Raw genomic sequence first — 113,247 nt, 5'->3', positions numbered from 1 at the left:
TCTTCATTTGCACCGGCAACTCCGCCCGCAGCATCATGGCAGAGGCCATCCTAAACGCCATTGGCGGCGGCCGCTTCCAAGCCTTCAGCGCGGGCAGCCACCCAACCGGGAAAGTGAACCCGTTTGCGATTGAACAGGCCAAGGCGGTCGGGTATTCGGTGGCGGACATGCGCAGCAAGTCCTGGGAAGAATTTTCCAAGCCTGACGCGCCTGCCTTGGACTTCGTCATCACTGTTTGCGACCGTGCAGCCGGTGAAGTATGCCCTGTCTGGCCTGGCCAGCCTGTCACTGCGCACTGGGGCTTTACGGACCCGGCAACCGCAACCGGCACCGACGATGAAGTACGCCACGTCTTCGCCACTGTATGCCGCGAAATTAAGACCCGTCTGGACATATTCTGCAGTCTCCCCGTGGAGAAGCTGGATAAGCTGGCACTGAAGCGCGAACTGGCTCGTATTGGCGAGGTGAAGGCATGACGCTGTCCCGTCGTCTTACCGCCGAAGCCCTTGGTACTGCCATCCTGTTGGCCGTCGTCGTCGGCTCCGGCATCATGGCCGAACGCCTGTCTGGAGGCAATGTGGCCGTGGCCTTGCTGGCCAATACGATTGCCACCGGCGCTGGTCTGGTCGCCTTAATCCTGATGTTCGGCACTATCTCCGGGGCGCACTTCAATCCGGCAGTGACGCTGTCGGAAGCCTGGCAGCGCAATGTACCGGCTGCGGAAGTGCTGCCGTACATTGTCGTGCAGATCATTGGCGCATTTGCCGGTGTCGCAGCCGCTCACGGCATGTTCGGCGAACCGCTGTTCTTTGCTTCCGAGCATGTCCGCTCAGGCCCGGCGCAGTGGTGGAGTGAGTTCGTCGCCACCTTTGGCCTGATCGGCGTAATTATTGGCTGTTCGCGCAGCCGTCCATCGATCACACCGTTCGCCGTTGCTGCCTACATCACCGCCGCCTACTGGTTCACATCCTCGACTTCCTTTGCGAATCCGGCTGTGACCTTGGCCCGCGCTGCAAGCAACACGTTTGCCGGTATCCGTCCTGTCGATGCACCGGGCTTCATCGTAGCCCAACTGGCGGGTATGGCCGCGGCAACCACCCTATTCTGCTGGCTGTATCCTGCGCCACCAGCCGATGCGACTGTCGGTGGCACTGTAGCACCCGGCGATTTTGCCGATTCCTTAGAAAAGCCGTGATACATGAGCATCCCTGATCTTCCGAACATCAAGGCTGAACTCCTTGACGTTCCTACCTTCGACAAGCTGGCGCCGCAAGGTGACATGACCCACCGGCCGCGCATCCTGATGCTGTATGGCTCGTTGCGTGAGCGCTCCTTCAGCCGCTTCCTGACCTACGAGGCAGCGCGCATCCTAAAGCAGTTCGGCGCCGAAGTGAAAATCTTCGACCCGATGGAACTGCCGATGGTTGGGAGCGTTCCCGAAACGCACCCAAAGGTGGTGGAACTGCGCGAGTTGTGCCTGTGGTCGGAAGGTCAGGTTTGGTGCAGCCCCGAGCGCCACGGCGCGATCACTGCTGTCATGAAAAACCAGATTGACTGGATACCACTTGAACAAGGCGCAGTGCGTCCGAGCCAGGGCCGAACGCTGGCGGTGATGCAGGTGTGCGGCGGTTCCCAGTCGTTCAACGTGGTCAACACGCTGCGCCTGCTGGGCCGCTGGATGCGCATGGTCACGATCCCGAACCAGTCTTCGGTGCCGATGGCATATAAGGAATTCGATGACGCGGGGCGTATGCGTCCTTCCGCCTACTACGACCGCGTTGTGGACGTGATGGAGGAGCTGTTCAAGTTCACATTACTGATGCGTGGCCGCACGGACTACCTGACCGACCGCTATAGCGAACGTAACGAACGTGCCGTCAAAGCGATCAACCGACAAATCACACAGCTTTAGAAATCGCGGCAGGCCGTGTTAACGAGCAGGTATCGCCAATTTCGGCGATACCCTGCGAACGTCCGCAACAATATCCGCCAAGCGCGACTGGAATTGACCCAACCCAACGGAATCAAGCCGAACGTGTTGCGCCGCTAATTCCAGCGACAGGACACCACAGCAGCTGCGCCCCAGCACTATCGTTTAGCGCAGCAACCGCCCTCAGGGTTTTGCATTGGTGGACAAACCACGGTGCCGTAAGAGCAGAACACGCAGCAATCGCCCTGCTTAGGCCGCAGAACGATGTGGCAGCTTTCGCACTCATAGTGCCACTGGCATGCGTTCACGGGCATCGTTTCCAGTTTTGCATGCCCGCATGCAGGACAGGTCAGCAGCGATTCCAGGACAACATCAATCATTTTGCGCTTCCGACAGGTTTGGACGGATAGCCAGCGGCTTCGGTTGCTTGCGTCAACGCGGCGACTGAGGTCTTGGTATCGTCGAAGGTAACAACTGCTTCACGCTTCTCAAATTCCACCTCGATTGCTACAACACCTGGCACTTTCCCCAGGGCTTTTTTTACGGTGATAGGACACGTTGCACAGTCCATTCCCGGCACCGACAGGGTAACTACCTTGGACGCGGCCCAGGACACAGAACACAGCACGGATAGGGCAACAGCAACGATGACTTTCTGCATGATCAATTTCCTCTTTAGTAAAACCAGGGTGCAATCCAAGGGAAGCTAAGTGCGACGAAAAGAAGCACAGCAACCATAATAAAAAGCACTCGGTAGGACCACTGGACCTGGGTGGTCGCGCAAACTTCGCCCGTTTCGCAGGACGAGGCAGGGCGCCAGATTCGCCGCCACGACCCGGCCAACGCAATGAATGAAAGCCCAACGAAGTAAAGTCGGTACGGCTCCAGCAGGGTCAAATTCCCTATCCAGGCACCGGACACACCGAGCATCAACAATACTAACGGGCCAAGGCAGCAAGATGAGGCCAGGATGGCAGCCACGCCCGCCGAAAACAGGCCGATGCGGCCTGATAAAGCGCTTCGTGCGGTTGGAGTTTTGAGTTTCATGGGGTAATCTTACCTCCGTACATAAGTACGGAATCAAGATCAAAAATGAGCAAGAACAACGCAGATTTCACGATTGGCTCCTTGGCCAAGGCCACTGGTGTTAATGTGGAAACCATTCGCTTTTACCAGCGCAAAGGATTGGTGGCAGAACCGGACCGGATGCACGGTGCCATTCGGCGATATACCGATTCAGACTTGGCACGCTTACAGTTCATAAAGTCCGCTCAGAGGATCGGCTTCTCTTTGGACGAAATTGCCGAACTGCTGAAACTGGACGATGGGACGCACTGCGTGGAGGCCCGCGATCTGGCCGCGCAGAAGTTGCGAGACGTCCGCCAGCGCATTGCCGATCTGCGCGGAATCGAAGCAGCGCTGGACCAGCTCGTACTCAGTTGCGGGCAGGCAACCGGGAGTGTCAAATGCCCCTTGATCGAATCACTGCACCATCAACCGCGAAGCACCGGCACCCGCGCTTAAGCGAAGGTTACCGGCCCCCCTCAAGCGGCTTGAAATGGTGGTACTTATGGTGGTATTTTTTGGAGCGAACCGATAAGTTCCCGCAATTTTCATTCTATGGAAGCCAACTTGTACGGTAGACGCCGTCTCCACCACCGAACAAAGAAAATGGGCTCCAAGCGCAAGCTTGGGGCCCTTTTTCTTTGCTCATAAGCGCAGAGTTGGCTGGACGTCCGCTTCCAAACGGACGGCTCTTCGATTCGCCTATTCTCGAAATCGCAAAGCGATTTCGCGCCGCGTCAGCGGCTCACGGCAAGCTCAGCCTTGATCCCCCCATCGGCGCCAATCCGAGCTATAGTTGTTAAAATGAAAATCTTTATCTTTAGCCTACTCTTCGTCACTAGCGGCGCGATCGCACAATCAATCGTGCTGGACCAACAACAGCTGCTAGACGATGTACGCATCCTGGCGTCCACCGATTTTGGCGGTCGCGCTACCGGCACGGGCGGAAACCATAAAGCGCGCACCTATCTTCGCAAGCGCTTCGAAGCCGTCGGCATCAAAGCATTCCCCTCCGGTTATGAACAGGCTTTCACTTTCACGCGCAGGTTTTGGAGGACAACCGAAAACGGCGTCAATCTGATGGGCTATATCCCCGGTACCCGTTCACCCAAAAGCTATCTCGTGATTAGCGCGCACTACGACCACCTTGGCTCACGCAAAGGAAAACTTTATCCAGGCGCTGACGATAACGCTTCCGGCGTCGCCGTGATGCTGGCAGCAGCAGCCTGGTTCAAGCCGCATCCGCCCGCACATTCGATCCTTTTTGTCACCTTCGACGCGGAGGAATTGGGCATGAAGGGCTCACGCTATTTTGTCAGCGCGCTGCCCGTGCCGAAAGAGCAGGTGGTCATGAACCTGAACCTGGACATGGTGAGCCGCAACGATAAAAATGAGATATATGTCGCGGGCATCAGCAAGCGCTCCGACTTCAAGCCGCTAGTGCAGCAAGCCGCCGCACGCAGCACCGTCGCGGTCAGATACGGGCACGATTCCTTTTTCGCGCACGGCGACAATTGGACCGACAGTTCCGACCAGGCGCCTTTCAACGATGAAGACATTCCCTTCCTCATGTTCGGCGTGGAAGATCATGCGGACTATCATCAGCCGAGCGACACTTTCGAGCACATCCAGCAGGACTTCTTCGCCAAAACGGCCCACTTGATCGTTGATACTGCCACCGTACTGGATCAGCACCTCGACGAAGTGAAGGCGAAGCGTAGCTGGTGGTGATTCGGTACCATGAATCGGTACCATGATTAGGTACCATGATTCGGTACCAGGTCTGTCATTCGGACAGATAGCGCTCGCATTTGACGAATCTCAAGTTCGAAATTCGGTCGATGTTTCGTATTGATCTTTCTCAAAGACTCGGCTCGCTTGTCCGAATGACAGACCTGGCACTGGCTCTTGCCACAACGCCTGCCAAGTGACGGCGTTATTCATTCGGGGATGCCGCATGCCGCTACCGTCACTCCGGACTACGAGTCGATCCTGTAGATCTGCGGCACGAGCAAGTTCTTGGCAACGAAGTCCGAGGCCATTGGCAGCAAATGCCCGTAGTCCCGAGCGGTCAAACCCTTTCGTACATCGTCGCCAAGATAAGTCAGGCAGCCATCTTCATTGCACATCAAGGACATCACGTCGACATAATTGATGTTCGCTTCGGCGTAAGCTTTTTTCAGTTCGGTATTGGTCTCATACATCGCCATGTTCAACCCACTGAAGGTGTACCTCGGCGTATGGATCATGTATTTGCGCGCAACGAGCTTGACCAGGTCTGTTTGCCAGCGCGTTACCGGCCCGACAAATATTACGTGCTTGGCGCCCAACTCCAGAACCTGCTTGTTAACCTGGGCGGCTTCGGAAGCACTTAGCGGAACAACCTGGGAAACTAGAACAACATCTGGCTTTGCCCTTGCAATCGATTCTTTGGCCATCTGATTTGACTTCGCACACAGCGCCGACTTGCGTGTGCCATCAAGATGATTGGCGAGTACGCCGCAATTGGACGTCGCCACCTGAAGAATTTGCCAGTCATCCGACAGTTGGCGCGACAAGCCGAAATAAAGCTGCTGCGCATGCGAATCGCCCCAAAGGAAGATCGATTTGCTTTTTGCGAAGTCGCGCGTGTAGCAGTTGCTGGAGATCTCGCTTCTTGCCACATAATGAACACCGGCGACTTCCTGATCGACGTCCAGGAAATTGCACTCATGCCGATATGCTTTGCGCATAGCACTCCCTGGAATCGTCTCATTCATTTCGCTGTAGTAGCTGATAAATTCATCCGCGCCTTTGGATTGGAATCCGTTCCAGTAATAAACAATCAAGCCCAGGATGCCAGTTACGCCAACAAGCACGGCGAGCAAAGCGACCCTTGTTTTCCCGAACACGCCAAAACGCACCGGGATTTCAATGAATCGATAGGTGAACCATGCCAACGCAACAGATAGCAAAACGGCGGCAAAACGCAATTGAACAGTGGGCGTACCTCCTAGAAATGTGCTCAGGAAGGAAAGCAACGGCCAATGCCAAAGGTAAAGAGGGAAACTGATCAAACCAATCCACACCAGCACCCGGTTTGACAAGACAACCTTGTTGACCCAGGCGTTGGGACCTGCACAAATGATCAGCACCGCGCCAAGCACGGGAACGAGCGCCCATTTGCCGGGAAAGCCGATCTCTTTGTCCAACAGGCCAAACCCACAAGCCAGCAAGACCACCCCCACGATGGATGCCCAGCCTGGTATGACATTGCCGCCCTCTTTCCGCTCTGCCGGAATTTGGCGAATCGCGCAGCATAAAGCGCTGCCAAACATCAGCTCCCAGAAACGTGTCTGTGGGGCATAGAAGTCCTCGGTCAGATCGATTCCCGACTGCCTGATGTTCAGGTAAAAGGAAGCCATCGCGGCTAACAAGCTAATCAGCAGGAAGTTCCATTTGCGATGGAAGGCAAGCCACAAAACCAGGGGCCAGACAATGTAGAACTGCTCCTCCACCGCCAGGCTCCAAAGGTGGAGCAGTTGCTTCGAGTCCGCCGCCGCACCGAAATAGTTGGCTTCCTTCGCGAGGATAAAGTTGGATGCGAATACCGAACCGCCCGCGATATGCTTGCCCAACGACTTATATTCGTCGGCCATCAACAAGCACCAGCCCAGGGCCAGGCATGCGGCGAGAATCAGAAACAGTGCAGGAAAAATGCGCTTGATGCGGCGCTGGTAGAAATCGCTGAAGGTGAAGGTCCCCCGCTCCAGCCCGTCCAAAACGATCCCGGAAATCAAGAAGCCCGAGATAACAAAGAAAACGTCCACGCCGATAAAGCCACCGCGGAGCGAACTGGGGAATGCATGAAAAAAGACGACCGCCATGACTGCGATAGCCCTTAATCCATCGATATCGCTTCGATAACCGGGCCGAGAGATAAGGGTCGAATCCACAGTGCTTTTCGTTTAAGAAAAGAACGATTCTACGTTTATCCAATCTTTCCATCAAGAACTATGATTCGTCCCGAGAGCAGGCCAATTCATGCATTGACTTTTCATTTGCGACGATTATACTCACAATTATTAGCGCAACACGGCAGCGTGTCTGCGCATTTTTTACAACCCAATATGTGCATATGCACAGTTATCACGGAGTTAAATATGCAAGGACAGAACCAACCCTCGCGCATCTTTCTGCGCCCCGTCGCAGCGGTACTGGCGACTGCCGGCTTGATCGCAGCGTCGCTTAGCGGCTGCGTCGATGCGAACAGCAAAGATGCGCCGCCTGCACCGAAAGCTCCCCCTATCACGGCCGCAGTCGTGGTTGAAAAGCCCGTCACCGAGACCCAGGAATTCAGCGGCCGGATGGAGTCCGTAGAGCACGTGAATATTCGTTCTCGCGTTTCAGGCTATATCACCTCCGTGAATTTCCAGCCGGGCAGCCAGGTGAAAAAGGGGCAGGTTCTGTTCGTGATCGATCCCCGCCCCTTCCAGGCGGAAGCCGATCGCGCACAAGCTGCAGCGGCATCGGCGCAAGCGAAAGCCGACCTCGCGCGCCTGGAACTGGCGCGTGCGGAAAAGCTCTTGGCCGATAAAGCGATTGCGCAGCGCGAGTTCGACGAGCGTTCCGCCAACCTGAAAGAACTGGATGCCAATGCGCGTGCGGCACTGGCGCAATACAGCAACGCGAAGCTCAACCTGGGCTACACCCAGGTCATCGCTCCGATCGACGGCCGCGCGAGCAAAGCGGAAATCACTGTCGGCAACCTGATCGACCCGAGCGCGGTGCTGACCTCCGTAGTTTCGGATGACAAGATCTATGCGAGCTTCGACGGCGACGAGTCCACCTACTTGCGCGTCGGCGCCCTGGCGCATGGCGGTAAGCAGGTCAATGTGCGCATTGGCCTGGCCAGCGAGACGGGTTTCCCGCACGAGGGCAAGCTGGAATTCGTCGACAACAAACTTGACGTGAAGACCGGCGCCGTCCGCATGCGCGCTGTCTTCCCCAACAAAGACAACCTGCTGGTGCCTGGCCTGTTTGCGCGCGTTCAGATTGAATCGAGCAGCGACGGAAGGCCTAACACCAACGCTTTGCTGATCACCGAGCGCGCCGTCGGTACTGACCAGAGCCGCAAATTTGTCTACGTCATCGATAAGGAAAACAAGGCGGAATACCGCGAAGTGGTCCTTGGCCAGACGATTGATGGCCTGCGCATTGTGCGTTCCGGCCTGAAGTCGGGTGAAAAGATCGTCGTCAACGGTTTGCAGCGCGTGCGCCCAGGCGCTCCGGTCTCCCCTGAGATTGTGGGGATGGATGCGGAAGCACAAGCCAAAGCGGCCGGCGGCGGCGCCAAGGGGTAAATCATGAACTTCTCCCGCTTCTTTGTAGACAAGCCGATTTTCGCCGCGGTCCTGTCGATCATCATCTTCGTCGGCGGCCTGATCTCGATCTTCAAGCTGCCAATTTCCGAGTATCCGAACGTGGTGCCGCCATCGGTGGTGGTGCGTGCGCAGTACCCAGGCGCCGATCCTAAAGTCATCGCTGAGACGGTCGCCGCTCCGCTGGAGGAACAAATCAACGGCGTGGAAGACATGCTGTATATGTCTTCACAAAACACCTCGGACGGCGCGCTCAAGCTCACGGTGACCTTCAAGACCGGCACCAACATCAAGCAAGCCGAAACCGAAGTCCAGAACCGCGTCCAGCGCGCCCTGCCCCGACTTCCGGACGAAGTGCGGCAGCTGGGTGTGACCACAGTGCGGTCGTCACCAAGCCTGACGATGGTAGTGCACCTGGTCTCGCCGGACAATACTTACGATGACCTGTACCTGCGTAATTACGCGGTGATCAACGTCAAGGACCAATTGGCGCGCCTGTCCGGCATGGGGGACGTGATCCTTAACGGTTCCGGTGACTACGCCATGCGCGTCTGGCTGGACCCGCAGAAGGTCGCAGCGCGTAACCTGACCGCGACCGACGTGACCAATGCCATTCGCGAGCAGAACCTGCAGGTGGCCGCCGGTGTCGTCGGCGCGTCGCCAAGCAAGAACAGCGAGTTCCAGCTGACGCTGAACACCAAAGGCCGCCTGAAGTCTGTCGAAGATTTCGGCAATATCATCGTCAAGACCAATGAGGATGGCGGCGTGACGCTGCTGAAGGACCTGGCCCGCATTGAAATGGGTGCAGGCTCCTATGCATTGAACGCCCTGCTGGACAACAAACCGGCGACCGCACTGGTCATCTACGCGGCCCCCGGCGCCAATGACCTGCAAATCTCCGCCGATGTTCGCGCCAAAATGGAAGAGCTGAAAAAGGACTTCCCGAAGGGCCTGGAGTACCGCATCGCCTATGACCCAACCCAGTTTGTCCGCGAATCCATCGAGGCAGTGATCCATACCCTGCTCGAGGCCATCGTCCTGGTTGTGATCGTGGTGATCGTCTTCCTGCAAACCTGGCGCGCCTCCATCATCCCGCTGCTGGCCGTGCCGGTATCGGTAGTTGGTACTTTCGCAGTGATGCTGGGCTTCGGCTTCTCCGTCAATACGCTTACCTTGTTCGGTTTGGTGCTTGCCATCGGTATTGTGGTGGACGATGCGATTGTGGTCGTTGAAAACGTCGAACGGAATATTGCTGCCGGCCTTGCCCCGCGCGATGCGACCATCCAGGCCATGAAAGAAGTCTCCGGCCCGATCATCGCAATTGCGCTGGTGCTGTGCGCTGTGTTCGTGCCGATCTCCTTCGTTTCCGGCCTGACTGGCCAGTTCTACCGCCAGTTCGCACTGACGATCGCTATTTCGACCGTCATCTCTGCGTTCTCTTCGCTCACCCTGGCTCCTGCCTTGTCGGCAGCCCTGCTGAAACCACATGACGCTCCAAAGGATGCGCTGAGCCGCATCATGGAGAAGGTCCTGGGCGGTTTCTTCGCTCGCTTCAACCGCTTCTTCAACCGCTCTTCGGAAAAGTATGAAGGTGGGGTCAAGGGCGTTTTGGGCCGCAAGGCGGCCTCGGTTGGCTTCTACCTTATCCTGGTAGCCGCCGCGGCCCTGATGTTCAAAGTCGTGCCAGGTGGTTTTGTACCATCGCAGGACAAAGGCTATCTGGTTGGCTTCGCAAAGCTGCCGGAGGCGGCATCGCTGGAACGCACGCAGGACGTGATCAAACGCACCGGCAAGATTGCCCTGGGTGTTCCAGGCGCGCGCAACGCGGTTGCTTTCCCTGGCTTCTCGGTGAACGACCTGACGACCGCGCCAAACCAGGGCATCGTGTTCGTGGGCGAACAGCCGCCACGGACCCGCACTACAAAGGAAACCAGCGGCCCAGGCATTGCCTCTGAAATCAACAAGCGCGTCGGCTCCATCCAGGATGCGTTTATCCGCGTCTTTTCGCCGCCCCCAGTGTACGGCCTGGGCACCATCGGTGGCCTGAAGATGATGGTGGAAGACCGCGGCAACCTGGGCTACGACGAGTTGTACAAGGCCACGCAGCAGCTGATTGAAAAGACCCGCACCGCACCGGAGCTGGTCGGCGCGTTCTCTGGCTACCAGGTCAACGTGCCGCAGCTGTATGGCGATATCGACCGCATCAAGGCGAAGCAACTGGGTGTGCCGCTGCAGACCATTAACCAGACCTTGCAGATCAACCTCGGCTCGCTGTACGTGAACGACTTCAACCAGTTTGGCCGTACCTACCAGGTACGTGTGCAGGCCGATTCCCAGTTCCGCTCACGCGTGGAAGATGTCGCGCAACTCAAGGTTCGCAGCAATAGCGGCGAGATGATTCCGCTGTCGTCACTGATGAAGATCAGCGACAGCTATGGTCCTGACCGCGTACAGCGCTACAACACTTACGTGGCTGCGGACCTGAACATCAACCCTGCTCCAGGCTACTCGACCTCCCAGGCACGCGCCGCCATGGAGCGACTGGCCAACGACACGCTGCCAAACGGTATCAGCTACGAGTGGACCGAGCTGACCTACCTGGACATCATCGCCGGCAATACGCTGATCTTTGTGTTCCCGGTTTGTGTTTTGCTGGTGTTCCTGGTGCTGGCCGCGCAGTACGAAAGCTGGACCTTGCCGCTGGCCGTGATCCTGATCGTTCCAATGTCAATCCTCAGCGCCCTGATCGGCGTGAAGCTGACTGCGGGCGACAATAACATCTTCACGCAGATTGCATTGTTCGTGCTGGTGGGGCTGGCATCGAAGAACGCCATCCTGATCGTTGAATTCGCCCGTGAGCTGGAACACCAGGGCCGCACGGTTGTCCAGGCGGCACTGGAAGCCTCGCGCTTGCGCCTGCGTCCAATCCTGATGACCTCCATCGCCTTCATCATGGGCGTGGTGCCGCTGGTGTTCTCGCATGGCGCCGGCTGGGAAATGCGTCATGCCATGGGCGTGGCCGTATTTGCGGGCATGTTGGGCGTGACCTTCTTTGGCCTGTTCCTGACACCTGTGTTCTATGTCCTGCTGCGCACCGTGGCTGAGCGCTTCGCATCGAAGAAAGTCGCGGCGCCAGCTCAAATCGAAGGAGCCCTTTAAATGAACTCGATGATTGCAAAGGGCGTTGCGCCCATCCTGGCCGCGCTGCTGCTGACGGCGTGCGCCGCTCCGGCATTCAATCAGCCGGACGTCCCCGTGCCACTGGCATTCAAGGAAGCCAAGCCCGGCGTGCTTGTCGCGCCAGATGGCTCGCGCTGGCAGCAGGCACGGCCGGCTGAACAACAGCCCCGAGGCGAATGGTGGCTGGCTTTCAAAGACCGTGCGCTCACCGCCCTGATCGCGGAAGCCACCGCCAACAATGCCAACCTCGCCCAGGCAGCCGCTCGCGTCAAGCAGGCGCGCGCCATTGCGGGCATCGCCGAATCCGACCGTATGCCGCAGGTTGGCATTGATGCCGGCGCCCAGCGAGCGCAAACTCCGGGCGGCGCGCCAGGAACGACCTACTCCGCCCACCTGACAGCGAGCTATGAAGTAGACCTGTTTGGACGGGTGGCATCGAATGTCGCCGCTGCGCGCAATGATGCTGCTGGCTCGCAGGCGGCATATCGTTCGGTGCTGCTCTCCCTGCAAGCCGATGTCGCGCAGGCCTACTTCCGCCTGCGCGCCACCGATGCCGAACTGGAGACGCTCGCCGAAACAGTCCGTTTGCGCGAAGAGAACGTGAAGGTGAACCAGCGCCGCTTCGATTTGGGCGATATCGGCGAATTCGACCTTTCCCGTGCAAAAACCGAGTTATCGACCACGCGTGCGGAAGCGGTCAGCTTGCAGCGCCAGCGCGCCACCGTTGAACATGCATTGGCGGTCTTGCTCGGCGTGCCAGCATCGAGCTTCTACGCCGATCCAAACCCGCTGCTGGATTCAGCCAAGCTGCCGGCGATCCCTGCCGGACTGCCGTCCACCCTGCTTGAACGGCGCCCGGATATCGTGGCCGCCCAGCGCAGCATGGAAGCGGCCAATGCCCGGATCGGCGTGGCGCGGGCAGCCATGTTCCCGTCCTTGAACATCGGTGCTTCCGGCGGCGGCGCATCGAGCGTCGCGTCGAGCATTTTCAGCTCTGGCGGCCAGGCATGGCTCCTGGGCGCGATGCTGGCGGCTCCGCTGATCGACGGTGGGCGGAACAAGGCCAACGTGGCGCGCAGCGAAGCCGCACTGGAAGAGTCGGTGGCATCCTACCGCCAGAGCGTTCTGGCGGCATTTGCAGAGGTTGAAGACAATCTCGCCGGATTGCGCGTACTGGCGGGACAAACTGCGGAAATCGAGGAGGCGCTGCTCTCCGCCCGCCGCTCGGCCGACCTGGCGCAAAAGCTGTATAGCGCTGGCCGATCAAGCTACCTGGAGCTGTTGGACGCGCAACGCAACCTGGCTGCGGTGGAGCGTAGCGCCGTTCAGTTGCGCGGCAATCGTGCCGTCACGACGGTTTCGCTGATCCGTGCGCTGGGTGGAGGATGGGATGCTGCGGAGGCGACTGCGGCGCCACAGCCAGAGAGGACTGCCTTCGCGCTGCGCTGACCGGGTGCGCCGGCGGCTGCTCCAGGATTGGGACAGTCGCCGGGCTTCGGTTAAACTCACATTTGAAGAGGGCAATCAGCGTAATCATGTCAATCAAGAATGTGCAATTTACCGTCGCAACCCATGTCGCTGCAATTTTAGGCATGCACTACGGAAGCGACGTCAAATCGTCCGTGCTGGCGAGCAGCGTCAACGCCGAACCTACGTTCGTTCGGCGCACCGTTGCCAAGCTGGCGAAAGCGGGCCTGGTGGCAACAAGCCGAGGCAAGAACGGCGCGTGCACCCTGGCGCGCAGCCCCCGCGAAATCAGCCTCCTGGACATCTATCGCGCCAGCCAGGCGCCGGCTGCACCTGCAATCCACAGCTACAACGTGCTTGAAAAATGCATGGTCAGCGTCCATTTCAAAGGGTGCATGGCTGGCGTACTGGATGATGCGCATGAAGGCTTTGAAGCGCGCCTGGCAGCGCGCCCCTTATCCTCTCTCCTGGACGATATCCGTCACCGGGATGCGGCGCTTAAGGAAATGGCGGCATGAGCAAAGAAATTAAACGGGAAGCATGCAACTATTTTGCCTTGCGCCAGGCGACGCGAGCGGTGTCCATCATTTACGACCGCCATATTGAAAAGGCAGGCATCACCTCAACCCAGTACAGCATTCTGCGCGCGATTCACAATCGTCCAGGCATCACCATGCAGGAGCTGGCGGAAACCATGGTCATGGACCGTACCGTGGCGCTGCGCGCGATTCAGCCACTGAACCGCGACGGCCTGGTGCAGCTCAAACCGGCCCCGGACCTGGCCCGCAAACAGTCGCTCTCCCTCACCAAGGATGGCGAGGCAAAGCTTTCCGAAGCTGAAGCCCACTGGCGGGATGCGCAGGCTGAATTTGAAGCCTCCTTTGGCCGGGATGAGGCTGCGGCGCTTCGCAAAATCCTGCTAAGTATCAAGAGCGACAGGACTTAGTCCCTATTCTTGCATGCGCTGGTACTTGTTGATCCAGTTCACCTCCCAAGTCTTGCCGCCATCAACCGAGAACGCCTGCTCCGATTGCGCGGTGTCGGGGGTGATGCCCCAGATGGAGAAGCGCACCAGCACCTGTTTGCCGTCGATTGTCTCCTGGTCGTAAAAGTCGCCGCGCCCGTTCTTGAATTCACCCACGCCCGGCACGCCAAGCTTGCCGCCGGCAGGCGTCGCAAAGTTGATACTCCACTGTCCGGTCTGCGGGTTGTAGAGGCGCATCGCCATCAGTTCGACGTGGCCGGCGGCGCCGTCAGCCTTGTATTCGGCCAGGTTGGCGCGGCCGTCCCAGACTTTTGAGACAACCGTCACCCCGTCCATGTCACGCCATTCCTTGCTGCCGGTAAGCGGGTGCATCAGGCGCGAAGAGTGGGTTTTCCAGGCGCCGATGTCGAATGCAAAATCGTTGCTGCCATCACGCCGTCCCGCCCCGGCGGCATGCGCCACGGTCCGTACCAGCGCGGGCTTTGGCGCCGGCTGCGTGTCCATCGTCTTCAAGGCAGTGAATTCCTGCTCCCACGTGACACCACCATCGGTCGAATAGGATTCCGTATAGCGATGGGAAGTTGGCGTGATCTCGGACCATACGCCACGCACGAGAATGGCGCGCCCATCCAGGCGCTCATGCGAGAACAACTCGATACGCCCATCCCGCATGCTGCCCACCAGCGAGGTATCGAATTCGGCATGTGCGCTGTTAAAGAAGTTCTGGCTCCATTGCCTGCCCTTCGGGTCATACAGGAATAGCGAAGCACCCTGCCAATGGCCTTGCGGCCCGTCGACATTGATCTCCTCAAGGAAGGCACGGCCGCCCCACACATTGCGCGCAACGACCGTGCCGTTCATCTCCACGGTCTCCGATGAGCCGCTCAGCGGATGCAGGCGGCGTACGATATGCGTCTTCCATGCGCCCTTGGTGAAGTCAAAGTCGTGCTGGCCATCGCGCTCTTCGGCCGCAGGCGCCACCGCAGGCAGAACGAAGGCAATCGCCAGGGCACAGATCAAGCGGGGAAATTTCACAGGCATTTAGTCCTCCAGGAAGTAAAGAAATTTGCGCTATGATTCATCGGCCATGGCCACGGCTGAAGGGCCACCCTGGCAAAGAATTGGTGGGCCACTTTTCATTGGGGACGTGCGTTGGATCCAATCTTTGAACTTGGGCTGCAGCCCTTGGAGAAGCATTCGCGTGATGCGGTGCGGCGGCTTGTCGAGCAGCTCAAGGAGGCCATCGGCGATGGCCGGCTGGCCCCGGGTTCGCGCCTGCCCTCCACGCGCCAGGCGCAGGATCTGTTCGGGGTTTCGCGCAACACGGTCGCCGAGGTCTACGACCAGTTGTGCAGCGAAGGCCTGATCGTCGCGCGCCATGGTTCCGGGACCTATGTGGCGGACGCGCCGCCGCCCCTCGCGTCCCGCGCCGCGCCTGCGCATCCGATGGCCTACCGTTTGAACCCCATCTGGGAACGCGCAGACCTGGTCAGCGCGATGCGATTCTGGAACGATCCCGCACCGCCGCCGCGAGAGCCGAAAAGCGCAACTGCCATCGACTTGCGTCCTGCCCTGGTAGATTCGCGCCTGTTCCCTTTTGATGACATCCGCCGCACGCTGGCCAAGCAATTGCGTACACTGGAAACGCGTCCTTCCAGCCTGCGCAGCCCGCAGGGGAACCAGGGCAATTTTGCGCTGCGCAGCGCCATTACCCGTCATATCGCCGTGACGCGCGCCGTGGCTTGCCTGCCCGAGGACGTGCTGGTGACATCCGGTGCGCAGCAGGGCTTCGATTTGCTGGCGCGCGTCCTTGTCACGCCCGGGCAAACGGTGGTGGCGCTCGAAGATCCAGGCTACCCGCCCATGCGCGCGGCCTTTGCCGCCGCCGGCGCAAGAGTGGTCAGCGTAGGAGTCGATAGCGCGGGCTTGATGGTCGGTGCGATTCCATCGGAAGCAAGCATTATCTGCCTGTGCCCTTCGCACCAGTTTCCGCTTGGCGTCACGATGTCGCAGGAACGGCGCAATGCCCTGGTAGCACTGGCGCGCGCACGCGGCGCCGTCATCGTGGAAGACGACTACGACGGCGAATTCCGTTTCGATGGCGAGCCCTTGGCTGCCTTGCGGTCGAAAGATGCGGCGGACGTGGTTTTCTATGTCGGCACTTTTTCAAAATGCATGCTGCCGACGCTTCGCCTGGGCTTCGTCGTCGCGCCACCGTGGGCGATGGCGACACTGGTGCTGGCCAAGAATTGCCTGGACTGGCATTGCCCGACCGCGATGCAGATGGCAGTTGCCAGTTTCATCGCCGAAGGCCGCCTTACCCAGCATGTACGCAAGATGCGCCACATGTACCGCCAGCGCCGGCAGCTTCTCACCGACGCCCTGCAGGGAGAACTGGGCGCATGGCTGGAGCTGATACCTTCCAGTTACGGCATGCATCTGGGCGCCTACCTGCGCGACGGGATCGATGCCGAAAACCTGCTGCAGCGGCTGGCGCAGGGCGGCGTAAAGATGCACAGCTTCGCGCGCTATTACGCCGGCGGCCATGGCAGGCCTGGCCTGGTGTTCGGCTATGGCGCCGCCGACCTGTCGCAACTGGAGCTGGCGCTTGCCCTGCTCCGTTGCGAGTTGGCCAAGTCTCCGGGCCGGCAGCGCCGCCTTGGCTGAACCGCCCGGTCACACGCCGACGAATGCCGGCAAGGCGTCGAAGCTGGAGGCGATGGCGTCCGGCGCCACCCCCAGTTGCTCCGCCGGCGCATTCAGGCGGTTGATCCAGATCGTCGGGAAGCCGAAGGTTTTGGCGCCTGCGGCATCCCAGCCGCCGAAGGCGACAAAGGCGATCTGGTTCGGCGCCAGGCCAAATCGGTCAACCGCCATCTGGTAGGCGCGCGGATCAGGTTTGTAGGCCTTCACCAGGTCGGCCGACAGCAGGTGGTCGAAGACCCCTTCCAGGCCCGAATTTGCCATCCCTTTTTCCAGCATCGGCACGCTGAAATGCGTCAATGGCGCGAGGCGCAGGCCTGCAGCTTTCAGGCGGCGCAGCACAGGAGCCACGTCCGGCCAGGTGCGCAGGTCGAGGAAGCCGGCGACAAGCTGCTTGCGCTGCGCTTCGGTGGCAGTGATCTTTTCCTGCGCCAGCGCAAACACCAGCGCATCGTCGGCAATACGCATGAAGGTTGCATAGCTGCCCGTCAGCGTACGCAGCCAGCTGTATTCAAAGATGCGCACGCGCCAGGCCGTTGCCAGTGCATTGCCGCGACCGGGGAAGAACTGCTCGGCCAGCGCGAAGATCGGACGCGGATCGAACAAAGCCAAGCCGTCGAATGCCACGGCTTTGATGCCGGACGTTGCTGCTTGCGCTGGAAGCATGACGGTTGCCGCAGCTGCGGCGGTGGCACTGATAAATTTGCGGCGGTTCATCGTGTTCTCCGAAAGGTTTCTTGATGTGTACACTTTACGGATTTCCGCCCCAAAGCAGAATCCATCGCTAGAGGAATAGTTCCTTCCGCTTTTCGCAATAATGGCCCCCATTGCCTGATGTGGACTGACGCACAGAACGCACTGCACTGTCCGTCGTAGGATGGTGGCTGTCCTGGGGAGGCAGCGTGGATCAGCGAAGGCATCATGACCGGCGTCACGATAGCGGTACTGCGGAACGGTTTGACATGGCCGTACGCACGGCCCTGGCGTTCGACCAGGGCGCCGCTTACAGTTACCTCGCCATCAGCGGCGTGGAGCACATGCTGATCCGCTCCTTCGCGGAACGCTTTCCTACCCAGGTCCGTGCAGTCGTCTCCCTGCCCTGGTATGCCACTGACCGCCGCAGCGATTCAATGCAGCGTGCGTTCTGAGCGCCAGGATCGGACCCTGTTCGCATTCCTAGCCGCCTCCTTCACGACGATTTAACTGCAGCGAGTGCGTTGCTGTTGGCTTAGAATAGTGCGCATATGAAACGCAAAGCTTTCATTGCCCTATGCCTGCTAGCTGCCGCCAACGCATTTGCCGATTGCGGCACGATCCGTATTGGCTACCCCGACCAGCACCGCCCTCCCTATTGGATGGGCAACGGCCCGACTGTGCCCGAACCGCCCGGGGCCGCCGTGGATTTCCTGCGCGAACTTGCAGCCAGCGGCGGCTGCACCGTGGAATTGGTGCGCTTGCCGATGATGCGCTTGCGCAGTTCTCTCATCAGCGGCGCGGTGGACATGGCGCCGGTCGACATCACCGCCGATGGCCAGCCCGGCATCGTGATGCCGCGCGACCCGCAAGGCAAGCCGGACACCAAGCGCGCCACCACCTTGGCCCTGGTCGCTTTCGTGCGTGCGAAGGATGGCTTCATGCACGATGCCGACCCGATGGACCTGGTACGCGGCAAACGGGTCGGCGTGATGTATGGCTCTTCCTATGCGAAACGGCTGGAAAGTGCCGGGGCCATCCTCGACCAGGGCGGACCGACCGTGCCGAGCAATTTCGACAAGCTGCAGCTTGGCCGGATCGATGCTTTCGTCGTGCCTTTGCTGGTGGCGACGGACATGGACAAATACGTTGCCGAACGCTACAAGGGCGAACTGGTGCGCCTGGAAAAGCCGGTCTTAAAATCCTTCAACTGGATCGCCACCAACCCCGCCTATTATGGTGCGCACCGGCGCGACGTCGATACCCTCTGGAACTGGATCGGCACCGACGGCAATAAGCGTTTCAACCAGCTGCTACGCAAATACATCGAGTAATGGCAGTTTCCTCCCTACGAGCCTAAAATGGGCTATTGGCCCGGCGACAAGGAGGCAATCATGTCCACACTCAACAGGGGGCGCAGCCTGGAGCAGCAAACCCACGATGGCACCAGCAGCATCGGCACTATGGGCGCTGGCTGTACCGGCCGCCGCAACCTATCCCAAGTGCAAGAAGGCAACCAGCAATCGGCCGAATCGGCTGGCCGTACCGATGACCTGTTGTCCGGCTGCGTTGGCGAAGGCGAACGCGAGCATGGTTTCCAGACCGGCCCGCAATTCCGGCAAGGCGAGGCCCGGCAAACCGGTCCCGACACGGTCCGCCGCAGCGAACGCTAAATTCTTGATCAAGCATAAGTTTTACCGTTGAACAATTTTCCTGGGTGGCGCATAATGCGAATGATAATAATTCTCATTACGATGCCACTTTAGGAAAACCGATGAAGTTGAACCGTTCCCCGCTGGCGCTCGCCGTCGCGCTGGCCCTGCCCTGCACCGCCGCTTTCGCCGCTCCTGCCGAAGACACCACCCTCGCCACCGTGACCGTCACCGCCGGCCGCGAAGCTGCCTACAATCCGAGCACTGCCAGCAGCGCTACCAAGATCGACGCGCCTTTACGCGACGTGCCGCAAACCGTGAACGTGGTGCCGCAGGAGCTGCTGCGCGACCAGGGCGCCAGCTCCATGGAAGACGTGCTGAAAGCGATACCGGGTGTCGGCCTGTCCAGCGGCGACGGCCAGCGCGACCAGGTGAGCATCCGCGGCTTTACCGCCATCGCCGACCAATTCATCGATGGCATGCGCGATGACGCGCTGTACTTCCGCGACCTGTCCAATATCGAGCAGGTGGAAGTGATCAAAGGGCCAGCTTCAGTACTGTATGGCCGCGGTTCTTCCGGCGGCATGATCAACCGCATCACCCGGAAGCCAGGCATTGACCGCGCGGAAGCTACGCTAAGCTTTGGCAGCTGGAAGCGCAAGCGCGGCGAATTCGACCTGGCGCGCAAACTGCCGGACAGCGGCGTGGCCTTTCGCGTCACCGGCGCAAAGGAAGATGCGGACAGCTACCGCGACCAGCAATTCCTGAAGCGCGAGGCGTTCTCGCCTTCCCTGCTGTGGAAGCTGGGCGCCGACACTACCCTGCTGGTGCAGGGCGAATACCTGTCCGACCGCCGCCTGACCGACTTCGGCATCCCTTCCTACAAAGGCTTGCCGGTCGACGTGGACCCGGCCACCTACTACGGCGCAGCCAATGCGCGCGACGTGGACTTCACCCAGTCGCGCGTGAAGGCGCTGTCGGTGGCGCTGGATCATCGCATCAACGCCAACTGGTCGCTGCGCAATGCCTTTCGCCGCTACGACTACTCCCTTAACCGTAACAACACCATGCCCGGCAGCGTGAATGAAGCAGCGCAGACTGTTTCGCTCACCCACGGCAACGTGCGCCGCGATGAAGACGGCTACTTCAACCAGACCGAATTGACCCAGCGCGCGGACTTCTTCGGCATGCAGCACCAGCTGCTGTACGGCGTGGAGATCGGCAAGCAGGACAAGGACCAGGTCAACCGCTCGCAAGCCAATGTCGCAACAGTCAACCTGTTCCATCCAGTGCTGCCGGTACTGCAGCTGATGGCCAACGTGGCGCCTGGCACCGACAACCTCGGCATCCTGAAGAACAAGAGCGCCTACCTGCAGGAGCTGGCGACGCTGACGCCGCAGTGGAAGCTGCTGGCCGGCGTGCGCTACGACGATTTCAGCCAGGAGACGCGCGAGCGCCGCCCAGGCCAGAAGAACCTGGAACGTACCGACCGCGCCTGGAGCCCGCGCGCCGGCCTGGTGTACCAGCCAAGCGGCAGTGCCTCCTATTACGCCTCGTTCAGCAAATCGTTCCAGCCATCCGGTGAAACGTTCGCCCTCTCCGCCAGCAACGCAGCCATCGAGCCGGAGCAGACCAGCAACAAGGAGGTGGGCGCGAAGCTGGACCTGTTCGACGGCCTGGCCACGGTGGGCGCTTCGCTGTTCCGCCTTGAGCGCACCGGCATCAAGAGCACCGACCCGGTCACCAATCTCGTGATCCCCATCGGCACCCAGCGCACCGACGGCCTGGAGCTGACCTTCAGCGGCGAACTGGGCCAGGGCTGGCAAATTTCGTCCGGCCTGGCGCTGCTCGACGCCGAGATCATCAAGTCCGTCGCCCGCGACGACGGCCAGCAGGTGCAGGGCAAGCGCCCGACGCTCACGCCCAGGCACAGCGCCAACCTGTGGCTGAACAAGGCCCTGGGCGGCGGCTGGTTCACCGGCGCCGGCGTGAATTACCAGGGCGACCGCTTCGCCAACCCGGGCAACACCACCACCCTGCCCGGCTACACCGTAGTCGATGCCATGCTGGCCTACCGCGCCGCGTCCTGGGAGGTGCAGCTGAACGTCAGCAACCTGTTCGACCGCGAATACATCGTATCCGGCCACGGCTCCAGCAAGCTGCTCAACGTACCAGGCGCCCCGCGCAATGCCCGCGTCACAGCCCGCTACCGCTTCTGAGCTAAAATCGGGACATTACTTTGAAAGGAATGTCCCGATGATTTTCGAGCTGGCGGAATTTGAGATCAAGGATGGCCAAGGCGCCGATTTTGAAGCAGCAGTACAGAAAGCCGTGCCGCTGTTCCAGCGCGCCAAAGGCTGCAAATCCATGCGCCTTGAGCGCGTAATCGAGCGCGCCAATACCTACATGCTGGTCATCGTGTGGGAAACGCTGGAAAACCATACGGTTGATTTCCGCGGCAGCGAAGATTTCCAGACCTGGCGCGGCATGGTCGGCCAGTACTTCGCCAACACTCCTCGCGTTGAGCATACCGCCAACGTGGTGGCCGGCTTCGGCAACTAGGACGCAAGGCGCGCGCCGCAGCTGCGCGCCTTACGCGACAATCTCCCCACACAGGAGAAAGATCATGCCCAACACTATCTACCGCAATTTCCGCCAGATCGCGGACGCCGAAGGTGCGCGCAGCGCCTTGCTGGCTGAAGGCTTCGCCAACTCGGCGGTGCAACTGAACCTGCACGAAGCACGTCCGCTGACAACAACGACATCCGCCGTGCAGCACATCATGGATTCGCTGACGCCGGATGATGTCGACAACACGGACAAGCCGGACCGCCCCGCCGCCCTGCTGTCGGTCGACGTGGACGACGATGCCCAGCGCGATCAGGCCGACCGCATCATGTCGCGCTTCGGCGGTCAGGAAGCCTAGTTCTGCACCAGCCTCAATCCCGCCACCCCGCCGACAATGGCGGCCATGCAGGCCAGCCTGGCCAGCGTCGCTGATTCTCCCATGAACAGCACTCCCGCCAGCGCTGTACCCACCGCGCCAATACCGGTCCACACCGCGTAAGCCGTTCCTACCGGCAGTGAGCGCAAAGCCAGCGACAGCAAATAGATGCTGGCCAGTCCAGCCAAAGCCGTCAAACCGCCGGGCAGCGGCCTGGTAAAACCTTGCGACCACTTCATACCGAGTGCAAAAGCGATTTCCAACAGGCCGGCAACGGTCAGTAACATCCAGGGCATTTCCAATCCTTTCATTTCATGAGGACGGCCATTGTCGGGCTGTCGTGGACGGTCCTGGCCGAGCTTGTCACAAGCTTGGCCGAAAATGACTCAATTGCACACTATCGGCCAAAAGCTTGCCGACCGATAATGGATTTATCGCTAATCCATTGGGTGCAAATCATGCAAACAACGACAATCCGGACACTGCCGACCAGCGGCGCTTCAGTCAAAAATCTTCCCGTCAACCTGTTCGGCGCCGTCATGGGGATTGCCGGCCTGGCGCTGGCATGGCGTGGCGCGGCCCACCTTTTCGGCAGCAGCAGCCGGATTGCCGACGGCATCGGCGTCCTCGCACTGCTGGTGTTTGCAGTGCTCACCGTTGCTTACCTGCTTAAATGGGCAGTCTTCCCGGATGCGGTGAAGGCCGAGTTTACGCATCCGGTCGGCGGGAACTTCTTCGGTACGGTCACGATTGCCATCTTGCTGCTGTCGGGCGTGGTGGCGCCATGGAACGCCACCCTGCAGCACTTGGCCTGGACGGCCGGCGCACTCTCCACCCTGGTGCTGGCTTATGTGGTCGTATCGCGCGTGTTGAAGGGGAACGTTGCTGCTGCCAACGTCGTGCCGGCCTGGCTGATCCCCGGCGTGGCTTCGCTCGATATTGCCGTCACCGGCGGCGCCTGGAGCCACGAGGTCAATATGCTGGCGCTTGGCATCGGTACGGCAATCGCCGTCGTGTTCTACGTGCTGATCTTCAGCCGCCTGGTACATGGCGAGCCGCTGCCGGCCGGCATGGTGCCCTCGCTGATGGTGATGATCGCTCCGTTCGAAGTCGGCTTCCTGGCCTACGCCAACGTCACGCAGCACATCGATATGTTTGCTGCCATGCTGTTCTATTTCGGCCTGTTCATGTTCCTTGTGCTGGCCCCGCGCGTGTTCCGCCGATCGGTGCCGTTTGCCCCGTCGTGGTGGGCGATCAGCTTCCCGATCGCCGCCCTGGTGAACGCTGCCCTGAAGTATGCCGCCGTTGCCGACAGCGCCGCTGTCACGCTGCTGGCTGCTGCGCTGCTGGCATTCCTGACGGTTGCCATTGCCGTGCTGCTGCTGCGTACCTTATATTCGCTTTACAACGGCAAACTCCTGGCGGGCTGACCATGCGTATCGCTCTACTTGTTTTCCCCGGCGTGCAACTGCTCGACGTGGCGGGGCCGATGGATGTCTTCCGAGAGGCCGCCCGCCAGTCCGGCAAGCCCGACGCCTACCAGTTCGACCTGGTGGCGTTGGAAGATGGCCCCGTGCGCGCCGACAATGGCCTGCTGTTCCAGCCCACCGCCACCATCGACACGCTGGACCATGCAGTCGACACCCTGCTCGTCACCGGCAGCCATGAGGTGCGCGACTTCAGCGCCAATCCGCGCCTGGTGCAATGGCTGCAGCGCCAGGCCGGCGTGGTACGACGGATCGGGTCGGTGTGCTCCGGGGCTTGGCTGCTGGCCCATGCCGGCCTGCTGGACGGCAAGCGCGTTACGACACACTGGAATATTTCATCCGCCCTGGCGCGGCGCTTTGAACGCGTGCAGGTCGAGCATGACCAGATCTATCTGCGCGACGGTAAGCTGTACACTTCGGCCGGCGTTACTGCCGGCATGGACCTGGCCCTGGCGCTGGTGGAAGAAGACCTCGGCCGCGCTGTGGCACTAGCGGTGGCACGCGAACTGGTGATGTTCATCAAACGCCCCGGCGGGCAAGCCCAGTTCAGCGCCCATCTGGCGGCGCAAACCGCGCAGCGCAGCCCCATCCGGCAAGTGCAGGAGTGGGTGCTTGAAAACCTGGCGCAGGATTTGACTGTCGATCAGTTGGCGGCGCAGGCCGGCATGAGTGTACGCAATTTCTCGCGCGCCTTCAAAAGCGATACCGGTGAAACGCCCGCCGATTTTGTCGAAGCGGCGCGGCTTGATGCGGCGCGCCGCATGCTGGAGGAAAGCGCCAGCCCGTTGAAACGGGTGGCCGCGCGCAGCGGCTTCCATAACCAGACCAGCCTGCGGCGCGCCTTCGTGCGCCGGCTTGGCGTCACGCCGGGCGATTACCGCAACCGCTTCCATCCTCAGGAGGCATGATGGCCAAACACCTGCCGCAGGTAGGCAAGGAAAGTCTCGTCCTTGCACAAGGTCTTGCCGGGCGAGTCGGACAGCTTGGCGACCGACTGCCCGTTCAGGCGAATCAGCTTCATCACGATATTCAAAGGCTGGATGCCGACATCGTTGGTCAGCCAGGTGCCAATGCCAAAGCCCACCATGATGCGATTGGCGAAATGCCGGTACAGGCGGAAGGCGGTGTCGAAATCCAGCCCGTCCGAGAACACCAGGCGCTTGGTGTTCGAATCGATGCGCAAGGCCTGGTAGTGTGCGATGGCTTTGTCGCCCCAGACCACCGGATCGCCCGAATCGTGGCGCAAGCCGTCGAACAGCTTGGCGAAGTACAGGTCGAAGTCATTCAGGAAGGCATCCATGCCCACCACGTCGGTCAGGGCGATGCCGAGGTCGCCCCGGTATTCCTGCACCCACCCTTCCAGCGCCGCCTTCTGGAAGTCGCGCAAGCGCACGCCGAAGGCCTGGAAGGATTGCATGTACTCGTGGGCCATGGTGCCGATCGGGATCAGGCCGAATTTTTTCGCAATGTAGACGTTGGAGGTGCCTTTGAAGAACTCAGGCACCTCGCGTGCCAGGCGCTCGACAACCTCATCGTGCCATGCGGCCGAAAAGCGGCGGCGCAGGCCAAAATCGGAGAAGTCGAACGGATGCCGCAGCATTGGCGTGGCGCCGAAGGCCTTTAGCTGTGCGATCTTTTCGCCCAGGCGCTTGCGGCCCTCTTCCAGCGCCGCCGGCGTGCCGGCACGGCGGAAATACAGTTCGTTGACGATGTAGAGCACGAAGATCTCGAACGCCATCACGTGCACCTGTGGTCCCTCGGCGTGGATCAGCAGGGTATCGCCATCGGTGCGCACTTCGATGAATTTGCGCTGGAAACGGAACACCGTGAGGAAATCGACAAAGTCGCTCTTGATGTAGCGCAGGGAACGAAGGTAGGCCAATTCGTCTTCGGTGAAGGACATGCTGCACAGGTGGTCGAGCTGGGCCTCGACTTCTTCCTTCAGCTCCGACAGCGGAAAGGCGGTCTGGTTGCGGCAGACGAATTCATATTCGGCGTGCGCGTTCGGATGCCCATGCAGCAAGGCTTGCCACATGGTGAATTTGTACAAGTCGGTTTCGAGCAAACTGCGGACGACAGGAATCATGGCTTATTGCTCCGCGTTGGCCAGCAGTTCCGCCAGCACTTCGGCGGACGTCGCCAGGCGCGCGCCGCGGCGCTGCATGGCTTGCGCGAATGCCAGGTACTGCGCTTCGAATCCGGCCACGGGACTCATGCAGTCCGTCACCAGCACCAGCTTGCGCGGGTCGATATGGCCGGCGATATCTTCTGTGGTCGCCTTGACGCAATGGCTGCCTGCTTCGCCGGTGATGTAGATGGTGTCGGCCTGCGACAGGCTGGCGATCAGCTCACGGTTCAACTGCGAAGCCGGGTCGGCCGGATCGGGCACTTCGGCCATGACGGCGGAATAATGCTCGGTCCAGGGATTGGATCCCTTGCCTACTTTGGCGACGACGGCGTGGCGCCGCTCTTCCCAGGCGTTGTAGGCCGCGCGCACGGCGTCGTGCACATTGTGGCCCCAGCTGCCGATTTCGCAGTGAACCGGCCACACCATCAACTGGTAGCGGCCCGCGGATTCCAGTGCGTCGAGGTAGGACAGCACGCGCGGCAAAGCGGCGGCATCGCGCGGCAAATAGCGGCCGGCGCGCACATCGGCGGCGGCAATTTGCGTGAACGGGCCCGGCGCGGCGCCATCGGCGGTCTGCCAGAAGGTCGGATGGGCCACGTCGTAGCGATGGTGCGAGTCAAGCGTGACGGTGATGGCCGAGAGGCCTGCGCCCCCCTGCTCGATCAGGCCGGCAAGCCGCAGCATGTCGCGGTGCGCGCCCGGTACCGGCAAGGCCGGCGCGGCGGGAGGTGGCAAATCGCAGAAATCATTCTGCGGGTCGATGATAAGCAGGTGATATTGGCGTTTCATCCCACCATGATAGCAAACGAAAAAAAAGGCAGCACGGCCGGCGGGCCGGTGCTGCCAAGTCCACTACGGGTTGTGAATGCTTACGCTGCGATCAGCTGGTCGATCGACTTGCGGCCCTTGGCCACGGTATCGGCTACGGCCTGCTCGCCCATCGCCACGCCTTCAGCACGAATGAACTGCACATCGGTCAGGCCGATGAAGCCCAGCACGGTGCGCAGGAAGGTGGTCAGGTGGTCGAACGCCACTGCTGCGCCTTCGCTGTACACGCCGCCGCTGGCGGTGAAGACGTAGACCTTCTTGCCCTTCAACAGGCCTTCCGGGCCGTTGGCGGTGTACTGGAAGGTGCGGCCAACGCGGGCCACGTGGTCGATCCAGGCCTTCAGCGACGATGGCACGGAGAAGTTGTACATCGGCGCGCCGATCACGACCACATCGGCGGCAACCAGTTCGTCCACCAGGGTGTCCGACACCTTGACGATATGGGCCTGTTCGGCATTGCGTGCTTCGGCTGGCGTGAAGAAGGCGCCCATCATCTCTTCGGTCAGATGCGGCACAGGGTTGCTGGCCAGGTCACGCTCGACCACGGTATCGGCCGGGTTGGCGGCTTTCCACTTGGCGATGAATTCGGAAGACAGCTGGCGCGACAGGGAACCTGCGTTACGGACGCTGCTGTTGATGTAGAGAACGCTTGCCATATTGTTACTCCAAGAAATGGTTGGTGATTGCGGCCATCTTAGATCGGGTTTAATATCGATGAAATAGGTTTTATAACGATAGAAATTATCGATTTAGTAGATCATGCGAGATCCCGGACTGCCCACTCTTGACCAGCTGCGCGTCTTCATTGCCGTCGTCGACCATGGCGGTTTCGCCCATGCCGCACGCGCCCTGCACCGCACCCAGTCGGTGATCAGCTACACCATCGCCAACCTGGAAGAGCAGCTGAATATCGAACTGCTCGACCGCAGCACGCGCAAGCCGACCCTGACCGAAGCGGGCAAGGCCCTGCTGGCCGATGCGCGCGCCGTCGCCACCCGCGTGGACGGCATGCGGTCGCGCGCGAAAGCGCTCGGCATGGGGCTGGAGGCGGAATTGTCGGTGGTGGTCGACGTGATGTTCCCCGCCTGCCTGCTGGTGCGGGCGCTGGAGCAGTTCCAGCGCGAGTTCCCTACCGTTTCGCTGCGCCTGCATACCGAGGCGCTGGGCGCCGTGGCGCAGATGGTGGCGGAGCGCCGCTGCCAGCTTGGGGTGGCGGGCATGGCGGCGACCGCGCCCGTCAACTTCGAACGGCATGCGGCAGGTTTCGTCAAGATGATGCCGGTTTGCTCCCCCATGCATCCGCTGGCGCGCGAGGATGCGCCGATCCCGAGTGCGGTGCTGCGCGAACATTTGCAGCTGGTGGTGACCGATCGCAGCCCCTTGACGGCAGGCCGCGACTTCGGCGTGCTGGGCTTGCGCGATTGGCGGCTGGGCGACGTCAGCTCCAAGCATGCGCTGCTTCTTGGCGGCCTGGGCTGGGGCAATATGCCCGAACATATGGTCATGCGCGACCTGGCGGAAGGCCGCCTGGTGCGGCTGCATACGCAGGAAGGCAGCGAGCTCGAATACCCGCTCTTCGTCATTCACCGGGGTGACGATGAACTGGGGCCGGCGGGCAAATGGCTGCGGCAGAAATTCGTCGAGCTCGACCATACACTGCCGAGCGACGCTTTCTAACATCTCCTACAGGCCAGCGGCGTGTGCACCTACAGGCATGCCTGCGGCATCGGCCTAGCATGAACTTCGCTTCAACCACAAAGGAGAGCGATCATGGCACCACGCAAGGACACCGAACAGTCGGATGATTGGCGCAACCAGGCCGGACAAGGCGGCCAGGGTGGCGGCAATCGCCAGCAAGGCCAGCACGAGAACCTCACTGGCGGCAACCAGCAATCGGGCAAAGGCAGCGGCAGCAAGCAGAGCGACGTTGGCCAAGGCCAGCGCCAGGGCAGCCGCGACGACTTGCAGGATGAGGAATACGGCAACCGCGGCAATCGCGGCGGCCGTGACCAGCAACGCTAAGCTTGGCCGCCCAGGCTAAGCCATTCCGGCGGCGCGCAGGCGGGTTTTGAGGCGGCGCACTTCGTCGCACAGGTCCACCACCAGCGCCGCCAAATCCTCATCTGCATCGAAATCCCGTTCCAGCTGGGCCAGGCGACGCGCCCGCCCCAGGTCGACGCTGGTGAATTGCAGGGTTTCCACGGTGCTTCCTTCGCCGCCGAGCAGGATGCCGCGCTGCACCCGGTGCACCACCCATTCCGGCTCGACGGCGCAGGCGCGCGCCAGTTCAAACAGGGTCAGCGCCTGGTGTTCGAGCGGCACGCCTTCCACAATCTCTTCCTTTGGCATCGCTCATCCTCCCATTTCGCGTTGCATTTGTTCGTATAAGGCGCGCCGCTCGGGCGTATCGGCCGGCGGAGCGAAAATTTCCAGCATCAGGTAAAGGTCGCCCGCCGTGCCGGACTTACCGGAGGCGGGAATACCGCGCCCTTTCAGGCGCAGCTTGCGGCCGCCCTGGGAATTGGGCGGCACCGTCACGGTCACGCGGCCGGAAGGCGTGTTGACTTCACGCTCTCCGCCAAGCGCCGCCGACCACGGCGGAATCTGCACTTTTTCGTAGACGTCACGGCCTTCGACCCGGTAGCGGTCGTCGGCCTGGAAGGCGATTTCGAGGTAGAGGTCGCCAGCCTCGGCGCCATTCATGCCGGGCTGGCCCTGGCCGCTCAAGCGCAGTTGCTGGCCGGCTGTTACGCCCTGCGGAATACTGACCGTCAGGTTGCGCTCGCGGCCAAGGGATATCTCGCGCTGGGATCCCTGGTAGGCATCCTGCAGCGTGATTTCCAGCACCGCATGGATGTCCTCGCCGCGCATGCGGAAGGCCTGGCTGCGGCCGCCGCGCTGGCGGCCCACATGCGCAAACAGGTCGGCGAAGAAGTCTTCGGCGCTGCCGCCCTCGAAGCCTCCGCTCCAGTCGGGTGGCGGGTGGAATTCCTGGCCAGCCCGGTACTGGCCGCTGCCCAGCGAATCGTAGGCAGCACGCTTTTCGGCATCGCCGAGCACGCCGTAAGCTTCGTTCAGCTCCTTGGTGCGTGCATCGGCGTCGGGCTCCTTGCTGACGTCCGGGTGGTATTTACGGACCAGCTTGCGGTAAGCCTTCTTGATCTCGTCGTCGCTGGCGGTCTTGGCGACGCCCAGCGTTGCGTAGTAGTCCTTGTATTCCACGCTCAAGTCCTCTCATTGACGGAGAAGATAGGGTATCAGGAAATCATGTAATGCGGCTTAGGCATCAACCATTGCCCTCGACTGGGGTTCCTAAATCGTATGAGTCAATCATCGACTGGTGACGAACGATCTGTGCTTTCAAGGGTGCACTCTTGGCTTCGGCATTTGCCTTCACCGCCTTCACCTCTTTAGCCACTGACTTGATAAAGCGTGAACCGAAAAATGCACCCAGGAGAATGACCGGTATCCCCCACGGACCGAGTATCCCCATAGAAAGTGCCACAAGGAAAATGAACCCCCATCCGATGAACACATTATTCTTGTGGTCCGCCGCGCGCAATGCGCTCAGTGCGCTATCCCTTTGCGCGTATATTGCTGCGATGTCAGCGTGCAGCCTCGCAATCGCCAGTTCGGATGCAGTGCGATTTGTGCCGAGCTTGACGTCATCCAGTGCTTCCTCCACCCGTCTCAATGACACAATCCCGCCGCCGCGTTCAACATGTTGCTGAACGCCGCAATAGCCGCATGAGAAGTCGCAAATGTCCGGCTTTACTTCCAGGCCAGCCCCGCAGTTGACACATTTTAGCGAAAGAATCTTCATTAACCTCGACCGTTGCATGATGTTTGGAAAGTAGGCAAGTGTACGATTTCATTTGCAAAACAGCAATAATAATTATCGAGAAAAAAATACTTTCAAGCGCTTTGCGAAACCTTGTGCAAAGCAGATTGCGCTGGAAAAGCAAATCGATTTGGTTCCTATAATGTTGAAATAGACGATCGACTCGCGGGAGGGTGTCATGGCATTCCACAACGCATTCAAGTACCGGGGCTATACGCTCGACTGCGAGCCTGTCAGGTGGAGCGATGACTGTTTTATCGCCCAGGTCGTTATTTCGCGCGAAGCTGGCGAAGCCCTGGACGAATATCCCTTCCCTAACCTTTGCATTCGGCATTCGGCGCCTTCCGCAGCGCAGTTCGCGAAGGACTGGGGGCGGCAGTGGGTTGATGCGCGCAAATCAAGGCAGTAGAAAAAAAGGGCGCCCGCCTGGACGCCCCTGGTGCTCACTTGCTGCAGCAGGTCAGCGGTAATGCACAGTCTGCATATTGCGGTGGTAGATGTCCGGGGACTCGATGAACAGGGTCCGCGTCTTGACTACTTCGTTAGGCTGCAGCGGCGCCGTCAACAGGCTGGTGCTGAAGGCGCCGGTGCTGCTTGGCAGTACCGTCACGCCGTCTTCATGCACGCCGTAAATCGAGGTCACGGTGATCAGCTTGGTCCATGCCGCGACGGCCGGATTCAGGTTGCTGCCGGTGATGGCGAGCGTGCCGCCGGTATAGTTGTTGAACGCAGCGACGGTCTGGTCGCTGAACGCCGGGAAGGCGGTGCTCGCCTTGGTTTCGGTCAGCGTCAATGGACGCTTCTGAATCTTCAGCGTGTAGGTGCCGTCGCTGGTGCCGGATGCGAAGGAGAGCTTGTTGTTGGACGCATCATAGGCGGTCACCACATACGCTGCGTTATCCGGGATGCCCGCCACGCCGTCGTCGCCCAAGGCCGATACCGCGCCTGCGCAATCGCTGCTCATGACGTAGTTGGTGCCCGCGCCGGTGGCGCTTTCCCACCGCACGCTTTCGCTGGCCTTGTTGTAGCGCAGGCCGGCTTGCGGCAGGCCAGGACCGGTGACCAGCACGTGGTCGATGGTGCCGCTGGTGGTGGTGTTGAGGGTGCTGCGCTCGGTGATATTGATGTTGAGGCCGGTGCGGTAGCAGGTACCGGTTGCGGTAACGATCTTGTTCATTTCCGCGAACAGTTCGAGCTCAATCGCGCGCTGGTTGCCGTGGATGCGCCAGCCGCCGTCGGTCTTGCGCACTTTCCAGTTTTCCAGGCGCTCGAGCACGGTGCCGTCCTTGGATTTCACGGTGAACGACACGACGGCCGTGATCTTGGTCGGATCGCTGTAGTCGATCTTGTGGACTTCGATGTCGGTGAAGGTGGCGCCCACCAGGTTGGCTTCCTTGACCAGGAAGCTGAAGAACGCCGTGGCGTTCATGTCATCGTTCAGGAAACCGGTAGTTGCCAGCGGCAGCAAGGCGGTGACGGTCGGAGCGCCATTGGCGAACAGGGCGATGAAGTCGGTCAGCGCTTGTTTCACCAGCGGGGCATCGGTCGTCGCGGTGGCGATATTGTCGGCGGTCAGCGTGGCTGGCGCTGTTTCCGCAGCGGCTTTCTGCTTCAGGTCGTCGGTGATGACGGAGGTGTTGGCCGTGGTGCTGATGGTGGCGACCGCGGTGGCCGGATCAACCGTCACGTGGATGGCGTCCAGCGCCTTGTCCAGTGGGCTGGTCAGCGGGGTAAATGGGGTGCGCAGCAAGTCGGTGTTGGCATCGACGCCAAGTGCGGTCAGGACAGGCTGCAATTTTTCCTTCAGCTTGGCCACTTCCGCGTTGATCGCGGTGGCAGTGGCGTTGGCGGCATTGCTGTTCTTTTCGAACTGGTCGAAGTAGTCCTTGGCGGCCTGGCCGCCGACGTTGCCAGCCACCAGGTCGGTCAGCTGGGTAATATTGATCTTGCCTGCGGCGTCGGCGCTATTGGCGACCGAGTGCACGGTATAGCTCTGGCCGTTGGCCATGCCGGCCGCGCGGAACACGAACGGGCCGGTCATGCCGGTTACATCCACCGAGTAGTCGCCGTTGGCGCCGATCTGCACGGTCTTGGCGACACCCTTGGCGTCCTTGACGGTCACAGCACCTGCCAGCGGCGCGCCGACTGCAGCGGAGCCGCTGAAGACGATGGACGCCTGGGTAACCGGAGGCGTCGACGACGTCGCGGAACCGCCGCCGCCACAAGCCGCCAACGCCATGCTCACGGCACTCGCCAGGATCAATTTGTTCAGTTTCATTCCTACCCCTCTGTTATTGAAATTGCTAATATTATTGGATATCAATAATATTCATTTCCATGCGGCAATGCTAACACAGTTACCGAGGGGCAAATAAAAAAGCGCGCCCGAAGGCGCGCTTTCGTTGTTCAGGCGGGATCAGCGGACGCGGCGGATTGACGAGATTTTGCTGGAGAAGTCCTGCAGGTTCTCATAGCGGCCTGGGCCGAATGCGCGGCACTGGCCACGGAAATCAGCGTGTTCGCAGAATTCCCAGGTGCCGTAATGAATGACCATCGAATTGGTGGCGTCGTTGAAGCCGACTTCAACCAGGGTGCGGATGTCGTTATTGATCACCGACATACGGCCGTGCAGGCCGTAGCCATTGAACAGTTCAATTGCGTTGCCGCCCTCCTGGTATGCGCGTTCGTCACGGCGCTCTTCGCGACGTTCTTCGCGCCAGCGTTCTTCACGGCGTTCCTCGCGACGCTCGTCGCGGTCGTCGCGGCCATAGGCATAGCCCTGGCCACGGTTGCCACGGCCCTGGATCTCGCGGGCGGAGGAAAACTCATTGTTGAAACGGCGCAGGTCCGGATATTCGCCGCGCTCGAACACGGCGCATTGGCCGCCGAAGTTCTTGTCCTCGCACAGTTCCCAGGTGCCGGAGCGCACGATCAGGCTGGAAGCGCGGTCGTTGAAGCCGAAATCGCGGAAGTTGTTGGCGGCGCCGTCGGCGATCACCACGCGCTCGCCACGGAAGCCTTCACGCGAAAAAAGCTGCAGTTCGCCGGCCGATGCGGCATGGCCGATGAGGGAAGCCGCAAGCAGGAATGCGGCAGTCAGTGTATTCTTCATAACTAAAATCTCCGTGGTTCTGGCGTTCTTGGCGTTTCAACGCTTTTCAAAGCCCGCTAGCCTACCTTACCTTGTAACAAATTCCTACTACCAGTCACATGCCGAACACGATTTCGCCCGCCAACTTACGCAAAGAAGCAACAGCATTGTGGAAATTGGCCTGGCCCGTGTTGATCGGACAACTGGCTACCGTCGGCATGGCGGTGGCGGACGTGGCGATGACCGGCCATACCCGCGCCGCCGAACTGGCGGCCGTATCGACCGGCGCCGCCATCTGGTCCATCGTGCTGGTGACGGTGGTCGGCACCATGATGGCGATGAACACCCTGGTGGCCCATGAAGTGGGCGCCGGCAATGTTCAACGCATCCCTCACCTGGTGCGGCAGGGACTGTGGAAAGGCCTGGGCGTGGGCCTGGCCGCGGCCTTGCTGGCCAACCTGTGCACGCTGCTGTTCGACCACCTGCAGCTGGCGCCGGAAGTGAACCAGCGCGCTTCCATGTTCGTGCACATCATCAGCATCGGCCTGCCGCCCTTCGCCTGTTATCGCGCGCTGTACGGCTACAGCGCCAGCATCAACCAGACCAAGCCGGTCATGGTGATCGCCCTGCTCGGCCTGGGCTTCAACGTGGTGGTCAACTGGCTGCTGATCTTCGGCCATTTCGGCCTGCCGGCCTTGGGCGGCGTGGGCTGCGCGGTATCGACCGGCATTTGCCTGTGGCTGATGCTGGGCGCCATGCTGGCGTGGATGCGCATATCGCCCGCCTACCTCGCCACCTATCCTTTCACGCACTGGGAATGGCCGCACTGGCCGGAAATCCGCAACATGCTGCACCTTGGCTTGCCGATCGGCGTGACCTACTTCGCCGAGGTCAGCGCGTTCGGCGCGGTGGCGCTGCTGGTGGCACGCTTTGGCGTGGTGGAGCAATCGGCGCACCAGATTGCGCTGAATTTTTCTTCGCTGGTATTCATGGTGCCGCTTAGCCTGGGCATTGGCATGGTGACGCGCGTCGGCCAGGCGCTGGGTGAAGGCGATGCGCGCCGCGCCCGCACGGCGTCCTGGGTCGGGCTGGGCATGTCGTTGGCGTTTGCAGTAGTGTCGGCAGCGTTCATCGCCGTGTTCCGGCACCAGATCGCGGCCGCTTACACCACCGATGTGGCGGTGCAGGCCACCTGCGCCACCCTGCTGCTGTTCGCGGCCCTGTTCCAGCTTTCGGATGCGACACAGGTGGCGGCAGCCAGCGCGATTCGCGGCTACAAGGTGACGCGCCAGCCGATGCTGATCCAGCTGCTCGCATTCTGGGGCTTCGCCCTGCCCGTGGGCTGCCTGCTTGGGCTGTGGAAGGAAATGGCGGCCACCGGCTTCTGGATCGGGCTGGTGCTGGGCCTGACCGTGGCCGCCGTGCTGCTTACCGCGTTCCTGCAACGGTTGTCGAAGGAGCGCCTGCCGGCATAGCGTCCGCCGCGGCCAGTCCCTGGCGCACTGCCCTGCGGCCTGGCGCCAGTGCGTTGGCCGCGTCGAAGGCCTTGCGTGCTTCGGCTGGCTGCTTAAGTTCCAGCAAGGCTGCGCCGAGCAGCTCATTGGCTGGCTGCACCAGCACCGGCGGGCCGAAGTCCATTTCCAGCGATTGCTCTTGCTGCGCTGCCTGGCGGAACAGCGCGAGCGCGCGATTGCGGTCGCCTTTGCGTAACGCCAGCTGGCCGTCCAGCATCGCCATTTCAATGGCCGGGATGCGGTAACGCGCGTGCTCCGGCGCCACATCCACATCGTCTGGTTTGAAGGATTGGGCGGCGCCGATCGCTTCGCGCGCCCGCGCCACGGCGGCATCCGCAGCTTCGGCTTGCGCTGCGGCGCTGCGCAAGGCCATCCACGCATCCGTCACCGCCCACACCATGGCCGCCTCCTTATGCTGTGCCATGAGCGGCGCCAGGTCCGCGATCGGGTCCTGCGCATCCGCGCCGTCGATGATGTAGCGCGAGCGCATCTGCGCCAGGCCGGCCAGGCTGTTCTCGTAATTCTGCCGTTGTTCCGGCGTCGCCGACGCCAGGTTCGCCCCGCGCAGCCGCGCGGCGCAATTCTCAATGATGCCGCGTGCATCGTCCATGCGTCCTTGCTGCACATTGGCGTAGGACAGCCAGATGATGTAGTGGCCGCAGGCCGGTGCACGGGCCTTGGCATCCTTGGCCAGCATCTGCTTGTAGCGCACTTGCAGGGCGATTTCGTTGGCGCGCACGGTCTCATCCCACATGCCCAGCGCCAGGTAGATGTGCGCGGTCATGTGCTGCGCATGGTCGGCCTCCGGCGCGATCTTGCCGTAGGCCCGGGCGGCGCGCAGCCCAAGCGGCGCATGCACCGCATCGTCTACCGAGTGGATCAGGTAATGGGCGGCGCCGGGATGCTGCGGATGATGTTCGAATACTTCCTGCATGAGGGCGGCGGAACGCATATAGGTTGGCAGATGGCGGCCTGCATCCGACGTGCCCAGCAGCGCCAGCGCGTAGAAGCAGGTAGCGTCGACATCGGCCGGGTATCTGGCGTGCAGCGCTTCCATTGCCTGCGCATAGCGGCGGTCGCGCTCATGCTTGCTGCCTTCGCCGTAGAGGATTTCGACAGCATGCAGGTAATCCTTCTCACGTGCCGTGCGGGCCTTGGCTTGCCGTTCCTCCGGCGTCGGCGCAAGGCGCGCCAGCGCCGCACGCGCTGCTGCCTGGTTTTGCTGGAACCAGACCGGATGGTTATAAGTCATCGCTTCACCCCAGTAAGCCATGGCGAAGCCGGGATCGGTTTTTTGCGCGCGGCGGAAAGCTTCGGCGGCGGAGTCGTATTCGAAATTGTGCAATTGCGCCAGGCCGTAAAGGAAGTCGGCCTGCGCCGCTTTTGCGCCGGAATTCTCAAAACTCACCACGCCAACCTTGCCCGGCGCGGCCCCCGCCAGCCCGACGCAACAGGCCAGCATTAGCGCAAGCACAACTCGTACGGCCAGATTCCTTGTCATCATGGCTTCTCCTCGAAGTGAGCCGTCAGTATGCGCCCTTTCCTGCCGAAGGAAAATCGGCGAACGGCAAGCGATTCCGAATATCAGGGGGAGCGTGTTCTGGTATTGTCTTGCGGTTCATTAATAAACCATACGGGACAAACAATGCGCTTGATTCTCACCCTGGTGGCAGCACTCCTGGCCGCCGGCACCGCGTCCGCAGAACGCCTCACCCTGGAACGCCTGTACGCCGATCCGGCCCTGTCCGGCCCTGGCGTACGCGCCCTCAAAGTTTCGCCGGATGGCGCCCGCGTCACTTTCCTGCGCGCGCGCCAGGACGACCAGTACCAGATGGACCTGTGGGAATACAATATGAAGGACAAGACCACGCGCCGCCTGGTCGACTCCAAAGTGCTGGTCCCGGTCGAGAACCTTTCGGACGCTGAAAAAGCGCTGCGCGAGCGCGCGCGTACTGCCGCACTGAAGGGCATCATTTCCTACAGCTGGTCGCCGGACGGCAAGCAGCTGCTGGTGCCGATCGCCGGAAACCTGTACCTGGTCGACCTGTCCAAGCCTGACAGCGCGCGGCTGGTGGCATCGGGCAGCGTGATCGATCCGAAGATTTCGCCAAAGGGCAAATACGTATCCTTCGTGCGCGACCAGAACCTGTTCGTGATCGACCTGGCCACGGGCAAGGAGCGCCAGCTGACCACCGACGGCAAGGGCACGGTGCATAACGGCGAAGCCGAATTCGTGGCGCAGGAAGAAATGCACCAGTTCACCGGCTACTACTGGGCGCCGGACGATTCCGCCATCGCCTTCCGCTGGTACGACGAAGCGCAAGTGCCGGTGGCGCGCCGCTTCGAAATCTACGCCGACCGCACTGACGTGGTGGAGCAGCGCTACCCTGCCGCCGGCGACAAGAACGCCATCGTCGGCCTGAAGATCGTGTCGCCAAGCGGCGGCGAAATCCGCGACGTGGACCTGGGCGCCAACAAGGATATCTACCTGGTGCGCGCCGACTGGAGCAAGGACGCCAAGTCGCTCTTCTTCCAGCGCCAGTCGCGCGACCAGAAGACGCTGGAGCTGGTGGCGGTCGATGCCGCCACGCTGGCGCAGCGTCCGGTGCTGACCGAGACGTCGAAAACCTGGACCACCATCAGCGACGACCTGCGCTTCCTGGAAGGCGGCAAGGGCTTCATCTGGTCGTCCGAGCGCACTGGCCGCAACCACCTGTACTTGTATGGCATGGACGGCAAACTGAAACACCCTATCTCCAAAGGCGAGTGGGGCTTTGACGACGTGCTGGCAGTGGACGAGAAAGCCGGCAAGGTCTTCGTTTCCTCCAACAAAGATGCGGTCTACGACAAGCAAGTCTATGAATTGAAACTGGACGGCTCCACCGCCGACAAGCCAAAGCGCATCACCCAGGCCGATGGCTGGCACGATGCCGCCTTCTCCAAGCATGGCGAAGTATTCGTCGATACCTGGTCCGATCCGGCCAATCCGCCGCAGGTGGCGATCCGCCGCCCGGACGGCAGCTTGGTGAGCTGGCTGGATGAAAACAAGGTCAATGAATCCCACCCATACTTCAAGTACAAGCCCGACCTGCTGCCGGTCGAATTCGGCAGCATGAAGGCCAAGGACGGCCAGACCCTGTACTACTCGATGATCAAGCCGTACAAATTCGACGCCAGCAAGAAGTATCCGGTCTACCTGTCCACGTACGGCGGCCCGCACTCGCAGCACGTGACGCGCCGCTGGGACGGCGGCCAATTCGACCAGTACATGGCGCAGCAAGGCTATGTGGTGTTCCGCCTGGATAACCGCGGCTCCTCGCGGCGCGAGCGCGTCTTCACCGACGCCATCTACCGCAACCTGGGCAAGGTCGAAGTGGAAGACCAGCTGACCGGCATCGACTGGCTGGGCGCCCAGCCTTACGTGGATGCCAAGCGTATCGGCGTGTACGGCTGGAGCTACGGCGGCTTCATGACCCTGCGCCTGCTGTCGCAAGGTTCGGACAAGATCGCTGCCGGCGTTTCGGGCGCGCCAGTGACCGACTGGGGCCTGTATGACACCCACTACACCGAGCAGTTCATGGACCGTCCTTCCGACAATCCGGATGGTTACAAGCAGTCGAACGTGTTCTACCACGTCGACGGCCTGAAATCGAAATTGCTGCTGATCCACGGCATGGCGGACGACAACGTCCTGTTCACCAACACCACCAAGATGATCGATGCGCTGGTGAACCGCGGCGTGCAGTTCGAGCTGATGACCTACCCGGGCGCCAAGCACGGCGTATCGAACCGCCTGGCCAAGCGCCACGTGCAGACCTACATCGACGCGTTCTTCCGCAAGAACCTGCATCCGGAATCGAACTGAGGCCCGGTCCCTGGACGCCGAAGCCCGCCCGCGCAAGCCGGCGGGTTTTTTCTTTGTCGATTTGCGCGCCAGTCAATCGTCGTGCTGGTACGATCAACCAAACCTGACGGAGGCGCCATGTCCCTGCAACTGTTCTACCATCCCCTTTCTTCCTATTCCATGAAGGCGCTGATTGCGCTCTATGAGAACGGAACGCCGTTCGAGTACCGCATGCTGTCTCCGGATCATGCCGACAATTACGCGAAGTTTGCCGGAATGTGGCCGATCCAGAAGTTCCCTATCCTGCTGGATGGTGAACGCATGGTGGTGGAAGCCAGCATCGTGATCGAGCATCTTTCGCTTTACTATCCCGGTCCGGTGCGACTGCTGCCGGCCGACCCCAAAGCGGCACTGGAAGTACGCATGATGGACCGCTTCTTCGACAACCATATCGCCACGCCGCAGCAAAAGCTGGTGGCGGATGTCCTGCGCCCCGCCGATCAGCGAGATCCGCTTGGCGTGGCGGAGGCCAAGGGCAAACTGGAGACGGCTTATGTGTGGCTCGATAAAGTCATGGCGAACCGCACCTGGGCGGCGGGCGAAGAATTCAGCATGGCCGATTGCGCGGCCGCGCCTTTTCTCCTGTACGCACACTGGTCGCACCCGATTCCGGCGAAGCACGAACATGTGATGGCATACCTGGCGCGCCTGCGCGCGCGCCCATCGTTCGCACGCTGCTGGGCCGAGGCAAAGCCATACCGCCACATGTTCCCGCTCGGGGTTCCCGCAGGTGAAGAGTAACCTTTAGCCTGCATCAAAACGCCATTGGTTTGGACAGCGAGACTGTCCAGATCATGGGCTGGATCGCAATGAATCTCGTACTCCCCGTCCTGGCGCCGCTATTGTTGGTATTTCTCGCCGGAAGCGTTTGCACGTCTCACGGAAAATTGCGATCCCGGCTCCGTGTAATCCGGGCTGTAAAGGATGGCCAGCTAGGCTGGCTGGCGGTCGTTTTTTCTGCAAACGCCATTTTTGAGCCCAATCGTGTCGTCAACCCACCGGGATGGACAGGACTGGTCCTGACATGCTGCATCGCACTCCTCACCGTATCAAGCATGTCGTCAGTATTCGGAGCATTGTTCCCGGTTCCAGAATTAGGAATGCAACATTCACTTCGTTCACGTATTTTCCATTACCGATTGTTGAGCGCGTCCGTCTTCTTTGTATTGATTGGGGCAATTTTGCTTTGCATAGTTCATTTTGTGCTTGAGCCCGCTTGCAAATAGCCAGCGAACTGCGACACTGGATTGAAATAGTCTGAGGAGAGCGAAATGAGGAGGTGGATTGAAGAGTTTTTCAGCGACGAAGAGCGTGCGTCAAACTTAATTTTGAGTTGGATGGTGGCCGTAGGCGCGACAAGCTTCTTAGTCGCAGTGAGCGCCATCCTGATTATGCGATAGGCCGAAGGCTGCTGCCTTCGGCCAACTTGGAGAGGATTATTGGCGGTTGCCGCGGTCGATCAGTTCGTCGGTGGCATCGTCGATGGCTTCGCGCAGGTCGCCGCGCTGTTTCTGCAGCTTCCCTTCCACTTGCTTGGCGATACCTTTACCCTGCTGCTTCGAGCTGCCGACCAGTTCACCAGTTTCCTCCTGGATCTTGCCGCCAATCTCTTTGGCTTTGCCCTTCACTTGGTCCTTGTTCATGATGCGCTCCTCTTAAAAAAGTGCGACGAGCAAATCATACGAACAGGCATTGCCGGTCACTGTTCGCAAGCTAACATAACTAAGGCTTACGCCAGACTGAAGCCAGCCACGGCTGCTGTTCACGCGGCAATCCTGCCGGACGGTAATAATGCGTGATGGGCTCGAAGCCGGCAGCAGTGACCACGGCCGACCAGGTTTCGAAATCGTAGTAGCAACCGTAGCGCGGACCGTTCCATCCTTCTTCGTTATGGCCGCGCGGGTTAGAGCTGAACAGGACGCCGCGCGGCTTCAACGCGGCGTACAGGCGCGCCAGCACATCGGGCAATACTGCACTGGGGACGTGGAACAGAGAGGCGTTTGCAAAGATGCCGTCGAACGATGCCGGCGGCAAGGTGAGTGCGACGAAATCCTGATGCAGGACGGTGCAGCCGCTCCAGCGCTGCGCCATGTCGACGAAATGGGCCGAGCCGTCGAGGCCGACCGGCTCATGCCCAAGTGACTTGAAGGTACGCAGGTCGCGTCCGGGGCCGCAGCCCAGGTCGAGAATGCGGAACGGAGGTATTCCTTCAATCGCATCGAGCAGCGCCGCGATGTTCTGGCTAACGTCGTGGTCGCGCGTGCCCTCCAGGAAGGCTTGCGCGTTGCGTTCGTAATGTTCCAGCGTGCGGCGGGTGATCTGCTCGATGTCGTCCATGCCCCTACTTTACCAGACGCGCACGCGCTGTTCCGGCGCCAGGTACAGCTTCTGGCCCGGCTTCACGTCGTAGGCCTGGTACCAGGCGTCCAGGTTGCGCACGGTGTAGGTGCGCCACTTGGCCGGCGAGTGGCCGTCGGTCATGACCTGGTTGCGCAGAGCGGCATCGCGTTCCTTCTGTGCCCAGCTGGCGGCATAACCGTTGAAGAACTCACGGTCCTGCGCCGGCGTGAACTTGCCGCCGATCGACACATGGTAGGCATCCAGCGCTGCGGCCAGGCCGGCCAGGTCGGCCAGGTTTTCGCTCAGGGTCAGGGTGCCGTTCAATTTCAGGTCAGGGAAAGCTTCGTACGCGTTGTACTGGGCGACCAGTGCTGCCGCGGCTTTCTGGAAATGCTCGCCGTCTTCCTTGGTCCACCAGTCGCGCAGGCGGCCTTTGGAATCGAACTGGGCGCCCTGGTCGTCGAAGCTATGGCTGATTTCGTGGCCGATCACCGAACCGATGGCGCCGTAGTTCAGCGCGTCGCTGGCTTTGGCGTCAAAGAATGGCGGCTGCAGGATGGCGGCAGGGAAGTTCAGCGCGTTCTGCATTGGCATGTTCACCGCGTTCACGATGTGCGGAGGCATGCACCATTCGGTCGGATCGACCTTCTTGCCCAGCTTGGCCAACTGCTGCTTGTAATGGAACTGCTCGGCGCGCAGTGCGTTGCCCATTGCATCGTCAGGCTTGATTTCCAGGCCTTCGTAGGAAGTCCATTTATCCGGATAGCCGACGCCAACGTACAGGGTGCGCAGTTTTTCCTGTGCTTCCTTCTTGGTGGCAGGCGCCATCCAGTCCAGCGCATCGATGCGCTTGTGGAATGCGTTGACGATATTGGTCACCATGGCTTGCAGGCGCACCTTGGATTCTGCCGGGAAGTAGCGGTCAACGTACATTTTGCCCGCTGCATCCGGTACCGCGCCGTTGACGGAGGCCAGGCCGCGTTTCCAGCGTGGCGACAGCTGCGGCGTGCCATTCATGGTGCGGCCATAGAATTCGAAACGCTGGTCGACGAAGGCTTTCGGAAGGGTACCGCCGAAGTGATTCACAGTATGGAAGGCCAGGAAGTCTTTCCATGCCTGCAGCGGCATCTCGTTCACCAGGGCCGCGCTGCCGATGATGGCGCTTGGGTGGTAGACGATGAACTTGTCCTGCTTGCCCAGGCCTGCAGCGCGGAAGAAGGCGCGCCAGTCCATGCCTGGGGCCTTGGCGGCGAAATCGCGCATGGTCCAGTTGTTGTTGGCTTTCTGGATGTCGGCGGAGTCTTCGCGCGTCACATGGGTTTGCGCCAGCTTGCGTTCCAGTTCGAAGACGCGGGCGGCGCGGGCTTCCGGCTCGCTGTAGCCGGCCAGCTTCAGCATGGCGGCGATGTGGGCCTGGTAGGCGGTACGCAGCTGCTGCATGCGCTGGTTGTCATCCAGGTAGTAGGCGCGGTCCGGCATGCCGAGGCCGCCCTGCAGGATGTAAGGAATGTAGTGGTTAGGGTCCTTCAGGCCTTGCGCGATCCAGATGCCAAACAGGTTCTCGGTGTAGAAGTTGGTGGAGTTCAGCGGGTCCACGTCGGCGCGCACGGTACCTGCCAGGGCGCGCACCAGGCTGGCCTTGTCCTTGATGGCGTCGATTTTTTCCAGTTCAGGCTTGAGCGACTTCAGGCCACGCGCCTCGATGCCTGCTTCGTCCATGTAGGCGTGGTAATAGTCGGTCACGCGGCGGGTGTCGCCACTTGGGGACTTGGCGGCGGTTTCCTCGATCAGTTTGACGATGCGCTCATTGGTAGCATCACCCAGCGCGGAACCGGCGCCCCAGCTGCCCTTGTCGGCCGGAATCTGGGTCTTGGCCAGCCATTCGGCATTCACGTGGCCGAAGAAATCGTCGCCGGCGGCCGGCACGGTCAGCGGGGTTTGGGCGGCCGGCGCCGGGGCTGCCTGTTGGGCAATTGCGGGAGCCAGGCCGAAGGCTGCTCCACAGAAAGCCAGGGTAAAGGCCAGCTTGAGCGGCGTGACGCGGATAGTTGCTTGCATGTTTGTATCCCTATGTAGTCGTTTTAAATGGCGGAATAGGCCAGATTGCACTCTAGCGGCAACTCACTTTTGACAAGGGACAAATGCGACAGGCTGCAAATTTCCGGGACGAGCTGCAAAAAGCTGGGAATGCTGTGCAGCGATGCCAACGGTTCTGAAAAACTTGCTGCACTCCCCTCTTGAATCGCTATATAGTTCACCTACAGCAACGCCTATCAATAAGGAGATTTTCATGAAGCTCGAAGCCCTGTTCCAGAATCCAACCGCGTTGCCAACTGCGCCGAAGGTTGTAGAGGAGTTGATCAGCAGCTTCGACAAGGCTAGCGTTTCGACCGAAGAAATTGCCAAAAAGCTGTCGGCCGACCCGGTGTTGAGCGCCAAACTGCTGCGCCTGGCCAATTCCGCGTATTACCACGTGTCGCGCTCCATCGGCACCGTGGAAGACGCCGTGCTGATGCTGGGCTTCGTTACCGTGCGCACGCTCGTGATCAGCTCCGGCCTGGTGAGCGGCTTCAAGACCGTGCCGGGCCTGGACCTGCGCCAGTTCTGGCGCTACAGCCTGCGTACCGCGGTGGGCGCCAAGTTCATTGCCAAGGCCTGCAAACAGAATACCGACCTCGCCTTCACCATCGGCATGATGCATGCGATCGGCCAGCTGGTGATCCACGCCGGCATGCCGGAACAGGCGCTGGCGCTCGACAAGGTTGCCGGCCCGCTCGACCCGCGCCGCCTGGATACCGAAAATGCCTCGCTCGGGTACAACTATGCTGACGTCGGCGCCGAACTGGCCCGCCGCTGGAAGTTCCCGCCAACCTTCTCCGATACGATTGCCGCCATCCCCAACCCGGGCGAAAACGAGTTGGCCGCAGTGATCCACCTGGCCGCCTGGCGCGCCCGCATCGACGAGAACAAGCTGACCCCTGACGAGATCGCCGCCTGCTACCCGACCGAGGTCGCCGAAAGCCTGGGCCTGGAGGAAAATGCCCTGATCGACCAGATGCCGTCGCTGGACGAGCTCAGCGCAGGCCTCGACGAACTGATCAAATAACCAACGTTTTGCTTAATTAGTGCCGTTGCTGCCCTTTGGGATGGGGGCGCAACGGCAATTTTTTTGGAATTTTCTCAAATATTTTTCAAAAAGACCCTAAAGTTCCTTCCGAGCCTGACGTTAATCCTGACATGCGGTACTCCGCGCACAGAATCCAAGGCTCAAAATGACCTCGACCCAAGTCCTCGCTACGTACGAAAAAATTGCCGGTTTGACCAGCCAGATGGTGGGCGCCGCGCAATCCAGCGACTGGGATGCACTTGACCGCATGGAAAACCAGTGCGCGGCGGCTTCGGTTGCCCTGATGGGCGGCGCTGCCCCATTGCAGGGCGATGCCCGCAAACGCAAGATCGAACTGCTGAAACAAATCATGGCCAACGACCGCGCTATCCGCGACGTGACCGATCCTTGGCAGAATCGCCTGCACGGCTGATTCCAGGGAATTGAAGAAGAAGGCGCCTGCGGGCGCTTTTTTTCGCCTTGCCGCCGCGGGAATGAAAAAGGCGCCCGCATGGGGCGCCTTGGAATCCGGAGGGGCGAACACCAGGTATCTCCTGGCGTCGCCTCAGCGCCGGTTGCACCCGGCGTTCAAATCGCCTCAGTCGGCAATGAACTGCTTCCAGACGGGGTCGTTTCTTCAACGTCACTCTGTGGTTCGCGTCACGCTATCGGTGGTGACTGCGACAGAACCCGGTCCGTGTGAACCCAGTATAACCCAGGTAAAAAAATCTTGTCTAGCACCGAAAAGCAAGAGTGGTTGCTATTGTGCAGCCAGCTGCTCAGCCTCGTCCGGGACTGCTTCCACAACTTCCGCCTCGCCTTTTTTGCGGAAAGATTGCCAGATCTTCAGCGGCCCATTGGCTTGGCGTTTGCGCAGGAAGAAGATCATTCCGCCGAGCGCGGCCAGGCCCGCGAGGACGCCGCCGCCGATCATGATGAGCCGTTTGCGGGAATTTCCTGCCAGGTCGGCGGCGACGCCGGGCTTGACCGGGGTCACTCCCGGCTTGACCGGAGCGGATGAAGGCTTGGTGGCGAGGGCAGCCGGCTTTCCGGCGGCAGCCTCGACTTTCAGTGCGGCGGCTGGCGGCGTAGCCGGCGTTGCTGCTGTAGAGACGGCGCCCCCGGCCGGTGCGATCATCGCCGATTGAAGGCGACGCACTTTGCCTTCGATGTCGGACAATTTACTGGTCATGGCCTGGCATTGCTGGAGCTGGGCCGCTACTTGTTTATCCGGGGCGCAGGACTGGGGCTGGGCAGGCGCGGCCACGGGAACGTGACGCGCGGCGGCGGGCAACCTGGCAACTGCCGCGACTGGCGCAGCTTGCGGCGCGGCTGCGGTTGGCGGCACGGCAGCGACTGGCGGCGCGGTTGCGTTTGGCGGCGTGACTACAGCCGGCGCCGCGGCTGAGGGCGAAGGCTCCGTTGCGGTTGCGGGCGGCGTCGATTGTCCAGCGGCGCGGGCCTGGGCCTGTTCCAAAGCCTTCTGCTTGCGATAGGCAAACGCTCTTTGCGCCGCCTCATTTAGCCCTGCCTCCGCGCTTTCCTGGGCGCCTGGCGGAGCGGCTGGCGGAGTCACAGTAGCTGGGGTGGTTACTGCGGAGGGCGCAGCTGGTGCAGCCGTCGCCGGCTGCGCAACAGCAATGCGTGCTGCGCGTTGCGACGGCGGTTCAGGTGTCAGCCAGAGCGAGGCCGCACGGATCGCCTGCTTTCCACCGCTGCTCAATTCCAGAAAAATGTGCAGGGCATCCGCATTCACAGGCTGCAGCGTGGTCAGGTGGAGGAAGCGCTTATTATCGCGCCTGGCAATGGCGATATTCAGGCCACCCAGCACCGGCGGCACCTGAAGGCCGGCCACTTTGAATACATCGGGGTTCGCCAGCCTGGCCTGGATTTCCGCCAGATCGGCTGCCGTCAAGTCAACGAGCTCGATATCGGCCGACAACTGCTGGCCGATATGCGAATTAACCTTCACTTCCCCCAGCTCGGCTGCCCGCAGCGGGCCGCCGATGCCAAGAACCAGCAGCGCCAGCGCGAAAGTGCTCAAGGTCAATCGTTTGCTTAGCATGGAAGACAGGCCTATTTCTCTGATGTACACATTAACGGCAGAAAATCCCAATTTTGTAGGTCCTGCAGCGCCAGCAACATGGAGTTACAATTCAGACATCACTTTTCAATCATGGAGCAAGCGATGAACAGCCGAATCGAGCGCGACAGTTTTGGGCCAATCGAAGTCCCGGCCAGCCAATTGTGGGGCGCCCAGACCCAGCGCTCGCTCGAGCACTTCCGCATTTCCAGCGAACGCATGCCGGCCGAACTGATCGCCGCGCTCGCCAGCGTGAAGCGCGCTGCCGCCAAGGTCAACGTCGACCTGGGCGTGCTCGATAGCGCCAAAGCCAACGCCATTATGCAGGCGGCCGATGAAGTCCTGGAAGGAAAGCACGCCGGCGAATTTCCGCTGGCGGTATGGCAGACCGGCTCCGGCACGCAGTCCAACATGAATATGAACGAAGTGCTGGCCAACCGCGCTTCCGAAATCCTGGGCGGCGAACGTGGCGAAGGACGCAAGCTGCACCCGAACGACGACGTCAACAAGGGCCAGTCTTCAAACGACATCTTCCCGACCGCAATGCATGTTGCGGCAGCACTGGCCGTGGCGAACAATGTGCTCCCTGCCCTGCGCCAGTTGCGCGCCACGCTGCAAGCCAAGGCAAAGGCTTTTGACGGCATCGTCAAGATCGGCCGTACCCACCTGCAGGACGCAACGCCGCTCACCTTGGGACAGGAATTTTCGGGCTATGTGGCGCAGCTGGATTATGCCGAAAAGGCCATCGATGCCGCGCTGCCCGCAGTGCTGGAACTGGCTGCCGGCGGCACCGCCGTTGGTACCGGCCTGAATTCGCATCCCGAATACGCGACGCGCATCGCCGCCGAGCTGGCGGCACGCCTGAACCTCCCCTTCCGCACCGCCGATAACAAGTTCGCCGCGCTGGCCGGGCATGACGCCCTGGTATCCGCACATGGAGCCCTGAAAACCCTGGCGACCGCCCTGATGAAGCTGGCCAATGACGTGCGCTGGATGGCATCCGGCCCGCGTTCCGGCCTGGGCGAAATCAGCATTCCTGAAAATGAGCCGGGCAGCTCGATCATGCCTGGCAAGGTCAACCCGACGCAAAGCGAGGCGCTGACCATGCTGTGCTGCCAGGTGTTCGGCAATGACGTCGCGATTACAGTCGGGGGAGCCTCCGGCAACTTCGAACTGAATGTGTTCAAGCCGCTGATCGCCCACAATTTCCTGCAAAGTGCGCGCCTGCTGGCCGACGGCATGCGCAGCTTCGAAGAGCATTGCGCGCACGGCATCGAACCTAACCTCACCCGGATTGAGGAGCTGATGGAGCGCTCGCTGATGCTGGTGACCGCGCTGGCGCCGCATATCGGTTATGATCGCGCCGCGCAAATTGCGAAGAAGGCGCAGCACGAGGGCACGACACTGAAGGAAGCAGCCCTCGCACTGGGTTTTGTGAACGAAACCCAGTTCAACGAGTGGATTGTTCCACTGGAGATGACCAAACCAGGAGGCAAGGGTTAATTTCCCGCTGGAAATACGACACCGGCCGCGCCAGCCCATCAGAAAGAGGACTAAAATGCAGAAAGTAGATTTCGAATTGACAGGCGAGTACATCGAGCTGAACCAGCTCCTGAAAGTGGTCGGCCTGTGTGATAGCGGCGGCGCCGGCAAGCAGATCGTGGCGAGCGGCGACGTCAAAGTCGACGGCAAACAGGAGTTGCGCAAGACGGCGAAGATCCGGGCGGGCCAGAAGGTGCGCCTGGGCGACGTGCAGATCGACGTCCATGCCGAGGGCAATGCTGCCTGATTGAACACGCGCATAGGGTGAGCTCCATGGATGACCCCGACCAGAAGCAAGTGCAGAGCCAGGAACAACTGATCGGTGACCTGCGACAGGTCATCGAGAATGCCGAGGAGCTGCTCAAAAATACCGACCACTACACCGGCTTGATGTATCAGGCGGCACGCGCCAAGCTGGCCCAGGCTTTGCTGGCCGCGACCGAGGAGCTGGAGCGTTGCGAGGACGCGCAGCTGTTGCGCATGATCGAAGCGACCCACCGCGCCAACCTGCTGTATCGCGACTTGTCCGGCGAAGATAAGTTAATGCGGGCGTTTCACTAGGATTTGCTGCTGCAGCCATTGCCGGAGGCTGGCGGCGACATCGAAGTTTTCATCCAGCGCGAAGGCGGCGTCCAATGCGGCGCCGACCGTTTCTCCATTCTTTAATTCTTGCAGGGCCGCGTATTCGGGCGCCTCGAGCGGCGTGACTTGGGCTGTCCATTGTGGGCGGCTGAGCAAGGCGCGGCTTGGCTGCGCCATCTCACGCGGGAATTCAGCGCCCTGGTGCGCTAGCCACAGGGGCACGATCGCCCAGTCCGATTCGAACAGATGTGCGGTCGCTTGCCATGGGAAGGCGCTTTGCTCCAGCGTTTGCGGATTGATGTCTTGCGCCTGCAAGGCTAGTTCGTGCCGCGCGTAATGGATGCGGTGCAGCTGCCATTCGAGACGGGCCATGTCGGGCAGGTAGGGCAAGTCTTGCGTGTGCGGGAAGCTGCGCAGGAATGATTCGACATGCGCGCCGAAGCAGTTCAGGTCACCGCTCTCCGAAGGTTGGGCACGGCCATATTCGCGCGCCAGCGCGGCGAAGAATTCTTCTCCAACCAATTGCGCGATCACCGGAAAGGCGGCGGCCAGCGCCTTGCGCCAGGTGGAGCTCAGGTTGCCGCGATAAAGGCTGAAACGTTCGGCGTGCTTCAGCTGCAAAGCGCTTTCTGCCTCTTCCGCGAATAAGGCGTCGGAAAATGCCTGCTGCTGTGCGGCCAGCGCAGCGTTGTCCGGCAACGGCGCCACGGGAATACCGCAGCGCCTGGCATCGAAATCAGCATCGCTGGAAGAGAATGCGGCGGCGATGGCGGCGGCTTTGCCGGCTTCGGACAGCAGGACGTCGAGGGCCGGAATGTCGGTGTCCCATTCGATCAGCGTCGGGACGGCGCCGAAACGGGCTAACGCTGCTTCGTACAGCCGCCATACGGGGTCAGCGACTTTGGCGCCGTGGTGGTCGATGACGGCTTGCGGCGTGACGAGGTGGCCGGCAAGGTGGATTTCGCCGACTGTGCCGCGAGCGATTGCCTGCAGCGCCGTGAGTGCGTCTTCCTCGTGGTTGCACTGGTTGACATAGAGGTTGTTCACGTCAAGCAGCAGGCCGCAGCCGGTGCGCTGCGCGAGGGCGGCGAGAAATTCGGCTTCGCTCATCGCATCGTCGGCAAAACGCACGAAGCTGGAGACATTTTCCAGCAGGATGGGGCGCCCCAAGGCATCTTGCATGCGCCCTACCCGCTCCTCCAGCAAGGCCAGTGCCACGTGGTTCAGCGCCAGCGGCAGCAGGTCGTTCAGGTGGCGATCGAAGACGGCGCCCCAGCTCAAGTGCTCGGAAACGAGAGCGGGCTCGATGCGCTGGGCGAGGCTGGCGACGCGCGCCAGGTGCTGCTCGCTGAAGCCGCGCGCGGAACCCAGCCCAAGGCCGACACCATGCAGGCTGATGGCGTAGTCACGCCGCAGTTCCTGCAGGACGTGGAAATCGCCGCCGGCCTGGTCGAGATAGTTTTCAGTGTGGACTTCGAGCCAGCCGGCTTTCGGCCGCTGTTCGAGGAACTGGCGGTAGTGCGGCGCCCGCAGCCCGATACCGGCACCGGCGAGCGCGCTCATTGCTTACTTGGTCTTGGCTGGGGCGGCGGTCTTGCCGCCGGCTTTTTCGCAAGTGCCTTTGGCGACGAATTTCCATTCACCGGCCAGGTTGTCGGACTTGGCCTCGCTCGCGCAGCCGTGGGTACCGGTGGCGCAGTCGTTCTGGCCGGCTTTGGCGATGCCGTAGCATTTCTCCTGTTCCGCTGGTTTGTCCGCCGCGGCGGCAGTGGCGCAAACGGTGGCGAGGGCGGCGGCGATCAGGGCTTGGCGGTTTTTCATGGTTTTTATCCTCAATATAAAAAAACCCGCAGGCACCGATGCTCGGTGCGGCGGGTTGTTTGCGGCTTGAGCGCTGCGCTCAAGCGGTGGTGTTGATGTTCTGGCCCAAGTGCGATGGCAGGTTGGCGGCGGCAGGCGCTGGCGGGATCGCTTCGATCAGGGCCTGGGCGCTGGACGCTTGCACGTCTTGTGCCTTTTTTAATACGGCGTAACCGATTTCCGTACTGTTTTTCGTATCGGCGATCGTTGTTGCTGCAGCTGCAATGCTGGTTACGTCCATTTGAATCTCCCATTGGTACCTATCCTGATTTACGGATGGGTTTTCGGGAACTTTAGGCTTGGCGCGGGATTTTTTTCATCAGCCAGTCCAGCACTGTGTCCGGGCGGTTCAGGTCGAGCCATTGCAGGCGGGGCGGCAAGCCATGCGGGGCTGGCTGGTCCGAGGCAACGGCGACGACGGTATGGTCGTCCAGGTAGCGCGGCGGCTTGCCTTCGAGGGCGCGGTAGACTTCAAGCTTGTCGATTTGCCATGCGTGGAAGCCTTCGACCAGGGTCAGGTCGGCAGGCTGCAGCCTGGCCAGCTGCTCGTCGGCGCCTGGCTCATCGGCGCCGCGCAGTTCGTGGATGATGGCAAAACGATAAGGCGAAGCGATCATCACTTCGGCAGCGCCGGCGTGGCGGAAACGGGCGCTGTCTTTCCGGGGCGGTTCCAGTTCGAAGTCGTGGTGGCTGTGCTTGATGACATTGACCTTCCAGCCGTGCGCAGCCAGGTTCTTGACCAGGTATTCGATCAGGGTGGTTTTGCCGCTGCCGGATGGGCCGGTGACGCCGAGGACGTTCTGCTTGTGCGTCATAGTGCGATCCGGTAGCGGTAGCCGCGGAATCCGAAGATTGCCTGCTTGGGCTGGAGTTTTTCCAGGATCAGGCCGGGTGCTACTTCCTCCCCTTCCCTGCGCAGGACTTTGTCGATCAGCAGCAGGCGGTCGGCGGGGTTCTTCGAGTACATATAGCCGCCCAGGGTAATCTGGGGGATGGCGCGCTGGATTGGCTCCGGGAGTTCTCGCAAGGACTGCACTTGCTCTTCTACTGGCGCCGGTGCTGGCAGCTGCGGCGCGGCCTGCGCTGCGGCGGGCGCTTGCTGGGCAGGCGGCTGAACGGGGACGTGTGTTTGTGCGGCGCTTTGCGCCGGCGCGGCAGTTTGCGCGGCGACGCGCTCCGTGGTGGCGGTTGGCACCACTGGGTTGGCCGCCCTGGGCGTACCGGCGTCAGGACGCGCTGCGGGGGCAGCTGGTACGGGAGCGGAATGCGCACCGGCGAAAGGGGCGGGCGAGATTGCTGGCCGCACTTCAGCGGCAGGCGGCTGCGCAGAGCTTTGCGATTGGGCGATAGGTCCCGGCTGGATGGGGGAAGGCGGTTGCGCCGCGGCTGGCGGCTGGGCGGCGGCTGGCGGCTGTGTGGCAAGCTGCGGCTGGCTGGCGGCTGGCAGCTGGGTGGCGAGCTGCGGCTGGCTGGCGGCCGGCGGCTGGCGCAGCAGCATCGCGGCAAGGCCGGCGATCGCGATGGCCATCAGGGCCATGGCCACGATCACTGGCGTGCGTTTGCTGCGCGCGCCCTGCCCGGCCGGTGTGTTAACGAGCGTCGGCGCGTGAATGGTGGGGGCGCTGCCGATCTGGCGTTCGGCCTGTGCTTTTTTCAGTGCTTCGAGAATATAGGACATATTATTTCCCCGCCTCGGCCAACAGGCGCGGCTCGGTTTCAGCGCCCGGTTCCGCCAGGCGGATGAAGGTTCTTGGTCCGGCTACACCGTCGGCCTTGAGGCCCTGGGCAAGCTGGAACTCGCGCAAGTATCGCAAAGTTTCACCTGCGAGTGGCTGGTTATCATGCGGTTTCTTGACCCCGTTCACTTGCGCCAGGCGGCGTGCCAGCCAATCGACGTCCGGGCCTTTGTCGCCTGTAGTGATTTCTTCGCGCCAGATGCGCGGGGCGCGCCAGAACGTGGTGAAGGTGCCGTCGAAGCTGGCTTCCAGCGTATCCACCGGGACGGTTTCAATGCCGCGGACGCCGACTAGCGTGGCTCTTTTGTCGTCGAGGGCGGTGAGCAGGACATTGCGCGGCAGCGATTGCCCATCGCGCAGTTTGATGATGACGGGGCGGTCAAGCTGGCGGATTTCGTCCAGGCCGCCCTTGGCCTGCAAGCAGCGCAAGTTGTGCTTGACGGCTTCGGCACAGCCTTCGCCTTCGGCCAGCTGTACGTTCCATTTCGCCGCCAGCTGGCTCAGGGCGGCGTCCATTGTCAGGCGCGTCGGCGCAGGAGCTTCCACCGGCATGGCGCCGGCTTCCGGCGCGCCAGCGGCCGGTGCGGGCGGTGGCAGGGTTACGGTGGCGCGTGCAGCGGCACCTTTCGCTGCCGATGCCGGCGCGGCAGCAGGCGACAAGGCCGGCGCGCGCGCGGACGGCATCATCTGCCACGCCGCTGCGGCGGTCAGTGCGGCGCTGGCCAGCGCACATGCGCCAGCAATGTGCCATGGGCGAATACGGGCTGGGGCGGCTTCGCCGGCAAATACTTCTTCCGCAGCGCGGCGCAGGATCGTGGCGTTCACCTGCGCGCGGTTCTCGACGTAGGCGCCCAGCAAAGCGCGGTCGCACAGCAGGTTGATACGCCGCGGCACGCCTTTGCTTAACTGGTGAATGCGGCGCAGCAGCGCAAACGGGAACAGCTCCTTTGCCCCAGCGCCAGCTACCGCCAGGCGGTGCTGGATATAGCTGCCGACTTCCGGCTCGGACAATGGCCCCAGGTGGTAGCGCGCAATCACGCGCTGCGCCAGCTGTTCGAGCTCGGGCCGGGCCAGCATCTGGCGCAGCTCCGGCTGGCCGATCAGGATGATCTGCAGCAGCTTGCGTTCGCTGGTCTCGAGGTTGGTCAGCAGGCGCAATTGCTCCAGCACGTCGGCCGACAGGTTTTGCGCCTCATCGATCACCAATACGTTGTTATGGCCCGCCGCATGCGATTCCAGCAGGTAGCTGTTGATCGCGTCGACATAGGACTTGACGCTGGCGCCCTCCGGCGCCACGCCGAATTCATCGCACACCGTCTGCAGCAGCTCTTCCACCGTCAATTTGGGGTTGAAGATGTAGGCCAGGCGGCAATCGGCGGGGATCTGCTCCATGAAACAGCGGCACACCGTGGTTTTGCCGGCGCCGATTTCACCGGTCAGCAGGACAAAGCCGCCGCCGCTGCCGACGCCATACAGCAAGTGGGCCAGCGCCTCGCGGTGCCGTTCGCTCATGAACAGGTATCGCGGGTCGGGGGCAATCGAAAACGGCTGCTGTTTGAGGTTGAAGTATTGCGTGTACATGGTCGGCGCCTAGCGCAGCGCGGGCGGCAATTGCTTGAATTTGGCGCAGTATATCTTGGAGCGCGTGTTGAAATAGACAATGCGGCTGCCCGGCTTGGACTCCCGCACCGGGTAGCGCGAAGTGTCGATTTTCGCATAGGCCAGGCCGTCCTGGTTCAGGATGGCCTTTTCCAGCTCTTCCGGCGTGGTATCGGTGACGGCGCCGACAAAGCTGTAGGGGTAGCTCTCATCGCTGATGATCACCTCCAGCACCGGGAAGCCCCAGAGGATGGCATCGTTGGTGCGAAACCAGTAGGCCCCGCCCTCCCGCTTGTAAGGACGCCCGAAATACTGGCTCAGGTAATCGAAATAGTAACGGTTGCTGGTCTGGTCGCGGCATAGCAGGCCGTTGCCGACCACGTCGCCGAAATGGGAAGGCGGCGCCGCCTGCGCCAGGGAACCGGCGGCCAGCAGGCCCGCCGCAAGGATGCGCAAACAGGGCATTACTTACAGTTTCTGGAACCAGGCACGGTTCGCGCTGATCTTGGCCTTGGCCGATGGCGGCAGCGCTTCGTAACAGCCAGGGTATTGCTTAAGGGAACCCTCACGGATCTCCTTCTGCAAGCCATTGATCAGGAACACGTATACCGTTCCGCCCTGGTCGGTCTTTTTGGTTCCCAAGTACTTGATCATAAGTGTCTCTCCTGACGAGCATTATGACATTTCAAGGCGAAATCACAACTTTTTGGCCGATGGCGCGTGCATTTCAGTATCGAAAAAATGCAGTTTGCCCCCCGTTTTTGCGCGTCTGTCTTTTTCCGGGCCAGCGCCGCGGCCGATTCGCCTATCGTTGCAGCATCACCAAACCTGAACAGTGACATTAAAAATGAACAAGCTGATCACCTACGGCACCGCCCTGTCCCTGATCGCGCTGGGCGTCTCCGCCCTGCACGCCAGCCCTTCCGAGAGCGAAAAAAAGGCCGACTACACCCCTACCCGGGAAAGCCGCCCGGTGACGGCGTTCTCGCGCATTGAAGTCGACGGCCCTTATAAAGTGCTGATCGATGCTCAGGGCGCACCGGCCGTTGAGGTCAGCGGCCCGAAACGCGAGTTGGCGCAGCTGGAAACCGTGGTCCAGGGCGATACCCTGCATGTGCGTCCCCTGCGCCGCAACCACTGGGTCTTCGGCTTCGGCAGGCAGCATGAGCCGGTGATCGTGAAAATCAACGCCCAAGGCCTGAAGGCCCTGAGCAACAGCGGCAGCGGCGACGTGGAACTGGAGCACGTCGATGGCAGCGAGCTGAAACTGATCTCGACCGGCCCCGGCGACCTGAGTGCATCGGGCAGCGCGACCGAACTGACCGTGAAGTCCAGCGGCAGCGGCGAAATGCACCTGCACCGCATGCGCGCCACCAATGTCAACCTGGTCATGACCGGCCCTGGCGACGTCAGCGCACCATCCATCAGCGGCGACTTCAATGCAGTCTTGTCCGGCTCGGGCGACCTGGAAGCGGACGACGTGCGCGCCAACAAGGTCAACGCCGCGATGAATGGCCCTGGCTCGGTTGAACTGCGCGGCAGCAGCAAGGATATCCGTGTCGAAGTCTCCGGCTCGGGCGACCTGGAAGCCTGCAGCCTGCAGGTGGAGAACGTCAGCGCCATGCTGAATGGACCCGGCAACGCCTGCCTGAGCGGCACCATCAAGAAATTCGACGCCGAAGTGCACGGTTCCGGCGACCTGGAAGCGCGCGGCCTGCAAACCCAGAACACCCGCGTCAACCTGAGCGGCCCTGGCAGCATGAACCTGTCCGGCAGCGCCGAGACCCTGAGTGCCGAAGTCAGCGGATCGGGCGACCTCGATGCCAAAGGGCTGAAGGTGGCCAAGGCCATCACGCGCAGCCGCGGCCCGGGCAACGTCTTCCTGAGCAAGGTAAGCGATTCGCTGGATGTGGAAGTGCGCGGCTCCGGCGACCTGCAGGCCGAACCTGAGTGCAAGAACGTGAAAGTGAGCATGAGCGGCCCTGGCGGCGTGCAGCTGCGCGGCTGGACCGGCGCCCTCAGCGCCAGCGTGACCGGCCCCGGCAACCTGGATGCGCGCGACATGCTGGCCAAGCAGGCCGAGGTCAATGTGAACGGTCCGGGTAATGCCACCGTCAACGTACAAGGCAAAGTGGCCGCCCAAGGCCAGCAACTGGACTCCGATAAACAGCGTGTGGTGACAGTCGACCGTCGCGGCGCCCACACCGAATGATTGACGACATCGCTGCTGACGCCTAAGGCGCCGGCAGCGATTAGCTGTGTTCCTCCTGCCCGGCTCTCACCCAGCCGGGCTTTTTTTCGCCCGCACGATCACTTTGGCAGCAGCAGTCCATACCAAAGTGCATACCATTTTCAGCCCAATTTATTCCCATAATATTCAATGAGTTACAGCTTATTGACCTTGTTTAGCTGCCAGCCTAAACAATACCAGTTAAATACCTGTTGACAAGCTGGTGTGCTCCTCATATAGTCGCCACAGTTCTTTTCATCCCTTTGAAAAATGATCGAATTCCTGATTGGTGTGGACGGCGGCGGCAGCGGAACCCGTGTGCGCCTGGCCGGTATCGACGGCCAGCCGCTGGGTGAAGGCCAGGCCGGTCCATCCGCCCTGCTGCATGGTATTAAGAATGCCTGGGCCGCCGTCGAGGAAGCCATGGCGCTCGCCTTCGGCGCAGCTGGTATTGTCCAGCCGGCGCGCGAGCGCATTGCCATCGGCCTGGGATTGGCCGGCGTCCATAACAAGCAGTGGGCCGCCAATTTCGTGGCCGCCAACCCTGGCTATGCCGCGGTGGCGCTGGAAACCGATGCTTTCACCACCGTGCTGGGCGCGCATGAAGGACGTCCCGGCGCCATCATCGCCCTGGGCACAGGCAGCGTGGGCGAAATCCTGCATGTCGACGGCTCGCGCCATGAAGTCGGCGGCTGGGGCTTCCCTTCCGGCGACGAAGCCGGCGGCGCCTGGATCGGCATGAAGGCGATCAACCATGTACAGCAAGTGATCGACGGCCGCGTGCCGGGCAACGGCTTTGCCGACGCGGTGGCCGAGGCCTGCGGCGGCAGCCGTGACCGGATCCAGGTCTGGCTGGCGAATGCTTCACAGACCGCCTATGCGCAACTGGCGCGCATCGTCCTGCAGCATGCGCACAGCGACACAGTGGCGCGCGCCATCCTGGAAGACGCGGGGCGGCAAGTAGCGCTGATTGCGCATGGCCTGGACCCGAGTGCGTCCTTGCCGATCGCCTTGTGCGGCGGGCTTGGCGAGCCGCTGCGCCCTTACTTGCCGCCTGACCTGCAGCAGCGCATCGTATCGCCCAAGGGCGATTCCGCCGCCGGCGGCCTGCGCCTGATCCAACAACATTTGAAGGAGTAGCACGTGCTTTCCCAAATGAGCGATTTCCGGCCTGACGCCGACAGCGATACCCCTCTGTACATGCAGTTGGCGAACAAGCTGTCCGACGGCATCGCCAGCGGCGACTGGCGCGCCAATGAGGCACTGCCTTCCGAACGGGTGCTGTCGGAAATGCTCAATATCTCGCGGGTGACCGCGCGCAAGGCCATCGACATGCTGTGCGCCCGCGGCATGCTGACGCGGCGGCGCGGATCCGGAACTTACATCACGCCCAAGCTGGAACAGCCGCTGTCGCGCCTGACCAGTTTTTCGGAAGAGCTGCGCCAGCGCGGCTTTACCGCCGGTTCGCGCTGGCTGCAGCGCGAGATCGGAATCGCGGCGCCGCTGGAGCTGCTGTCGCTCGGCCTGTCGCCGAACATGCCGGTGGCGCGCCTGAAGCGCTTGCGTACCGCCGATGACGTGGTGATGGCAATCGAGACCTCGACCATTCCGGCCACCTACATGCCCGACCCGGGCACGGTGCACGGCTCCCTGTACGGCTACCTGGAGGCCACCGGCAATGTGCCGATGCGCGCGCTGCAGCACATCCGCGCCATCAATGCCAATGCCGAACAAGCCCGCCTGGCCAATATCGCCCCCGGCACCGCCATGCTGCACATCACGCGCGTGAGCTACCTGGAAAACGGCGCGGCAGTCGAACTGACCCACTCCTTCTGCCGGAGTGACTATTATGAATTTGTAGCGGAGTCGCGTCGATGAACGAGGCAATCAAAGGCAATATCCTGACCCCATCCGGCTGGCTGAACGGAACCATTTCCTTCGGCGAGCGGATCGAGGATGTGGCGGGCAGCAGCAGCGATCCAATGCTGAACAGCGATGACTACATCCTGCCCGGCTTTATCGACCTTCATGTACACGGCGGCGCGGGAAAAGATGTGATGGAAGGCGGCGACGCCGTGCACGCGATTGCCGCGATCCACGCGCGCCACGGCACGACTTCGATGCTGGCCACCACCATGACCGCCCCGCCCGAAGATATCGATGTGGCGCTGGCCGCCATCGGCAAGGCTGTGCGCCAGCGCGGCAAGGGCGAGGCACGCGTGCTGGGCGCCCACCTGGAAGGCCCGTATATCAACAGCGGCAAGCTGGGCGCGCAGCCGAACTTCGCGCGCGCCGCCACGATTGAGGAGGTGCATCGCCTGGAAAAGCTGGCGCCGATGCGCGTAATCACCGTAGCGCCCGAGATCTCCGGCCACCTGGAACTGGTGAGCGACCTGGCCAAGCACGGCGTACGGGTGCAGATCGGCCACACGCTCGGTTCTTATGAAGAAGGCGTGGCTGCGCTGGACCATGGCGCCACCGGCTTCACCCACCTGTTCAACGCCATGAGCGGCCTGCACCACCGCGAGCCCGGCATGGTCGGCGCGGCGCTGGCGCATGCTGAATTCGCTGAGCTGATTCCGGACTTGCTGCACGTGCACCCGGGTGCGATCAAGGGCGCGCTGCGCGCCATCCCGCGCCTGTATTGCGTGACCGACTCCACCGCAGCCACCGGCATGCCGGACGGCGAGTACATGCTGGGCCGCCACGTGGTCCATAAATGCATGGGCGGCGTGCGCCTGCCCGACGGCACCCTGGCCGGCTCCACGCTGACGCTGGACCAGGCCCTGCGCAACCTGGTCGGACTGGGCCTCGACCTGGCCGACGCCTCCAAACGAGTTTCCACCCATGCAGCTGATTACCTCGGCTTGCAGGACCGCGGCCGCCTGGCACGCGGCGCGTATGCCGACCTGGTCGTGATGGACCGGGACCTGAAACTGAAAGCCGTTTATATCGAAGGAGAACGTTGTGACCTCAATGATGCTTAAAGAAGCCCTGTCTGCCGCCGACTGCGTAGAACAGCAGCTGGCGCAGGACACCGACCGCTACGCGGAGCTGGGCCGCAAACTGAGGAGCACGCCGTTCAACTCCGCGCTGACCGTGGCACGCGGCAGCTCGGACCATGCCTGCAACTACATCGCCTACCTGATAATGTCGCGCCTGGGGCGCGTGGTCGCGTCGCTGCCGATGTCGCTGGTGACCCTGCACAAATCGCCGCTGATCACGCGCGACACCCTGGTGGTGTCGGTCTCGCAATCGGGGCAGAGCCCGGACGTGGTGGAACCGATCCGCTACTTCCGCGACGGCGGCGCGACCACCGTGGCGCTGGTCAACGATACCGATTCGCCGCTGGCGCACAGCGCTGAATGGGCGATGCCCCTGCGCGCGGGCAAAGAGCAAAGCGTGGCCGCCACCAAGAGCTTCATTACCTCCCTGGTCGCCGGCGCGCGCATGGTGGCGCACTGGCAGAACGATCCGGAATTGCTGGAAGGCCTGGCGGCGCTGCCTGCCGCGCTGCGCGCAGCTTGCGAGGTGGACTGGTCGCCTGCGATTGAAGTGCTGGCGCCTGCCCGCAACATCATGGTCGTTGGCCGCGGCATCAGCTTCCCGGTGGCGCTGGAAGCCTCGTTGAAATTCAAGGAGACCTCGGCGCTGCAGGCGGAAGCCTTTTCCGGCGCCGAAATCAAGCATGGCCCGATGGCGCTGATCGATGAAGGCTATCCACTGCTGATCTTCGCAACGCGCGGCCCGACCCAGGCCGGCTTGCTGGCACTGGCGGAAGAAATGCGCGGCCGCGGCGCGCGCGTCCTGCTGGCTGCCCCGGAAGACGTGGCTTCGCGCGACCTGACGCTGCCGGTCGCGGCGACGCCGGACCTGGACCCGATCGTTGCGATCCAGGCCTTCTATGTGATGGCGGCCAAGCTGTCCGCAGCGCGCGGGCTCGATCCGGACCGCCCACGGCACCTGAACAAAGTCACCAAGACCCATTGACCGCGCGGCAAGGACGGAGCTTTACATGAGCACACAAGCATTACGAAAAATCGCGGGCCAACTCATCATGATCCGCTTCCCTGGCACGGTGCTGGACCAGGCGACGGCTGATTTCATCCGCGCCAACGGCATTCGCGGCGTGTGCCTCTTCCGCGGCAATATGACCGACTCGGCGCAACTGGCCAAGCTGACTGCCGACCTGCGCGAAGCGATGGGCCCGAATGCGCTGATCGCCATCGACCAGGAAGGTGGCGCCGTGGTGCGCTCGACCTGGGTGCCAGCGCCGCCAGCGGCCATGGGCCTGGGCGCCGCCGACGATGCCGACCTGGCCTACCGCACCGGCGCTGCCGTGGCGCGCGCTGCCAAGTCCCTCGGCTTCAACTGGAACTTCGCGCCCGTGCTGGACTTGAACAACAATCCAAACAACCCGGTGATCGCCGAGCGTTCCTTTGGCGCCGAGCCGGCGCGCGCCGTTGAACTGGCGATGGCCTGGATGGCCGGCAGCCACGCCGAAGGGGTGGCCTGCTGCGTCAAGCACTTCCCCGGCCACGGTGATACCCACGTCGATTCGCACCGCGACCTGCCGACCGTCGACAAGGCGCTGCCGCAACTCGATGCGCTGGAACTGGCGCCCTTCCGCGCCGCCGCGCCGGTGGCGCCGGCCATGATGACCGCGCACATCGTCTATCCTGCCATCGACGCCGACAATCCAGCCACCATGTCGCCCGCCATCCTGGACGGCATCCTGCGCAAGCAGTGGAATTACAAAGGCGTGATCATCACCGACGGCATGGACATGCACGCCATCGCTGGCCGCTATGGCGTGGGCAACGCCGCCGTGCGCGCCCTGCTGGCGGGAGCCGACATGGTCATGGCGCTCGGCACGCCCGAAACGCAAAATGAAACGCTGGACGCCATTGCCGCCGCGCTGGCCGACGGGTCCCTGTCGCAAGCCGCCGTCGATGAACGCCTTGCGCGCCTGAACGCACTGGCGCAAGCTTACCCTTGCCAGCAGCGCTCCTATAAGGAAGATGCTGCCGACCGCGTCATCATGGCCGAAGGCTGGCGCCGCGCCCTCACCGCGCGCGGCAATCCGCAGCGTCCTGCTCCCGGCAGCAAGCTGCGCCTGGTCGTGCGCCAGGACGTGGTGAGCGACGGCGTATCCGAAGCCGGCGTGCCTGCAGCCACGGTGGCTGCTTCGCTCGGCAAGCTGTTCGACGTGGAGCTGGTCACCTTCGCCGACGCCAACACCTTCGACTGGTCGTCGCTGCCGCAAGACGGCCGCTTTACGGTGCTCGCCTCCACCTCGCGCCTGCGCTACGGCGACAACGCCCGCCGCAACTGGACGCCGGACTTGCACCTGGCGCTGTGGAACCCTTACCAGGCGCTGGACATCCAGTCGCCGGCCCTGATGACTTATGGCTTCGCCGCGCCGGCACTGGAAGCTGTCAACGCCTGGCTGTCGGGCGAACTGGAAGCCACCGGCCGCTGCCCGGTTCCCGGCTTTGCCTGAAGCTCAAGGAGACAAGATGGACGCTGCACGCCATAACCCGCTGAAGTGGATCCCTTCGCTGTACCTGGCGCAGGGCCTGCCCTACTTCGCCATTGCCCTGGTCTTTGGCCAGATGATGAAGAGCATGAACATGCCGAACACCGAGATCACGCACTGGCTCGGCTTCCTGGGCGCGGCGTGGATCTTCAAGCCCTTGTGGAGTCCCTTCCTCGAACTGGCTCCGAGCAAGAAGCTCGTCGTGGTGAGCTTGCAGCTGTTTGGCGGCGTTTGCCTGGGCCTGGTGGCGCTGGCGCTGCACTTCCCGTTCTGGCTCAGCGCCAGCATCGGCGTGCTGTTCCTGGTCTCGATTGCCTCCGCCACGCACGATATTTCCTGCGATGGCCTGTACATCGCCAGCCTGACCAAGAAGGAGCAGGCGGTATATGCCGGCTGGACTGGAACCTTCTTCAACGCCGGGCGGTTCCTGGCGCAAGGCGGCCTGCTGATGCTGGCCGGTTACCTGGAAAAGACGCAGGGCGTTACCTCGGCCTGGACCGTCATCTTCGGCATTCTCGGCCTGACCATGTGCGCGCTGGGAGCCTACAACTTCTGGGCGCTGCCGCTCAGTCCCAATGCGCGCCTGGAAGACCACACCGTTGCCGGCGTCACGCGCACGCTGGAGGAAGTGATCATCGACTACTTCCGCAAGCCCGGCATCTGGATCTCGCTCCTGTTCATCATCCTGTTCCGCGCCGGCGAGGCGCAAGTGCAGACCATCGGACCGCTGTTCCTGCGCGACGCGCGCGCAGCGGGCGGCCTGGCACTGAGCACCGCCGAGGTGGGCGCCGTCTACGGGACCAGCGGAACTATCGCTTTCATCATCGGCTCCATCGCCGGCGGTTACTTCACATCATGGCTTAGCCTGCGCCGTGCGATCCTGTTCCTGATCCTGGCGATGAACCTGCCCAACCTGGTTTTCTATTTCCTGTCGCACTCCCTGCCGACCGACCTGACCACCATCGGCGTCGCGCTGAGCGTGGAAATGTTCGGCTATGGCTTCGGCTTCGTGGGCGTGATCCTGTACATGATGCAGGTGGTCGCGCCGGGCAAATACACGACTGCACACTACGCTTTCTCCACCGGCGTGATGCAACTGGGCTTTGTGCTGTTCCGCTGGGTCAGCGGCGATATCCAGACAGCGCTGGGCTACAAGAACTTCTTCGTCTGGGTGCTGTTGGCTGCGATTCCGGTCGCCATCCTGTCGCAATTCATCCCGATGGAGTCGCGGGAAAAGGCCACCGGGGACGCCGAACTCGAAGCGGCCTGACGGCTGGCGCCTGAGCGTTGCGTGCAGTTCGAGGCAGAAGGCTGCGCGTTCGGCGCTCCGTGAGGTTTCGTTACAATTGCCCCCTTCAGAAAAGGGGTCCCATGGCGAAATTATGGGAGAATAGACGTTTGCCTCAACCACAATAAGGATCACATACCATGACCCAATACCGTTTCGCACGTATCGGCCTGCTGCTGGCAGCGATTGGCCTGGGCGCCGTCCCGGCGCTGGTGCAGACCGCACATGCGGAAGACAAAAAGGCCGAAGCGCAGCAGGAGACCGTGCGCAAGGATATGGTCAAATTCCTGGACGGTAAAACCCTCGGCCCACTGCTGGAAGCCAAGAAGTACAGCGAAGCGTCTGCCCTGATCGACCAGGCTGACGCCATGCCGAACAAGACGCCGTACGAGCAATACATCATCAACCGCATGCGCCTGGCCGTGGCGCTGGGCATGAACGATAAGCCAAAGCTGATCGAAATGCTGGAATCGATGATCGCCTCCGGCCGCCTGGAACCCGCCGAAAAAGCCAAGTTCACCCAAGCGCTGGCTGGCTACTACCAGGAACAGAAGAACTATCCTAAGACCATCGAAAACCTGCAGAAGTACGGCGAAATGTCCGGCGACACGAAAGTGCCGCGCCAGATCATGGCAATCCGCTTCGAATCGGGCGACTACAAGGGCGTGCAGGCCGACCTGCTGAAAAAGCTGGACGAGAGCATCAAGACCAAGCAGCCGATGACCCGCGAAGAACTGCACATGCTGGCCGACGCGTCGCACCGCCTGAAGGACAAGGCGAACTACCTGGTCGCGCTGGAAGGCCTGGTGCGCTGGCATCCGCTTGACCGCTACTGGTCGGACATGCTGTACCGCACCCGCGGCAAGGAAAACTACAACACCCGCTTCTCGGCTGACATCGTACGCCTGCAGAAAGTGGCCACCACCAAGATGGAAGAGCAGGACTACATCGAACTGGCCGAAATCGACCAGCTGGAAGGCCAGTTCATCGAAGGCAAGGCCGTGCTGGATGCCGGTATCGCCAACGGCGCTGTGACCATGAACGCCAAGGTCAAGAAGCTGAAAGCCGAGTTGGATAAGCAGGCTGCCGACGACATGAAGAACATCGCTGCCAGCGAAACTTCGGCACGTAAAGCCAAGAATGGCACCGGCCTGGTGAACCTGGGCTACGCCTTCGTGACCATGGGCCAGTACGACAAAGGCCTGCAGCTGATCCAGGACGGCATTGCCAAGGGCGGCCTGAAAAACGCCGAAGACGCCAAACTGCGCCTGGGCTATTCCTACGCGATGGCCGGCAAGAAGGATGAAGCCATCAAGATCCTGGAAACCGTGCAGGGCAACGACGGCCGTGCCGACCTGGCGCGCTACTGGATCCTGTGGGTCAACCGTCCATACCCAGCGACTGTAGGCGAGGACGACAACAAGAAGGGTTAAACCTTCCGTCCCAAGGGACAGCACAAAGCGGGAACGGCTTTCGAGTCTTCCCGCTTTTTTTACGACTGTTTTACGACGATAAGGGGCGATTCAATTGGATCACTCTTGCCGCAACCGGTTTTCTAAGCTGTAATGTCGTTTTGCCCCGGTTACCGAAAGTGCAACACGCCATGCCAGACTGCCAGCCAGCGGACAGGTTCCTGCAATCCCTCCGCGAGCCACTGCTGAATTACGACGTCTACCAGGAGAATTTCTGCAGCCAGCTCGAGACTTTCGAGCATGTGCGGGAACGCCTGCAACAGCCGCCGGAGCAAGTCGCGCAGATCCCCCTGTTTAACCTGATGCATGCGACGCAGCGCCTGGCAATGGACGCCTGCAGCCACCTGGCCAACTGCTACAGCGGCGGCCATGATATCGGCGAACTGCAAGCGTTCTACGAGCAGGCGGTGGAGCATTGGGAAACCTATGCCCATTACAACCAGGCATACAACAATAGCGACAAGCGGGACACGCCATGGGCGCATTTTGCACTGGCCGGGCCGGATTACCGCCACGCGCTGGCGATGGTCTGCTTCGGCATCCTGCTTGGAAGACAGCAGCTGTTGCCGCGCCTCGCCCCCCTGATCGACTACTGCAACGAGAAGCGCGACGCCCTGCTTGAACGCTTGCTCGACCACTGCATCGGCGGCCGCGATGTGGAGGCCAGCACCTGCCGCCGCAACCTGCCCTATTCGAACGCAATGCCGGTGTTTGCGGCGCCCCATGCCGAACGTCCGACCTTGATGGCCAACTACCTCGCCGCGTGGTACCAGGCCAGCCGCCGCGAAGACTATTATGACCGCCATACTTCGGGTTACCAGTTCGTGGGCTATTGGGCGTGGGAAGCTGCCGCCATCACCCTGGTGCTCGGTATCGATGATGCGAGCTATCGTCACCTGCCCTACTATCCAAAAGACATGGTCGACTTTGCGCGGCAGGCCAATGCCTGCAAGCTTGCGGCCTATGTGGCGCCTCCCCAGCGATTTCCTGGTGACTTGTCTTTTGCAAGGATGGCGATTCAATTGAATCACTCTTGCTTATAGAGAATTTCTAGGCTGTAATGGCGGTCGTTATGGTTATCGAAATCACAATGACATGCTGGATCGCCTCACCCAAGATACACGCCTGCTGCGGCTGACCACGCCGCAAGGCGCCGCGCAGTTGCTGGTCGAATGCGTGCGCGGCGAAGAGGCGATCGGCAAGCCGTTCGCCTTCGACATTTCAACTCTCTCCACTGACACCGCCATTCCGCTGAAGTCCCTGCTTGGCCAGCCGGCATTGCTGGAACTGGTGACCGCGGGCGGAGCTGCGGCCCTGCGTCCTTTCCACGGCCATATCACGGCCATTGAATTGAGCGCATCCAATGGCGGACTGGCGCGCTACGCCGTGCGCCTGGAACCCTGGACAGCATTCCTCGCCCATAACCGCGACAGCCGCATTTTCCAGGACATGTCGGTCTGCGACATCCTCGACGCAGTGCTGGGCAGTTGGCAGGGCCAGGGCAAGCTGGTGCCGGAGTGGCGCTTCGAGCTGGCCGACCGCTCGGTTTATCCAAAGCGCAGCCTGTGCACGCAATACCAGGAAAGCGACTGGGGCTTCGCCGAACGCCTGATGGCGGAAGAAGGCCTGTTCTATTTCTACGAGCACCGCAGCGACGGCCATGTGCTGGTGATCGCCGACCACAATGGCGCCTTCCAGCCGAACGCGCAGGCGGCCGTGCGCTTCACCCAGCCCGGCGCCGTCATGCGCGAGGACAGCATGGACCGCTGGCGCATGCAGGCAAGCCTGCTCACCAGCGAAGTTGCGCTGCAAAGCTGGGATTACCGCACACTCGACCGGCGTGCCGCCAATGCTGGCGGCGCCGGCGGCGGCGATATTTCATTGGGTGCACGCGAGGTTCCGGGCGCCTATGCCTACAGCAGCCGCGAACATGGCCAACGGCTGGCCGAACGCCGCCTGCAGGCGCTCGACGTCGCGCGCGCCAATGTGACCGGCGCCGGCACCGTGCGCACCATGGCGCCTGCAACACGCTTTGCGCTGCTGGGCGAACCGGTGACTGGCGAAAGCGGCGACTTCATCGCCGTACGCGTGCTGCACCTGATGCATAACAACCTGGCCGCGCAAATGCGCTCGAATATCCAGCGCGAGCTCGGACAGGCCGCGCTGCAACTGCTGAATGACGCCGACCTGGCCGAAAGCCGTCACGCCGTTGGATCAGCCATCGCTGAACGCCCCCTGTACCGCAACCGCATTGACGCCATCAATGCCGAGCTGCCCTACCGCAGCACCGCGCCATGGAAGCGCCCTACCGTGCAAGGCCAGCAGACCGCTATCGTGGTCGGGCCATCCGGTGCGCCTGTGTTCACCGACCGCGATCACCGCGTAAAAGTGCAGTTCCACTGGCAGCGCGGCGATAACAGCCATAGCCGCCTGGCGCCCTCGCTGCAGGCTGGCGACAGCGGAGCCCCGGCCGACGACAGTGCAGGCACCTGGGTGCGCGTAGCCACGCCGCTGGCGCCCATCGCTGGCGCCAACTGGGGCAGCAATGCGCTGCCGCGTGTAGGCCAGGAAGTGCTGGTCGACTTCCTTGAAGGCGACATCGACCGCCCCGTGATCATCGGCGCCTTGTATAACGGTGAAGGCCAGGCCGATGCGCAGCACAACAAGATCGGCGCTGGGACTGGCGCAGCCACCGGCAATGCGCCGGCATGGTTCCCCGGCGAAGCAGGCGGCCACGCTCACCCTGCCGCGCTGTCCGGTCTGAAAAGCCAGGCGATGCAAAGCAGCCAGGCCGGAGCTGGCGCCTACAGCCAATTGGTGTTTGACGACACACCGGGCCAGGCGCGCGTGGCTTTGCAGCGCCACGCCAAGCCGCACCAGGGCACGGCGGAGCTGAACCTGGGGCACTTGCGCCACCAGACCGACAACCAGCGCCTGCATCCTGTCGGCTTCGGCGCGGAGCTGAAGACTGAGCACGCGCTCGCTGTTCGCGCTGGCAAAGGCATGCTTCTGACGTCGCACAGTGCACGAGGCGGCAGCGGCCAAGTCCTTGATGCCCGCTCTGCACAAGGCCAGGTGCAAAGCGCTTTGCAGTTGCAAATGTCGCTGGCGGACCAGGCCAAGGTCCACCGCGCGGATTTGCCAGAACAGGAAAAAACGGAAAAACTCCCTGTCACGGCAGGGCTTCAACATACATCGAAGACCTTAGCGACGCACTCCAATTCCGGCGCCACGGCATTCGACAGTCCGTTGCTCCAGTTCGACAGCCCGGCAGGCATTGTCGCTGCGACGCCAACAAGCGCCGTGCTTGCCTCAGATAACGCCGGCAGCCTGACATCCAGCCACGACATCAACTTTGCGGCACAAGCAAACCTGCTGCATTCCTCGGCACGCGGCATCAGCCTGTTCACGTACGGCAAAGCCAGCGACAAGGAAAAGCCCAACCAGGAAACCGGTGTGCATCTGCACGCGGCCAGCGGAAAGTTCAGCAGCCAGAGTCAGGATGCCCCGACAACCCTGACCGCCGACAAGGCAGTCTCGGTTGCCAGTATCAACGCCGAAGTGAACATCGCTGCCAAGCAGCACGTGCTGCTGACGACCCAAGGTGCGGCGATCCGCATCGAGGGCGGCAATATCACCCTGAACGCACCTGGAAAAGTCGAATTCAAAGCCAGCATGAAGGACCTGGGCGGGCCAATGGATTCAAGCGTCAACTTGCCGCCATTGCCTAAACTGGCCACGACGAATTATCCCGATAAGTTCAGCAACCGCCTCGATATCCACGACCTCTTTGTCTTGCACCAGTTCGACGATGTCGCCTTCGCAGCCAAACGCATGGACGGACGGGCGGTAACTGGCAGCCTTGACCAGCATGGACGGTCGGACCAGATCTACACCAAAGGTGAAGAAGAAATCGAACTTCTCGTTGGCACGAGCCAGGGCGATTGGAACCTTATTTACGATTACGACGACGAGCAAGCATCATGAGCAACAAGGAAGCACCGTCTACAGACTTGGCCAGTGAGGTCAAAGTCAAACTCATCGACCCGCTCGGAAACAGCATTGAAGGACTGAAGTACCAGATCCGGGAAGGAGGCAAGATCGTTGCCAAGGGCGTCACTGACGGCAATGGAAGCATCACCAAATTCGTGTCGCGTGTCGGGGCGCAACTGGAGGTCTATGTCGAACGCTTCGCCAGCGATGGTATGAAGCAGATCAGGACATTGGTTCCGTGGGCCGAGAATTTTTCCGTCAAACTCGCCAGCGGCAAAGTGAAACAGACCATCAAGAGCACGACCGACAAAGGCAGCCCCGGCGAATACAAACGCAAAACGCACATCGTCAAGAGCGGCGACACCTTGTCCAAAATCGCAGCGAAGGAAGGCACAACCGCCGAGGCGATCGCGCGATTGAACGGCATGCGTGTGACCGACGTCCTTGCGATTGATCGCGTGCTTAAACTGCCGGTGGATAAACCAGCCCAGTCGCCGGCGCCTGCCGCAGCCCCGGCAGCCAAAGAATCGAAGGCGCCTATTCCGATCAAGCCAGAACCATCACGCGGTGAGAATGGAACTCCCAAAGAAACCGTCAACGCCAGTTGCGATAAGAGCGCCTGTATCAAGGTCGGAGATACTGGTCCGATTATCGAAGAACTGAACATCCGCCTGTTCGGGTTTGGCGGGACGATTGTCCCTGGCAAAAAATGGAACGAATTCACTGACAAGACTGCGGCGGCGGTCAAGCAGTTTCAAAAGGACTATATGGGTGTCACACCGACCGGCAGCGTGTGCGGCGGCGTCTTGCTCGCGTTGGACGAGTTCCTGCGCAAGTACCCCATCAGTCTGGCGACGATGAAATGCGAATGCAACAAATGCAATGGATTCGGCCATGGGTATACTGACTCATCCAAAGTCGAAATGTATGCGAACAAGGCAAAAAAGACGCACTACACCGGCACCGAATTCCCAGGCATGCACCGCGCCCTGGTATGGAGCATGCGCGCAGCGCAGTTCTACACGAAGGTAAAGGATGCCGAACTTGGTTTCCATTATTTGAAGATCGCGTCCGGGTACCGCTGCTGGCAGCATAACAAGCTGAAAGGCCGCCATACGACGAATCACATGGGGAATGCACTTGATTTGCAGTTCACCAAGGGAAGTGCGACGCGACGCTGTGAAGGCGCCGATGTTGACAAGATTCGTAGTGACATTTTCGTGAAGCGCTTAGGCGCGCAACTGGGATGGGGGGCCGTCAACAAATTATCGCTGGAGCGTGCGGAAGATGGTGCCACCAGCTGGGTACACGTAGACGTGCGCCAGTTTGGCACAGAATGGAAAGCAGACCGCTATTACGCCACCACCCAGGGCGGTGTCGACGGTATGCCATTGATTGAAATGGCACGACTGGAATCGCGCTTCAAATTGATTAACTGCGCGGGCGTCCCACCTTCTAAGGAAGAGGACAAGAAGCAGGCGGCGTCCGACCGAAAAGACGTATCCAATCTCGAGCTTTCGGACAAAGGATTAGCCTTCATTAAAGACTGGGAGAAGTTTGGCGAAAAACCCTACGACGATTCGGAAGGTTATTGCACCATCGGTTTCGGCAGCCTCATCGCAAAGAAAAAGTGCTCGGTACTGGCTGCGGAAAAGCACCCACGCTATGAAAAGTACAAGGACGGCATAACGAAAGACGCTGCGGAACGGCTACTGGCAGCAAATGTCGCTGGGACGGTCGAGGTGATCAAGGAATCCGTGTCAGTGCCACTTTACCAGCAAGAGTTTGATGCTCTGGTCAGCCTCGCCTTCAATACCGGAGGCATCAGTAAATTTCCAAAGCTGATGTCCAAGCTCAATACCAAAGACTACAGCGGTGCGTGCGATGAGTTCGCAGACATTACTAATCATGGCACTTCAGGTTTGGTAAAGCGCCGCAATGCAGAAATCAAAATGTTCAGGAACAATGTATATGATTCAACGCACTAAGAAATCGATTCAAATCCCAGCGCTGCTGGCTTTCGCCTTAACGATCTCCGGCGCAGGCGCCGCGGAACTAGCCGGAACCTGGAAATTCGAAAAAGTAGTCGATGCCCTCGATACCGCGAAAGTGGTCCCACCAATGAAATATTCGACCATCCAGATCGTCGGCAACCAGGTCGGCATGGGACAGAACTGCTTTGGACAATTACGCAAGACAGAGTTCGACTACCCAGCAGTGTTTCGCGCAATGCTTGATGCCGACCTCGAAGAAAAGGACTTGGCGCAATTCATGAAGAAAAACTTTGCGGTCGAATTGGGGAGCGATCCGGACTTCCATATGCTCGCCAAACCACCAGCTTGCCGCGACAAATTTGGTTTCGCTATCGTGGCCGGCGATAAGTTGTTGGTGCCATTTGCTGGACATACCGTATACAGCTTCGTGCGTAGTAACGGCCTGGAAGTCGCAGCAAATGATCCGCGACTTGATGGCCATCTTCAGACCCAGCTGCCGTTCAATCTGAATAATTTCTATGAGTTGTGTGGAAAGCAAATTGTGGGTCCTGATGGCAGAGTAAAGGACGGGGCAAAGTGTGCACCGGTCTATACGCCCTACATCGCCCGCAAAGGCGATGCGGGCAAGCTATCGCAATTGGTCGGCAATCACAACTACATGAAAGGTGGGGCTGAGTATAGCGACGACTATGCCCCGCCATTCGCCAAGAACTTGAACCCGGTCTACCTCGTTCTGCCACCGGCAAAAGATGTCTTAGTTCTGCGCGTTGAGGACATGGAGACTGGGCCCAAATCCCAGCGCAATACGATGGGAGGCGCCTACCTGACAATCAAAGGCGGGAAAGTCGTCGATCAATTGAACTCCGGCTGCAATATCGACGAACAGCACTTCTGCGTGGCGCAAGATGGGACAAAGCTCTATCAGCTTCAAGAAAGCGGAAAATTCTTGAAGCTCAAAACTTTGCCCTAAGGCCGGCGTCAGGCTTAAGCTCCTGACGCGACCTTCTCAAGTTTGCTGCGATTGTAGGCGCGGCATTCGTCTTTCTTCCAACGGCCTTCACAGACACGGATGCGGCATAGGGCTGCATCCTGTTTTTCCTGCTTCTTGCATTGTTCGAGCGCTTTAGGCAACGACAGGCGGGCATTGGCGGAAGTATCGAATTTGGCATGGGCGACCAGGGCGGCAAGCAATTCGACGTCGGTGTCCTGTTCCGGTGCAGCGGCGGCGATGGCCCTGTCGGATGTCCGCGCCGCCTTCTCTTTCACCGGTTTGTGGACCGGCTTGGCAGGCGCAGGCTTGGATGCTGGCGGAACCCCGCTTTCCAGCATTTGCGCCAGCGATTCCTTCGGCTTCACTTCAGGCGCCGGCGGCGCTTCGTCGATGATGGCAGCGACTGCTGGCGCGGCATCAGCTACTTGCGCGTCAACTGGAGCTTGCACTGGCGCGACAGGCGGCGCCGGCGATGGTGCAGGGGGCGGCGTTTGCGCGGCCGCGGCAATCGCTGCAGGCGGTTCGGCCTGGCCGTCGCCGAATTGGACGACCGCGATTGCGGCAGCAATGGCCAGCACGCTCAAACCGCCCACCAGCCACAGATGCTTGCGGCGCGGCGCCTCCTCTGCCGGCGTCAGTGCCGTCGCGAGGACAGGTTGATTCCCCAGAGAATTTTGCTGTTCTGCCGAAAGCAGGCTGGGGCGCCCTGCTGGCTTCCGGGTTTCGTTACTTGGTGACAAGAGATTGCTCCTGATTAAGGTTGTCAATACTTTACTTTATCTCTGGAAAAAGGCGCGCACTCTTCAGCAGAAACCCTTTAACAGAGGGGCGCACGATTGAAATCCAAGCGAACGCGGATTATCAGAAGTTCAAGATATACTTTCCCGCAATAATTTATTGCTAAGCCGATACACGCCTTTCGTGTTATCAAATTAGTAATTTCAATTCCTGAGGTCAACGTGGTTTTCGTCGCTGTCGTGCTGTATTTCCTGCTGGCTTGCGCTCTAAGCTGGATGGTGCTGTTCCCATCCGGCCGCGCCTATGTCGCGCGCCGCGTGGAGCTGGCTGGAGTGCGCTGGCAGCGCCGCGTACAGCACATTGCGCGCCGCGGTGGCGAACAGGCAGGCGCACTGGGGACGGAATCGGCGATGGCCATGCGCCAGGGCGGCCACTTCCTGCGCGAGCACCTTTGGACCGCGGTCGTGGCGCTGGTGATCATGATCCTGCCTGCCGTGGTGGCGTGGATGGCGAGCAGCCGCACCATGGTTGGCGGTTTTGATGCGCCGGTGCGCGAAGCGAACCAGCAGGTTTCGGCTTTGCTGCAGGGCGAGCAGCTTGTACCTCCGCCTCCCCTGCCGCCGATGCTGTTCATGACACCGGAGGTGGAGATCGTGCGTCCGGGCCTGGTCTCTGCAAGCCGCGATTGGACCCTGCTTGAAAAAGATTACTCGCAGCGGCTGCTGCAAGCCTTCCGCATCATGAAGGAACGCCATGGCTACGACATGGCGCTGCTGGAAGGCTACCGCAGCCCCGAACGTCAGGATGCGCTGGCCGCACAAGGCAGCAGCGTGACCAATGCGAAGGCCTTCCAGAGTTGGCACCAGTATGGCCTGGCCGCCGACTGCGCCTTCCTGCGCGACGGCAAGCTGGTGATCTCGGAGCGCGATCCTTGGGCCATGCGCGGCTACCAGCTGTTTGGTGAAGTGGCGGAGAGCCTGGGCCTGACCTGGGGCGGCCGCTGGAAGATGATGGATTTCGGCCACACCGAGTTGCGTGTGGACGGCGTGAGAAAGAAATAGGAGGTCCAAATGCCTGGAGCATTGATCGTATTAGGCGACAAGACATCACATAAAGGCACCGTGCTGGAAGCTTCGCAAATGAGCGATAGCGGCGGCAAGCCGATCGCGCGCGTGGGCGACAAGGTGTCCTGCCCTATTCATGGCGATACCACGATTACCAGCGGTGATCAGACCCTGATCGTGGATGGCAAACCCGTGGCGCGCCATGGCGACAAGGTCGGCTGCGGCGCGACGCTGATCGCGAGCCAGCAGAATTCGACGGATGCGATGTGAGGCAGGCATGCAGAACTGGTTGAAACGCAGCTTGCTGGTGATTGGTGTTTTCGGTTTGTGCTGGATCGGGGCGGTGTGGTATTGGCGCAGCACCACGCGCATGCCCGATACAGGCGACCTGGCTCTGGCCATGCTGGTAATACCGTTGACCATCGTTTGCGGGTACTGGCTGGCGAAAAAGACTTTCGGCGGTAGCGCCGAAGCGCCCGCGAGCACTCCATCTACGCCCTCCGCGCCCTCCGCCCCCTCCGAGCCACCTGCCACCGCGGCAGATGCGAGCGACGCAGCGGCTGTGCAGGCGCAAGCAGTGCCATGGCAGCCATTCCGCGTAGCGGGCGCCGCACTGCGCATGCCGCATGGCGATTCGCCCGCCGAGCTGGCATCCGCCTTTGCAGAAGGCCAGGCGCGGCTTGACCTTGATCATGAACTGACCGATACGCAGGGCTTTCCCCTGCTCGCAGGCCGTGTGGCGGAAGTCGACCTCGATCCAGTCGAAGAATGGCTGGCCTCACAGCAGCCTGCGGCGCGCGCGCCGGCTGCGCGGCAGCTGCGTGCGATGGCAATGGCTGGCGAAATCGCCAGCGAATTGGCTACGCTGGCATCTGCTTCCGGCAGCGAAGGCGTGCTGCAGTTGCTGCCGCTGATCCCGACAGACTGGCCGCAATCCACACAGGACTTGGCCGCGCGCTGGCTGGCGCACAACGTGGTTGCGCAAGGCTGGCCGCAGGAGCGCCTCAAACTGCGGCTCGCTTCTCCGTCGACGCCAGTCGCCGCACTGCGCGCGCTGTCTGCGCAAGCTGCAGGCCCGGCGGCGGCTGTGCCCGCATTCAGCGCGGTCATCGCTTTTGATTCCAGCATTGATCCCGAGGCGGTTGAAAACCTTGCCGTCAACGGCAAGCTGTACGGCCCACGCAATCCGAATGGCCGCATGCCGGCGGAAGGTGCGGCCGGCATCTTGCTGCAACCACCCGGCCAGGCGGGCGACAGCCTTCACCTTCTCGCCTTGCATGCAAAAGAATCCGAAGCGCTCAAAGAACTCGCGCAGGAAGCGCTGACGCACGCGCAAGGCGCATCGCCCGCCTACGTCGCTGCCGATACGGATCACCGCGCAGCCGTCATGTCCGACCTCATGCAGTGCATCGACACCGCTGTGCCATCGCTGGACACCAATACCTCGCTGGCCTGCATAGGCGCGGCCTGCGGCCACACCGGCGCTGTCGGCTCCCTGGCTGCCATCGCGCTGGCCAATGAACAGGCCACGGACAACGGCGGCTTCGCGCTCGCCCTGTCCAACTCCGAACCAAACCAACGTTTCGCCCTGCTGGTCGGCCCGCTCCCGGCCCCGGCCAGCAGAGCGCCATCCCTTAGCTAACCTTGCAAGAGTAGAAAAATGATGCAAAGAATCCGGGACATCCTGACTTCGCGCACCGCCTTCCTGATTTATGGATGGACTGCCTTCGCGGCATTCCTGCTGCTGGCGGCAGCGCTGCTGGAATTACCATACACCCTGGCGTTGGCCGTACTTGGCGGCGCCCTGCTGCTTGGCATAATGGTCTGGTCGTGGCGCCGCTACCGCGCCCGCCGCGCTGCACGCCAGTTGGGCGGCATGCTGGAACAGCAGGCTGTTGCGCCATCCAAGGCCGATGTCGCGCCGCGCCATGAAACCGAGGCCCTGCGCAAGCGCATGCTCGATGCGATCCAGACGATCAAGACCTCAAAACTGGGCCTGCGCTCCGGCAGCGCAGCCCTGTACGAGCTGCCCTGGTACATGATCATCGGCAATCCGGCAGCCGGCAAGAGCACGGCGATCGCCAATTCCGGCCTGCAGTTCCCGCTGGCTGGCAGCCGCATCGTGCAAGGCGTGGGCGGCACCCGTAACTGCGACTGGTTCTTCACCACCGACGGCATCCTGCTCGATACCGCAGGCCGCTATGCAGTCAATGATGAAGACCGTGCCGAGTGGTTCGGCTTCCTCGGCCTGCTGAAAAAATACCGCAAGAAGGCGCCGATCAACGGCATCATCATCGCCGTCAGCATTGCCGAACTGACCGGCAAGCGCCCCGAGTTCGCCATTGAGCTGGCCAAGAACCTGCGCCAGCGCGTGCAGGAACTGACCGAAAAACTCGAGGTGCATGCCCCGGTGTACATCGTCTTCACCAAGGCGGACCTGATTAACGGCTTCACCGAATTCTTCCACGATTGCGAAATCGGCGAGCGTGACCGCGTATGGGGCGCCACCCTGCCCTACCGCAAGAACCAGCCGAACGAAGAACTGTTGCAGCAATTCGACGCTCGCTTCGAAGAACTGTATGACGGCTTGAAGGAAATGAGCCTGGCCAACATGGCCCTGCAATGGCGTGAGCGCCTGCCATCCGGCGTGTTCACCTTCCCGCTCGAATTCAACTCGGTCAAGGCGCCGCTGCGTACCTTCATCGCAACTCTGTTTGAGGAAAACCCGTTCCAGTTCAAGCCTGTCTTCCGTGGTTTCTACTTCACCAGCGCGCTGCAGGAAGGCGAAGGCGTTTCCGCCACTTCGCACCGCGTTGCACAGCGCTTCGACCTGAGCTTGCAGCGCCAGGAGCACCACAACAGCGAGCAGCAGCACGGCTACTTCCTGCTCAAACTGTTCCGCAACGTGATCTTCGCGGACAAGAATCTGGTGGCGCAATATGCCAGCCCGGCCAAGACGCGCATGCGCTATGCCGCCTTCTTCGGTGCGGTGGCGCTGAGCGGGCTGCTGCTCGGCGGCTGGAGCTGGTCCTATATGGGTAACCGCCAGTTGGTCGCCAATGTGGAAGCGGACCTGGACAAGGCGGTCAAGCTGCAGAAGCAGCGCCCAGACCTGGCTGCACGCCTGGAGGCGCTGGAAATCATGCAGGACCGTATCGAACAGCTGGCGCGCTTCCGCGATGACCGGCCTTTGTCGGTCAGTCTGGGCCTGTACCAGGGCGGCCTGCTGGAGCGCAAGCTGCGCGAGGAATACTTCGCAGGTGTCCGAGAAGTCATGCTGAAGCCTGTCGGACAGTCGCTGGAAACCTTCCTCGGCGAAGTCAATGCCAATGCAGACCGCTTGCAGCCGCTGGTGCGCAACGCGGCGGCTGCCGCTCCGGGCGCCGCTGCCGCTGGTGCGAAGTCCGCCCAGGCAGTAGCGCAGGCCTCGGCGCCACAGCAATTCAAGGACGCTTCGCCGGAAAATGTGGAAGACGCCTACAACGCGCTGAAGGCCTACCTGATGCTGGGCGATAAGTCCCGGGCCGAGGCCAGCCACCTGAACGACCAGCTGACGCGTTTCTGGCGCGTGTGGCTGGAATCGAACCGTGGCAATATGCCGCGCGAGCAGATGATCCGCAGCGCCGAACGCCTGATCGGCTTCTACCTTTCCGAAATCAACGATCCATCCTGGCCGCAGCTGGAAAACCGCCTGGCCCTGGTGGACCAGTCGCGCAACACCCTGCGCGGCGTGGTGCGCGGCATGCCGGCACGCGAGCGCGTGTATGCCGATGTCAAGGCACGTGCGGCAACGCGCTTCCCGGCCATGACCGTAGCGCGCATCGTCGGCGAGCAAGACCGCGAACTGGTGCTGGGCAGCTATTCCATTTCCGGCGCCTTCACCCGGGCCGCCTGGGAAGGCTATGTGCGCGACGCCTTCAAGGAGGCCGCCAATCGTGAACTGCAAAGCGCCGACTGGGTGTTGAAGACCGCTACCCGCGACGACCTGACGCTGGAAGGCAGCCCTGAGCAGATCCAGAAAGCCCTGGTTGACGCATACAAGAACGACTACGCCAAGGAATGGCAGAAATTCATGCAGGGCGTAGCGATCAAGGACCTGGATGGATTCGAATCCGCCGCTGCGGCAATGAACCGCCTGGGTGATCCGCAAACCTCGCCGATCTCCAAGCTGGTGAACACCGTCTACCAGGAAACGTCGTGGGACAACCCTTCCCTGCTCGATTCCGGCCTGCAGCGCGCCCAGCGCAGCGTTGGCGACTGGTTCCGCGAAGTCATCCTGCGCCGCAAACCATCGCAAGTGAACGTCAACCTGCCAACCAGTACGACGCCGGGCGCACCGCTGCCGCTGGGCCCTGTCGGCCGTGAATTCTCCGGCGTGGCGCAACTGGTGGTCGCCAAGGACAAGGATGCTTCGCTGATGCGCGGCTATATGGAAAGCCTGGCCAAACTGCGCGCCCGCTTCAACCAGATCCGCAACCAGGGCGATCCCGGTCCGGGCGCGAAACAGCTAATGCAGCAGACGCTCGATGGCAGCGGCTCGGAGCTGGCAGACTCCCTGCGCTACGTCGACGAACAGATGCTGGTTGGTATGAGCGACCCACAGAAGCAGGCGATCCGCCCGCTGCTGGTGCGCCCGCTGATGCAAACCTTTGCGGTGATCGTGCAGCCAACCGAGACCGAGATTAACAAAGTGTGGGCGGCGCAGGTGCTGGAGCCATTCCGTAAGGACCTGCAAACCAAGTACCCGTTCGCCGCTGAATCGCGCGTTGAGGCGAGCAACGCTGAAATCGGCCAGGTATTCGGTCCGGATGGCGCAGTAGCGAAGTTCTTCAACACCACCATCGGCCCGCTGGTTGTACGCCGTGGCGATTCGCTGAGCGCCAAGACCTGGGCCAATATGGGCATTACCCTGTCGCCTGCGGTAGCCAACGCCTTCCCAGGCTGGATCGCCCCGCTCAGCGCCAACGGCGTGGCCAACCAGGCCGCCAGCAGCGAGGAAGCGCAGACCCGCTTTGAACTGCAAACTGTGGCCGTCACCGGCGTGAGCGAATACACGATCGAGATCGATGGCCAGTCTGTTCGCTGGAAAGGCCAGCAGCAGCCGTGGGTGTCGATGGTCTGGCCTAACCCGCAGGGCGTGCCTGGCTCGCGCATTACCGCGTTCACGCCGGACGGCAAGAAAGTGGTGGTGCTGGAAGAACTGGGCCACTTCGGCCTGAAGAAAATGATCGACGCGGCTGACCGCAAACGCCGTCCGGATGGCAGCTTTGAGCTGAACTGGACCAGCGGCGGCGTGACCGTGGCGGCCAACCTGCGCCTGCTGCCTGCCGCCCCTGCGGCGCCGGCAGCGGCGCCGGCACAGGCCAGCCAGGGCTTCCGCAAGCTGCGCCTGCCCGACACCGTGGTGGGCGAACCCGGCGCCGCGCCGGCTGCCAATGCACCAGCCATCGCCGCTGCGGGAGGTGCACAATGATCCGCCCTGCGACTTCCAGTGCAGCGATCGGCTATTTCGGCAAGATCCCGAGCCGCGCCGACTTCGTGAAAGGTGGAAGCGACCCAAAAGTACTGCAGGTGCTGGATGACTGGCTGGCGCGCTCGATGGACATGCTGAGCACCGACGCGCGCTGGAAGCTCACCTATGATGCCGTGCAGCCGCTGCACTTCGCGTTGTTCGGGCCACGCCGCCGGGCCGCCATCGCTGGCCACATATCGGCCAGCAGCGACCAGTCGAGCCGCCGTTTCCCCTTCCTCATGGCAGGCAGCGTCGACGTCGACGAGCCTTCCGCTTTTGCGGCCAATAGTCCCCTTGTGCTGACGCGCCTGTGGAACCGCCTGGAAAACCTGAGCGGCGGCGTGCTTGGTGCGGATGACGCGGCTGCACCGCTGCAAGCCCTGAACGGCAACACCGTGGAGCTGGACTTGCGCGCCACCGCTTACGATGCGGCCTTTGCCGACTTCCTCGAGCTGCAAACAATCGGCGGGCTGGACGCCATGCTGTCGCAGGCTGGTTTTACGGGCAGCGTGCGCCAGGTCCTGCTGGCCCTCGGCATGCTGCTGCAGCCCGTCATGGCGAGCAGTTCGAGCCGGCTGGAGAAAAGCCTGGTATTGCCGCTGCCGACCGACCCGATGTACCGCTACCTGGTGGCGGCATTCTGGATGCATGTGGTCACGCCATTCCTGGCGCGCGCCGACTTCGAGCTGTCGCTGTTCGTGACGCGTCTGGATGAAAAGCCGGTGCTGGTGCTGGGCTTCAGCGGCGCATCGCCGCAAACCCTGCTTGGCATCATGGACCCGCGCGTCGGCGAAGAGCATCACATCAGCTTTGACCACCTTGATTGGGTCGAAGACCAGGTCAACGAAGACTACGCGGTGCAAAAAGTATCCGCCTACCTCGACCAGCCCGGCCTTTCCCTGAAATCTGCGCACGACTCGCTGCGCACTTCCTTTATTGGAAACTGATATGCGTTACCTCCCCCTCCTCCTGTTGTGCGCCGCAGGCGCGGTGCACGCGCAAATGCCGGGCCAGATCGTCGCCAGCGGTACCGTGGCCGACGAAGCCAGCAAAACCGCCGTCCTGGCCAAGCTGCGCGAAGTCTACGGCGCCGACAAGGTGCTGGACCAGATAACCGTCGGCCAGGTCACCACGCCGGCCAACTGGAGCAGCAATGTGCAGAAGCTGATCACGCCGGAACTGAAGCAGGTCAGCCGCGGCCAGCTCAAGATCGACGGCACCAGCGTCAGTGTGCGCGGCGAAGTATCCAATGAAGCGACGCGCCAGCGCATCGTCAGCGACTTTGCAACCAGCCTGAATCCAACCTACACGGTCAACAATGGCCTGCGCGTATCCGCGGCCGACCAGGGTGTGCTGGACCGTACGCTGGCCAACCGCATCGTCGAATTCGAAAGCGGCCAGGCGGTACTGACGCCGACCGGCAAGGCCATCCTGGACGAAATGAGCGCCACCATGCTGAAGCTGAAGGGGCAGAAATTCGAAGTGATCGGCCATACCGACAATGTCGGCCTGCGCGCCAGCAACCAGAACCTGTCGCAGGCACGCGCCGAAGCGGTGCGCAATTACCTGGCCGGCAAAGGGATTCCTGCCGAAACCCTGGTGGCGTCGGGCCAAGGCCCGGACCGTCCTGTCGCCAGCAACGACACCGCGGAAGGCCGTGCGCGCAACCGCCGCATCGAGTTCCGCATGGCGCAATAAATAAGGAGAGCATGATGTTTAACGCAGAAACCCTTCTGGCGCCGATCTCGCCGGCGCAACCGGCAGGCGACGACCTGTCCTTCTCCCACGATTTCGACGCCATCGCACAAGCACGCCGCTTCGACGACCCTTCGCTGGAACAGGGCGAGTGGGTGACGGAGCTGAAGGAGGCCGACTGGTCCTTCGTCGTTTCGCGCTGCTGCGCCCTGTTGGGCGAAAAGAGCAAGGACTTGCGCATCGCCGTCTGGCTTGCGGAAGCCGCCGCCAAACAGCATCGCATGCAAGGGCTGGGCGAAGCTTTCCGCCTGCTGGCAGGCCTGTGCCGGGAATTCTGGGACAAGGGCCTGTATCCCGAACCGGATGGCGCCGATATGGAGCAGCGCATCGGCAACCTTGCCTGGATCCTTGGCCGTACCCCCACCCTGCTGCGCGAAATGCCCCTGACCGAAGGGCAAGGCACAGCGTTTTCCGCCATCGACTTCGAGATGGCGCGCAAACAAGCCAGCCTGCCCGAACATGCACGCAACCCGGATTGGCCGAAGCTGGCCGACATGGAAACCGCCCGCTCGCGCAACTCGCCGCGCTTCCGCGAGCAGTTCGCAACGGATGCGCGCTATTGCATGGATGCCTTGCGCGAGCTGGAGCAGGCCGCCGATGAATGCCTGGGCAACGACAGCCCAGGTTTCGCCGCCGCACGCGATGCGGTGCAGGCAATGATCGATGCCATGCCATCGCATGCCGGGCTGCCGGCCACGGTCAGCACGCCGCTTGGTGCGGCGCCGGCTGGTGAGCAGATCATCATTGCGCAAGCTGTGGGCGGCGCCGGTGCGGTCGCTGTGCAGGCCAGCGGCCCGGTCAACTCGCGTGCGCAGGCAATTTCGCAATTGCGCGAAATCGCCAGCTTCTTCCGCCGTACGGAGCCGCATAGCCCCGTCTCATATTTCGCCGACAAGGCTGCCGATGCGGGCGAACAGGACCTGCATACCTGGCTGCGCAGCGTCGTGAAGGACTCCAATTCGCTGGCGCATATCGAGGAGATGCTGGGCATCCCCCCGAATAATTGACGAGCAATTACGCTACGCTGTAGCTGAAATTCCCCTGCTGGTCGGCCGCTACTTCGATGCGGCCGATTGCACTTCCCTCCGCCATCTTTGCCAGCACCGCCTCCGCAATCTGAGGCAGCAGCGTGCCATTCAGGATATTGTCCACATTACGTGCGCCGGAATCGACTTCCGTGCAGCGCGCCAGTACCGCGTCCACCAGAGTCTCGTCATAATGGAAGGTCGCCTTATGGTTGGCCGCAACGCGCTGGCCGATGCGGTCCAGCTTCAGGCTGATGATGCTGGCCAGCACGTCATCGCCCAGCGGGTAGTACGGCACGACTTTCAGGCGGCCGAGGAAGGCCGGCTTGAAGGCTTTCACCAGCTGCGGGCGAATTGCGGCTTCCAGTTCTTCCGGCGACGGCATTTCTTCCTCTTCCTTGTTCAGGCAAGCCTGCATCAGGGTGGCGGAACCGACATTCGACGTCAGGATGATGATGGTGTTGCGGAAGTCGATTTCACGGCCTTCAGCATCGTCCATCACACCTTTGTCGAAGACCTGGAAGAACAGCTCCAGCACGTCCGGGTGCGCTTTCTCGACTTCGTCCAGCAACACCACGCTGTACGGATTGCGGCGCACGGCTTCGGTCAGCACGCCGCCCTCGCCGTAGCCGACGTAGCCTGGCGGCGAGCCTTTCAGGCCGGATACGCTGTGCGCTTCCTGGTATTCGCTCATGTTGATGGTGACCATCTTGCGTTCGCCGCCGTACAGCGCGTCGGCCAGAGCCAGCGCAGTCTCGGTTTTGCCGATGCCGGATGGGCCGACGAACAGGAATACGCCTTTCGGCTTGTTCGGATCGTCCAGGTTGGCGCGTGCGGTGCGTACCCGCTGCGCCACGGCTTCGATGGCATGAGGTTGGCCGATCACACGTTCTTCCAGCGCTGGGCGCAGCTTGAGGACAGCCTGGATTTCGTCCTTCACCATTTTACCGAGCGGGATGCCGGTCCAGCCGGCGACGATTTCGGCCACCACGTTGCCGTCCACCTGCACTGGCACCATCGGCGCTTCGCCCTGCAGCGCGCGCAGCTCTTTCAACAGTGCCTGGATGTCGTGCACCTGGCTTGCTTCCCCGCCCTGCTCCAGGCCAGCGCGCGCTTCACCGATCTGCGTAGCCAGCGCCTTTTCCTGCTCCCAGCGCGCCTGCAAGTCCGCCAGTTCGTCTTGCGCCGCAGCGCGGGCGCCGGCCAGTTCCTGCAGCCGCTCTTCATGCATACCGCCGGCAGCCTGCTCGCGTTCCAGCGCGCCGGATTCGGCAGCCATGCGCTCCAGGCGGCGCTGCAGCGATTCAATCAATGCAGGAGTAGCGCTCTGTCCCAGTGCAACCTTGGCGCAGGCAGTATCGAGCACGCTGATCGCCTTGTCCGGCAGCTGGCGGCCCATGATGTAGCGGTGCGACAGTCGCACCGCCTCGGTGATCGCTTCATCGAAAATACGCACATTGAAATGCTGTTCCATCAGTGGAGCCATGCCGCGCAGCATGGCGCAAGCCAGTTCCTCGCTCGGCTCCTCGACCTTGATGACCTGGAAGCGCCGTGCGAGGGCTGCGTCCTTTTCGAAGTATTTCTTGTATTCGCCCCAAGTGGTCGCAGCGATGGTGCGCAACTCCCCGCGCGCCAATGCAGGCTTGAGCAGGTTGGCCGCATCATTCTGGCCGGCCTGGCCGCCGGCGCCGATCATGGTGTGCGCCTCGTCGATGAAGAGGATGATCGGCGTCGGACTGCGGCGCACTTCATCAATCACGTTTTTAAGGCGATTCTCGAACTCGCCCTTGACGCTGGCGCCGGCCTGCAGAAGGCCCATGTCCAGCGTATGAATAGCCACGCCCTTCAGTACGTCCGGCACGTCTCCCTGCGCGATGCGCAAGGCCAGGCCCTCCACCACAGCGGTCTTGCCGACACCCGCTTCGCCGGTCAGGATCGGGTTGTTCTGGCGGCGGCGCATCAGGATGTCGATGGCCTGGCGGATCTCGGCGTCGCGGCCGATCACGGGATCAACTTTGCCGGCACGCGCGCGTTCGGTCAGGTTCGTCGTAAACTGGTCGAGCGCAGGCGTCTTTCCTGCTGGTTGCTGCATCTCACCGACCGGGTCGCCGCCCAGCGCACCCTCTCCGCCCGCAGCGGCCGCACGGGTCGCCGCTGCCGCCTCGTCTTCCTCGGAGCCGGCCGCCAGCTTGTCCAGGTGGTGCTTGATATCGTCGGCCTGGAAGCGATGGAACAGCGGCGAACTGCGGTAGGCCAGTTGCGACAATTCTGCATCCGTCAGCATTGCCTGCAGCAGGTGGCCGCTGCGGATGAATACTTGCTGGCCAGCCTGCAGGTCCAGGGAGGCGATCAGCCAGGCATGCTCGAACAGCTTCGGCAGGCGTGCCGAAAATACCGGTGTGCGCGCATTGCCGCTGCGGAAGCGGGCAATTTCCGCCTGCAGGTCGGCCTGCAAGCGGCTGGTATCGACTTCAAAATGGCGCGCCAGCAGCACCATGTCGCTGCGCGGATTCTCCAGCAGCGCGAGAAGCAGGTGCTCCTGGTCCACCTCATACTGGCCCAGGCCAACGCAGATGCTGGCGGCGCGGGTGGCCGCATTGCGGCAGGTGTCGTTCAGTTTCCCGATCAGGGTTTTCAGGTTGATGCTCATGGAGCGTTTCCTTATGTCGTTAATCCGTGAATGAAGTAGCGGACGTCGGTGCGGTCTTCGCCTGCACTGTCGCCCTGCATGAAACTGTCCCAGCCCAGGCGCGCACCGGCGCCGAGCGACGCGCCGGAGACTTCATCGGCGCGCAGCACCAGGCAGATCTCGTATTCCAGCGAGACACCGGTGAACATGGACAGCAGCTTGTCCAGCGCCAGCGCAGCGCTGCCGCCTGGCAGGAAGGCGTTGAAATCGCTGCGCCCCAGCGGGCCGATCGTCAGGCGCATGCGCAAGTCGCGCTGCCAGACGCGCGATCCGATCATGGCGGTCGCACCCAATTGCGCCTGCGCCCCGCCCAGCATGGTTTGCTGCTGGCCCGGCACCTCGCACCAGCAACCGACAAATTGCGTCGCCTCCACTGCCACGCGAAAGTATTCGCCCAGCACCCGCGCCATGGTCGACGCCGACGCCGGCCGCTGGCGCAGCGCGGTGGCAAAATAGGCGAGCGACTCATCGCGTACAGCACCCGGCCGGCCATCGCTGGCGCCGGCCAGCCTTTGCGTCAGCCCCTTGCTGCCAAGACCGCCCAGCGCCAGCAGCAAAGGCAGGAAGCGATCCTGCCCGTCCACCTGGTATTTCAGCTCCAGGCGGTACTTGCGCCATGCTTCGTAAAACAACGACAGCGAACGTGTGGAAAACGCGTCAAGGAAGGCGCGCGGTCCTTCGTCCTTTTGATAAAGCTGGTGCGCGGCAATCGTTTCGGTGTAATGCGCTGGCAAAGCGGCGGCGCTACCCAGGAAGCCCATGAAGTTGGGCGTCATGCGCAGGTAGCGCAACTGCTTGCTATGCAGGGCCTCGGCCAGCGCCGGCGCGGTCGGCAGGACTTCACGCGGCTCCGGGCGCAGCGAATCGAGCTGGCTGGCCGGGAAGCGCAGCGTCAGCGAATTCTGGAAGCGCATGAAATTCGCAATTGCGCCCTCCTGCGCCACGCCGTTGCGGCGCAGCCATAGCTCCACCATCCGCACCGCCTGGAAGAACTGGAAGCGGAACGGCTCGGCGAACAGGCGCTCGATTACAGCAGGCTCAAATCGCCGCTTCGCGGTGTGCATCGCAGCAGCTCCTCCCCTGATTTCGCGGCCACCACGACCAGCTGTGTAAAGCTATTGGCATGCACATACAGGCCCAGGAAGCGTTCGATCACCTGGGCGAAGGCATGAATGCCGCTGCCGACGAAGGCCTCCTCGTCGATCGATAAGCGCACTTCCATGCCGCGAACGACGCAGGCGAACGGATTTCCTGCCAGCCAGGCATTGGCTGGCTTGTACGCCACGGCAGACAGCCCGCGGATCTGGCGCTGCGTCGCAGCGGAACGCGGCAAATCGTAGAGCGCCAGCATTTCCTGGAAAGCTTCCAGGCCGCCGCCGGACAGCGACAAGTGATTGAGGGACAGATGCGACACCAGCCGCCAGTGTGCACCATGCCCGCGCTCGAAGCGCTGGGAAGGCGTCGGCTTGCGCAGGAAGGTGATGCTGCGCACGCTGGAGCCGCCCTCCAGGAACAGGTCACCGCCGCGCATGCCATAGGCCAGCGATGCCGGCAGGTCGCGGTTGGTGCAGGTCAGCTGCAGACTCAAGGTATCTGTTTCCACCGCCGCCGGGTCGAAATCGATGTCGACAATCGTGATCTCGGTTTCGTACCCCGGGCTTTTGTGCGCCATCTGTTCATCGCGGCGCATCACCCAATAGTGGCCGTGCTTTTCAGGCGTTTCGCCGTGCCGCAGCGAGTAAAAGGGCCGGAATTCCACGATGGACTCGCCCTGCGGCGTCTGGCGCACCATGCGTACCGCATCGATGCCATACACCTCGTAGGCATAGGCACGGCGCGCATCGGCCAGCACGGGGTAGCTGGCGGCCGTGTGCGTGATGCGGATCGGCTCCCCGCGCTGGCGGAACAGATTGACCACCGGCGTGCAGCCAAGCAGCAGGTTGTTGGTCGACAGCGTGGACAGCATGCGCGCTGCATGCGTATCCGGGCGCAGCCCGGTCATTGCGATATGCAGCGTGAGGCGCTTGCAGCCCGTCGGCAGCAACGCGCACAATGCCGCCAGGTCGATGTCGAAGAAATTGAACTTTTCGGGGAAGCAGAAGTACTCGGTCAGGAGGCGATAGGCCTGGTGCGAGCGGGCGGAAAAGTCGATCAGCGCGTCGTCTTCCTCGAAGCCGGCAGCGGCGACCGGGATGCGCGCCAGCGGCAGCCAGCGGCCATTGCCGTCGCACTCGACCCAGGCTTTGGCGCTGCGCATGAACAACGCATCGCGCAAGGCGGCGCAGAACGAAGGCTCGCCATCGATGAACACGCGCAGGCTGGCAACACCCATCGCCGGCAAGCCAATCTGTTCGGACAGGGAATCGATGGTGATCGCCAGCCCGGCGCCGGCGCCCGGAGGCAACTGCACGGCTTCAGGCGCCGCCAGTGCAGCGGTGAACGAGGCCTTGCTCAGCTCCAGCGGCGCGATGGTCACGGGATAGGAAGTGCGGAAAGTGCAAGCCACGCCGTTGACGGGCCGCGTGTTCAGCACCGTACCGCGTGCGATCTCGCTGGCTGCCGTCAGCTGCGCGGCGGTGGCGGCGTAGTCCATGCGCGCGATCGAGCATGACGGAAACGGCCGCAGGTAATGCGGATAAAGCACTTCGAACAGTGCTTCGGTAAATTCGGGATAATCGTCGTCCAGCCGCTTCGACACGCGCGAATTCAGCAGCGCGAAAGACTGGATCATGCGCTCGATATGCGGGTCTTCGCATACCTCGCCGCCAATCAGCAGGCGGCCGGCAATCTTGGGATAGCGCTCGGCAAACTCGCGCGCGTAGCGCCGCAGGAAACCCAGTTCGCGCTCGTAATACGGCAGTAACTCTTCCAAATCAAGCTCCCGGCACAGCGCGGCGTGCCTTGCTAATCGTGTAATGCAGGCTGGATGGCTGCAGCACCGCGTCGAAGTTGACCGGTTCCTGTGCCGCATGCAGCACCAGCAGCGCCGTAATGGCGAAATTCAAGCGGTCGATGCCGCCCTCTTGCACCTCAAGCGAAGCCCGCACATTGCGCAGGCGCGGCTCGTGCCGCGCAATGGCCCGCTCCAGGCCCTGGCAGATGGCGGCGCGGTCGTCCGGACTCGCCAGCGACATGCCGGCGAAATCGTTCAGCCCATAGCTGACGATGGAACGGCCGCACTCCGGAAAACGCTTGAGCAAATGCTCAGGGATGACGGTACGGGTATTCAGCAGCGCTTCCAGGTCGCGTGCAACGGAATCTTTCATCTCGTCGAGCGACATCCTGTAGACAGCCGCACTGCCGCCGGTCTCGCCGGGCTGCAGCAGCCGGTCCATCAGGCCCGGCGCGAATCCCCTCACCGTCATCTAGTCCCCGCTTAAGCTACCTTGTTGGACGACAGGTCCCAGCCGCCGGAGGTGTTGCCGCCGGAGCCGCCGCCGACTTTCTGCTGGGTGTACTTCCACTTCACTTTGGAGTACTTCAGCGCTACGTCTTCGGACAGGATGTCGCCTGGCTTGACTTCCGGAGCGACGCTGGAGATCAGCACGTTTTCCAGTTCGATTTCGAAGTACTTGACGCGGTCGCCCTGGCCGTCAGCACGCATGAACTCCAGTTTTGCTTTCGGCAGGGTTTTGCCGGAGGAGCAATTCTGCAGCAGCAGTGGCGAGGCCAGGTCGGCCAGCTTGGAAACTACGATATCGCGGTGCTCGGTGCGTTCCGCGGTGTGGCCGCCGCCGGTCGATGCGGTGGCCGACTTAGGCTGCAGGACTTCCCACTGGACGGACTTGACTTCGATCCAGTCCTTGTGGGTGGTATCGGTGGACTCGCCTTTGATACCGTCAATTTGCAGGTAAACGTCGATTGCCATGGTGTTCCTTTCTGTTTCAGTGAAAAAAAATAAAAATTAAGACTTGGTCGATTGCGGCAGCTCCGCGACCAAACGGAGTGAAACGGACAGCTCGTCGAGCTGGAAATGCGGACGCAGGAAGGACACCGCACGGTACACGCCAGGACGGCCTGGCACTTCGGACACTTGCACGCTTGCTTCGCGCAGCGGGAACTGCGCTTTCTGTTCCTGGCTGGCGTTATCGTCCAACAGCACGTACTGGGTCAGCCAGCGGTTCAGGTAATCCTCGACGTTCGACGCAGCGGCGAAGCTGCCGATCTTGTCGCGCATCATGGCCTTCATATAGTGGGCGATGCGCGATACGGCGAAGATGTACTGCAGCTGGGCCGACAGGACGGCGTTGGCATTGGCGGCGTCGGTGTTGTACTTGCGCGCCTTCTGCGCAGACTGCGCGCCGAAGAAGGCGGCGTAGTCGGTGTTCTTGCAATGCACCAGGGAGATGAAGCCAAGGTCGCTCAGCTCCTTCTCGCGGCGGTCGGTGATGGCGATTTCGGTCGGGCACTTCAGCGCCACTTCGCCTTCATCGGTCTTGAAGGTGTGGGTCGGCAGGTCTTCCACCAGGCCGCCGCCTTCAACGCCGCGGATCGCAGCGCACCAGCCGAAGTCCTCGAAGGCGCGGGTCAGGCGCACGCCGAAAGCATAGGCCGCGTTGCACCACAGGTATTTGTGGTGGTCGGTGCCGTCCACGTCTTCCACGAAGTTGAAGCCTTCCACCGTGGCGCCATCGGCCGGGTTGAAAGGCAGGCGGCCCAGGAAGCGCGGCAGCGTCAGGCCAACGTAGCGCGAATCCTCGGATTCGCGGAACGACTTCCATTTGGCGTATTCGACGGTGTCGAACACTTTCGACAGGTCGCGCGGCTTGCCCAGGTCGGCGTAGGTCTCCAGGCCGAACAGCTCCGGCGACGCAGCGCTGATGAACGGCGCATGGGCGGCAGCCGCCACGTGCGACATCTGCTCGACGAAATACATGTCTTCCGGCTGGCGGGTGAATTCGAAGTCGCCGATCAGGGCGCCGAACGGTGCGCCGCCGAAGGTGCCGAATTCTTCCTCGTACACCTTGCGGAACATGGCGCTCTGGTCGAATTCCAGCGCGCCCTGGAAGTCCTTGACCAGCTCTTTCTTGGTTGCGTTCAGCAGCTTGATTTTCAGGCCGGTGCCGGTGGCGCTGTTCTTCACCAGGTAATTCAGGCCGGTCCAGCTGGATTCCAGCTTCTGGAATTCCGGCGCATGCATGATGGCCGACAGTTGCGAGGAAATCAGGCGGTCCAGCTCCGCCACGCGGGCGTCGATGGTGGCGGCCAGGTTGTCCGACACCACCACGGTGCCGGCCATGACCTGCTGCGCCAGTTCGGAAATGATGTCGCGTGCACGGGCGTGCTCGGTGGTGGACTTGGCGACCTTGCTTTGCTCGACGATCTGGTCAAGCAGGGTATGTTCCGCGGTGGCCAGCGCACCGCCGGCGTTCAGTTGGGCCGACATATCATTCTCCTTTTTCTGGCTTCTGGCCCAGTTCGGCCAGTTTCTCGGTGCTGCGCAGCACGTCGTTCAGCAGGTCTTCCAGCTTGTCGTTGCCGGCCAGCTTGTTGCGCAGGTCAGCCAGCTTGTTGCGCGCTTCCAGCAACTGGCGCAGCGGCTCCACCTGCTGCACCACGGATTCCGGACGGAAGTCCGACATGGCCTTGAATTTCAGGTCGACGCCGAACTGGCCTTCGCCGCTCAATTCGTTCGGCACGCGGAAGGTGGCGCGCGGCTCGACGCCTTTCAGCACTTCATCGAAGTTGTCGCGGTCGATGTTGACGAACTTGCGCTCCTTCAGGCGCTTCTGCTCCACCTCCGAATTGCCGCCGAAATCGCCGACGACACCCATCACAAAGGGCAGCTCCTTGTTTTCGATCGCGTCGCCGATCTCCACGTCATAGGTCATCTGGACCCGTGGCGGGCGGATTTTCTGCAGGCGCTTTTGCACGCTTTCGCTCTTGGACATGGCTTCTCCTTGTTTGAACTAGTGGGTTATTTCAGTGCGCCGAAAGGATCGGCGCTGGGGGTGGATGCTTTTGGTGCAGTTGCAGCAGAAGCAGCAGCTTTGCGGGCGGCGGTGCGCACAGGCTTGGCCGGCTTTTCGGCGGCCGGCGGCACCAGCACGGTTTCGCCCAGGCTCTCGCGCAGCAGCTTGGCCAGGTCTTGCGATTCGGTGCGGATGGAGCCGGACAGGTTGTTCTGGCGGCTCAGGTCTGCCAGCGCGCGGGTCGACAGGCGCAGGCCGGAAATGGCGATGATGCTGTTGGCCAGCTGGTCGGAAGGATCGCGCACCAGGATCTCCTGCGCACTCACGATCGCCTCGCCATACTGCCCTGCGTCATAACGCGTCTGGGCCATGTTCACCCATGGCTGTTTGTCGGCCGGGTAGGCCTGCGCGGTTTCCTTCCACAGCGTGATGGCCTGTTCCTGCTTACCGGCGGCCTTGGCTTCGCTCGCCTTGGCCAGCAAATCCTCCAGCTTCGGCTTGGCCGGCGCGGCCACTTTCGGCGGCTCCATGGTGGAGCAGGCGGACAACGAAGCAGCAAATGCTGCGACGCACAAAATACGGGAGATAACAGTGATTTTCTTCATAACTAACCTCGTTTGACGGACAAATAGCTTTTTTACAATAGTTGCATCGGACGAACGTTAGCAGAAAAAAAATATTACCCACGCACAATTGAATCTCACCAATTTCCACACCCCCGCGCACGATTGAGCCTTTAAGTACAAGGTTTTTGCGGAAGTGTTATTGTTCTGGCACTTACCAGAAAACAATTATCAGAAGGATCACAGATGGCCAGCAAGGTGTTATGGGGCGAAGGTTTGTTTCTGCGTCCCCAGCATTTCCAGCAGCAAGACCGCTATCACGAGCACCGTTTGCATCGCAGCGTAAAAGCCGTGCATCCTTATGCCTGGGGCGTCGACCGCCTGGCGATCGATATGGAGGCGCTGGCGCATAACACCCTGCGCCTGCTCGAGCTTTCGCTGGTACTGCCGGATGGGGAATTGATCGAAGCGCCGGGCAGCGACCACCTGCCGGAAGCGATCGACCTTGGCCAGCTGGCGCAATCGCAGCACAGCGTGACGTGGTATGCCGCCCTGCCCGTGTTCAAGCATTTCGGCGGGAATTTTGCGCCAGCCGGCCAGCCGGCCAATGGCGCCCGCTTTGCCCAGGCCAACGTCGATACACCCGACCTGTACACCCAGGCCGCGCAAGCCGAACTCGCCTACCTGAAAAAAACGCTGCGTCTGGTATCCGACGCCGAACCGCGCGAAGGCTATGTGTGCCTGCCGCTGCTGCGCCTGCGCCGCTTGTCCACCGGCGGCTTTGAACTTGATCCCGGCTTCGTGCCGCCAAGCCTGACCATCCGCAGTGCGCAACCCTTGTTCCTGCAGCTGCGCCGCCTGCTCGATGCATTGCAAGCCAAAGTCAATGCACTGTATGGACACCATCGCGAACCAAGCCGCAACGTGATCGAATTCCGCAGCGGCGACATGTCGACCTTCTGGCTGCTGCACACCGCGAGCACGGCATTCGCATCGCTGTCGCACTACTACCATAACCCCGAGCTGCACCCGGAACGCCTGTACGAACAGCTGCTATCGCTGGCCGGTGCTTTGATGACGTATTCTCGCAGCTGGTCTCTGTCGGACCTGCCGCCGTATCGCCATGACGATCCAGGTCCGGCGTTTGCGCAGCTGTACATGATCGTGCGCGAACTGCTCGACACCGTGATCTCGTCGCGCTACTTCGCCATCGCCCTGTCGCAGCCAAAGCCGGCGCACCACCGCGGCATGCTCGATTCCGGCAAGATCAGCGAGGACACCACGTTCTACCTGGCCGTTGGCGCCGACATGCCGGCTGTGGAACTGGTGGACGTAGTGCCGCTGCGCTTCAAGGTCGGTGCGCCGGACGACGTCGAAAAACTCGTGCTGTCCGCCATGCCTGGCGTGCGCCTGACGCATGCGCCGCAGGTGCCGGCTGCAGTGCCGGTACGTCCCGACACCTGCTACTTCACACTGGACGCCAAAGGCCCGCTGTACGAACGCATGCTGCAGGCCCAATCCATTGAAATCTACGCCCCATCCGGCATGCGCGAATTGCGCCTCGAACTGATTGCTGTGAACTCCTGAACCAGAGCAGAACATGAATACCATCGCCCCGCCTTCCCTGATGGCCGAACCGGCCGCCTCCCCCGCAGCTAACGGCACCCTGCTGGACTTGATGTACGACGGCTTCTACGCCCTGTTCATGCTGAAGAACGGCAGTGCCCCGCAGGACCATGCCGAATTCCAGTCCCGCATGACCCGCTTCCTCGACGACTTTGGACGCAACGCCCGCAAGAAAGGCGCCTCCGCCGACGACATCGACGCTTCCAAATACGCCTTCTGCGCTGCCGTGGATGAAATCATCCTGCGCTCCCACTTCTCCATCCGCGACGCGTGGGAACTGAAGCCGCTGCAACTGACGCTGTTTGGCGACCAGCTGGCCGGCGAGAACTTCTTCAACCGCCTCGATGCGCTGCGCACCCGCAGCAGCGAACATATCGAAGCGCTGGAAGTATTCCATATGTGCCTGCTGCTTGGTTTCCAGGGCCGCTACATCCTGGAAGGCTCGGAAAAACTGGGCTACCTGACCAGCCGCCTCGGCGACGAAATCGCCCACATGAAAGGCCGCCGCCCAGGCTTCGCACCGCATGCCGAGCGCCCGGACCAGGTGATGCACAAGCTGCGCAGCGACTTGCCGCTGTGGGTGCTGTGCTCCGTGTTTGCACTGATTTCCGCGCTGGCGTATATCGGCCTGCGCACCTCGCTGTCCCATCATACCGAGCAGCAGGTGAGCGCCTATAACGACGTGGTGCGCATGGCGCCGCGCCAGGCCAATATCACCATTACGCTGCCGTGATGCGGTCCCTGTTTGGAACAGGCCTGAGCCAGCATGGCCGCCTGTTGACGCTCTCCAGTGCCCAGCAATCCGGCCTGCCGGAAAGCCTGATGGCGGAACGCATGTCCGGACGCGAAGGCGTGAATGAACTGTTCTGCTTCGACGTCGATGCGCTCAGCACCTCCAGCAGCCTGGAACTGGGCCAGTTCATCGGCGAGGAACTCACGGTCCGCTTGCTTCAGCCGGACGGCAGCATGCGCTCATGGCACGGCCTGTGCACGCGAGCCAGTTGGCTCGGCGCCGACGGCGGCGTTGCGCGTTATCGCTTGCGCCTGGAGCCGGCGCTGGCCCTGCTTCGCCTGCGCCGCGACAACTACATCTTCCAGGATAAATCCGTACGCGACATCGTGCAGGAGCTGCTGGCCGATTACCCGCAAGTGCGGCTCGATTTTGACGTCACGCAGGAACTGGCGCCGCGCGCCACCTGCACGCAATACCGAGAAAGCGATTTCGAATTTCTGTGCCGTATCCTGGCTTCCGAAGGCCTGAACTGGCGCTTCGAGCATGACCAGGATGAAGAGCTCACGCAGGACGGCCACTCGCGCCACCGCGTCGTGATTTTCGACAGCCAGGCCAAGCGCCCCGTGGTGCAAGCCTTGCGCTTCCATGGCGTGCGCGCCACGGAGCGCGACGATTCCATCGACCAGTTCTCGGCGCGCCGCGCAATCGCGCCCAATGCCGTCAGCATCGCGAGCTGGGATCCCGCGCAAGTGGCAGCGCCGGCAGCCGAACTATCGAGCAATCTTGCTGCCGGCGAACTGCCGTCCATGTCGATCTACGACGGCAGCGAAGAGCGCAGTTACACCGAAAGTGGTGCAGCCGACGGCCACAGCCTGCTCATGCTGCAAGCCGCCGAACTGGCGAACAAGCAGTTCATCGGCGAAGGCTCAGCACGCCGTCTGGCCGCAGGCAGCAATTTCACGCTGACTGGCCATGAGCGCTTTGATGGCGACGAATTCACGTCGCTGTGGGTAGAACATGAAGCGCGCAACAACTTCACGCCAGCACTGAAGGCCGGCTCCGGCGTCGCACCCGGCACCTACCGCAATCGCTTCGCCTGCGTGCACGCGGCCGTACCGCTGGTACCACCCGCCACCGCACTACGCGCACGAGGCTCAGCGATCGGCGCGCAAACCGCGCTGGTGGTCGGCCTGCCCGGCACAGCCAATACCACGCAACGCGGCCAGCAAATCCGCATCCAGTTCCCATGGCAGCGCGGCCCCGGCGCCAATCCCGGTGGCTCGCAGCACAACACCGAAGCGGAAGGCAATGCACCCGGCGACGACAGCTCCGGCACCTGGGTGCGCGTGGCCGAAGCGCTGGCAGGGCCGAACTTCGGCAGCCAGTTCACGCCACGCATCGGCACCGAAGTCCTGGTGGATTTCATCGAAGGCGATATCGACCGGCCAGTCGTCGTGTCCCAGCTCTACACCGGCAGCGATACGCCACCTTTCGCGGCTGGCGTGGACTCGAGCGCGAACCACGCCGGCGTCATCTCCGGCATCCACAGCCACAACCTGGACGGCGGCGGCTACAACCAATGGGTGCTGGACGACAGCAGCCAACAGCTGCGCATGCGCCTGGCCAGCAGCACCGCCGCCAGCCAGCTCAATCTCGGCCACATCGTGCAGCAAGCGCCAGATTCCGCCTTGCGCAGCACGCATCGCGGCACCGGCTTTGAATTGCGCAGCGACGCCTGGACAGTGCTGCGCTCCGGCGAAGGCCTGTTGCTGACCACCAGCCGCCGCGCTGCGCAAGGCAGCGGGATCGCCTCCACCCAGCTGGAAGCCGACGACGCCATCGAGCGCCTGCGCGCCGGCCAAGCGCTCGCCGAAGGCCTGGCAAAACCCGCAGGCCAGCAGCACGCCTTGTACAGCGCCGACGCAATCAAGGCCCAGAAAGAGCTGCTCAAACAGCTGGACCCGAAACAGCAAGGCAAATACGACGGCGCGGTCAATGGCCACGCCGCCCAGCGCGCCCAATCCGGCGCACGCGATCTTGACGCAGCCAACCCAGTCGAACGCTTCGGCGGCGCAATCGCCGTAATCGACAGCATGGACAGCATCAACCTCGCTACGCCCGCCTCCACCCTGCTGTTCGCGGGCGAACAACTGCACTGGACCAGCGGCTCCGACCTGCATCTGACAGCCGGAGAAACCTACTCCAGCGTCGCCGCAAACGCAGCCACGATGTTCACCCGCGAAGGGGGCATCAAGGCCATCGCCGGCAATGGCGACGTGACGCTGCAAGCCAATACCGGCGAGCTGGAAATCCTGGCGGACAAGGAAGTCGTAGTCCTATCGGTCAACGACGGCATTGAGATCAAGGCCAACAAGAAGATCGTCCTGCACGCAGGCCAATCCTCGATTGTGCTCGAAGGCGGCAACATCACTTTCGCCTGCCCGGGCAACTTCACGGTGAAATCGGCCAAACACGATTTCCAGACTGGTGCAGCAAAAAATGCTGAATTGCGAGAGCTACCAAACGAACTTGTAACACCAAAGAAGGAACCTTACAGCCTTCGTTGGAAAGCGATTAGCGCGGTGTCCGGAGAGAATGCACCCAAGGTCGACGTTTTGCTCCTGGACGCGAGAACTAGAAAGCTGGTGCAATCAACCAAAACCGGTGGTGATGGCAGAACTGCACGGCATAAAGACGATCAGAAGGCCCAGGAATTTGTTGCACTAATTGGATCCGGCGATTGGACCACCGACGTCACGACGCCTGATCAGCCGCAGAACATGGATCCAACAGATTGGTGGGATTGGGAAGCCGAGGAATGAACACGACTTACGTTGTAAAAGAACGAGACACGCTCACAAAAATCGCGGGTATGCATGGAGTGACAGTACCCGAACTTGTTGCCGCGAATGGCATCAAGAATCCGCAGTTCATACGCAAGGACCAGGTGTTGGTCATCCCGCCGAAAAGGCACGCTGCCTTATCGCCATCACCGCGCGCGCTCGAAGCCACAGAGAAGCCAACAAAGAACTTGTACGTTCAGGCTAAGTGTGCAGCCGGAAGACCAATTCCTAATCTCAAATTGGCGATTGAAGTTGGCTGTGAACGTACCGAACACATCACAGATGCTTCCGGCCAGATCCCCGCATTGGCAGTTGACAATGCAAACCAAAACGTAAAGATCTTTGCCGAAAAAAGCTCCGGTGGTTGGAAAAAAATTTCAGATTTGACCGTCAGCCATGAAAGCACTTCCGTGACGCTTCAGAGTCCGAAGGTTTCGGTCGATTCAAAAACTGCTGTTCACGATGGCCCCGCACAGACGTCCAAGTTAGACAAGCCAATCCCCACCGCCCCTGGAACAACTGAAGAGAGGCGCAGTGCTAACGGGAATCCTGTTCAGTCAGTCGCGCTTGAGTGTCCGAACAAGGAAAACCTGAAGCTGTTGGCGAACTTCAAATACCGGGACATTATTCTGACAGCAAGCAAACGAAGTAATATTTGCCCTCAGGCGATTGCTGCAATCATGAACGCTGAAGCCGCGACAATTATCGTTGTCGAACAAATTCCGGTTATCAACAAGAAAAGCAAGAAGCAAGAGGTTGGGAAAGATGGAAAACCAAAATTTAAAACAAAGAAGACTTCGACCGGGGAATGGGATCCAAACTCAGCATCACCAAACTCTTCCGCTAGAGGGATGACCCAGTTCCTGGATGGCAGCTGGATCGATCAGGCAACAATTAAGGGCACTTTTCTAAACGAGTACGCAACATCTCAGGGGTGGATTACTGAAACTACCATCTCCGTGAAACAGGGAAAAAAGTCGATTGACAAGAAAGTCGCGGCATTCAAACTTGCCAACGGTGGGTTCGTCACGCCTCGGAAGGGATATTCGCTGGCGCAGACACTAAACAGCGATACGTATCTCAATGGACGAGCAACCGCAAAAGATGCGAATTTGCAGAAGCTGTTGGATCTCCGATTCAAAGCCGACTTTGCTATTCACACTGCTGTGGACTACGGCACCCAGAACCTCAAAGGATTGGAGGAGCGAGGCATTCACACTTCAAGCCTGCCTGACAGCGAAAAAGCAAAAATGATCTATCTAACGCATCATTTGGGCCTCGGCGACGCAGTTGAATTCATCCGACGAAGCATGAGCCCAAAGAAGGCCCAGCATCTTTATGAACAGCAGGTCGGTGTGAAAGCAGCTGAGGAGGAAGCAGACGAATTCGGCGGTGACTATGTGGCTGCACACCGGGCTTGGCTGCAAGGTTTCATTGACAATAAAATCAAAATTACTGAAAAAATGTGCGATGCATCCGCGATGGCGGCACCAAGGACGCTGATCGCAATTACTGACTCCATTGCGTAATATCTTGAATAGGCGTTTCCATGCGATTGAAGTTTATGAAAGTTGGCCTTACCTTGCTTTTCCTCTCGGCTGGTTTTGCTGCCAATGCTGCCCCTACACTTACCGATCAACAAATCTTAGAAATCAGCCAGACGTACCCAACACCACTTGGCATCGTAAGGTTCGTAAATAAGGAAGGCCAACTGGATACGTCGTTCGATCGTATCATGTTGAACAGCGACGTCCTTTTGACCCCATCGCACCAAGTCGACGGCTGGGGAAGTAGTCAAATCCTCATGAAGTGGGATGGAATGGCGAAGGGAACTCGGGATTCATTCCCATCTGACGGAAAGAAATTAGGCCGTCGCCTCACTAAGCGTTTAGTAATAGCCGAGGGCCCCGATGGAAATTGCGTAAGGCAATTCATCATTCTTGACTTCACTCTGGATAAACCTTTTGTGAGCAAACGCTTTGGTGAGAACAAAGATATGAAGAGCTGTCTCATGTGGGAAGGCGCCAAATGGGGAGCACGTGAATCTCGCATAACGCTTTCCAACGGGACTTTCATTTACAAAACGGGCGGTGATGTCGTCAAGTCTGATGATTAAGAATGTTCGTCTAACTCCATAAAGTGGACTTCAATTTCCCACTCAAAATCTGCTGCATTGGCCTAGTCGTGGTCGAGATCTTCACAACCACGAGCGGTGAGGCTATGGAGACTGCTGCCAAGGCTTGTGCAAGCGCTCCATGCGCCAATACGGCCCCTGGTGAGGATCCTGGAGAAATCGAATTACGTGCAGCAAATGCAGAACTCAATGAGATTCGCGCTAGCAGCGACGATAAATTGCGCTGGCAGACAATTACCTTATTCTCCAACTCCAAAGATCCAAAAAATCAAAAGCTGATTCTTCATAAAGAAAGTAACACCGAGGTCACGCTCGAAGCGGACAAAGGCCTTCTGGTGTTTCGTAGTCCAAAGGGCAGAAATGCCTTCCAGATTGCCCCTCCGCCCGGCGATGCGGATAATCCCTGCCCCAAATATCAAGTGGAAATTGTAGATGCGAATTCCGAGCATGCCATCGTCCGCAAAATCTGCCCCAAGTACGTATATGGTCAGGGACATGAGTTCAAAAGCTTTGACTACTACCTCTACGATCGAGCAACTGTAATGACCCAGCGGTTCCTGCTCAACTTAAGCCGCTAATCTAAATGCCTCAGCGGGTGTTTTCATGCCCAGTGCCTGGTGCGGGCGCTGGTTGTTGTAGAACCCAATCCAATCGCCAATAACCCGGCTGGCGTGCTGCGAAGTCTCAAAGCGGTGGCGATGCACGCATTGCTCCTTCAATGTGCGGATCACGCGTTCCACCATGCCGTTCTGTTCCGGGCAATGCGGCGTGATGAATTCCTGGCGCAAGCCATAGCTGCGCACCAACGCGGTGTAGCTGCGGCTAGTGAAGACCAAACCGTTATCGGACCGCAGCAAGAACGGCGCCGACACTCGGCCCAGCGTGCCATAGCGGGCAATGAGTGCCTGCTCCAAGGCCGCTTCCGCGGTCTTGGCCTTGCCTGATCGAGACAAATGCCAGCCAAGCAGTTCGCGGGTGTGGCAGTCAATTACCAAAGCCAGTACCAGCCAGCCGTCTCGGCCGGCCCAAACGCGGCATAGGTCTGTCGCCCAGCGTTGATTCGGCGCTGTCGCCACCGACGGCAAAGCTTGAACGCGTGGCCTGAATCCAATCGGTCGTTTCTTCACTTGCCAGCCTCGCAGCTGGAAAATGCGCTGCACGGTGTTCTTGTTGAAGCCCAGCAGGGCCGCAACGGTGCGATAGCCGAACGATGGCTCTTCGTTGATCATGGCCTTGATTGGTTCGGCAAACCGCGGCTGCACCTTCGGCTCCGCCTTGACGGACTTGTAGTACACCGTCCGGCGCGGCATGTCGAACCATTGGCACAACTTATTGATCGAAACCTTGAATCCGTCTTCTGCTAGTCCCTGGCGGATCGTTTCGATCACTTGTCTTCCTCGCCCAACAGGGACGCCAGCTTTTTTCGAGCACGCAGTTCAAGCATCGCTTCACCATATGCTTCCTGCAGCTCTTTGATCTGGCGCTCATACTGCTCGCGAACATCCAAGGGCTTGGCCCGCAACGCGTTCTCCATGCCCCGCTTCGCTTCATCGACCCATTCTTCGATCTCAGACGGCGGCATATCGAAAGCCCGGCTGGCCTCGGCGACCGTCGTTTTCCCCTGAATGATTTCGGTAACCAGCGCCGCTTTGCGCTTCGCCGTCCAGCGTTTTACTTCTTCTTCCATAACCATGCTCACGTGATGTCCTTTCTGTATTATCACCTGAGCAGGAATTCACTGGGTCATTACACAACTGCAACGATGCGCGTAATTTGGTCAGCTTCGGCGTTACAGAACGTGAGCATGTTGAAAATACCAAATCCAGATCCGGTTGTTACTCCAACCGCGAAAGGATACCGGTATCAGTGGAAGGGCCAGGGCGCACTGGGTGGTTCCCTCGGAAACGTCAGCTACAACAATCTTTACGAAAGAAAAAAGTCTAACAATGGCACCCTACAATTGGTATGCAAAGACATGAGTGTCGGCAAACAAGGCGAAATTGAAACTGGATCATGCGAGGGTGGAGTCCTTCCGCTAGTCGGCAAGTAAGGAATTATGAAAAATTGATGGCGAACTTGAATAAAATCGCTATTTGCGGCACAGCATTTCTTCTGCTGGCTACGTGCAGCGTCGCGCAAGGAAATGCACCTGCAGGCAAAGCTCAACGCGAAAGCGAAGCGATGACCGAGCAGATCAAGCAAGGCGATAACGATAAAGAACGGTGGTCCCGCGTTTCGCTCTATTCGGACTCAGAAGAACCAGAAGACCTTGCGATGACCGTCGTCAAGAGCGTTGGCTTGGCCATGAAATTAGATCCAACTCACGGCCAGCTTGCTTTTACTTCTAAGGGAAGCAAACAAGTCTTTGCAATCGCTACCACCGTCGATGACAAGCGAACCGTCTGCCCCAAGTACAACGTCCGAGTAATCGATGCATCGGCGAAGCATGCAGTACTGCGCCGAGTGTGTAACGAGTACGAATTTCGTCCAAATCGGTTTGTAGCGAGCGTCGACTATTTCATCTACGACGCTGATACCTCCACGATGCGTTCCATCTGGCACAACGAAGTTACAAAAAAAGGATCACCTCTCCCTGTAGCTAAACCAGTTCCGATGGTTCGCGTTCTCCCTAACGGTTATCAATTTGATTGGCAAGCTCAAAATCTCAACAATATTTCGGAAGGTCCAACCGAAATCCACACGACCTACTTGCGGAAAAACGTTGAAGGCGCGCGTAGCCTGATCTGCACTGATAACGCTGCACCAAAAGGCGAGGGTCTTGAGGCAGGATATTGCGAGGGCGAGCGGCCGCCAGTTATTACAAAATGATGGAACAATGAGACAAGTAACGCTGGCGACGGCCCTTTCCCTTGTGCTGGCTCCAAGTTTCGGCTTTACGAGGGCTGATCTCGGAGATCCGGATGTGACGTCCGAAACTAGGGCGAACACTTCGTCTACTAGCAAAGACCCAAATGACGCTATTGACCGCGAGGCAAAAGAGCGTATCGATCAAATTCGCTCTGGCAGCGACGACAGGCAGCGCTGGAAGAAGGTCAAACTTTACTCTGACGCTCCTGACCCGAAACGGTTGATTATGCCGCTGCTTACAGGAAGTAACACGATGCTTTCGCTGGATCCGACTTCCGGCAAGATTACCATCGCCAGCCCAGAGCAAAAACATGTTTTCGAATTTGCTCCTGCCAAGGGCTCACCAGATAATCCGTGCCCGCTGTACATTGTTCAAGTGATCGATGCAAGCAAGGAACACGCATTGATTCGGAAGACCTGTCCAAAGTTCGAGTACAAACCAGGGCGCTCCTTCAAGTCCTATGACTACTACTTATATGACCGCCAAACTGCAACCATGCGCGACATCTGGTCTGCATCTGCGATGGAAAATTTAAGTCTCTTGCAGAGCCCGTCCCCGGAACTCAGTGTGAGCAACACCGCCGATGGTTATAAGTTTCAATGGAAGGGCGAAGTCGCTTCTGGCGGCTCCATGACAATGTACAACTTCAACAACATGTACATCCGCCAGCGGAACAAGGACGGTAAGCTTGAGTTGGTCTGCAAAGACATGCTCAGCGGGAAGCAAGGCGAAGTCGAGTCCAACCGCTGCGAGGGCGGCGTGTTGCCACTGGTGCCAAACTAAATCATACCGCTCGTCATGGCAGGGGTACCGACCTGCCCGTATTCAAATTCAGATGAAGAACCCGCTCATTGCCCTCGTCGCAGCCGCTCTGCTGCCTTCCGCACCGGCCCATGCCCTCTCCCAAGGCATCAATAAATGGGAGACACCTAACGGAAAGCTGGTTCTCGTGCTTGGAACCTACGAGGACCAGATTAAATACCACCGCAACTTTACTTTCTATTTCCAGAATGGAGAGTCGGACGATTGGCATCAGGTGCCGATCATGGAGAAAAAGGGTATTCCAAGTATCGGCTGGGACAGCGCTTCCCACGATGAAATTACGCTGGCAGATGGCACTGTTGTACAGCGGGCTGACGGCGTGTACTTTGTCACTGCCAGCAAGCGAGCTGGAAAAGGCAGCTATTTTGATCCAGGAGATGTGACGGTCACGTGGTATCAACTGCTGGACGCCGGCGACAACGACCACGATGGCGCTGCGCAGCAGTTTTCTCCCACATCAACTCGCATCATCCGCGCAGTGCCAAACGGTGTGGACGACATTATTGCGAAAGAATCCAAACTCCCGCTGGTACAGAAACAGTCGGCGGAAATTCTTGGGTTTAAAAAAATCACGCCATTGGGGAAGGTCATCAGCGTGACCCGCGTAGTCGAAAAGACCGACGAGAAGATCCTGGTTCTGACAGAAAAGCCGACAAAGTCTGCCAACGGCCGCATCGAGCGCATTGACCTGAACGCGACCTATTACGGCAAGGCGGGCCAGCAATGGAAAAGCGACTGGGCTATCAACGATTTCGTTAACTGCCCAGGTCTTGACAGCAAGGCTTCATTCTTCCCCGATGCCACCACAATCACCGACATCGATGCCGACGGCAAGCCGGAAATCACCATCGCCTATCAATTGTTTTGCGGTGGCGGTGTCGAGCCTTCAACGGTAAAGGTAATTCTTCGCCAAGGCGACACCAAGTATGCAATAAGGGGGGAAACCATGATCCGTTTGCCGGGCCAGGCAGCGATCGGAGGCAATCGCACCCCGGACCCGGGTTTGCTTCAACCGGCGAACGTGGCCTTCCTCAAACATCTCGAATCGGTATGGAACGGAGTCTATGTTGAAAAACGCTAGTGCCCTGATGTTTTTCGCAGCCTGCATATCGTCGTATGCCGCAACGCCGACCATCGACGTTTTACCGGGGGAATACAATCTCACCTCCTCCACCACAGCTCCAGTAGGCAATTGGGTATACAGCAAAGCGCATGTCTCCGTCAGAAAGCTGGATGAACGGCATGTTGTCATCCTGTTCGCCTGCGAGTGGAAGCGCAATCCCAAGGCCGCTTGCGACGACTATTACTTCGCGCAATGGCGTGACGGCGGTCTTTATTTACAAGACATGAATACAGATGCCTTACGCATCTATTTTGATCCATCCACTCGCGCATTGACCATGATTTCCCGCGCTGTCGATGCCAAGGAAAGTGTGCGGCGCGATGTATTTTCACCGGTCGGCAATGCTCCCGACGACGCAACTCTTGCACGGCGCCTTAAGCGATCTGAAAAGAGCTACGTTCATCCAGAAAATCTACGCGTCTTCGGTCCATACAGTAAATGGAAGTACGACAACAACCGCATCGAGTTCCAGAACGCTACACCTTGATGTAGATCTTCCTTTTGTCCAGCCAATAACCAACCAGCCAGGTCGCGGACATGAACAGAAGTGCAAATGCCAAGGAGGCGGCTTTCGGGCTGCCGATTGGTTCCAGTGAGTCCGCCAATGGCGCGTACGTTCCAGTCTTATCGAGCGCAATCACGGCGATTTGCGACAGCAGGTAAATGAACAAGGTGTTCTTGCCGAACACTTCGAAAAAATACGTCCATCGGTGTATCCCACGCACTTCGATAAGCCAAGCAAGGGCGGCCAGCACGAGGAGCGCAGTACCACTTGATATCAGCACATAACTTCCAGTCCAGAGTTTCTTATTGATCGGCAGTAGTGGCGCCCAGCATAGCGCCAGCACGGACAACGCCGCGCCGATGGCTGCCAGCACGCTTACGTTGCGGGTTGTGCCGCCTTGATCTCGCAAATGACGACCGGCAAAATAGCCGGCGATCACGTTCACAGTGGCGGGCAAGGTACCAAGCAGGCCCTCGGGGTCGAAAGCTATGCCCTCGCCTTTGTACAGATGTCCTGGCCCAAACAGCCAGAGATCGACGGCGCGGCCTGCGTTGCCTTCAAGGCTGTAGTCGCCGAACAGCGCCAAGAGCAGCCAGTGCCCCGCCAAGGCCACAACGCTGAAAACCAGCGCGCCGCGCGCACCCAGGAAATGCAGCACGAGCGCCGAAATCCCGAAGCACAGGCCGATCCGCTGCAGCACGCCCGGCAGCCGGACTTCACTGAGCGGCCCGCCTAGCTTAGGCAGCACGCACAGTAACAATCCAAGTCCGACGATGATGGCCGTGCGCTTGCCGACTTTTGCCAGCACGGCGCGATCGCCGAGGCTTTCGTAGCGTGGCAGTGTAAATGCCAGCGCGTTCCCGACCGCGAACAGGAATGCAGGGAAAATCCAATCCGTCAACGTGTAGCCATGCCATGGTGCATGCAGGAGCGGCGCGTAGACGTGGCTCCAATTGCCAGGTGTGTTCACCACGATCATCAGCGCGACCGTCAGGCCGCGCAGCACGTCCAGCGATTGATAACGGCCTGGCGAAACAGTCATCGGCTCGCACCGCCCCGCGCAGCGGCCTGCGTTGCAACCGGGTCGGGAGAAATGCTCATCGCGCGGTGGTAGGCCGCGGCAGGAACGCCTGGCATCGTGCTGCAGTTACCATCCGCGCCCGCGATCGGCTGGCTGCATGGCTTGTCGCGGTCCAGCGACCAGAAATGCAGCCCAGCCATGCCGAAGCGGCGCACCGCCTGCGCCGTCGCCTGGGCATCCTCCAGCGTGAAGACGTTCTCCACCACATCGTTCACGCCAATCATTGGGGTCAGCGCGATCTGCGACAGCGGCACCTTGTACTTGCGCTCCACATTGCGCGCCGCCTGGATGGCAGACGCGCCCATGTCACAGCGGCCTTCGCGCATTACGCAGGACTGGGCGCTGGCGGGACCATAATCCATCACCATCAAATTCAGCACGAAGTCGCGTACGCCATGGCGGCGAAGTGCCGCCAGCACGGCTTCACCTGTCTTGTTCAGGCTATGGTTACTTCCATCCGACGCCGCATGCGTCCCCACCGTGAAGCTGTAGCGAAGCTTGGGGTACTTGCGCTGGGCGTAACGCACGCGTTTGATCAGCGAATCAATCTGCGCAAGGCTTTGTTCGGCCTCGACGTCGAAATCAAAGCCCACCAGCCGTGGCGACATATAGCGCGACACGAAACGTTCCATGCCCGCATCGCTGGAGCAAGTGAACACGCCGCCCTCCCCGCCGGTCGAAATGATGTAGTCGGTCGCCGCGCCGGCGACGTTTGCGTCGGCAACGGCCTGCCCCGGCACTTTGCCAGGCCAGGTCTCTTCGCCGCATTCGCCGTTTGCGAAGGCCCAGCTCAGCACAGTTCCCGCTGCCAGCGGCGCACCATCGGCAGCATTCGCGCTGGCGCGCGGCACTGTTCCGGCTGGCGCAAGGCCGAAAAATTGGTAAGGGCCGTAAGCCGCACGCGGTGCAGCCACCGTCACGCTGGCGGCGAAAGTGCACACCGCCGCACCCAACGCTGCCACGCAGCGCTGCTGAATGAATCGTTTCATTTATTGTTCCCAAGGACGGCCAGGGCGAGCACGGAAGCCTTGTCGAGGCCAGGCGCCGCAGGCGCGTTCCACCAGTAATTAACCATTACGTTGAGCACCCCGATCGACTCCACGTGGTGCCACCAGAATGAGGGAAGGTACAGCGCATCACCCGGCTCCAGCTCGACCACGATTGCGCGGCACATCGCTTCAAGAAAGCGCGGAAAGCGTTCAAAGTCCGGTGTGCGGAAGTCCACCAGGCTGATAGGTGTCGGCGTCGGCGCGAAATCCAGTGGCCCGATATACAGGTTGGCCGCCTGGTCCGGCGGAAACAGCGTGAAGCGCCGCCGGCCGCTCACCACGCAAGCCAGGTTGTGCGATTCGTCGAAATGCGCCGGCGTCACTACTTCGTTGCCCAGCCATAGGCGCGGCTTCACCGCTGCGTCGAGCACTGGCTGCGGATTGGCGGCAGCAAAACCGGGCAGGCACTCCTCCAACAGCGCGCTTTGCATCGCCACCGAAGGCGCAATCTCGAATTGCGAATAACGCGCAACCTGCTCGACTACTTGCGACACCGTACGCTTGCTGCGCACGAAGTTGAAGCCCTGCATATCCGGCGTGTAGAACAGCCGTCCGCGCGCCTCCGGCGGCATCATCACCGCATCGCATGCGCCGCCGCGGTCGAACTGCATCAGGTAGCCGCACAGCGCTTCCGGTCCCTGCTGCGATGCCTGCACCGCAGCCCAGTCTTTCACCAGGCCGCGCAAGACCGCCGGCTGCTGCCTGGCCACTACCTCCTGCTGGAAGCGCACTGCATCCATCAATATCCCCTCATGAAAAAACCCCGCCGTAGCGGGGTCCCGGTCTTGCATCAAGCGATCAATACTTGAAGCGCAGGCCTGCGTAGTATTGCACGCCGTTGGCGTAGAAACGTGCCGGCTGGTCCTTATTGTAGACGTAGTTCTTCAGGATCGGGTTGTTCAGGTTCTGGCCGCTGAACGTGAACACCAGGTTCTTCGTGATCTGGTAGTTGAACGACGCCGACAGCTGGCCGATCGAATCCATGTACAGCGGAGTGCCACGGTCCTGGGCTGCCAGGAAGGCCGAGCGCCATGCATAGCTCAAACGCACGTTGAACTTGTCGTTTTCATAGAAAGCGCCGATGTTCGCAGTGGTCTTCGACGCGCCCAGCATGTCGCATGGGTCAGCCGAAGTGGAGGTCTGGGTCGCCGGGCAGCTGCCGAACTTCTGCTTGGAGTCCGCCAGGGTCAGGTTGGCATCCCAGCCGAAGCCCATACCCAGCGGCATCTGCAGGTTCATTTCAACGCCCTTCACTTCCGCATCGACGTTGATCGGCGAGGTGATCACGTACTGCGCGAAGACTGGCGCGCCGGACTGCTGCGAAGCGCGGCTGTCGATGAAGGTGCCGGTGCTGGTGCCGTAGCCCACGTAGTCTTTCAGGCCCATGTAGAACAGGCCGACGGAAGCCAGTGCGCGCGGTGCGAAGTACCACTGCAGGGTGGCGTCGATGTTGTTCGACTTGGTTGGCTTCAGTGCTGCGTTACCGCCGTTACCGGTATGGGTTTCGTCGGTCAGCGATACTGTGCCGCCCAGGGCGCCGAAGTCAGGACGGGTCATGGTACGCGAAACGCCCAGGCGCGCCACGAGGTCCTTGCTCACATCAATACGCAGGTTGGCGCTTGGCAGGACTTCGGTGCCGTTGTTCTCGATGCGGGTCTGCTGCACGAAGCCGCCCCAAGGGAAGGCCGGCAGGTTACCGCCTGGCAGCTGGTTCGGCAGGATCTGGTAGCCGTTCGATGCGCCTTCGGTACGCACTACGCGCACACCGGCATTGCCGCTCCACATATCGCCTTCGAATTCACCCATCGCGTAGACCGCCTTGGTCTTTTCGGTCAGGTTGAACATGTCCGGATAGTAGATGCGGTCGGTGCTGCGGTTCGAGTGCACATTGCCCCACTCTTGCAACACGGAGCGATCCAGTTCCCACACGTTGCGTGGGAAGCTGCCGCCCAGGTCACTGGCGAAGTCGCTTGGGTAGGTATTGCCGTTCCAGGCCGGGTTGGTGTTGGCGGTACCTGGCTCGGTGTTGGACCAGTTAGGGCCTTGCGACACAGCGTAGTTGCTGCGCTTATGGTTGGTGCCGCGCACGCCGAACTTGATTTCACGCAGAGGACCGGCTTCCAGCTTGAAGGCTGCATCCAGCTGGCCGTAGGTTTCTTCGTCCTTGGTGGTGGCAGGGCTATAGCCGAACACCCAGTCCAGCACCGTGCCGGTGAACTTGGAGGTATCGATGCTTGGGAACTTCACGGTCGCCGGCGAACCCAGGCCGTTCAGCTGGTAGCTGACGCCGGAGTTGTTCACGTCGCCCTCATACACGCCTTGCGAAGGAGTCTCGCCGGTGCCCTTGGTCTTGCCGATGGAGCCGCTCAGGGTCCAGTCGTTATTCGGACGCCACTTGGCGGCGATGTCGCCGAACTGGGTCTTGGCGAAGGCGCCTTCACGCACGATGTCGTCGACGATACCGTAGCGCAGCGGCGCAGCCGCAGTGCCCTTGTTCGGGAACACGACCGAAGTCAGGGTGCCGTTGCGTACAGTGTAGGACTCCGGAACCACATTGCCGCCGATGGCGCCATTGGCGTTCATGTCGGTCATGTAGTTGCGGTTGTAGTTCGATGCTTCCAGCTTGGAGTTGAAGTAAGTCGCTTCCAGCGAGAAGTCGCGGCTAGGCTTGACCTGCACGCTCAGCATGCCGCCCTTGCGCTTGCGTTCCTGTTCGAACAGCGAAGAGCCGATCAGGCGCGGGAACCAGACGTTCGCCAGGTCAGGCTTGGCCTTGGCCAGGTCGCTGGTCGGCGAAATCTGGGTCCACTGCAGCAGTTCCTGGCCATCGCGGCGCAGGCTGCGCTTTTCCGAGAACAGCTGGACCAGGGCGCCCAGGGTGCCGGTCTCGTTCTTCCAGTTGCCCAGCAGGGAAACCTGCGGATCGGTTTTGCCTGCCAGCGTGGAGTACACGGCCTGCACGGAGCCTTCCAGCACCAGCGGCTCCTTGAAGTCCAGCGGCTTGCGGGTGATCACGTCCACGGTACCGGCAGCGCCGCCTTCCACCATGTCGGCGGTCGGCGATTTGCGGACGATGACCTGGCCCACGATCTCGGAAGGCAGCAGCGAGTAGGAAGCAGTACGGCCAACAGCGCCGCCCACCTGGTCCAGCACGAACCAGTCGCCCGACGAAATGCCGTGGCCATTGATGGTGGTCTGGGTCAGCGAAGGCGCGGTGCCGCGCAGGCTGACACGGTCGTTCTCGTCAAAGCCGCCGGAGCCGGCAGCCGAGGTGGAAATGTTCACGCCCGGCAGACGTTGCAGCGAGTCGGCCACGTTCTTGTCCGGCATCTTGCCCACGTCTTCGGCGGTGATCACTTCAACGTTGGCGGCGGCATTGCGTTTCACCGACAGCGACTGCTGCAGCGAACCGCGAATACCAGTAACGACCACCACGTTTTCGTCCTTCGTGTCCTGCTGCTGCGCGAAGGCCGGTGCGGACATGCCCAGCACCAGCACGGCGGTCGCGGCTGCGATCGGCGTCAGAACGGTGAGGTTACGCGGTTTGACTGCTTCCTGATTGTGTTTCATTTACTCCCCCAATGGTGTGGATCCTTGGCGGATCCGGTCTCAACTTAAAAAGCTACTCCACTACAAAACCAATCGAGCGCCAATATACCGCGGATGAATACCAGAACACTACCAATTTTCATATTTTTTTCACATGTTGTACTGAAAAGACATACCACTTTGTAACGAAATGCGCGTAGTTAACGTTATCAAACGGGCTAAACAGGATTTGTGGTTTGCATACCTCTGGGGAGAAGGTCTTTTTTTGGTATTATCGGCCGCACCACAAAGGGAGACCCAATGGCATCGCTCGCGCAGATCATGCAAGACCTGGTGCAGACCAGTAGCCAACCGCTTTACCAGCTGCTGCAGCGCGCCTTGCGCGAGGCGATCAACCTCCATGTTTTTGGACCGGACGAGGCCCTGCCCGCCGAACGGGTGCTGGCGGCCGACCTGAATATCTCCCGCATTACAGTGCGCAAGGCCATCGACGGCCTGGTGGAGGAAGGCTTGCTGGTGCGCCGTCCCGGCTCCGGTAATTTCATCAACACACGCATAGAAAAGAATTTCGCCAAGCTCACCTCCTTTTCGGAGGACATGCGCTCGCGCGGACGCATGCCGCGCAGCGTGTGGCTGAAAAAGGCTGAAGGAAGCGTAACGCCGGAAGAAGCGCTACGATTGCGCCTTAGCCCGGGTGCGCCGGTCTACCGCTATCACCGCATCCGTTTTGCCGACGACGTGCCGATGTGCGTTGAATACGCCACCATTGTGGCCGACGCCCTACCCTCGCTTGAGGCAGTGGATGTATCGATGTACGAAGCGCTGGAAGCGGCAGGCCACCGCCCGGTGCGCGCGCTGCAGCGCCTGTCCGCCCTCCTGCTGAATGGCGAACAGGCCAGGCTGCTGCAGGCAAAAGAAGGCGATGCCGGCCTGGCCGTTGAACGCCTTGGTTTTCTGCGCGATGGCCGCGCAGTGGAATTCTGCCGCTCAATCTTCCGCGGCGATATGTATGACTTCGTAGCAGAACTGAGCACGCCTTAGCTTAATCATTCTGGACAGGACTAGCTGACGCCATTGGCGTCCGGCAGGTTTCGCCCCTTTGCGGACCTTTACGACTCTACAAAGCGGACGGTCGATGTAGAGCTAACTAGCCCTTCGCGGATTCATCGCGCATTGTCCAACGACCGAAGGGAGCTAGGTTGGGCGAATTGTTATGCTGCATTTAGACCTACGGCAGTTAAGCATTTTTGGTAAATGTTGGATATTTGATTCAGCGCTCTAGATCGGATTGACGGTGCAATTCGTTTAGGAAGGTCACCTCGTTCCGCTATGATAGCCAGGGCCACTAGCAGGACTTCTATTGCATCGGCCTTTGTATGATACGTGGGCGTCAATGGCCAGAATAGTCCGATTTTCCGTTCTCTCGCATAGAGCTTTGCGGTTAATTCCGAGCCGCCCTGATACAGCACAATCGCATCAACTGCATAAGACCATGCAGCGGGAAAGAGGCAGACAATCGACTCAATTTCCCTGCGGGACAAGGGGTGAGTAGCACCGTTCTGGATAGTGATCTTCATCGAATTCCCGCATAACGTACAGGCTAGTCGGCGCCCGAGGCACCTGCTCAAATTTTAGGTCAGAAAAAACGTTGCTTTAGCGCAGCGAACAACGCCAGCAGAATGAATGCAACCCCTAGAAATAAGGCGAAACCACCGCCCAAATAAGCTGCCCATTTCTCGGACGTGACATGCCCAACGACGCCAATGACATCAAGTTGCGGGGGCATAAACCCAGGCCACTTGTGGTCGACGATCGCAAACCAACCACCGACAAGTAACCATCCACCGAACGCGATTAGGCCAAGCAAGCCAAAGAGACCAACAGGTTTCACGGGATGGCTCGATAGTGATTTGGTCATTGGTTTAACGTGCTTAAATTAACAGGAGCGCTTCACGAACCTTAGAGCCGCAACGACAAGTTCTGGCCGGTCTCGGCCTGACTAACTTATTTCAGAAAAAGATCTGACGCCTTTCTGTATGGCGGTTCTTAAGCGGGCATAGTCAAGCCCTTTGGGAAGCCGTAACGGGCGCTCTGGCAACTTCTCTGCTATCAACCGACTGAGATAACCAACCATCTTTTCCTGGCCTACGGCAAGCAACGCCTTATCTTCGACAGAAACATGCAGAGCCAAACAGCGTTGTTCATTCCCAGTTATTGGGTCTTTATAGCTACTAAACCTCGACGGCTTGGAGACTTTACTTATCTGCCCCTGTTCATCGATGTAGTAAGAGATCACCACGATCATGAGACTATCCAAGCCAGGCCCGAAGTCTCCATCGGCCATCGCCGCATTTAGCCAATCCTCAATTCTGCACAATGGTGCCAGGATCATCTTGGCTTCATCCTCGAAGGTGATTGACGTTACTTGAAATCGCATTAAAAATCTTTATCGAAATTGGGGATGAACTTCCTCTGCTGGCCGGTTATAGCTCCCATCCTAGTTCATACTTTGAGTCTCAGGGAGCAACCATTTCGAGGAATAGGGATACGCTTCGATGTACTTCCTTGCGAGACCTTCCGAATCACGAACTTGGTCAATCGAAAGTTTGGCAACCAAGCGTACAATCGCGCTTTTCACATCCTTCACAGTTTCCGCGTCCGCTTGATCTATCAATGGTGCTGCCGCGAAGTTGGCATCAGCACAGCGATACCACGCATATGCAGAGACTAGGTCCTGATTCATACCATTTCCCTCCTCAAAAGCAACTGCCAAGTGCCATTGCGCTTCTCTGTCCCCATTCTTCGCAGCGATAGTCCAGAGTTCAACTGCACGTTCTTGATCAGGCGCCCCACCGAGCCCGTAGTAAAACAGATAGCCAAGGTTATTGTGGGCCGCACGCACGTTCTGCGTGACGGCGGCCTGCCAATGGACTCGAGCATTGGAATAGTCCTTTGCTCTGAAGGATTCGACACCCTGGTTGTATTCCGATTCGTTCGACATGGCGGCACTTCCAGTTAATAAGGCCAAGACAACCAAGAGGATTTTCATTTTCATTCTTCTGAAAGGGATAAGTGTCGTGTTACGTGATAGCTGGCCAAAACAACGAGCGGCGGCCTATGGCCGAATGCGACCTATCCTCAGCAAAGCAGGCCATAAATTACAATGGACATAACCAGTAGAGTGGCGCCGACCGTCAAAATACCGATAGCGTAAGCCCACCATGCGACGCCTCTATATTTCACTGCTTTATACAGCAAATAGAGGCACCAGAGACCGGCCCCTAGTGCCAAAATCAGCGACACCCATTCCAAATTTCCGGCAGTGACGGATCGCGGCAGCCAGGATACTTCGTTAGGTGAAAACGCAAAATACAGTCCTATTACACAGGGAACTGCAGCCGACGTACCAGCAAGCGCTAAGGTCCTACTAAGCTTGTTCACCGAAAAATTCATCCGTCATCCTCAACTTGCACAGTCCGCTTTTGGCTGCAGATTCTGCCTGCGGCATCAACGTGGCCGATCAGCGGCGCCGTCAGGCGTCCGCTGGATTGATTGGTTGGGCTGAAAAAGTCGGCTACTCATCGAAATGTACTCCTTCGACCCAACTGACCAACCTGTGCGTCTCTAGTATGTTCGCGCAGCAAATTGTGCAAACCAGCTTCCATTTAGCTTGGGCGTCAGCCGCGTCAGTCCATCCTTTCTCTCTCGCCAATACAGCGTCACATTCTTCACACCAGACCTGCGCCGGATCGTCCTCGTCAGCCTCGATCGCCAAATAGCCCAAACCCGAGCGTTCAATGAGATGCTCGCAAACGATAGAGTACGGAAGTTGTCCGTGAGCCTTACAGCTAATTGTTTCCTTAGTCATTAGTTGTTCTTCCACCGAGGCCCCAACGTGTTATAGAACGCAAAATACCGAGTTAACATGGGCGCCTGCGATAGAACATCCCTTGTCATTGGCCGAAGAAACCTTCAACGACGGCGCTTCATTAGGTTTCGCTGCGTTTCCATCCAGGTTTAACAAAACCGAAAAAAGTCGCAGCGACCTGGGTCGCGCACCGATTTTGGCATATTTACAATCAACTGGGGAGGGACGCTGGGGAAGCAATGGCAGCTCCTGGCTGCGGATTCAACCGGTCGACGCAACACATTGATAAAACCGTTGAGCCGGCGTTTCGTAGTCTAACGTTTTTCTCGGTCGTTCATTCAGGCGATTGGCGACTGCGTCGAGCTGGCCTTGGGAGTAGTTGGACAGATCCAGTCCTTTTGGAAAATATTGCCTCAGCAAGCCGTTAGTGTTCTCGTTTGTACCTCGCTGCCAGGGATTCCTCGGGTCGCAGAAGAACACCTGAATATCGGTCGCCAGCTTGAAACGCTTGTGGTCGGCCAGTTCAGAACCTGGGTCCCAAGTGAGCGACTTGTAAAGCTCTTGCGGCAGCTTCATCGCGTGCTGGATCAAGGCATTGACGACCGTTTCGGTATCCTTGCGCGCCACCTTCACCAACATCACGTAGCGCGTCTGTCGCTC

Annotated in this window: 109 protein-coding genes (1 of these 109 only partly in view); 61 read left to right on the top strand and 48 right to left on the bottom strand. The window is 60.7% G+C overall.

Annotated features, from left to right (window positions below; genetic code table 11):
- The 3 genes in view from GM658_RS08305 to arsH are tightly spaced (at most 3 nt apart) and all read left to right on the top strand, a layout consistent with a single transcriptional unit that may run on beyond the window.
- On the top strand, positions 1–476 hold the 3' portion of the coding sequence (locus GM658_RS08305) for an arsenate reductase ArsC (RefSeq protein WP_155453551.1). The gene continues 25 nt to the left of window position 1, outside the view; 476 of the gene's 501 nt are visible here — the last part of the coding sequence; its start codon lies off the left edge, out of view; the stop codon is at positions 474–476.
- A complete protein-coding gene (locus GM658_RS08300; protein WP_155453550.1) occupies positions 473–1,195 on the top strand; it encodes an MIP/aquaporin family protein in 723 nt (240 codons plus the stop codon). Before GM658_RS08305 ends, GM658_RS08300 begins: the two co-directional genes overlap by 4 nt.
- Before the next feature lie 3 nt (positions 1,196–1,198).
- Positions 1,199–1,912, top strand: a complete 714-nt coding sequence (gene arsH / locus GM658_RS08295) for an arsenical resistance protein ArsH (RefSeq protein WP_155453549.1) — start codon at positions 1,199–1,201, stop codon at positions 1,910–1,912.
- Between the two features lie 176 nt (positions 1,913–2,088).
- Here the strand turns inward: arsH and GM658_RS29250 are convergent, their stop codons facing one another.
- Genes GM658_RS29250 through merT form a run of 3 tightly spaced genes read right to left on the bottom strand, consistent with a single transcriptional unit; the run spans position 2,089 to position 2,977 of the window.
- Positions 2,089–2,310, bottom strand: coding sequence for a GDCCVxC domain-containing (seleno)protein (locus tag GM658_RS29250; protein WP_170298732.1), 222 nt, complete (start codon positions 2,308–2,310; stop codon positions 2,089–2,091).
- Positions 2,307–2,591 (bottom strand): mercury resistance system periplasmic binding protein MerP, encoded by a 285-nt coding sequence (gene merP / locus GM658_RS08290; RefSeq protein ID WP_155453548.1) that lies wholly within the window; start codon positions 2,589–2,591, stop codon positions 2,307–2,309. The genes GM658_RS29250 and merP overlap by 4 nt, the downstream gene beginning before the upstream one ends.
- A 14-nt stretch (positions 2,592–2,605) precedes the next feature.
- Positions 2,606–2,977 carry a mercuric ion transporter MerT gene (merT, locus tag GM658_RS08285; protein ID WP_155453547.1) on the bottom strand — a complete coding sequence of 124 codons (372 nt, stop codon included), beginning with the start codon at positions 2,975–2,977 and terminating at the stop codon, positions 2,606–2,608.
- Between the two features lie 45 nt (positions 2,978–3,022).
- On the opposite strand from merT, the gene merR reads away from it, so the two are divergent.
- Positions 3,023–3,454, top strand: a complete 432-nt coding sequence (merR, locus tag GM658_RS08280) for a mercury resistance transcriptional regulator MerR (RefSeq protein ID WP_155453546.1) — start codon at positions 3,023–3,025, stop codon at positions 3,452–3,454.
- Between the two features lie 345 nt (positions 3,455–3,799).
- Complete coding sequence (locus GM658_RS08275) at positions 3,800–4,726, top strand: M20/M25/M40 family metallo-hydrolase (RefSeq protein ID WP_155453545.1); 927 nt, start codon at positions 3,800–3,802, stop codon at positions 4,724–4,726.
- A gap of 248 nt (positions 4,727–4,974) precedes the next feature.
- On the opposite strand, the gene GM658_RS29755 is transcribed toward GM658_RS08275, so the two are convergent.
- Entirely contained in the window at positions 4,975–6,930 is a 1,956-nt protein-coding gene (locus GM658_RS29755) for an acyltransferase family protein (protein WP_155453544.1), read from the bottom strand.
- Between the two features lie 207 nt (positions 6,931–7,137).
- Between GM658_RS29755 and GM658_RS08265 the strand changes: the two genes are divergently transcribed.
- The 5 genes from GM658_RS08265 to GM658_RS08245 are packed head-to-tail and all read left to right on the top strand — an operon-like array spanning position 7,138 to position 13,948.
- Complete coding sequence (locus GM658_RS08265; RefSeq protein WP_155453543.1) at positions 7,138–8,337, top strand: efflux RND transporter periplasmic adaptor subunit; 1,200 nt, start codon at positions 7,138–7,140, stop codon at positions 8,335–8,337.
- Positions 8,338–8,340: 3 nt separating this feature from the next.
- Complete coding sequence (locus GM658_RS08260; RefSeq protein WP_155453542.1) at positions 8,341–11,514, top strand: efflux RND transporter permease subunit; 3,174 nt, start codon at positions 8,341–8,343, stop codon at positions 11,512–11,514.
- Positions 11,515–12,984, top strand: coding sequence for an efflux transporter outer membrane subunit (locus tag GM658_RS08255; protein WP_155453541.1), 1,470 nt, complete (start codon positions 11,515–11,517; stop codon positions 12,982–12,984).
- Complete coding sequence (locus GM658_RS08250; protein WP_155453540.1) at positions 12,921–13,520, top strand: RrF2 family transcriptional regulator; 600 nt, start codon at positions 12,921–12,923, stop codon at positions 13,518–13,520. Before GM658_RS08255 ends, GM658_RS08250 begins: the two co-directional genes overlap by 64 nt.
- Positions 13,517–13,948 (top strand): MarR family winged helix-turn-helix transcriptional regulator, encoded by a 432-nt coding sequence (locus GM658_RS08245; protein ID WP_155453539.1) that lies wholly within the window; start codon positions 13,517–13,519, stop codon positions 13,946–13,948. The genes GM658_RS08250 and GM658_RS08245 overlap by 4 nt, the downstream gene beginning before the upstream one ends.
- Positions 13,949–13,951: 3 nt before the next feature.
- On the opposite strand, the gene GM658_RS29065 is transcribed toward GM658_RS08245, so the two are convergent.
- On the bottom strand, positions 13,952–15,028 hold the full coding sequence (locus GM658_RS29065; RefSeq protein WP_211841836.1) for a hypothetical protein: 1,077 nt from the start codon (positions 15,026–15,028) through the stop codon (positions 13,952–13,954).
- Positions 15,029–15,139: 111 nt separating this feature from the next.
- On the opposite strand from GM658_RS29065, the gene pdxR reads away from it, so the two are divergent.
- Positions 15,140–16,654 carry a MocR-like pyridoxine biosynthesis transcription factor PdxR gene (pdxR, locus tag GM658_RS08235; protein ID WP_211841835.1) on the top strand — a complete coding sequence of 505 codons (1,515 nt, stop codon included), beginning with the start codon at positions 15,140–15,142 and terminating at the stop codon, positions 16,652–16,654.
- A gap of 9 nt (positions 16,655–16,663) precedes the next feature.
- On the opposite strand, the gene GM658_RS08230 is transcribed toward pdxR, so the two are convergent.
- Entirely contained in the window at positions 16,664–17,407 is a 744-nt protein-coding gene (locus GM658_RS08230) for a haloacid dehalogenase type II (RefSeq protein ID WP_155453538.1), read from the bottom strand.
- Positions 17,408–17,652: 245 nt separating this feature from the next.
- On the opposite strand from GM658_RS08230, the gene GM658_RS08225 reads away from it, so the two are divergent.
- The 6 genes from GM658_RS08225 (at position 17,653) to GM658_RS08200 (ending at position 21,961) form a co-directional block, all read left to right on the top strand.
- Positions 17,653–17,838: a hypothetical protein gene (locus tag GM658_RS08225; protein WP_155453537.1), complete on the top strand. Its 186-nt coding sequence runs from the start codon at positions 17,653–17,655 to the stop codon at positions 17,836–17,838.
- Positions 17,839–17,934: 96 nt separating this feature from the next.
- Positions 17,935–18,717, top strand: coding sequence for a substrate-binding periplasmic protein (locus GM658_RS08220; protein WP_155453536.1), 783 nt, complete (start codon positions 17,935–17,937; stop codon positions 18,715–18,717).
- A 60-nt stretch (positions 18,718–18,777) separates the two neighbouring features.
- Complete coding sequence (locus GM658_RS08215; RefSeq protein ID WP_155453535.1) at positions 18,778–19,056, top strand: hypothetical protein; 279 nt, start codon at positions 18,778–18,780, stop codon at positions 19,054–19,056.
- A gap of 101 nt (positions 19,057–19,157) precedes the next feature.
- Entirely contained in the window at positions 19,158–21,254 is a 2,097-nt protein-coding gene (locus tag GM658_RS08210; RefSeq protein ID WP_155453534.1) for a TonB-dependent receptor, read from the top strand.
- A gap of 37 nt (positions 21,255–21,291) precedes the next feature.
- Positions 21,292–21,597 carry an antibiotic biosynthesis monooxygenase family protein gene (locus tag GM658_RS08205; RefSeq protein WP_155453533.1) on the top strand — a complete coding sequence of 102 codons (306 nt, stop codon included), beginning with the start codon at positions 21,292–21,294 and terminating at the stop codon, positions 21,595–21,597.
- Positions 21,598–21,661: 64 nt separating this feature from the next.
- A complete protein-coding gene (locus GM658_RS08200) occupies positions 21,662–21,961 on the top strand; it encodes a hypothetical protein (protein WP_155453532.1) in 300 nt (99 codons plus the stop codon).
- On the opposite strand, the gene GM658_RS08195 is transcribed toward GM658_RS08200, so the two are convergent.
- Positions 21,958–22,275: a DMT family transporter gene (locus tag GM658_RS08195; protein WP_155453531.1), complete on the bottom strand. Its 318-nt coding sequence runs from the start codon at positions 22,273–22,275 to the stop codon at positions 21,958–21,960. The two genes, GM658_RS08200 and GM658_RS08195, sit on opposite strands and share 4 nt — an antisense overlap.
- Positions 22,276–22,437: 162 nt before the next feature.
- Here GM658_RS08195 and GM658_RS08190 point away from each other — a divergent pair, with 162 nt between their 5' ends.
- On the top strand, positions 22,438–23,409 hold the full coding sequence (locus GM658_RS08190; RefSeq protein WP_155453530.1) for an SLAC1 anion channel family protein: 972 nt from the start codon (positions 22,438–22,440) through the stop codon (positions 23,407–23,409).
- 2 nt (positions 23,410–23,411) lie between these two features.
- The gene (locus GM658_RS08185; protein ID WP_155453529.1) at positions 23,412–24,374 is read left to right on the top strand and encodes a GlxA family transcriptional regulator; all 963 of its coding nucleotides are present in this window, start codon (positions 23,412–23,414) and stop codon (positions 24,372–24,374) included.
- On the opposite strand, the gene pncB is transcribed toward GM658_RS08185, so the two are convergent.
- The 3 genes from pncB to GM658_RS08170 all read right to left on the bottom strand — a co-directional run bounded on the left by pncB (position 24,362) and on the right by GM658_RS08170 (position 27,078).
- A complete protein-coding gene (pncB, locus tag GM658_RS08180; protein ID WP_155453528.1) occupies positions 24,362–25,552 on the bottom strand; it encodes a nicotinate phosphoribosyltransferase in 1,191 nt (396 codons plus the stop codon). The genes GM658_RS08185 and pncB overlap by 13 nt on opposite strands.
- Before the next feature lie 3 nt (positions 25,553–25,555).
- Positions 25,556–26,383 carry a cysteine hydrolase family protein gene (locus tag GM658_RS08175; protein ID WP_155453527.1) on the bottom strand — a complete coding sequence of 276 codons (828 nt, stop codon included), beginning with the start codon at positions 26,381–26,383 and terminating at the stop codon, positions 25,556–25,558.
- A gap of 80 nt (positions 26,384–26,463) precedes the next feature.
- The gene (locus tag GM658_RS08170) at positions 26,464–27,078 is read right to left on the bottom strand and encodes an FMN-dependent NADH-azoreductase (RefSeq protein ID WP_155453526.1); all 615 of its coding nucleotides are present in this window, start codon (positions 27,076–27,078) and stop codon (positions 26,464–26,466) included.
- 103 nt (positions 27,079–27,181) lie between these two features.
- On the opposite strand from GM658_RS08170, the gene GM658_RS08165 reads away from it, so the two are divergent.
- Together GM658_RS08165 and GM658_RS08160 are read left to right on the top strand one after the other, a co-directional pair.
- On the top strand, positions 27,182–28,099 hold the full coding sequence (locus GM658_RS08165) for a LysR family transcriptional regulator (RefSeq protein ID WP_155453525.1): 918 nt from the start codon (positions 27,182–27,184) through the stop codon (positions 28,097–28,099).
- A 93-nt stretch (positions 28,100–28,192) separates the two neighbouring features.
- Positions 28,193–28,444, top strand: a complete 252-nt coding sequence (locus GM658_RS08160; RefSeq protein ID WP_155453524.1) for a hypothetical protein — start codon at positions 28,193–28,195, stop codon at positions 28,442–28,444.
- Between the two features lie 15 nt (positions 28,445–28,459).
- On the opposite strand, the gene GM658_RS08155 is transcribed toward GM658_RS08160, so the two are convergent.
- The 3 genes from GM658_RS08155 to GM658_RS08145 form a co-directional block, all read right to left on the bottom strand.
- Positions 28,460–28,771, bottom strand: coding sequence for a chaperone modulator CbpM (locus GM658_RS08155; protein WP_155453523.1), 312 nt, complete (start codon positions 28,769–28,771; stop codon positions 28,460–28,462).
- Between the two features lie 3 nt (positions 28,772–28,774).
- Entirely contained in the window at positions 28,775–29,644 is an 870-nt protein-coding gene (locus GM658_RS08150) for a DnaJ C-terminal domain-containing protein (RefSeq protein WP_170298749.1), read from the bottom strand.
- A 64-nt stretch (positions 29,645–29,708) separates the two neighbouring features.
- On the bottom strand, positions 29,709–30,245 hold the full coding sequence (locus tag GM658_RS08145; protein ID WP_155453521.1) for a hypothetical protein: 537 nt from the start codon (positions 30,243–30,245) through the stop codon (positions 29,709–29,711).
- A gap of 196 nt (positions 30,246–30,441) precedes the next feature.
- On the opposite strand from GM658_RS08145, the gene GM658_RS08140 reads away from it, so the two are divergent.
- A complete protein-coding gene (locus GM658_RS08140) occupies positions 30,442–30,672 on the top strand; it encodes a hypothetical protein (protein ID WP_155453520.1) in 231 nt (76 codons plus the stop codon).
- A 51-nt stretch (positions 30,673–30,723) separates the two neighbouring features.
- Here GM658_RS08140 and GM658_RS08135 read toward each other — a convergent pair whose 3' ends face one another.
- Both GM658_RS08135 and GM658_RS08130 read right to left on the bottom strand, forming a co-directional pair.
- Positions 30,724–32,541, bottom strand: a complete 1,818-nt coding sequence (locus tag GM658_RS08135) for a hypothetical protein (protein WP_155453519.1) — start codon at positions 32,539–32,541, stop codon at positions 30,724–30,726.
- A gap of 138 nt (positions 32,542–32,679) precedes the next feature.
- Entirely contained in the window at positions 32,680–33,375 is a 696-nt protein-coding gene (locus GM658_RS08130; protein WP_155453518.1) for a beta/gamma crystallin-related protein, read from the bottom strand.
- 98 nt (positions 33,376–33,473) lie between these two features.
- Here GM658_RS08130 and GM658_RS08125 point away from each other — a divergent pair, with 98 nt between their 5' ends.
- Positions 33,474–34,829, top strand: coding sequence for an MATE family efflux transporter (locus GM658_RS08125; protein ID WP_155453517.1), 1,356 nt, complete (start codon positions 33,474–33,476; stop codon positions 34,827–34,829).
- On the opposite strand, the gene GM658_RS08120 is transcribed toward GM658_RS08125, so the two are convergent.
- The gene (locus GM658_RS08120; protein WP_155453516.1) at positions 34,783–36,372 is read right to left on the bottom strand and encodes a tetratricopeptide repeat protein; all 1,590 of its coding nucleotides are present in this window, start codon (positions 36,370–36,372) and stop codon (positions 34,783–34,785) included. The two genes, GM658_RS08125 and GM658_RS08120, sit on opposite strands and share 47 nt — an antisense overlap.
- Before the next feature lie 141 nt (positions 36,373–36,513).
- Here GM658_RS08120 and GM658_RS08115 point away from each other — a divergent pair, with 141 nt between their 5' ends.
- Together GM658_RS08115 and GM658_RS08110 are read left to right on the top strand one after the other, a co-directional pair.
- Complete coding sequence (locus tag GM658_RS08115) at positions 36,514–38,733, top strand: S9 family peptidase (protein WP_155453515.1); 2,220 nt, start codon at positions 36,514–36,516, stop codon at positions 38,731–38,733.
- A gap of 117 nt (positions 38,734–38,850) precedes the next feature.
- Positions 38,851–39,513, top strand: a complete 663-nt coding sequence (locus GM658_RS08110) for a glutathione S-transferase family protein (protein ID WP_155453514.1) — start codon at positions 38,851–38,853, stop codon at positions 39,511–39,513.
- 695 nt (positions 39,514–40,208) lie between these two features.
- Here GM658_RS08110 and GM658_RS08105 read toward each other — a convergent pair.
- From GM658_RS08105 to GM658_RS08095, 3 genes are all read right to left on the bottom strand, one after another.
- Positions 40,209–40,415 carry a CsbD family protein gene (locus tag GM658_RS08105; protein WP_155453513.1) on the bottom strand — a complete coding sequence of 69 codons (207 nt, stop codon included), beginning with the start codon at positions 40,413–40,415 and terminating at the stop codon, positions 40,209–40,211.
- Between the two features lie 79 nt (positions 40,416–40,494).
- Entirely contained in the window at positions 40,495–41,109 is a 615-nt protein-coding gene (locus tag GM658_RS08100; protein WP_155453512.1) for a class I SAM-dependent methyltransferase, read from the bottom strand.
- A 9-nt stretch (positions 41,110–41,118) separates the two neighbouring features.
- Positions 41,119–43,170 carry a M13 family metallopeptidase gene (locus GM658_RS08095; protein ID WP_155453511.1) on the bottom strand — a complete coding sequence of 684 codons (2,052 nt, stop codon included), beginning with the start codon at positions 43,168–43,170 and terminating at the stop codon, positions 41,119–41,121.
- A 232-nt stretch (positions 43,171–43,402) separates the two neighbouring features.
- Between GM658_RS08095 and GM658_RS08090 the strand changes: the two genes are divergently transcribed.
- Both GM658_RS08090 and GM658_RS08085 read left to right on the top strand, forming a co-directional pair.
- On the top strand, positions 43,403–44,218 hold the full coding sequence (locus tag GM658_RS08090; RefSeq protein WP_155453510.1) for an HDOD domain-containing protein: 816 nt from the start codon (positions 43,403–43,405) through the stop codon (positions 44,216–44,218).
- A 166-nt stretch (positions 44,219–44,384) separates the two neighbouring features.
- Entirely contained in the window at positions 44,385–44,651 is a 267-nt protein-coding gene (locus GM658_RS08085; protein ID WP_155453509.1) for a flagellar protein FliT, read from the top strand.
- Positions 44,652–44,978: 327 nt separating this feature from the next.
- On the opposite strand, the gene GM658_RS08080 is transcribed toward GM658_RS08085, so the two are convergent.
- Positions 44,979–46,283, bottom strand: a complete 1,305-nt coding sequence (locus tag GM658_RS08080) for a type IV pilus assembly protein FimV (RefSeq protein ID WP_211841834.1) — start codon at positions 46,281–46,283, stop codon at positions 44,979–44,981.
- A 123-nt stretch (positions 46,284–46,406) separates the two neighbouring features.
- Between GM658_RS08080 and fumC the strand changes: the two genes are divergently transcribed.
- From fumC to GM658_RS08065, 3 genes are read left to right on the top strand one after another with little or no spacing between them, the layout of a single operon-like run.
- Positions 46,407–47,804: a class II fumarate hydratase gene (gene fumC, locus GM658_RS08075; protein WP_155453507.1), complete on the top strand. Its 1,398-nt coding sequence runs from the start codon at positions 46,407–46,409 to the stop codon at positions 47,802–47,804.
- A gap of 55 nt (positions 47,805–47,859) precedes the next feature.
- Positions 47,860–48,090 carry an RNA-binding S4 domain-containing protein gene (locus GM658_RS08070; protein WP_155453506.1) on the top strand — a complete coding sequence of 77 codons (231 nt, stop codon included), beginning with the start codon at positions 47,860–47,862 and terminating at the stop codon, positions 48,088–48,090.
- A 26-nt stretch (positions 48,091–48,116) separates the two neighbouring features.
- Positions 48,117–48,404 (top strand): DUF883 family protein, encoded by a 288-nt coding sequence (locus GM658_RS08065; protein WP_155453505.1) that lies wholly within the window; start codon positions 48,117–48,119, stop codon positions 48,402–48,404.
- Here the strand turns inward: GM658_RS08065 and bufB are convergent.
- The 8 genes from bufB to GM658_RS08025 all read right to left on the bottom strand — a co-directional run bounded on the left by bufB (position 48,384) and on the right by GM658_RS08025 (position 54,274).
- A complete protein-coding gene (bufB, locus tag GM658_RS08060; RefSeq protein ID WP_155453504.1) occupies positions 48,384–49,988 on the bottom strand; it encodes an MNIO family bufferin maturase in 1,605 nt (534 codons plus the stop codon). The genes GM658_RS08065 and bufB overlap by 21 nt on opposite strands.
- Before the next feature lie 3 nt (positions 49,989–49,991).
- On the bottom strand, positions 49,992–50,246 hold the full coding sequence (locus GM658_RS08055) for a BufA1 family periplasmic bufferin-type metallophore (protein ID WP_155453503.1): 255 nt from the start codon (positions 50,244–50,246) through the stop codon (positions 49,992–49,994).
- 79 nt (positions 50,247–50,325) lie between these two features.
- Complete coding sequence (locus GM658_RS08050) at positions 50,326–50,526, bottom strand: YjfB family protein (protein WP_155453502.1); 201 nt, start codon at positions 50,524–50,526, stop codon at positions 50,326–50,328.
- Between the two features lie 52 nt (positions 50,527–50,578).
- Positions 50,579–51,100 (bottom strand): molybdopterin-guanine dinucleotide biosynthesis protein B, encoded by a 522-nt coding sequence (gene mobB / locus GM658_RS08045; protein ID WP_155453501.1) that lies wholly within the window; start codon positions 51,098–51,100, stop codon positions 50,579–50,581.
- A complete protein-coding gene (locus GM658_RS08040; protein WP_155453500.1) occupies positions 51,097–51,963 on the bottom strand; it encodes a general secretion pathway protein GspB in 867 nt (288 codons plus the stop codon). The genes mobB and GM658_RS08040 overlap by 4 nt, the downstream gene beginning before the upstream one ends.
- Position 51,964: 1 nt before the next feature.
- Positions 51,965–53,602, bottom strand: coding sequence for an ExeA family protein (locus tag GM658_RS08035; protein ID WP_155453499.1), 1,638 nt, complete (start codon positions 53,600–53,602; stop codon positions 51,965–51,967).
- Positions 53,603–53,611: 9 nt separating this feature from the next.
- Complete coding sequence (locus GM658_RS08030) at positions 53,612–54,085, bottom strand: hypothetical protein (protein ID WP_155453498.1); 474 nt, start codon at positions 54,083–54,085, stop codon at positions 53,612–53,614.
- Between the two features lie 3 nt (positions 54,086–54,088).
- Positions 54,089–54,274, bottom strand: coding sequence for a hypothetical protein (locus tag GM658_RS08025; protein ID WP_155453497.1), 186 nt, complete (start codon positions 54,272–54,274; stop codon positions 54,089–54,091).
- 193 nt (positions 54,275–54,467) lie between these two features.
- Between GM658_RS08025 and GM658_RS08020 the strand changes: the two genes are divergently transcribed.
- The 12 genes from GM658_RS08020 to GM658_RS07965 all read left to right on the top strand — a co-directional run bounded on the left by GM658_RS08020 (position 54,468) and on the right by GM658_RS07965 (position 71,106).
- Positions 54,468–55,832 carry a GIN domain-containing protein gene (locus tag GM658_RS08020; protein ID WP_155453496.1) on the top strand — a complete coding sequence of 455 codons (1,365 nt, stop codon included), beginning with the start codon at positions 54,468–54,470 and terminating at the stop codon, positions 55,830–55,832.
- A gap of 288 nt (positions 55,833–56,120) precedes the next feature.
- Positions 56,121–56,990, top strand: a complete 870-nt coding sequence (locus GM658_RS08015) for a glucosamine kinase nucleotide-binding domain-containing protein (protein WP_155453495.1) — start codon at positions 56,121–56,123, stop codon at positions 56,988–56,990.
- Between the two features lie 3 nt (positions 56,991–56,993).
- Positions 56,994–57,728, top strand: a complete 735-nt coding sequence (locus GM658_RS08010) for a GntR family transcriptional regulator (protein WP_371865059.1) — start codon at positions 56,994–56,996, stop codon at positions 57,726–57,728.
- Entirely contained in the window at positions 57,725–58,837 is a 1,113-nt protein-coding gene (nagA, locus tag GM658_RS08005) for an N-acetylglucosamine-6-phosphate deacetylase (protein ID WP_155453494.1), read from the top strand. The genes GM658_RS08010 and nagA overlap by 4 nt, the downstream gene beginning before the upstream one ends.
- The gene (locus GM658_RS08000; RefSeq protein WP_155453493.1) at positions 58,827–59,840 is read left to right on the top strand and encodes an SIS domain-containing protein; all 1,014 of its coding nucleotides are present in this window, start codon (positions 58,827–58,829) and stop codon (positions 59,838–59,840) included. Before nagA ends, GM658_RS08000 begins: the two co-directional genes overlap by 11 nt.
- 25 nt (positions 59,841–59,865) lie before the next feature.
- Positions 59,866–61,353 carry a beta-N-acetylhexosaminidase gene (nagZ, locus tag GM658_RS07995; protein ID WP_155453492.1) on the top strand — a complete coding sequence of 496 codons (1,488 nt, stop codon included), beginning with the start codon at positions 59,866–59,868 and terminating at the stop codon, positions 61,351–61,353.
- A 16-nt stretch (positions 61,354–61,369) separates the two neighbouring features.
- Positions 61,370–62,659: an MFS transporter gene (locus GM658_RS07990; RefSeq protein WP_155453491.1), complete on the top strand. Its 1,290-nt coding sequence runs from the start codon at positions 61,370–61,372 to the stop codon at positions 62,657–62,659.
- Between the two features lie 158 nt (positions 62,660–62,817).
- Positions 62,818–64,110: a tetratricopeptide repeat protein gene (locus tag GM658_RS07985; protein ID WP_155453490.1), complete on the top strand. Its 1,293-nt coding sequence runs from the start codon at positions 62,818–62,820 to the stop codon at positions 64,108–64,110.
- Positions 64,111–64,280: 170 nt separating this feature from the next.
- Positions 64,281–65,192 carry a PoNe immunity protein domain-containing protein gene (locus GM658_RS07980; RefSeq protein WP_155453489.1) on the top strand — a complete coding sequence of 304 codons (912 nt, stop codon included), beginning with the start codon at positions 64,281–64,283 and terminating at the stop codon, positions 65,190–65,192.
- Between the two features lie 52 nt (positions 65,193–65,244).
- Complete coding sequence (locus tag GM658_RS07975; RefSeq protein ID WP_155453488.1) at positions 65,245–68,136, top strand: type VI secretion system Vgr family protein; 2,892 nt, start codon at positions 65,245–65,247, stop codon at positions 68,134–68,136.
- Positions 68,133–70,130, top strand: a complete 1,998-nt coding sequence (locus GM658_RS07970; RefSeq protein WP_155453487.1) for a glycoside hydrolase family protein — start codon at positions 68,133–68,135, stop codon at positions 70,128–70,130. Before GM658_RS07975 ends, GM658_RS07970 begins: the two co-directional genes overlap by 4 nt.
- Complete coding sequence (locus tag GM658_RS07965) at positions 70,114–71,106, top strand: hypothetical protein (protein ID WP_155453486.1); 993 nt, start codon at positions 70,114–70,116, stop codon at positions 71,104–71,106. Before GM658_RS07970 ends, GM658_RS07965 begins: the two co-directional genes overlap by 17 nt.
- Positions 71,107–71,120: 14 nt before the next feature.
- On the opposite strand, the gene GM658_RS07960 is transcribed toward GM658_RS07965, so the two are convergent.
- Positions 71,121–71,867, bottom strand: a complete 747-nt coding sequence (locus GM658_RS07960) for a hypothetical protein (RefSeq protein ID WP_155453485.1) — start codon at positions 71,865–71,867, stop codon at positions 71,121–71,123.
- Between the two features lie 219 nt (positions 71,868–72,086).
- On the opposite strand from GM658_RS07960, the gene GM658_RS07955 reads away from it, so the two are divergent.
- From GM658_RS07955 to tssA, 7 genes are read left to right on the top strand one after another with little or no spacing between them, the layout of a single operon-like run.
- Complete coding sequence (locus tag GM658_RS07955; protein WP_371865058.1) at positions 72,087–72,926, top strand: M15 family metallopeptidase; 840 nt, start codon at positions 72,087–72,089, stop codon at positions 72,924–72,926.
- A gap of 9 nt (positions 72,927–72,935) precedes the next feature.
- Complete coding sequence (locus GM658_RS07950; protein ID WP_155453484.1) at positions 72,936–73,199, top strand: PAAR domain-containing protein; 264 nt, start codon at positions 72,936–72,938, stop codon at positions 73,197–73,199.
- Between the two features lie 7 nt (positions 73,200–73,206).
- Positions 73,207–74,571 carry a hypothetical protein gene (locus GM658_RS07945; protein ID WP_155453483.1) on the top strand — a complete coding sequence of 455 codons (1,365 nt, stop codon included), beginning with the start codon at positions 73,207–73,209 and terminating at the stop codon, positions 74,569–74,571.
- A 21-nt stretch (positions 74,572–74,592) separates the two neighbouring features.
- Entirely contained in the window at positions 74,593–78,402 is a 3,810-nt protein-coding gene (tssM, locus tag GM658_RS07940; protein WP_155453722.1) for a type VI secretion system membrane subunit TssM, read from the top strand.
- Positions 78,399–79,388 carry a type VI secretion system-associated protein TagF gene (tagF, locus tag GM658_RS07935; RefSeq protein ID WP_155453482.1) on the top strand — a complete coding sequence of 330 codons (990 nt, stop codon included), beginning with the start codon at positions 78,399–78,401 and terminating at the stop codon, positions 79,386–79,388. Before tssM ends, tagF begins: the two co-directional genes overlap by 4 nt.
- A gap of 1 nt (position 79,389) precedes the next feature.
- Positions 79,390–80,139, top strand: coding sequence for an OmpA family protein (locus GM658_RS07930; protein WP_155453481.1), 750 nt, complete (start codon positions 79,390–79,392; stop codon positions 80,137–80,139).
- Positions 80,140–80,153: 14 nt separating this feature from the next.
- A complete protein-coding gene (tssA, locus tag GM658_RS07925; RefSeq protein WP_155453721.1) occupies positions 80,154–81,203 on the top strand; it encodes a type VI secretion system protein TssA in 1,050 nt (349 codons plus the stop codon).
- A gap of 7 nt (positions 81,204–81,210) precedes the next feature.
- Here the strand turns inward: tssA and tssH are convergent, their stop codons facing one another.
- From tssH to GM658_RS29245, 8 genes are read right to left on the bottom strand one after another with little or no spacing between them, the layout of a single operon-like run.
- Positions 81,211–83,871, bottom strand: a complete 2,661-nt coding sequence (gene tssH, locus GM658_RS07920) for a type VI secretion system ATPase TssH (RefSeq protein ID WP_155453480.1) — start codon at positions 83,869–83,871, stop codon at positions 81,211–81,213.
- Between the two features lie 11 nt (positions 83,872–83,882).
- Entirely contained in the window at positions 83,883–84,974 is a 1,092-nt protein-coding gene (gene tssG / locus GM658_RS07915; protein WP_155453479.1) for a type VI secretion system baseplate subunit TssG, read from the bottom strand.
- Positions 84,938–86,782, bottom strand: coding sequence for a type VI secretion system baseplate subunit TssF (gene tssF / locus GM658_RS07910; RefSeq protein ID WP_155453478.1), 1,845 nt, complete (start codon positions 86,780–86,782; stop codon positions 84,938–84,940). Before tssF ends, tssG begins: the two co-directional genes overlap by 37 nt.
- Before the next feature lies 1 nt (position 86,783).
- Positions 86,784–87,269: a type VI secretion system baseplate subunit TssE gene (tssE, locus tag GM658_RS07905; RefSeq protein ID WP_170298747.1), complete on the bottom strand. Its 486-nt coding sequence runs from the start codon at positions 87,267–87,269 to the stop codon at positions 86,784–86,786.
- A 17-nt stretch (positions 87,270–87,286) separates the two neighbouring features.
- Positions 87,287–87,778 carry an Hcp family type VI secretion system effector gene (locus GM658_RS07900; RefSeq protein ID WP_155453476.1) on the bottom strand — a complete coding sequence of 164 codons (492 nt, stop codon included), beginning with the start codon at positions 87,776–87,778 and terminating at the stop codon, positions 87,287–87,289.
- Between the two features lie 36 nt (positions 87,779–87,814).
- Entirely contained in the window at positions 87,815–89,296 is a 1,482-nt protein-coding gene (gene tssC, locus GM658_RS07895; RefSeq protein ID WP_155453475.1) for a type VI secretion system contractile sheath large subunit, read from the bottom strand.
- A 1-nt stretch (position 89,297) separates the two neighbouring features.
- Entirely contained in the window at positions 89,298–89,801 is a 504-nt protein-coding gene (gene tssB, locus GM658_RS07890; protein ID WP_155453474.1) for a type VI secretion system contractile sheath small subunit, read from the bottom strand.
- A gap of 26 nt (positions 89,802–89,827) precedes the next feature.
- On the bottom strand, positions 89,828–90,427 hold the full coding sequence (locus GM658_RS29245; RefSeq protein ID WP_229416816.1) for an outer membrane protein assembly factor BamD: 600 nt from the start codon (positions 90,425–90,427) through the stop codon (positions 89,828–89,830).
- Positions 90,428–90,631: 204 nt separating this feature from the next.
- Here GM658_RS29245 and tssK point away from each other — a divergent pair, with 204 nt between their 5' ends.
- Genes tssK through GM658_RS07855 form a run of 6 tightly spaced genes read left to right on the top strand, consistent with a single transcriptional unit; the run spans position 90,632 to position 98,299 of the window.
- On the top strand, positions 90,632–91,972 hold the full coding sequence (gene tssK / locus GM658_RS07880) for a type VI secretion system baseplate subunit TssK (protein ID WP_155453473.1): 1,341 nt from the start codon (positions 90,632–90,634) through the stop codon (positions 91,970–91,972).
- Positions 91,973–91,985: 13 nt separating this feature from the next.
- On the top strand, positions 91,986–92,744 hold the full coding sequence (icmH, locus tag GM658_RS07875; protein WP_155453472.1) for a type IVB secretion system protein IcmH/DotU: 759 nt from the start codon (positions 91,986–91,988) through the stop codon (positions 92,742–92,744).
- On the top strand, positions 92,744–95,566 hold the full coding sequence (locus tag GM658_RS07870) for a type VI secretion system Vgr family protein (RefSeq protein WP_155453471.1): 2,823 nt from the start codon (positions 92,744–92,746) through the stop codon (positions 95,564–95,566). The genes icmH and GM658_RS07870 overlap by 1 nt, the downstream gene beginning before the upstream one ends.
- Positions 95,563–97,116 (top strand): LysM peptidoglycan-binding domain-containing protein, encoded by a 1,554-nt coding sequence (locus GM658_RS07865; RefSeq protein WP_155453470.1) that lies wholly within the window; start codon positions 95,563–95,565, stop codon positions 97,114–97,116. The genes GM658_RS07870 and GM658_RS07865 overlap by 4 nt, the downstream gene beginning before the upstream one ends.
- Before the next feature lie 20 nt (positions 97,117–97,136).
- On the top strand, positions 97,137–97,703 hold the full coding sequence (locus GM658_RS07860; protein WP_155453469.1) for a hypothetical protein: 567 nt from the start codon (positions 97,137–97,139) through the stop codon (positions 97,701–97,703).
- A 23-nt stretch (positions 97,704–97,726) separates the two neighbouring features.
- Positions 97,727–98,299: a hypothetical protein gene (locus GM658_RS07855; protein WP_211841833.1), complete on the top strand. Its 573-nt coding sequence runs from the start codon at positions 97,727–97,729 to the stop codon at positions 98,297–98,299.
- Here GM658_RS07855 and GM658_RS07850 read toward each other — a convergent pair.
- Complete coding sequence (locus GM658_RS07850; protein ID WP_170298728.1) at positions 98,288–99,109, bottom strand: IS3 family transposase; 822 nt, start codon at positions 99,107–99,109, stop codon at positions 98,288–98,290. The two genes, GM658_RS07855 and GM658_RS07850, sit on opposite strands and share 12 nt — an antisense overlap.
- Positions 99,106–99,438 (bottom strand): DUF1153 domain-containing protein, encoded by a 333-nt coding sequence (locus GM658_RS07845; protein WP_371865068.1) that lies wholly within the window; start codon positions 99,436–99,438, stop codon positions 99,106–99,108. The genes GM658_RS07850 and GM658_RS07845 overlap by 4 nt, the downstream gene beginning before the upstream one ends.
- 87 nt (positions 99,439–99,525) lie before the next feature.
- Between GM658_RS07845 and GM658_RS28835 the strand changes: the two genes are divergently transcribed.
- The 5 genes from GM658_RS28835 to GM658_RS07825 are packed head-to-tail and all read left to right on the top strand — an operon-like array spanning position 99,526 to position 103,022.
- Complete coding sequence (locus GM658_RS28835) at positions 99,526–99,771, top strand: hypothetical protein (RefSeq protein WP_170298726.1); 246 nt, start codon at positions 99,526–99,528, stop codon at positions 99,769–99,771.
- Positions 99,772–99,788: 17 nt separating this feature from the next.
- Positions 99,789–100,550 carry a hypothetical protein gene (locus GM658_RS07840; protein WP_155453467.1) on the top strand — a complete coding sequence of 254 codons (762 nt, stop codon included), beginning with the start codon at positions 99,789–99,791 and terminating at the stop codon, positions 100,548–100,550.
- Between the two features lie 7 nt (positions 100,551–100,557).
- Positions 100,558–101,373 carry a hypothetical protein gene (locus GM658_RS07835; protein ID WP_155453466.1) on the top strand — a complete coding sequence of 272 codons (816 nt, stop codon included), beginning with the start codon at positions 100,558–100,560 and terminating at the stop codon, positions 101,371–101,373.
- A 52-nt stretch (positions 101,374–101,425) separates the two neighbouring features.
- On the top strand, positions 101,426–102,493 hold the full coding sequence (locus tag GM658_RS07830) for a M949_RS01915 family surface polysaccharide biosynthesis protein (protein ID WP_155453465.1): 1,068 nt from the start codon (positions 101,426–101,428) through the stop codon (positions 102,491–102,493).
- Positions 102,477–103,022 (top strand): hypothetical protein, encoded by a 546-nt coding sequence (locus tag GM658_RS07825; RefSeq protein ID WP_155453464.1) that lies wholly within the window; start codon positions 102,477–102,479, stop codon positions 103,020–103,022. Before GM658_RS07830 ends, GM658_RS07825 begins: the two co-directional genes overlap by 17 nt.
- Here the strand turns inward: GM658_RS07825 and GM658_RS07820 are convergent.
- Genes GM658_RS07820 through GM658_RS07805 form a run of 4 tightly spaced genes read right to left on the bottom strand, consistent with a single transcriptional unit; the run spans position 103,012 to position 108,740 of the window.
- Positions 103,012–104,082 (bottom strand): acyltransferase family protein, encoded by a 1,071-nt coding sequence (locus GM658_RS07820; RefSeq protein ID WP_155453463.1) that lies wholly within the window; start codon positions 104,080–104,082, stop codon positions 103,012–103,014. The two genes, GM658_RS07825 and GM658_RS07820, sit on opposite strands and share 11 nt — an antisense overlap.
- Entirely contained in the window at positions 104,079–105,110 is a 1,032-nt protein-coding gene (locus GM658_RS07815) for a glycoside hydrolase family 18 protein (protein WP_155453462.1), read from the bottom strand. Before GM658_RS07815 ends, GM658_RS07820 begins: the two co-directional genes overlap by 4 nt.
- Positions 105,107–105,910: a cupin-like domain-containing protein gene (locus GM658_RS07810; protein WP_155453461.1), complete on the bottom strand. Its 804-nt coding sequence runs from the start codon at positions 105,908–105,910 to the stop codon at positions 105,107–105,109. The genes GM658_RS07815 and GM658_RS07810 overlap by 4 nt, the downstream gene beginning before the upstream one ends.
- A gap of 58 nt (positions 105,911–105,968) precedes the next feature.
- A complete protein-coding gene (locus GM658_RS07805; protein WP_155453460.1) occupies positions 105,969–108,740 on the bottom strand; it encodes a TonB-dependent receptor in 2,772 nt (923 codons plus the stop codon).
- A 279-nt stretch (positions 108,741–109,019) separates the two neighbouring features.
- Here GM658_RS07805 and GM658_RS07800 point away from each other — a divergent pair, with 279 nt between their 5' ends.
- Positions 109,020–109,760, top strand: a complete 741-nt coding sequence (locus tag GM658_RS07800) for a GntR family transcriptional regulator (protein WP_155453459.1) — start codon at positions 109,020–109,022, stop codon at positions 109,758–109,760.
- Between the two features lie 170 nt (positions 109,761–109,930).
- On the opposite strand, the gene GM658_RS07795 is transcribed toward GM658_RS07800, so the two are convergent.
- From GM658_RS07795 to GM658_RS07775, 5 genes are all read right to left on the bottom strand, one after another.
- Complete coding sequence (locus GM658_RS07795; protein ID WP_155453458.1) at positions 109,931–110,296, bottom strand: hypothetical protein; 366 nt, start codon at positions 110,294–110,296, stop codon at positions 109,931–109,933.
- A gap of 59 nt (positions 110,297–110,355) precedes the next feature.
- On the bottom strand, positions 110,356–110,637 hold the full coding sequence (locus GM658_RS07790; RefSeq protein WP_155453457.1) for a hypothetical protein: 282 nt from the start codon (positions 110,635–110,637) through the stop codon (positions 110,356–110,358).
- A gap of 81 nt (positions 110,638–110,718) precedes the next feature.
- Positions 110,719–111,156, bottom strand: coding sequence for a hypothetical protein (locus GM658_RS07785; RefSeq protein WP_155453456.1), 438 nt, complete (start codon positions 111,154–111,156; stop codon positions 110,719–110,721).
- 60 nt (positions 111,157–111,216) lie between these two features.
- The gene (locus GM658_RS07780; protein WP_170298725.1) at positions 111,217–111,768 is read right to left on the bottom strand and encodes a tetratricopeptide repeat protein; all 552 of its coding nucleotides are present in this window, start codon (positions 111,766–111,768) and stop codon (positions 111,217–111,219) included.
- A gap of 1,080 nt (positions 111,769–112,848) precedes the next feature.
- Positions 112,849–113,247, bottom strand: a 399-nt coding sequence (locus tag GM658_RS07775; RefSeq protein WP_155453454.1) for an IS30 family transposase, incomplete at its 5' end; no start/stop codon positions are given.

The organism is Massilia eburnea (assembly GCF_009720745.1).
Classification (GTDB): Bacteria; Pseudomonadota; Gammaproteobacteria; order Burkholderiales; family Burkholderiaceae_D; genus Rugamonas; species Rugamonas eburnea.
The sequence above is the reverse complement of the archived record's forward strand: the minus strand, read 5'-3'. Positions and strand labels throughout refer to the sequence as shown.

Coding starts and splice junctions, on each gene's coding strand:
- GM658_RS08300 (WP_155453550.1), top strand. CDS start 473: ATGACGCTGTCCCGTCGTCTTACCGCCGAAGCCCTTGGTACTGCCATC.
- arsH (WP_155453549.1), top strand. CDS start 1,199: ATGAGCATCCCTGATCTTCCGAACATCAAGGCTGAACTCCTTGACGTT.
- GM658_RS29250 (WP_170298732.1), bottom strand. CDS start 2,310: ATGATTGATGTTGTCCTGGAATCGCTGCTGACCTGTCCTGCATGCGGG.
- merP (WP_155453548.1), bottom strand. CDS start 2,591: ATGCAGAAAGTCATCGTTGCTGTTGCCCTATCCGTGCTGTGTTCTGTG.
- merT (WP_155453547.1), bottom strand. CDS start 2,977: ATGAAACTCAAAACTCCAACCGCACGAAGCGCTTTATCAGGCCGCATC.
- merR (WP_155453546.1), top strand. CDS start 3,023: ATGAGCAAGAACAACGCAGATTTCACGATTGGCTCCTTGGCCAAGGCC.
- GM658_RS08275 (WP_155453545.1), top strand. CDS start 3,800: ATGAAAATCTTTATCTTTAGCCTACTCTTCGTCACTAGCGGCGCGATC.
- GM658_RS08265 (WP_155453543.1), top strand. CDS start 7,138: ATGCAAGGACAGAACCAACCCTCGCGCATCTTTCTGCGCCCCGTCGCA.
- GM658_RS08260 (WP_155453542.1), top strand. CDS start 8,341: ATGAACTTCTCCCGCTTCTTTGTAGACAAGCCGATTTTCGCCGCGGTC.
- GM658_RS08255 (WP_155453541.1), top strand. CDS start 11,515: ATGAACTCGATGATTGCAAAGGGCGTTGCGCCCATCCTGGCCGCGCTG.
- GM658_RS08250 (WP_155453540.1), top strand. CDS start 12,921: ATGGGATGCTGCGGAGGCGACTGCGGCGCCACAGCCAGAGAGGACTGC.
- GM658_RS08245 (WP_155453539.1), top strand. CDS start 13,517: ATGAGCAAAGAAATTAAACGGGAAGCATGCAACTATTTTGCCTTGCGC.
- GM658_RS29065 (WP_211841836.1), bottom strand. CDS start 15,028: ATGCCTGTGAAATTTCCCCGCTTGATCTGTGCCCTGGCGATTGCCTTC.
- GM658_RS08230 (WP_155453538.1), bottom strand. CDS start 17,407: ATGAACCGCCGCAAATTTATCAGTGCCACCGCCGCAGCTGCGGCAACC.
- GM658_RS08225 (WP_155453537.1), top strand. CDS start 17,653: ATGGCCGTACGCACGGCCCTGGCGTTCGACCAGGGCGCCGCTTACAGT.
- GM658_RS08220 (WP_155453536.1), top strand. CDS start 17,935: ATGAAACGCAAAGCTTTCATTGCCCTATGCCTGCTAGCTGCCGCCAAC.
- GM658_RS08215 (WP_155453535.1), top strand. CDS start 18,778: ATGTCCACACTCAACAGGGGGCGCAGCCTGGAGCAGCAAACCCACGAT.
- GM658_RS08210 (WP_155453534.1), top strand. CDS start 19,158: ATGAAGTTGAACCGTTCCCCGCTGGCGCTCGCCGTCGCGCTGGCCCTG.
- GM658_RS08205 (WP_155453533.1), top strand. CDS start 21,292: ATGATTTTCGAGCTGGCGGAATTTGAGATCAAGGATGGCCAAGGCGCC.
- GM658_RS08200 (WP_155453532.1), top strand. CDS start 21,662: ATGCCCAACACTATCTACCGCAATTTCCGCCAGATCGCGGACGCCGAA.
- GM658_RS08195 (WP_155453531.1), bottom strand. CDS start 22,275: ATGCCCTGGATGTTACTGACCGTTGCCGGCCTGTTGGAAATCGCTTTT.
- GM658_RS08190 (WP_155453530.1), top strand. CDS start 22,438: ATGCAAACAACGACAATCCGGACACTGCCGACCAGCGGCGCTTCAGTC.
- GM658_RS08185 (WP_155453529.1), top strand. CDS start 23,412: ATGCGTATCGCTCTACTTGTTTTCCCCGGCGTGCAACTGCTCGACGTG.
- pncB (WP_155453528.1), bottom strand. CDS start 25,552: ATGATTCCTGTCGTCCGCAGTTTGCTCGAAACCGACTTGTACAAATTC.
- GM658_RS08175 (WP_155453527.1), bottom strand. CDS start 26,383: ATGAAACGCCAATATCACCTGCTTATCATCGACCCGCAGAATGATTTC.
- GM658_RS08170 (WP_155453526.1), bottom strand. CDS start 27,078: ATGGCAAGCGTTCTCTACATCAACAGCAGCGTCCGTAACGCAGGTTCC.
- GM658_RS08165 (WP_155453525.1), top strand. CDS start 27,182: ATGCGAGATCCCGGACTGCCCACTCTTGACCAGCTGCGCGTCTTCATT.
- GM658_RS08160 (WP_155453524.1), top strand. CDS start 28,193: ATGGCACCACGCAAGGACACCGAACAGTCGGATGATTGGCGCAACCAG.
- GM658_RS08155 (WP_155453523.1), bottom strand. CDS start 28,771: ATGCCAAAGGAAGAGATTGTGGAAGGCGTGCCGCTCGAACACCAGGCG.
- GM658_RS08145 (WP_155453521.1), bottom strand. CDS start 30,245: ATGAAGATTCTTTCGCTAAAATGTGTCAACTGCGGGGCTGGCCTGGAA.
- GM658_RS08140 (WP_155453520.1), top strand. CDS start 30,442: ATGGCATTCCACAACGCATTCAAGTACCGGGGCTATACGCTCGACTGC.
- GM658_RS08135 (WP_155453519.1), bottom strand. CDS start 32,541: ATGAAACTGAACAAATTGATCCTGGCGAGTGCCGTGAGCATGGCGTTG.
- GM658_RS08130 (WP_155453518.1), bottom strand. CDS start 33,375: ATGAAGAATACACTGACTGCCGCATTCCTGCTTGCGGCTTCCCTCATC.
- GM658_RS08125 (WP_155453517.1), top strand. CDS start 33,474: ATGCCGAACACGATTTCGCCCGCCAACTTACGCAAAGAAGCAACAGCA.
- GM658_RS08120 (WP_155453516.1), bottom strand. CDS start 36,372: ATGATGACAAGGAATCTGGCCGTACGAGTTGTGCTTGCGCTAATGCTG.
- GM658_RS08115 (WP_155453515.1), top strand. CDS start 36,514: ATGCGCTTGATTCTCACCCTGGTGGCAGCACTCCTGGCCGCCGGCACC.
- GM658_RS08110 (WP_155453514.1), top strand. CDS start 38,851: ATGTCCCTGCAACTGTTCTACCATCCCCTTTCTTCCTATTCCATGAAG.
- GM658_RS08105 (WP_155453513.1), bottom strand. CDS start 40,415: ATGAACAAGGACCAAGTGAAGGGCAAAGCCAAAGAGATTGGCGGCAAG.
- GM658_RS08100 (WP_155453512.1), bottom strand. CDS start 41,109: ATGGACGACATCGAGCAGATCACCCGCCGCACGCTGGAACATTACGAA.
- GM658_RS08095 (WP_155453511.1), bottom strand. CDS start 43,170: ATGCAAGCAACTATCCGCGTCACGCCGCTCAAGCTGGCCTTTACCCTG.
- GM658_RS08090 (WP_155453510.1), top strand. CDS start 43,403: ATGAAGCTCGAAGCCCTGTTCCAGAATCCAACCGCGTTGCCAACTGCG.
- GM658_RS08085 (WP_155453509.1), top strand. CDS start 44,385: ATGACCTCGACCCAAGTCCTCGCTACGTACGAAAAAATTGCCGGTTTG.
- GM658_RS08080 (WP_211841834.1), bottom strand. CDS start 46,283: ATGCTAAGCAAACGATTGACCTTGAGCACTTTCGCGCTGGCGCTGCTG.
- fumC (WP_155453507.1), top strand. CDS start 46,407: ATGAACAGCCGAATCGAGCGCGACAGTTTTGGGCCAATCGAAGTCCCG.
- GM658_RS08070 (WP_155453506.1), top strand. CDS start 47,860: ATGCAGAAAGTAGATTTCGAATTGACAGGCGAGTACATCGAGCTGAAC.
- GM658_RS08065 (WP_155453505.1), top strand. CDS start 48,117: ATGGATGACCCCGACCAGAAGCAAGTGCAGAGCCAGGAACAACTGATC.
- bufB (WP_155453504.1), bottom strand. CDS start 49,988: ATGAGCGCGCTCGCCGGTGCCGGTATCGGGCTGCGGGCGCCGCACTAC.
- GM658_RS08055 (WP_155453503.1), bottom strand. CDS start 50,246: ATGAAAAACCGCCAAGCCCTGATCGCCGCCGCCCTCGCCACCGTTTGC.
- GM658_RS08050 (WP_155453502.1), bottom strand. CDS start 50,526: ATGGACGTAACCAGCATTGCAGCTGCAGCAACAACGATCGCCGATACG.
- mobB (WP_155453501.1), bottom strand. CDS start 51,100: ATGACGCACAAGCAGAACGTCCTCGGCGTCACCGGCCCATCCGGCAGC.
- GM658_RS08040 (WP_155453500.1), bottom strand. CDS start 51,963: ATGTCCTATATTCTCGAAGCACTGAAAAAAGCACAGGCCGAACGCCAG.
- GM658_RS08035 (WP_155453499.1), bottom strand. CDS start 53,602: ATGTACACGCAATACTTCAACCTCAAACAGCAGCCGTTTTCGATTGCC.
- GM658_RS08030 (WP_155453498.1), bottom strand. CDS start 54,085: ATGCCCTGTTTGCGCATCCTTGCGGCGGGCCTGCTGGCCGCCGGTTCC.
- GM658_RS08025 (WP_155453497.1), bottom strand. CDS start 54,274: ATGATCAAGTACTTGGGAACCAAAAAGACCGACCAGGGCGGAACGGTA.
- GM658_RS08020 (WP_155453496.1), top strand. CDS start 54,468: ATGAACAAGCTGATCACCTACGGCACCGCCCTGTCCCTGATCGCGCTG.
- GM658_RS08015 (WP_155453495.1), top strand. CDS start 56,121: ATGATCGAATTCCTGATTGGTGTGGACGGCGGCGGCAGCGGAACCCGT.
- nagA (WP_155453494.1), top strand. CDS start 57,725: ATGAACGAGGCAATCAAAGGCAATATCCTGACCCCATCCGGCTGGCTG.
- GM658_RS08000 (WP_155453493.1), top strand. CDS start 58,827: ATGATGCTTAAAGAAGCCCTGTCTGCCGCCGACTGCGTAGAACAGCAG.
- nagZ (WP_155453492.1), top strand. CDS start 59,866: ATGAGCACACAAGCATTACGAAAAATCGCGGGCCAACTCATCATGATC.
- GM658_RS07990 (WP_155453491.1), top strand. CDS start 61,370: ATGGACGCTGCACGCCATAACCCGCTGAAGTGGATCCCTTCGCTGTAC.
- GM658_RS07985 (WP_155453490.1), top strand. CDS start 62,818: ATGACCCAATACCGTTTCGCACGTATCGGCCTGCTGCTGGCAGCGATT.
- GM658_RS07980 (WP_155453489.1), top strand. CDS start 64,281: ATGCCAGACTGCCAGCCAGCGGACAGGTTCCTGCAATCCCTCCGCGAG.
- GM658_RS07975 (WP_155453488.1), top strand. CDS start 65,245: ATGCTGGATCGCCTCACCCAAGATACACGCCTGCTGCGGCTGACCACG.
- GM658_RS07970 (WP_155453487.1), top strand. CDS start 68,133: ATGAGCAACAAGGAAGCACCGTCTACAGACTTGGCCAGTGAGGTCAAA.
- GM658_RS07965 (WP_155453486.1), top strand. CDS start 70,114: ATGATTCAACGCACTAAGAAATCGATTCAAATCCCAGCGCTGCTGGCT.
- GM658_RS07950 (WP_155453484.1), top strand. CDS start 72,936: ATGCCTGGAGCATTGATCGTATTAGGCGACAAGACATCACATAAAGGC.
- GM658_RS07945 (WP_155453483.1), top strand. CDS start 73,207: ATGCAGAACTGGTTGAAACGCAGCTTGCTGGTGATTGGTGTTTTCGGT.
- tssM (WP_155453722.1), top strand. CDS start 74,593: ATGCAAAGAATCCGGGACATCCTGACTTCGCGCACCGCCTTCCTGATT.
- tagF (WP_155453482.1), top strand. CDS start 78,399: ATGATCCGCCCTGCGACTTCCAGTGCAGCGATCGGCTATTTCGGCAAG.
- GM658_RS07930 (WP_155453481.1), top strand. CDS start 79,390: ATGCGTTACCTCCCCCTCCTCCTGTTGTGCGCCGCAGGCGCGGTGCAC.
- tssA (WP_155453721.1), top strand. CDS start 80,154: ATGTTTAACGCAGAAACCCTTCTGGCGCCGATCTCGCCGGCGCAACCG.
- tssH (WP_155453480.1), bottom strand. CDS start 83,871: ATGAGCATCAACCTGAAAACCCTGATCGGGAAACTGAACGACACCTGC.
- tssG (WP_155453479.1), bottom strand. CDS start 84,974: ATGCACACCGCGAAGCGGCGATTTGAGCCTGCTGTAATCGAGCGCCTG.
- GM658_RS07900 (WP_155453476.1), bottom strand. CDS start 87,778: ATGGCAATCGACGTTTACCTGCAAATTGACGGTATCAAAGGCGAGTCC.
- tssC (WP_155453475.1), bottom strand. CDS start 89,296: ATGTCGGCCCAACTGAACGCCGGCGGTGCGCTGGCCACCGCGGAACAT.
- tssB (WP_155453474.1), bottom strand. CDS start 89,801: ATGTCCAAGAGCGAAAGCGTGCAAAAGCGCCTGCAGAAAATCCGCCCG.
- GM658_RS29245 (WP_229416816.1), bottom strand. CDS start 90,427: ATGAAGAAAATCACTGTTATCTCCCGTATTTTGTGCGTCGCAGCATTT.
- tssK (WP_155453473.1), top strand. CDS start 90,632: ATGGCCAGCAAGGTGTTATGGGGCGAAGGTTTGTTTCTGCGTCCCCAG.
- icmH (WP_155453472.1), top strand. CDS start 91,986: ATGAATACCATCGCCCCGCCTTCCCTGATGGCCGAACCGGCCGCCTCC.
- GM658_RS07870 (WP_155453471.1), top strand. CDS start 92,744: ATGCGGTCCCTGTTTGGAACAGGCCTGAGCCAGCATGGCCGCCTGTTG.
- GM658_RS07865 (WP_155453470.1), top strand. CDS start 95,563: ATGAACACGACTTACGTTGTAAAAGAACGAGACACGCTCACAAAAATC.
- GM658_RS07860 (WP_155453469.1), top strand. CDS start 97,137: ATGCGATTGAAGTTTATGAAAGTTGGCCTTACCTTGCTTTTCCTCTCG.
- GM658_RS28835 (WP_170298726.1), top strand. CDS start 99,526: ATGTTGAAAATACCAAATCCAGATCCGGTTGTTACTCCAACCGCGAAA.
- GM658_RS07840 (WP_155453467.1), top strand. CDS start 99,789: ATGGCGAACTTGAATAAAATCGCTATTTGCGGCACAGCATTTCTTCTG.
- GM658_RS07835 (WP_155453466.1), top strand. CDS start 100,558: ATGAGACAAGTAACGCTGGCGACGGCCCTTTCCCTTGTGCTGGCTCCA.
- GM658_RS07830 (WP_155453465.1), top strand. CDS start 101,426: ATGAAGAACCCGCTCATTGCCCTCGTCGCAGCCGCTCTGCTGCCTTCC.
- GM658_RS07825 (WP_155453464.1), top strand. CDS start 102,477: ATGTTGAAAAACGCTAGTGCCCTGATGTTTTTCGCAGCCTGCATATCG.
- GM658_RS07820 (WP_155453463.1), bottom strand. CDS start 104,082: ATGACTGTTTCGCCAGGCCGTTATCAATCGCTGGACGTGCTGCGCGGC.
- GM658_RS07815 (WP_155453462.1), bottom strand. CDS start 105,110: ATGAAACGATTCATTCAGCAGCGCTGCGTGGCAGCGTTGGGTGCGGCG.
- GM658_RS07810 (WP_155453461.1), bottom strand. CDS start 105,910: ATGGATGCAGTGCGCTTCCAGCAGGAGGTAGTGGCCAGGCAGCAGCCG.
- GM658_RS07805 (WP_155453460.1), bottom strand. CDS start 108,740: ATGAAACACAATCAGGAAGCAGTCAAACCGCGTAACCTCACCGTTCTG.
- GM658_RS07800 (WP_155453459.1), top strand. CDS start 109,020: ATGGCATCGCTCGCGCAGATCATGCAAGACCTGGTGCAGACCAGTAGC.
- GM658_RS07795 (WP_155453458.1), bottom strand. CDS start 110,296: ATGAAGATCACTATCCAGAACGGTGCTACTCACCCCTTGTCCCGCAGG.
- GM658_RS07790 (WP_155453457.1), bottom strand. CDS start 110,637: ATGACCAAATCACTATCGAGCCATCCCGTGAAACCTGTTGGTCTCTTT.
- GM658_RS07785 (WP_155453456.1), bottom strand. CDS start 111,156: ATGCGATTTCAAGTAACGTCAATCACCTTCGAGGATGAAGCCAAGATG.
- GM658_RS07780 (WP_170298725.1), bottom strand. CDS start 111,768: ATGAAAATCCTCTTGGTTGTCTTGGCCTTATTAACTGGAAGTGCCGCC.